Below are 112,571 nucleotides of genomic sequence, written 5' to 3' on the forward strand. Positions count from 1 at the left end.
TCTTGCGCTCGTGACAGAGAATAAAGTGCAACTCGTCGAATTGGCGGAGCATCTCTTGCGTGTCAGAGCGATGTCGACGCGCGACATTAGAGCGTTTGCAAAGCACATCGCAGGCGAAAGGACCGTGGACAAAGTCTCGTGAGAAAGTCCTTGCGGCGGGAGTATTTGGCCCATGAAGAAACGCGGATCATTGCTTCTTTATGGACCAAATACTCAATTCCGCCCGTTCAGTGCCCACTGTCGTCCGAGGTTATGAGCTTGCGGCGCAGCCAGCCGGACAGCGTGTCCATCAGCATCACCATGATCAGAATGAGGATGATGTAATAGCTGACCTCTTCCCAGTCCTTTTGCGTGATCATGGCTTGGGTGAGCAAGAGGCCGATGCCGCCGCCGGTGATGGCGCCGATGATGGTGGCGCTGCGGGTGTTGGATTCGAGGTAATAGAGCAACTGGCTGAGCAGGACGGGGGTGATCTGGGGAATCACGCCGAAGCGATAGCGTTGCAGCGGCGAGGCCCCCGTCGACTGCACGCCTTCGATCTGTTTCTTGTCGACGTTTTCCAGCGCCTCGGAGAAGAGTTTGCCGAATGTGCCGGTATCGGTCAGCAGGATGGCCAGCGCGCCGGTCATCGGGCCGGGGCCAAAGGCGCGGGCCAGCACCAGCGTCCAGATCAGCGCGTCGACCCCGCGCAAGAGGTCAAAGACCCGCCGCATGGCCGCGCGCACCGCCATGATGGGCGAGAAATTGCGCGCCGCCGCAAAGGCCAGCGGCAGCGCCGCGATCCCCGCCCCCATGGTGCCGAGAAAGGCCATGAGGATGGTCTCAAAAATGGCCCAGATCACATCCTTGTGCTGCCACATGCGGTTGTTCCAGACGTCATGTGCCATGGCCGCGAGGTTGCTCTTGCCCTCGACGACGTGCTCGGAGGACAGGGCAAGCGTTGCCAGTTCCCCGAGGCTCTTGCCATAGAACGGGCTGTCGAGGGTGAACCAGAAGAGTTCCCAGCCGAAGTGATAGCGCATGACCTCGGTGCGGGCCCGTGTCAGCGTCACGCGGCCGGCGTCGGTGGTGATGTCGACGCGGGCGTTGCTGGCGCTGATCCAGTCGGGGATGGTGTCGGTGGGGAGCGAGAGTGCGATCCCCCCGCTGCGCGAGACCTCGGCCTCGATCAGCCCATAGTCCGGCACGTCGTAGAGAAGCCTGTTGCCGTCGATCAGCACGTCCTGCCCATGTTTCAGGGAGACCAGCGTGCGGTCCGGGCTCTGGATCTCGACCCAATCGGGGTGGGTGCCGTCGGGCCATGTGCCCTTGTTCTCGCCCTCGACCGCGATGCTGAGCGCGCCGCTGCGGTTGTCGCGGGTGACATGCGTCTTGTAGCTGTAGCTGTCGGCGACAAGGATGCGGGCATTGTCGAGCCGGGCGCGCTCGGCCAGCCCCATGATGTCGAAGGCAAAGAAGATATAGGCGAAATAGGCGAGGATCACCGCCGGGGCGGCAAAGGCGAGCCGCCGTTTGCGGCGAAAGAACGCCGTGGCGTCGAAATGAGGAGGGGTGATGTCGGTCATCATGCTCATGGCTTCAGTCCTCGCCGATCAGCGTGTTGCGAAAATGGCTGGACATCTGGTCAAACAGCACGATCGTGCCAAAGAGCAGCAGAAAGATCGCCGCAACCTCGTCATAGCGCCCTTGTCCCCAGCTGAAGGCGTTTTTCAGGTCATAGCCGATGCCGCCAGAGCCGACAAAGCCGAGGATGGCGGAGGCGCGGATGTTGATCTCGAAGCGCAGGAGCGCATAGCTGAGATAGTTGGGCGCCACCTGCGGGATGACACCCAGCCACATGCGCTGGCCCCATGTCGCCCCCACCGATTGCAGCCCCTCGACGGGTTTGAGGCTGGCGTTTTCATTCACTTCGGAAAAGAGTTTGCCCAGTGCGCCCATGGTGTGAATGGCGATGGCGATCATTGCGGGCACCGGGCCGCCGCCGAGGATGAAGATCAGCACGAGGGCAATCACGATCTCCGGCACCGCGCGCAGGATGTCCATGATCCGGCGAAAGAGGCCGATGAGCCCGGGCCATTTGGCAAGGCCGCGCGTCGCCAGAAGCGAGATCATGCCTGCGCCGAGCGCGCCCAGCAGGGTAGAGGCAGCGGCGATGTTGACGGTCTCGATCAGGGAGGGCAGGAATTTCCACATCAGCCCCGGCAGGTTGGCGATTTTCTGACCAGCCTCGGACAGCACCTCGCCGGGGAACTGAAAGATGTTGCCGATCCCGTCCCAGAAGCCGCCCGCGTTGCGCCCGTCCGCCACGCGAAAGCCCGAGACCATCAGCGCCACGAAGACGATCAGCATCACCGCGCCATAGGCGCGTTTGCGCCGGGTCATCTCCAAATAGGCGTCCTGCACGGATTTCACCCGCGCGGCGGCCTGTCCCGCGGTCATGTCGGTCATTCCGGTCCTCCGTCAAAAGAGACCGGGCCCGCGTCGATGCAGGCCCGGTTCAATGGTCGTGTTACGGCCTTAGTTCGAGGCCTTGCGTGCCTCGATGATCGAGAGATAGGCGTCGTGGGTGATCGGCATGAAGCCGAGCGCCTCACCCTGAAGCACGCCGTAGGCGCAATCGGGGTCGATGGATTTCAGCGAGGCCCAGAGGCCCGTGACCTTGAGCTTCACGTCTTCGGGCAGCGCCTGACGCAGCACGACGGGGCCCTCGGGGATGGGCTTGGATTTCCAGATCTCGACGATCTGGTTCATATCGACAAGGCCTGCATCCACGGCCTTGCGCAGCGCGCCCGAGTTGTAGCCGTCTTCCCACGCGCCCTGACCATCGGCCCAGGTCACGCCCGCGTCGATATCGCCATTGGCGACGGCGACGATGGTCTGCTCGTGGCCGCCGGTGAATTTCACTTCGCCGAAATAGTCGCCCGATTCCATGCTGGCGCCGGTCTCGACCGGGATTTCAATGGAGGGGATCAGGTAGCCCGAGGTCGAGTTCGGATCGCCGAAGCCGAAGGTCTTGCCCTTCATGTCCGCGAGCGAGGTGATGCCGGTGTCCTTGCGGGTAAAGCCGATGGAGTGATAGCCGTAGGAGCCGTCCATGTTGACCTTGACCAGAACCGGCTCGACCGCGCTCGGATCGGTCAGGTAGGTCTTGGCATAGGACGAAGCGCCGAGCCAAGCCACGTCGATGGTGCCGCCCAAGAGACCCTGGATCACGCCGTCGTAATCGGCGGGGGTAAAGACCTTGGTGGGCACGCCCAGCAATTCCTCGGTCTTGGCGCGCAGGCATTCGTTCGAGGTCATGCGGTCCTGGGCGTTCTCGCCGCCCAGCACGCCAATGCGGAATTCCGTGATCTTGGCTTCGCCATGGGTATCGGCGAAGGCCGCGCCGGTGAGCGCGGTGGTCGCGAGGATGGCAGCAACGAGTTTCTTCATGGATGTCTCTCCAGTTGGGTTGATGGACCGCCACCCCCGGCGGCCCATGGGTGGTTGGGGTCGTCAGATCGCGGCCTCGGCCTCGCGCAGGGCGCGGGCGGTGTTGCGGTCGAGCGTTTCGATCGAGGTCGAGGTGCTGTCTTCGGAGAACGAGGCATCGGCGCCGTAGATGTCGCGGGCGACGCCGGTGGTCAGTTGGGCCGGGGTGCCGTCGAACACGACGCGGCCATGCAGCATGCCGATCACCCGGTCGCAATAGCGCCGCGCGGTGTCGAGCGTGTGCAGGTTGGCAATGACCGTGCGCCCGTCCTCTTCATGGATGCGGCGCAGGTCGTCCATCACGAGTTGCGCATTCATCGGATCGAGGCTGGCGATGGGTTCATCCGCGAGCACGATCCTGGGGTCCTGCATCAGGGCGCGGGCGATGGCCACGCGCTGTTGCTGCCCGCCCGAGAGCGCCTCGGCCCGTTTGGGGGCATGGTCGGCAATGCCCAGCCGGTCGAGGATTTCGATGGCGCGGTGAATGTCGGCGTCGGGATAGAGATTGAACATGGTGGCCAGCGTCGAGCGGCGATTGAGCGTGCCGTGCAGCACGTTCGAGACCACATCCATGCGCGGCACGAGGTTGAACTGTTGAAAGATCATCGCGCAGTCGGATTGCCAGGCGCGCTTGTCGCCGCCCTTGAGCGCGGTCACGTCGCGCCCTTCAAAGAGGATGCGGCCGGAGGTGGCATCGGTCAGGCGGTTGATCATGCGCAGCAGGGTGGATTTGCCAGCCCCCGAGCGGCCGATGATACCGATCATCGCCGGTTTCTCGACGGTAAAGGACACTTTGTCGACGGCGGTGTTCTGGCCGAAGGTTCTGGTCAGTTTTTCGATGCTGAGCACGTCGGATGCCTCCTTGGGTCGGGCCACCGCATAACGCCGGTTCTCAAAGAGTTTGCGACAACCGCGTAAAACTTTTGCGACAGGGGTCTGAAAGGGCCAATGCCGCGCCCCGCGACAGCAGCACCTCTTGCGGCCCCGGGTCGGGCTGCGTATGGCTGAGGCATGACCGCGTTGCGCCGCCCCCGTTTGACCCAAGATGACTGGCTATTGGCCGGGTTCGAGGCGCTATGCGAAACAGGCCCGGCGGCGCTGGGGGCAGAGCCCTTGGCGCGGCGGCTGGGGGCGACGAAAGGCTCTTTCTACTGGCATTTTGCGGATGTTCCGGCCTATTCCCAAGCGCTTTTGACGCTGTGGGAGGAAGACGCCGCGCGCGGTCTGGAGGTGGCATCAGAGGCGGCAACCGATGTGGCGCGGCTGCGGGGATGCGCGCAGGCGATGGCCGGCACCGCTGAGGCCGAGAGCATGATCCTTCGCGCCGAATCAGCGATCCGGGCCTGGGCCGGGACCGATACCATGGCCGCAGAGGCGGTGGCGCGCGTGGATGAGATGCGATTGGCGCATCTGCATCGGCTGCTTTCTGCCTGCGACATCGGCAATCTGGAAATGGCCCGGATTCTCTATGGGGCCGCGATTGGCATGCAGGCGATGCGCGACCCCGCGCAGGATCAGGCTGCGCCTGCCATAGGGTCGCTGGTCGATCTCATTCTGGCGCTGAGGTAAGGCCGATGCGGCTGGTTCTGGCGGTCGTGGCGCTGTCGGTGCTGGGATACTGCAAGGACGAGACCGTGACGGGCCATGGCGGGGCCGAAAAGGTCTGGCATCTGGAGAGTTTGGATGGCGTAGGCTTTGCAGCGCGCGCCACGCTGGAGTTTCCGGCAGAGGGGGAATTGCGCGGCGAGGGGCCGTGCAACAGCTATTCGGGCGAGCAGACCGTGCCCTATCCGTGGTTCTCCGCCGAAGGCGTGGCTGCAACCGAGCGGGCCTGTCCGGAGTTGGCGCAGGAGGCGGCCTATCTCGCGGCGCTGGGCGAGATGACACTCGTCGAGGTGCTGGGGGACGTCATGATCCTGTCCAATGACGCGGGCCGCGAGATGGTGTTTCGGGCGAAGTAGGGGGCCGTGCCCGGGGCGCCGTGAGGCCGGTCTCGGGAGACCAGCCTTGCCGCCCTCTCAGATCAACGCGCGTTCGCGGCTGATCATCGCGGCATGGGCGCGGTTGCGGGCGTTCAGCTTTTTGCAGATCGAGCGCATGTGCATCTTGATCGTCACCTCGTTGGTGCCCATGTCGCGCGCGATTTCCTTGTTGGTCAGGCCATCGGCGGCAAGGCGCAGAACGAAGAGTTCCTTTTCCGTCAGATCATGGTCCGGCCCAGCCTTGTCGAGGCCGGGGGTGCCCGCATCCATCGGCACAAAGACCTGACCCGAGTTGATCAGTTGCAGCACGCTGTTGAGCGATTGCAGCGGCATCGTCTTGGGGATCAGCCCCTTGCAGCCCAGTTCCAGCGCGCTGTGCAGGAAGTGCCGGTCCACCATACCGGTAAAGAGCACGACCTTGGCAGGCGAGGCTTTCTCGATCACGCTCTTGACGCTGGCAAGGCCCACCATGCCGGGCATCTTGAGGTCGAGAAGGACAATGTCGACATCGCTATGCTCGGTCAGCAGGCTGAGGATGCCTTCGTAGGAATCGGTGGTGATCGCCACGTTTCCGGGTTGTGCGTTGAGCATGTTGCCCACCGCTTCGGCCAGAAGGTTGTGGTCGTCTGCAAGAAGAATTTTCATAGACATTGCCTGGGTTGTCCTGCGCTGTAATTCGTTCGCGGCGTGGCGACGCGGCCCCAGCCCTGCGCATCGTAAACCAACCCCAGTTGATAGCCATTCCGGGGAAAAGTTCAATAGTTTCGGTGCGATTTGGCAGTGATCCGTCGTCAAGTGTTGCGTTTTTTGCAAGAGAGCGGGGTGGAGTCGCTCTACCAGCGTTCAAGTCTTCGGGCGATGGGGTGCCGCGCCGCCCCGAGGAAACAGGCGACGGCGCAGACCATCAGCAGCGCAGCCTTGGGTTGCGGAGCCTCGAGCGCGGTGCCGAGCGACCACAGGCCGACGCCGATAAAACAGAGGGTCGAGATCATTTCTCCGGTGGAGCGGGGGCGCTCGGTCATTGTTGTCTCCATCTGAGGGGGCGGCCAAATTCGTCAAGGGTGAGATCGGGCGGCAGGTCCACATCGGGCATGGGGGCGGGTTGCCCCTGTTCCAGACGCCAGACATGCGCGAGGATCACCGCCACGGCGGCAAAGAGCACATCGGGAATTTCCCGGCCAATCGCGCCGGTAAAATAGAGCGCGCGGGCCAAGGGCGGCACTTGCAGCGTGGTCACACCGGCGCGACGGCCCCGGCGGATCACGGCATGGGCCATCGGTCCCTTGCCCATCGCAAGGATGCGCGGGGCGCTATCGCTGCCCGGTTCATAGCGCAGGGCCACGGCGAAATGCGTGGGGTTTGTGATGATGGCGGTGGCCATTGGCACGTCGGCCAGCGCCTTGCGTTCCGAGGCGCGGCGCGAGGCCTGCATCTGGCGGCGGCGCATGGCACCTTTCTGTTCGGGCGAGCCTTCGGATTCCTTGGATTCGTCCTTGATGTCCTGCCGCGACATGCGCATGGACTTGGTGTTGGAATGAATCTGCCAGGCAAGATCGAGGGCTGCGATCACCACAAGGCCGATGAGCAGCCCGCCCATGACCCGCAACATGGCAGTGCCAAAGAGCACCATCGCATCGCCGGAGGCCAGCGCGGACGAGCTTGCGAGTGCCGGCAGCAGCGGGGCGAGCATCAGCACCCCGGCGGCCAGGAGCAGGGTCACCTTGAGGATGGCCTTGCCCAGATCGACCAGCGCCTTCATCGACACCATCCGCCCCAGCCCGGTGAGCGGGTTCAATTTCTCGGGTTTGAAGCCCAGTGCCTTGGGCGCGAAATTGAGGCCGCCCATCGCCGATTGCGCCATCAGCACTGCGGCCAGCAGTGGCAGGCCAAGCCCTGGACCGGCGGCGAGCATCCACATCATCATGGTATGCGTCCGCTCGATCATCATCGCGTCGAGCGATTGCACGCCGTCGATGACCAGCCCCGTCGCCCAGAGCCCCGCGAGGCCCGGCAAGGCCCATTGCCCGGCGCTGAGGATGAGCGCGCCCATGCCCAGCGTGACCAGCACGAAAACCTCGGTCGAAGTGGTGATCCGACCCTCTTCGCGCGCCTCCTGGCGGCGTTTCTGGGTTGGCTCTTCGGTCTTTTCCTGTCCGTCGTCTGCGTCAGCCATTGGGTAATCCGTTCAACATCTGCATCAGATGCTGCAAGGCCTGTGCCACCCGTTCCGACAGGGCGGGCCCAAGGCTGGTGACGGTGAGAAAAAGCAAGAGCAGCGTCGCGGTCATCGTCAGCGGAAAGCCGAAGGCAAAGAGATTGAGCGAGGGGGCAGAGCGGGTGATGACGCCGATCACAAGGTTCAGAAGCAAGAGCACCGACACCACCGGCATCATCAATTGCGCCGCGTTGGCGAACATCATGGGGGCGGCGCTGAGGCCCGCGTCGAGCAGCACCGCGCTCGCGATGGGCGTGCCGATGGGAATGAGGCGGTAACTGTCGAGGATCAGGCGGATGGCGGCCAGATGCCCGTCTTCGGTCACGAAAATGGCCAAGAGGAAGAGCATGAAGAACTGGCCGATCACCGGCGATTGCGACCCGCTGGTGGGATCGACCTGCGCCGCAAGGCCGAGACCGGCGGTATTGGCGATACGGTCGCCCGCCATGACGGCGGCGGCAAAGAGGATTTGCAGCACCATGCCCGCCGAGAGGCCGATCGCCATCTCGCGAAAGGCGATGACCACGCTGGAGAGGCTGGAGAGCGCGTCGGGCTCGGGGATCGGCACCTGTCCCATCAGCGGGACCGTGAGACACACCGAAATGATGATCCGCACCGGCAGGGAGATGAAGCGCGCCGCAAAGAGCGGTGCCGACAGGACAAACGCCCCGATCCGCAGCATCGCAAAAAGAAATTGCAGCGCCAGCCCCGTCAGCTGCGTGAGCTCAACACCGGGCAGGCCGGTCGCGGAGGGGGCCAGATCGGGCAGCATCCTAGTGCATCGTCGCAATCGTGTCGAACACATGGGTGAAATAGTCGGTCATCGTGCTGAGCATGAAGCCCGACATCAGCGCCATGGTCACGATCACGATGGCCATTTTCGGCACGAAGCTGAGGGTCTGTTCGTTGATCGAGGTGGCGGCCTGAAGGATGCCGATCACCAGACCCACGGCGAGCGCCACCAAGAGAACCGGCCCCGCCGTCAGCAGGATGTTCCAATAGGCCATGCGCAGATGTTCGATATTGGCGTCGAAATCCATGGTCAGAGCGCCCCCTGAAAGCTGGAGGCGAGCGAGCCCATGGTCAGCGCCCAGCCATCCACCAGCACGAACAAAAGCAGCTTGAAGGGCAGAGACACGATCATCGGTGAGAGCATCATCATCCCCAGAGCCATCAGGATCGAGGCGATCACCATGTCAATCACCAGAAAGGGCAGAAAGAGCAGAAAGCCGATCTGGAACGCGGTTTTCAGTTCCGAGGTGATATAGGCGGGCAAGAGCACCCCCACCGGCACATCGGCATCGCTGGCATAGGGGGCATCGCCCGCCAGTTCGGCGAACATCAGGAGGTCGTTCTGCCGGGTATTGGCCAGCATGAAGCCCGAGAGGTGATCCCAGGCCAGCCGGATGGCCACATCCGGGGCCATCTGCCCGTCGAGATAGGGGCTGAGCGCGGTGTCGTAGATCTCGGTCAGCACCGGCTGCATGACGAAGAAGGACAGGAAGAGTGCGATTGCGATGAGCACCTGATTGGGCGGTGTCTGCATCGTGCCCATGGCTTGCCTCAGAATTGAGAGCACGATGATGATGCGGGTAAAGGCGGTCATGCCCAGCACCAGTGAGGGCAGCACCGTGAGCGCCGTCATCAGCGCCAGAATTTGCAGCGAGAGCGAATAGGTGGTGCCGTTCTCATCCGAGAGGGTGATCGCGGGCAGCCCCTGTTGCGCCAGAACCGGCGCGGGCAGGACGAGGGCGAGGATCAGGAGCGGAAGAAGGCGGTTCATGCTGTGGTCCCCTCGGCCCGGGGCAACAGGGTGAGGGCTGTGCCGGACCGGCGCCCCGTCACCACGAGCACGGTTTGGCCTTCGGCCTTGAGCAAGAGCGCGCGGCTGTCGCCGCCCAGATTGAGGGTCTCGGTCAACTCAAGGCTGCGCCCTGCGGCCAGACGGGCACTGAGCGGCGCGCGCTTGTGGCGGATCACGGCCCATGCCAGCACGAGCACGCCGAGAAAGCCCGCAATGGTCAGGATGCGGTCGGGGGTTAGAACGTCCACGGGGCAATCTCCTGCGACGGTTGATCAAGGTTCAGTTGATCAACCGTTGCAGGTTTCGTGCCACGCGAAGGGGTAGGGTGTCAGACGGTTTCGATCCGTTGCCGGGGATCGACGATGTCGCCAAAGCGGATGCCGAATTTCTCGCCCACGACGACCACCTCGCCCTTGGCGATGGGGGTGCCGTTCACCAGAATGTCGAGCGGGTCGCCCGCCATGCGGTCCAGTTCCACGACCGAGCCTTCGTTGAGGCGCAAGAGGTCTTGCAGGGTGATCTGGGTATTGCCCACCTCGACGGTCATGTTGACGCGGACATTGGCCAGAAGGCCCAGGTCCACGTTGCTGGTGTCGGGCTGGTCGTTCAGTGCTGTGGTGTCAGTGGTCATGGCGGGGTCCTCTGGATCAGGGTTCGATACGGCGGGTGAGCGAGAGCGCGGCGCGGCCGTTCTGCGCGCCCGGCTCGGCGTCAAAGAGCGGCGTGCCCTCGACCAGCAATTGCGGGCGCAGGGTCAGATCGACCGGCACCACGCGGCCGGGGCGCAGGCCCGTGAGGGCGCTGATCGCCACATTGGGTTCGGCCAGACGCGCCGTGACATTCAGCGGCACCGCCATCACCGCCTCGCGCAGGCGGTTGCGCCAGCGCAGGTCGTCGGCCACCTGATCGGACTGCATCCGCGAGCGCAGGCGCGCCGCAATGGGTTTGAGCGCCTGAAGCGGATAGATGAGGTCCAGCGTGGCCGGGTCCGCCTCGGGCAGTTGAATGATGAAGGAGCAGCAGACGACCTTTTCCTCGCTTTCGACGAAGGTGGCGAATTGCAGGTTGTCCTCGTGCACGGGGCTGTCAAAGCTGAGCGGGATGAGATCCCGCCATGCCGCTTCCAGGGCGCGATAGATCCCGGTGGTCACGATCTCGATCACGCGGGTTTCGCTGGCGGTGAATTCGGCGCGGCCCCCTGGCAGATAGGCGATATTGCCGCCGTAATAGGCATTGGTCAGCAGGGAAACGAAACTGGGGGGCAGCATGATGAGCTGATTGCTGCGCAGCGCATCGACGCGGGCGGTGGTGAGGCTGACAAAGTTCTCCAACTCGTCGCAATAATGCGAGAAGCTTTTGACCTCGGGCGGAAAGGCGGAGATGCGTGGGTGCATCCGCAGGAACGGCAGAAACACGGGGCGCGCCAGACGGCAAAAGCGTTCGTTGACCATGCGCAACCCGTGATAGTCGCCCATGATCGACAGGTTGTCAGAGCCAAATCTGTAGCGCTTGACGTTCTCGGTGCCGTGGCTCTGCTCTTTCTCCATGTCGAGCAGGCCGTCGACAAGGGCTGCGACCTCGTTCGAGCTGAGTTTGTGGGTGGCGCTGGCGGGGGGGCGGGCCATGGCGGGACCTATTGCAGAACAAAGGAGGGAAAGAACACGCCCTCGATGCCGCCGAAACCTTCGAGCGCTTCGAGCCGGGCGTTGATCGCGGACTTGAGCGCCTCGGCCAGGGCCTCGCGCCCGGCGGTGCCTTCGACATCCTCTTCGGCAAAGCCCGAGATCACGGCCAGCATATCCGAGCGCAGCGCCATGGCGTGGGTTTCGACATTGGCGATGACGCTCTCGTCATATTGGGTCGAGACACCGACGCCGATCTGAAGAAACCGGCGCGAACCTTTGAGGTTGGTGGTCAGCGGGTCGGGAAACTCGTGGTAGCGGGTTTCGAACACGGGCGCCTCGGGCATTTCCTTGGGGATACGCTTGGGGCCGCCCTCGCCGTCGCCCGCAGCCTCGGAGGCGGCGGTTTCCAGTTCGATGAGGCGCAGCACCTCTTGCGACGGCGACAGCGCCCCGCCGGAGAGGTAGAATCCCGCGCCGAAGCCGCCGCCGCCAAGGATGAGCGCCATCAAGAGCCAGACGAGCATCTTCTTGAGAAAGCCCCCCTTGGGGCGGGCATCGAGATTGGGGAGTGCGGCATCGGCCATGGGAAACCTCAGGCGATCAGGTCAATGGAAGAGCGCGCGGATGCGCGCGGGGGCAGTGGTTGTGCAGGCATGTCGTCAAAGGCGGTCGCATCGCCCTGCGCACCCGGTTCGGTGCCGGGATGGCCATTGCCGCGCGGGTTGGCATCGCCGCCCGTCGGGCCAAAGCCAGATGCGGTGCCCGAGCCACCGGCCGTGGTGGTGGACTGGTTGCCCATCTCAAGTCCGGCGCGGGCCATGGCCTCGGCCAGACGCGGCTGCGCCTCGGCTATGGCACGGGCGGCCTCGGGGGTTTCGGTCACGATATGCACATGGGTCACACCGTCCTGCGTTTCGAGCCGGATGTTCAGCGGCCCAAGACGCTCGGGCGTGAGCGTGATGGTCAGCGTGTCGAGATTGGCGCTGGCCCCGTGCCGGATGTCCTGCACCATCTGTTCGGGCCATTGAGGGGCCGCGAGATCGAGGGTCTGGGGCAGGGGCGCTGTTGCCAGCGGTGCGGAGGCGCTGCTGGGAAGGGCGGGCTGCGGCGCGGCAAGGGCATTGCCCTCGGCTGTGGTTTGGGTCGGGGCCACGGCGGTTTCGGCAGGGGCAGGCGCGGCGGTTTCGGCAGGAGCAAGCGCCGCGGAGCCAGTGCCGAGTGCAGGGAGGGCGGAGGCGCTTTCGGCTGTGGGCGCGAGGGCGGTCGGCTGTGTTGGCACGAGAGGGGCGGTGATGGGCAGGGCCGGAGCGGCGAGCCCCTGTGCCTCGGATGCCTCCGGGGCTTCGGTAAGGTCCGGTTTGTCGGCGGTCTCCGGCTCGGCCATCGGCTGTGCCACCTGCGCGGCAACGGGTGCCGCAACGGATGCGATGGCGGGCTGGATCTGTGGCGTGGTCGGGTCGGGCATGGCTGTGGTCTCGGCGCCCGGATCCGTGGCCTCGGCGGCCTCGGTGCCCGCATCGGCGACGTTGGGCGACTTGGTGCCAGCCTCTGCGGTGTGGGTGGGCGCCGTGCCGGTTTCTGCGGCTTCGGTGGCCTCGGTCCCGGTGATTTCGGGCAGGCTCTGGGCCTCGGTGAGGGTATCCAAACCGGATGGGGAGACAGGCGCGGCAGAAGGTTGCACCGCAACGGCAGGCGGTGTGGGGGCCGGTGTTGCCGGTGCTGCGGGGACTGCGGCCGTGGTGGAGAGAAGGTCAACAGAGGCAGGAAGGGAGACAGAGACAGGGGCAGGGGTCTCGACGGGCGTTTGAGCAAGTGTTTGAGCGGGTATCTGGACCGGGGTCTGCGCCGCATTCAACAGGGCGGAAAAGCCCTGGATCGGCACGCCAGAACCCTGGCCAAGCGTCGTCGCACCACGGGCAGGGGCCATGGCAGCGGGGGTGGGAAGGCTGGTCAATACCTGGGCGGTCATACTTGGCTCCGTCTGGGGGTCAGTCCAGAGGGTGCAAGCATCATGCCAAGCGGGCGGCGGGCAGGCGGCCCGCCGAACAGGCCCGGCACAACGAAAAAGGCACCCCGGAGCGGGGTGCCTTGGTCGCCCAGATGCGCGGGCGTTTACTTGTTGTCTTCGAGCGAGAGCGCCACGAAACGCGGATCGCCACCGCTGCGCACCAGCATCAGCAGGGATTTGCGCCCCGCCTCCTTGGCCTCGGCGATACGGTCTTCGAGATCGGCAATCGAGCTTACCTTCTGCTGTCCGGCCTCGGTGATCACGTCGCCCGCGCGCAGGCCCTTTTCATAGGCCTCGGACAATTCGTCGATGTTCACGACGACAAGGCCCGTGGCGGAATTGTCCAGCTCAAGCTGCGCGCGCAGCTCGTCGCTGAGCGGGGTCAAGGTCAGGCCCAGCAGGGTCTTTTCCACCGGTGCCCCGGGGGTGGCATCCTCGCCGGGTTGGGCCACGGGAATGGCGCCTTCGGCCTCTTCGCGGCGGCCCAGCGTGATCTTGAGCGTGGTGGTCTTGCCCTCGCGGTACACGACCACGCGCACGGTCTTGCCCACTTCGGTATTGCCCACGGTGCGCACGAGGCCGCGCGTGTCCGACACATCCTGCCCGTCAAAGGACAGGATCACGTCGCCGGCCAGCATGCCCGCCTCGGCGGCAGGACCTTCGGGCACGTCCGTGACGAGAGCGCCTGCGGCTTTCTCGAGCCCCATCGCTTCGGCCACATCGGCGGTCACGTCCTGAATCCGCACGCCCAGCCAGCCACGGCGCGTTTCGCCATATTGCTGCAACTGATCGACCACGCGCTTGACCACGTTCGAGGCCATGGAAAAGCCGATGCCGATCGAGCCGCCGGTGGGGCTGAGGATGGCGGTGTTCACGCCCACGACCTGACCGTCCAGATTGAAGAGCGGACCGCCCGAGTTGCCCCGGTTGATGGCGGCGTCGGTCTGGATGTAGTCGTCATAGGTGCCGCTGAGCGCGCGGTTGCGTGCCGAGACGATCCCGGCAGAGAGCGAGAACCCCTGACCCAGCGGGTTGCCCATGGCCAGCACCCAATCGCCCACGCGCGCGGTGTCGCTGTCGCCAAAGCTGACGAAGGGCAGCGGCTTGTCCGCCGTGACCTTCAGCAGGGCGATGTCGGTCTTGGGGTCGGTGCCGATCACCTCGGCGGGCAGGGTTTCGCCGGAAAAGAATTCGATCAGGATTTCATCCGCGCTTTCGATCACGTGGTTGTTCGTCACCACGAACCCATCCTCGGAAATCACAAAGCCCGAGCCAAGGGCCGACGAGCGCTGTGGCCGGTCGCCTTCGCCCAGACGGTCGCGGAACTGCTCGAAGAAATCCTCGAAGGGCGAGCCCTCGGGCACGATGGGGGCGGGGCCGGTGCCGCGTTCCACCACGGTCGAGGTGGTGATGTTCACGACCGCCGGGCTGATCTTGTCGGCCAGATCGGCAAAGCTGTCGGGGCGCGCCGCTGCGGCCAAGGCCTGCGCGATCAGGAACCCGACCATCAGGGCCATGACCCAGAGCGCCCGCAGGCTGGTGGACAGGGAACGTGTTTCGGAAATCGTTTGGGTCTTCACACCAATGTCTCCTTTGGTTCGTGCATTGGGCGGCCTGCGCGCGCCCCTCTTGCACCGGAATGTAGGCGGTCTTTGCCGGATCGCAAAGGTCGCAGGGTCAAATCACACCCATGTGACCTCTTTGGTTCGGCAAGATCAAGCGCCAAGCGTCTTGGCCGCCCAGACAAGGATCAGCCCGAGCACCAGTGCCAGCGCCCCCACCAGCCGCCGCGCCTCGGGGGGCATCGCCGAGAGGGCCACCAGCATCTGCTCTATGAGCGAAGGGGCCAGCGCATAGACCAGCCCCTCCACGATCAGCACCAGCCCCAGCGCAAGAAGCGCGGTTTCGATCATTCCGATGATGTTCCGGACTTGAGATAGTCGAAGAACTCGCTATCCGGCGTCATCACCATCGAGGAATTGCCGCCTTGCAGCGCCTTTTCATAGGCTTCGAGCGAGCGGTAGAAGGCAAAGAACTCGGGGTCCGCACCAAAGGCCTGCGCAAAGATCGCGTTGCGTTCGGCGTCAGCCTCGCCTCGGATCACCTGCGCTTCGCGCTCGGCATCCGAGAGGGTCTCGGTCACGGTCCGGTCGGCAAGGGCGCGCACGCGCTGCGCGGCCTCGTTACCACGGGCGATCTCGTCGGCGGCTTCCCGCTCGCGCTCGGCGCGCATCCGGGCAAACGTGGCTTCGAGGTTCTGCTCGGGCAGGTTGGTCTGCTTGAGCCGCACATCCACCACGTCAAGGCCGAGGCCGGCGGCGCTGCTTTGGGCCTGCCGCTGGATACGGCGCATCAGCTCGCGACGGTCCTCGGACAGGATCGTGTCGGACGTGACCTGATCGGCACCCAGAACTTCGCGGATCTGCGCATTCAGGATCGACGACAGGCGGTCCTCGGCCAGACGCACGCCGCCCACGCCCACGGCCTGGCGGAACTGCACCGCGTCGCGGATGCGGTAGCGGGCAAAGGCGTCGACCACGAGGCGGCGGTCATCCGACGGCGTTACCTCGATGGTGTCGGTATCGAGCGACAGGATGCGGTCGTCATAGCGCACCACCTCCTGAATGAAGGGGATCTTGAACGAGAGGCCCGGCTCATCCTTGACGGCCTTGATCTGGCCGAATTGCAGCACCAATGCCTTTTCACGCTCATCGACTACAAAGATCGACGACAGGCCCAAAAAGCCCAGCACGACCACAAGAGGGATTAGAAATTTCGTCATGCTCTCAGTTCCCCTGTTCTGTCGAATTGCGGCGCAGTTCGTTCAGCGGCAGGTAGGGCACAACCCCGTTGCCGCCTTCGCTGCCGACGATGGCACTGTCGAGAATGGTCTTGTCGATTCCGCCCAGAACCCGCTCCATCGTCTCGATATAAAGACGTTTGCGCGTCACATCGGGGGCCTTGGCGTATTCTTCGAGAACCGAGGTGAAGCGGCTGGCGTCACCCTGTGCCTCGTTGACCACGCGGGCGCGATAGCCCTCTGACTGTTCGAGGATCTGCGCCGCCTCACCGCGCGCTTCGGCCAGCACCCGGTTGGCATAGGCATCGGCCTGTCGTTGCAGACGGTCGCGTTCCTGTTCGGCGGCCTGCACTTCGCGGAAGCTGTCGATCACCTCACGCGGCGGATCGGCCTTGTCGAGGTTGACCCGCACGACCTGAATCCCGCTGTCATATTCGTCGAGCGCTTCCTGGATGTTGCGCATCGCCGTATCGGCGATGATGCCGCGATCCCGGTTGAGAATGGGGGCCAGATTGGAGGCGGCGATGATCTCGCGCATCACCGATTCCGATACCGCCTGCACCGTCAGTTGCGGATCGCGGATGTTGAAGAGCAGTTTTGCCGGGTCCGAGATGTTCCACACCACCTGGAAACCGATATCGACGATATTGGCATCGGTGGTCAGCATCAGCCCCTCTTCGCGCCCCCCGGTGTTGCGGCCGATGTCTTCGGTCCGCTCCGAGGTCACATTGACGATTTCCGCACTGACGATGGGCCAGGGGGCAAAGTTCAGACCGGGATTGCCGGTCTTGTAATATTCACCCAGAAACAACTCGACCGATTGCTCTTCGGGCTTGACCGTATAGAGGCTGGCGAAAACCCAGAGCGCCACGGCACCCAGGGCCGCAAGGCCGATGGTGCCCTTGCCAAAGCTCGGCCCGCCTTCGCCGCCGGTGCCGCCGCCCCGGTTGCCGCCGCCACGCCCGCCCATGAGAACGCGAAGCTGATCCTGACCCTTGCGCACCAATTCGTCGATTTCGGGCAGTTGCGGTCCTCCTTCGGGAGGGCGCCGACCGCCCCCGTTGTTGCGGCCGCGGTCATCGCCGCCGCCGCCCGAATTTCCGCCGCCGCCCCATGGGCCGCCAGAGTTTCCAGCCATACGTTTGTCTTCCCTTGTTGTCCTGCCGTTGCCGGCCCGATTCACAACCTGTGCAGCACAGGCGAAAAATCAAGCGGTGCGCACAGGCGTTTTCATCGTTACCAGCTCTTCCGACATGGTCGGATGCACCGCTACGGTGCGGTCGAAATCCTCTTTCGTGGCCCCCATCTTGACGGCGATGCCCGCCAACTGGATCATTTCGCCCGCGCCGGGGGCGACGATATGACACCCCAGAACCTTGCGGGTGGCCTGACTGACGATCAGCTTCATCAGCACCCGGTCGGGACGCCCGGCAAAGGCCGAGTGCATCGGCCGGAACGAGGTTGCATAGACCTCGATCGCCTCTTGATCGCGCGCGGCCTCTTCGCTCAGCCCCACGGTGCCCATTTCCGGTTGGGTGAAAATCGCGGTGGGGATGAGATCGTGATCGACGGGCGTCGGGTTGCCGTTGAACACCGTCTCGACAAAGGCCATGCCTTCGCGGATGGCCACGGGCGTGAGGTTGACGCGGTCGGTCACATCGCCAATCGCATAGACCGACGGCACGCCGGTCTGGCTATAGCGGTCAACGACAATCTCGCCCTTGCGGCCCACGGCAACGCCTGCGGCCTCCAGCCCCAGATTCTCCGTATTGGGGGCGCGCCCGGTGGCGAACATCACCTCTTCGAACACCGCTTCGCTGCCGTTGGTGCCGGTCACGCGATAGCCGCCCTCGACCTTTTCCATCGTCTCGATATTGGTGCCCAGATGCAGGGAGATCCCAGAGGCGATCATCTCGTCCGAGACCAGCCCGCGCGCCTCTTCATCAAAGCCGCGCAGGATCTGCGCGCCCCGATAGAACTGCGTGACCTTGACCCCCAGACCGTTGAGGATACAGGCGAATTCGCAGGCGATATAGCCGCCGCCGACAATCAGGATCGACTTGGGCAGGCGCTCAAGATGAAAGATGTCATTGCTGGTGATCGCGTGTTCCGCGCCGGGCAGATCGGGTTTCACAGGCCGTCCGCCGGTGGCGATGAGAATATGTTTGGCGCTCAGACGGGTGCCATCGGCCAGCTCGACAGTATGCGGATCAACCAGCCGCGCCCGGCTGTCATAGGTCTTGACCCCGTTATTCTTGAGGATGCCGCGATAGACCCCTTCGAGCCGGTCCAGTTCCGCATGCAGCTTTTCCCGAAAGGTGGCCCAGTCGAAGCCACCGGCATGGACCGTCCAGCCATAGGCCTGCGCATCGGCCATCGCCCCGCGATATTCCGAGGCAAAGACCATCAGTTTCTTGGGCACACAGCCGCGAATGACGCAGGTGCCGCCGTAGCGGTCCTCTTCTGCCAAGGCCACGCGCGCGCCACCCTGTGCCGCGACCCGCGCCGCGCGCACCCCGCCAGAGCCGCCGCCGATCACGAAAAGATCGTAGTCGAATGCCATCAGTATCCCCTCAATCCGTCAGGTCGCGAAAGAGATTGTCGGTCTCGACAAAGTCGAGCCGGTCCTCTTCGACCGTGCCTTCGTTGATGTCGCGGGTTTCCACCCGCCCGTCGCCATAGCCCAGAATGACCACATCGCAGATATCAAGGAAAAGCCCGTTTTCAACCACCCCCGGCATCTGATTGAGCGCGATCGAGAGTTGATGCGCGGCCCCGATGCGCCCGAGATGCAGATCGAGAATGTAATTGCCCTCATCGGTGATGAAGGGCCGCGCGCCGTTCATCCGCAGCGTGGCATCGCGGCCCAGCACATCCATGTTGATCAAGAGTTCCTCGACCAGCGATTTCGTGGTCTGCCAGCCAAAGGGGATCACCTCGACCGGAAGGGGGAAGGCGCCCAGCGTCTCGACCTCCTTGCCGACATCGGCGATCACGATCATCTGGTCAGAGGCCGTCGCCACGATCTTTTCCTGCAAGAGCGCGCCGCCGCCGCCCTTGATCAGGTTGAGATTGCTGTCGAATTCATCCGCCCCGTCGATGGTGAGGTCGAGCCATTTCGCCTCGTCCAGGCTGATGACCTCGATGCCCACCTCTCGCGCCAGCTCCGCCGTGCGCGTGGATGTCGGCACGCCGCGAATGCGCAGGCCGCCGTCGCGCACCATCTCGCCCAGACAGCGCACCATCCAGGCGGCCGTCGATCCGGTGCCAAGGCCCACGCGCATCCCGTCCTCGACAAAATCCACCGACCGCTTGGCGGCAACGAACTTGGCCTTGTCGATCGGTGACAATTCTCCGGTCATGGCAGCGACTCCCCGACTGTTTCGCAGGGGTTATAAGAGACTTGCCGCGCAGGTGCGAGACCGAATTCGCCCGAGCGACCGGGGGGCAAGCGTTAACCATTCCTAAACCCCTGCCGCGCTACGCATTAACCTTGTTCCAACAACAGGGGACTGCATGGTCGCGCGCGCCTATACCGTGGCCTTTGAAGGGGTCGAGGCCAAGCCCGTCGAAGTGCAATGCGCCGTAACACCCGGCGTGCCTGCCTTTTCCCTCGTGGGCCTGCCCGACAAGGCGGTGTCCGAGGCGCGCGACCGGGTGCGCGCGGCGCTCTCGGCCATGGCCATCGCCCTGCCGTCGCGGCGCATCACCATCAACCTCTCGCCTGCCGACATGCCGAAAGAGGGCAGCCATTTTGACCTCCCCATCGCGTTGGCCCTTCTGGCGGCGCTCGAAATCATCCCGCATGACGCCGCCGAGGGCACAACGGCATTGGGGGAGTTGTCGCTCGACGGCACGCTGGTGCCGGTGATCGGTGCGCTCCCCGCCGCCATGGCTGCGGCCGAGGAACATCGCATCCTGCTCTGCCCCAAGGCCTGCGGCCCCGAGGCGGCCTGGGTGGGGGCGGTGCAGGTGATCGCCGCTGCGTCGCTGGCGGATGTGGTGCGCCACTACACCGGGCAGGCGCCCATCCCCGCCTCGGACCCCGGCGAGGTGATCGCGCCACCGCAGGGCCGCGACCTGCGCGACGTCAAGGGACAGGAACGCGCCAAGCGCGCGCTGGAAATCGCCGCCGCAGGCCGTCACCACCTGATCATGATCGGCACGCCGGGATCCGGCAAATCCATGCTGGCCGCGCGTATGCCGGGTATCCTGCCACCGCTCTCGGCCCTCGAGGCGCTGGAAACCTCGATGATCCATTCGCTTGCGGGGCTCTTGTCCGAGGGGGGCATCAACCGCGCCCGCCCCTTTCGCGAGCCGCATCACACCGCCTCGATGGCCGCGATCGTCGGCGGCGGGCGCAGCGCCAAGCCGGGGGAAATCAGCCTTGCGCATAATGGCGTGCTCTTCATGGATGAGTTTCCCGAATTTCCCCGCACCGTGCTGGAAACCCTGCGCCAACCCATCGAGACCGGCGAGGTGATGGTCGCCCGCGCCAATGCCCATGTGAAATACCCCTGCCGATTCATGCTGATCGCTGCCGCCAACCCTTGCAAATGCGGCTATCTGAGCGACCCCAACCGCGCCTGTTCGCGTGCGCCCAACTGTGGCGAGGATTACATCGGGCGCATTTCGGGCCCGCTGATGGACCGCTTCGATCTGCGGATCGAGGTGCCGCCCGTGGCCTTTGCCGATCTCGATCTGCCCGCCTCTGGCGATGCCTCGGCCACGGTCGCGGAGCGCGTGGCGGGGGCGCGGGCGGTGCAGGCGGCGCGCTTTACGGACCACGCCCATATGCGCCTCAACGCTGACGCCGAAGGGGCGGTGCTCGACGAGATCGCCACCCCCGATGCCGAGGGCCGCGCGCTCGTGACGCGCGTCGCCAGCCGCTTTGGGCTGACGGCGCGGGGCTATCACCGGGTGTTGCGCGTGGCGCGCACCATCGCCGATCTCGACGGCTCGGACCATGTTCGCCTGCCGCATGTGGCCGAGGCGGTCAGCTTTCGCATCGCCGGGGTCAAAGAGACCTGATCCACCCCGCCAGATCGCGCAGGGTTTCGCCCGCTTCGGGCAGGACATTATGGAAAATGGGCCAGACATGCGGATGGTCGGGCTTGACGGTCGCCACGCTCTGCACCCCCTGCGCCACCAGCGCGGCCTGCATCCGCAGCGTGTCGTCGCGCAGGATTTCGGTATCGCCCACGGTCATCCACACGGGCGGCGCGCCGGTGAACCGGCCAAAGAGTGGCGAAGCGCGCGGATCGCGCGGGTCCTGGCCGCGCAAGAACATCTCCAGCATCTCGCCAATCCGGGTGGCCGACAGGACGCAATCGCGCGCGGCATTCTCGGTGACGGACGCGCCGGAATAGGTCACATCGGTGAGCGGCGAAAAGGCAAAGACGCCCATGGGCGGGACGAGGCCCCGCGCCAAAATCTCGTGCAAGAGCGCCAGCGCCAGCCCGCCGCCCGCACTATCCCCGCCAATGATCACCTCATGCGTCGACCGGAGCGCGCGGTAACACGCCAGCGCATCGTCGATCTGCGCCGGAAAGGGGTGCTCGGGCGCGAGCCGGTAATCGGGCAGACAGGCGGGCAGGCCGGTCAGCGCCGACAGCTTGGCCAGCATCGCGCGATGCGTGGTCGAGGTGCCAAAGACATAGGCCCCGCCATGGAAATAGAGGATCACCGGTGCAGGCCGCACACCACGGGCCCGCGCCCATTGCACTGGTACCCCGCCGAGGCTGGCGCGTTCAAACGACGTGCCAAGAGGGGCATGGAAATAGAGCCGGGATTTCAACGCAAAGGACCGCCTGAGGCGGTCCTTGTCATGGCGCGCCAGCGCCGGCTTTTCGAACCAGCGCAGGTGGCGGTTCAAGAGGCGCAGCTGCCAGCTCATCCCCGCCGCGCCGCGATGGCATCCCATATGAGACCCGCGCCATTGGTGCCGTCAAACCGTTCCAGCTCTTGCAGGCCGGTGGGCGAGGTCACGTTGATCTCCGTGAGGTATTCGCCGATCACGTCGATCCCCACGAAGATCTGTCCCTTCTCGCGCAGCAGTGGCCCGATGGTGGCGCAAATCTCGCGGTCGCGGGCGGTCAGCTCCACCTTTTCGGCGCGCCCGCCCACATGCATGTTCGAGCGCGTCTCGCCTTGGGCGGGCACGCGGTTGATGGCCCCGATCGGTTCGCCATCGACCAGAATGACCCGCTTGTCGCCCTTGCTCACGGCGGGCAGGTATTTCTGGACAATCAGCGGCTCGCGGCTGAACCCGGTGAACATCTCGTGCAGGCTGGCAAGATTGCGGTCGCTCTCGGGCAGGTGGAACACGCCCGCGCCACCATTGCCATAGAGTGGCTTGAGGATCACATCGCCGTGCCGTGCGCGAAAGGCCCGGATCGTGTCCAGGTCGCGGGCAATCGCGGTGGGCGGCATGAGTTGGGGAAAATCGAGGATGAGCAGCTTTTCGGGATAATTGCGCACCCAGAAAGGATCGTTCGCCACGAGCGTGCCAGGGCTCAGCCGCTGCAGGATATGGGTCGTGGTGATGTAGAACATGTCAAACGGCGGGTCCTGCCGCAGCCAGACGACATCGAAGGTGCTCAGATCGACCGTCTGCTCCGCGCCCAGCCGAAAATGGTCGCCCTGCACCCGCTGCACCGTCAGCGGCCAGCCCCGCGCCGTCACCCGCCCCTCGTCATAGGCCAGCCGGTCGGGCGTGTAGTAAAACAGCTCATACCCCCGCGCCTGCGCCTCTTCCGCGATGCGAAAGGTGCTGTCCCCGTTGATATTGATCGGCCCGATCGGGTCCATCTGAAAAGCGATTTTCATATCCTGCCCCTTTTCACGGTCTCCTGCCTACATGCGGCAAGAGCGCGGGGGGCGCAATTCAGAAATGACCAAAGGCATTCTCGAGGATGCGCACATCCCCCCGGCCATCCACAATCCCCAGGTCGAACCGGACCGGGGCCAGCTGCCCCTCGGGCAAGAGGCCCAGATATTCCGAGGCTGCCGCATGGATACGCCGCATCTGGCCCTGATGCAGCCGTTCGATGGCCAGGTCGAAACTGGCGGCCTGCTTGACCTCGCAAAAGATATAGGTGTCGGGCGCGCGCAGGATCATGTCGATCTCACCGCTTTGCCCGCGCCAGCGCTGATGCAAGAGCGCCACCGCGCGCCGTTCATAGGCGCGCAACACGGCCGCCTCCGCCGCCTGACCCGAGAGATAGGCCCGCCGCCCCCGCTCCTGACGCAGCAAAAGCCCGGGCGGCACCGCTGCCGCCACGCCACCCGCCTCGAAATCAAACGCCAGTTGCCGCATTCCTTACTCCGATTCCGTTTGGTCACCCTTCGCCAGAAAGAGCGCCCTTTGATAGACCTCGCGCCGCGGCGTGCCGGTGTCCGCCGCCACCAGATCCGCCGCATCACGCACAGAATGCGCCTTGAGCGCGTCAAGCACCATCCGGTCTAGATCAACTTCCTTAATTTTCTCTGAACCGCCGCGATCAATGACCACGACAATTTCGCCTTTTGGTGTCGCATCGGCCAAGGACAGGGCCAGTTCCGCGAGCGTGCCGCGCCGGATTTCTTCGAATTTCTTGGTCAATTCGCGGCAGACCGCCGCCGCACGTGTGCCTCCCAGCACTTCGGCCGCATCGCGCAGCATCGCCGCCACCCGCTTGGGCGATTCGTAAAACACCAGCGTTGCGGGCACGCCCGACAGCTCCTTGAGCACCGTCTTGCGCTTGGAGGCGGTGTTGGGCAGGAATCCGGCAAAGAGAAACCGGTCCGTGGGCAGCCCCGCCAGCGTCAGCGCCGTGATCACCGCCGAGGGGCCGGGGGCAGAGACTAGGTCATACCCCGCCGCCACCGCCGCGCGGCCCAGATCGAACCCGGGATCCGCCACCATCGGCGTGCCCGCCTCCGAGGCATAGACCACCGATTGCCCGGCCTCGAGCGCCGCCAGAATCCGGGGCCGCATCTGTGCGCCATTGTGATCGTGATAGGGCCAGAGCGGGCGCTCGCCCAAGGACACGCCGTGAATTTCCATCAGCCGCCGCAGGCTGCGGGTATCCTCGGCCGCCAGCACATCCGCCGAGGCCAGAATGTCGAGCGCGCGCAGCGTGATGTCGCGTGCGGTGCCGATGGGGGTGGCAATCAGATAGAGACCACCGGCCAGTTTCTGCTGTTTGGGATTCACCACTGGACCCGCTCCGTATGACCGTTATGATTGTCCGCAATCGCGTCTGGCCAAGGGCAAAGCGCAACAAGGGAGTGAGAGATACGCATGTTCGCCGTTTTACACATCATCCGCAAGTCGTTCGCCGGGTCTTTCCTTGTGCTTGCCGCGCTCTTTCTCGCCGCCTGTCAGCCGGTGTCGGTGGCCACCCCGGGCGGGGGCGGCACGGCGCCGTCCGGGCCGGTGCCGGTGGCGCTTCTGGTGCCGCATGGCAGCGCGGATGCGCAAGAGGCGCAGTTGGCGCGTGACCTTGAAAACGCGGCGCGGCTTGCCGTGTCGGACCTTGCGGGTGTGCAGATCGACCTGCGCGTCTATGGCACCGCAGGCCAAGCGCAGCAGGCGCAGCAGGCGGCCCTCAACGCGGCCGCGGATGGCGCGCGTATCATCATCGGGCCGCTCCATGCCGAATCGGCCAATGCCGTGGCGGTCGCCATGGCTCCGCGCAACATCAACGTGCTGGCCTTTTCCAACAATCCGACCATCGCGGGCGGCAATCTCTTCATTCTCGGACAGACCTTCCAGACCACGGCCAACCGGCTTGCGGATTTTGCCACCCGGCAGGGCAAATCCCGGATCATGGCGGTCTATTCCGACAATCTCGCGGGACAATTGGGGCGTGCGGCCATCGAGCAGGCGGTGCGCGACAATGGCGCGACCCTGGCGGGCAGCGTGGGCTATGACTTCTCGCAAGAGGGCGTGATCGACGCCATTCCCAAGATCAAGAGTGCCGCCGAGACCAATTCCGCCGATGCGATTTTCCTGACCGCCAATTCCGCCGGTGCCCTGCCGCTCTTTTCCCAGATGCTGCCGGAGAACGGGCTTGGGCCCGACCGGGTGCAATATATCGGCCTCTCGCGCTGGGATACCCCGCCGCAGACGCTTGATCTGCCGGGGGTTCAGGGGGGCTGGTTCGCCCTGCCGGACCCGGCGCGCGCCAGCCAGTTCACGCAGCGTTTCAGCGCCGCCTATGGCAATGCGCCGCATCCGATCGCGAGCCTGTCCTATGACGGCATCGCCGCCGTGGGCGCGCTGGTGAAATCCGGCAACCGCGAGGCGCTGGGGCGCAATGCGCTCACCCAATCCGCCGGGTTCCAGGGCGTGAGCGGCGTGTTTCGCTTTCGCCCCGATGGCAGCAACGAGCGCGGTCTGGCCGTGGCCACGATCCGCGACAAGCGCGTGACGATCCTGTCGCCGGCGCCCCAGAGCTTTGGCGGGGCCGGATTTTGAGCCGCGCCGGCCAAACGTGCTCTGACACGGGTGTGAAACGCCTGACATGATCCAGCCCATCACGGTGCGGGACGATCTGATCTGTCCCGCCGAGACGATTTTCGACGTTCCCGCCGTCGCGGCAGAGGTCGCGCAGGCCGTGGCCGAGGCCGGGCCGGACATGGGCGCGCTGCGCCGGGCGGTCGTCTCCTGCCTGAGCGCCCGCATTGCCCAAGGCCGCGCCGCGATTGCCGAGGGGCTGGCGGCCCAGCCCTTTGCCGCGCGCGCCACCACCCGCGCCTATTGCTGGCTGACCGATTGCGTGATCCTGACCACGCTCGACGTGGCCACCCGCGTCATGCACCCGTTGCCCAACCCGACCGAGGCCGAGCGCATCGCGGTCTTTGCCGTGGGTGGCTATGGCCGTGGCGAAATGGCCCCGCATTCCGATGTCGACCTGCTGTTTCTCACGCCCTACAAGATCACCCCCTGGGCCGAGAGCGTGATTGAGTCGATGCTCTACATGCTGTGGGATCTGCGGCTCAAGGTTGGCCATGCCAGCCGCACCATCCGCGACTGCCTGCGTTTGGGCTCAGACGATTACACCATCCGCACCGCGCTTTTGGAAAACCGCTTTCTCGCGGGCGAAGAGGAACTGGCCGAGAAACTCAATCACCGCCTCTGGAATGACCTCTTCAAGGGCACCGAGCGCGACTTTGCCGAGGCCAAGCTTGCGGAACGCGACGCGCGGCACGAAAAGCAGGGCGAGCGCTACATGGTCGAGCCCAATGTCAAAGAGGGCAAGGGCGGGCTGCGCGATCTGCAATCCCTGTTCTGGATCGCCAAATACCTGCACCGCGTGCGGGATGTGAGCGAACTCGTCGCCTTGGGCATGTTCACCCCCGAGGAATTCGCCACCTTCGCCAAGGCCGAGAATTTTCTCTGGGCGGTGCGCTGTCATCTGCACCTGATCATCGGGCGGCCCAATGACCAGTTGACCTTTGACCTGCAGGTCGAGGTGGCGCAGCGCATGGGCTACAAGGACACCGCCGCCCGGCGCGGGGTCGAAATCTTCATGCAGGACTATTTTCGCCATGCCACATCGGTGGGCGATCTCACGCGGATCTTCCTGACCAAGCTCGAAGCGACGCAGATCAAGTCCGAGCCGCTGTTGCAACGCCTCCTGCGCCGCCGCAAGACGCTGAAAGAGGGCTATGTCGAGGTGCATGGCCGCCTGGGCATCGTCGACCCCAAGGGGTTTCTCGACGATCCGCTCAATCTCTTGCGACTGTTTGAAGAGGCGCTGCGCACGGGCCTCTTGATCCATCCCGATGCGATGCTGCTCGTGTCCGCCAATATCCGGCTGATCGACGAGCGCATGCGCAATGACCCGGCGGCGCAAAAGCTCTTTCTCGACCTCCTGCTGAAACACGGCAATCCCGAACGCGCCCTGCGGCGGATGAACGAACTGGGCGTGCTGTCGGCCTTTCTGCCCGAATTCGAACCCATCGTGGCGATGATGCAGTTCAACATGTATCACCACTACACGGTGGACGAGCATATCATCCAATGCATCAGCCATCTGGCCCAGATCGAGCGGCGCGAACTGATCGAGGAACTGCCGGTCTCCTCCTCCATTCTCAAGGAGGGGATCAACCGCCGGGTGCTCTATGTCGCGCTGCTCTTGCATGACATCGGCAAGGGGCGCGAAGAGGATCACTCCATCCTGGGCGCGCGCATCGCCCGCCGTGTCGGCCCGCGTCTGGGGCTGAAGCCGCGCGAGGTGGATACCGTGGAATGGCTGGTGCGCTATCACCTTCTCATGTCCGACATGGCGCAGAAACGCGACATTGCCGATCCTCGCACCGTGCGTGATTTCGCCAAGGCGGTGCAAACGCGCGAGCGGCTCGATCTGCTGCTGCTGCTCACCGTCTGCGATATTCGCGGTGTCGGTCCCGGCACATGGAACAACTGGAAGGCCTCGCTTTTGCGCGCGCTCTACCGCCAGACCCGCCGCGCCATGGAAGGCGGGCTTGAGGATCTCAACCGCGAACAGCGCGGCTCGGATGCCAAGCGCAACCTGCGCGAGGCGCTGCCGGATTGGGATGCCAAGGATCTCAAGCACGAGACCTCGCGCCATTACCCGCCCTATTGGCAGGGGCTGCATGTCACCGCGCATGTGGTCTTTGCCCGACTGCTGCGCGATCTGGACGAGAACGAGATTGCCATTGATCTGGCAATTGACGAGGATCGCGACGCAACCCGCGCCTGCTTTGCTCTGGCCGACCATCCGGGCATTTTCTCGCGTCTGGCGGGGGCCCTGGCGCTGGTGGGGGCCAATGTGGTGGACGCGCGCACCTATACCTCCAAGGATGGATTTGCCACCGCCGTTTTCTGGATACAGGACGCCGATGGGCACCCGTTCGAGGCCGACCGCCTGCCGCGTCTGCGCAGCATGATCCAAAAGACGCTCAAGGGCGAGGTGGTCCCGCGCGAGGCGATCAAATCCCGCGACAAGCTCAAGAAGCGCGAACGCGCCTTCCGTGTGCCCACGCATATCACCTTTGATAATGACGGCTCGGAAATCTACACGATCATCGAGGTGGATACCCGCGACCGCCCCGGTCTGCTCTATGATCTCACCCGGACCCTGGCGGCCAATAACGTCTATATCGCCTCTGCCGTGATCGCGACCTTTGGCGAACAGGTGGTCGATACGTTCTATGTCAAGGATATGTTCGGGCTGAAATTCCACTCCGAGAGCAAGCGCGCCGCCCTCGAACGCAAACTTCGCGCGGCCATCGCCGAAGGTGTCGAACGCGCTTCGGCGTGAGGGGTCTGCGCGCGTCCTGATCGCGGCGGGTGACGTCACAACCCTGCGTCGTGGGAGGGCGGAACGCCTGCCCTCGTAGGTGCGCATGCGCCCGGAGTCTGCGCAAAAATTCAGGAAAGCCCGAAATAGTGCAGGGTATTTCTCAGAAATTCCTTGATCTGAATCAAGGTTACACGCAAACGTTACCCACCGTTATTCGGCGTGAAAGCTGGCGGAACTTATATAATCAACAGGATGAATTAATGGAACCTATTCAGCAATCTGTCGTCGCCCAGTGGAATGAACTGCAGCTTCAAGTGATCCGCGAGGGCGGGCCTGCTCCCACACCCACAACCTATCAACTGCACCTTGCAAACTCGGCGATCTACGATGCCTATGCCGCATTGTCCCCGACCGCCTCGGGCCACTATTCCGAGATCGAGACGTCGCTCGAAAACAACGATGCAAACTTGGCCGAGGCGATCAGCTATGCGGCCTTCACGGCCATGAGCCAGCTTCATCCTGAACGCGCCGCTGATTTCGAAGCCTTTCTGATCGACCTCGGATACGACCCGGCCAATGTCTCGACCGATCCCGACACGGCGGCGGGTCTGGGCAATCTGGCGGCACAGAATGTCTTTGCCGCCCGTGCCGATGATGGCTCGAACTTCGAGAATGATTTTGCTGATACCACCGGTTTCGTGCCCGTGAACGAGGCCGATCCGACCTCGGATCGCGCGCCGGGTGGCGAGAATTTCGATCCCAACCAGTGGCAGCCGCTGCGCGAGCCGAACGGCACGCTGACCGATGAGAACGGTATTCCGATCTTTGACAATGACGATCCGAGCACCTTCAACGACCAGCAGGCGTTGACCCCGCATTGGGGCGGTGTGGATGGCTTTGCCCTGACGTCGGGCGATCAGTTCCGCCCGCCCGCACCGCCGCAACTGGGCGACTTTTCCGAGTATGTCGATGGGCTTGGCAACGTAACCACGGGCGATGCCGCCTATCGCGCACAGATCGGCGAAGTGCTCGAAATCTCGGCCAACCTGACCGATGAACAAAAGCTGATTGCCGAATACTGGGCCAACGGCCCGCGCGGCGAGACACCTCCGGGGCACTGGTTCCAGATCGCTCAGGATCTGGCGCTGCGCGACGGTCATGGCAATGCGCAGGACGCCGAGATGTTCTTTGCGCTCAGCACCGCCATTTTCGACGCCGGTATCGCGACCTGGGAGGCGAAATACACCTATACCTACATTCGCCCCTACTCGGCCATTCGTGACCTCTTCTTCGATCAGGAAATTCAGGCATGGGGCGGTCCGAACCAGGGCACCCAGACAATCCTTGGCCAGAACTGGCTGCCGTATCAGGATGTGACGGCCCCCACGCCGCCCTTCCCCGAATTCGTTTCGGGTCACTCGACCTTTTCGGCAGCCGCCGCGCGGACCCTGGCCGCCTATCTGGGCAGCGATGCCTATTATGATGGCACCAGCCTCAGCAACTATGACCTCGACGGTGTCGAGGGTCTCGACCTGCTTGGCGAATTCGTCACCTCTGACCTGACCTTCGAGAACCGCGCCGATGGCGGTGATCCGATCGTGCTGCGGTGGGAAACCCTGACCGAGGCGGCGCAGGAAGCGGGACAATCCCGCATCTTCGGCGGCATCCACATTCAGGACGGCAACTTGTTCGGTCTGCAAGTGGGCGAGCAGGTTGCGGCCAATGCCCAAGCACGGTGGAGTGCGCTCTTCACCAACGGCGGGTCGGATTTCACCACCCTCTCCGATGCCGGTGATGTTGCCCTTGCGGGGGCCGGCAATGACAGCGTCGTCGGCGGGGCCGGGGACGACACGATCGAGGGCGGCGCAGGCGATGACGTGCTGGCGGCCGGGGATGGCAACGATTTCGTTCTCGGTGACGATGGCGCTGACCGTATCGGCGGCGGCCTGGGCAATGACACGATTGACGGCGGCGCCGGCGATGACGTGATCGGCGCGGGCCGAGGCGATGACATCGCCGCAGGCGGTGACGGCAATGACGTGGTCAGCGGCGGTGCCGGCAATGACACGCTGGGCGGTGGCGCAGGCAACGATTCGATGTCGGGCAGCTTTGGCAACGACAGCATCGATGCAGGCGACGGCGATGACATCGTCGGTGGCGGCACCGGGCAGGACACGATCCTGGGTGGCGCGGGCAATGACCAGATCGGCGGCGGCGAAGGCGATGACGATATCTTCGGCGGCGACGGCGACGATTTCCTCGCCGGTGGCGGGCGTGACGACATCATCGACGGTGGCGCAGGCAATGACACGATCAATGGCGGCGCTGGCAATGACATTATGTCGGGCGGCGAAGGCGCGGACCTCTTCGTGTTCAACGAATTCGTCGCGGGCGATTTCGACATCATCACCGATTTCGAGGTGGGCGTCGACAGCTTCTTCATCCGTGTCGATGACCTCGACAACGGCGGAAACGGGCTTCAGGGCTTTGTTGACGCGCTTGGCATCGTCGATACCGTGGCCGGTGCCCAGTTCAACGTGAACGGCAACGATGTGCTGGTCGAGGCCGTGCTGGCCGCAGATCTGACGCTCGACAGCTTTACCTTCCTGTGATCGCGGGCGGGGGGCGGATGCCGCCCCCTGTCACCGCCTGACAGGCGCAGGCCACAAAAAACAAAGGCCCCGAGAGGGGCCTTTTTCATGCGGCATTCGTCTGAAGGCTGTCACTGGTCGGGCTGAGAGGATTCGAACCTCCGACCCCCTGCTCCCGAAGCAGGTGCGCTACCAGGCTGCGCTACAGCCCGACCGTGAGACAGGCGATTATACCGCGTGGCGGGGCATTGCAAGGGGTTTCGCGGTGTTTTGCCCGCGCTGCGCAACCGGTCCGAAGGTCGGATTGACAGGGCAGGGGCCACAGGCGTCTAAAGGGCGGGTCACGCATGCCCATGCCCATCGGAGAACCGCAGATTACGCAACGCCGCACCCATATCGACAAGGTTCTCGAGGAATCGCACTCTGCCTCCGCGCCCGCGCGCTCGCGGATTGTCGCCTCTTGGCGGCGCTCGATGCTCAAGCATGGGCTAGACCCCGCCGAACGTCGCGCGCCGGGGCGGGTAGAGGCCAGCGATCTTGTTGCCCGCCAGGGCGCGCAGGCGCAATTCCTGCAAGTGGCCGCGCCCAAACTCGATCAGCTCTTCGGCCTTGTCGGCCATTCCGGCTGTGCCGTGCTCCTGACCGATGCCGAGGGGGTCGTGCTCGATCAGCGCTGCGCGCAGGGCGATGCCGCGATCTTTCAGGATTGGGGGCTCTGGCAGGGGGCCGATTGGTCCGAGGCGTCCGAGGGCACCAACGGGATTGGCACCTGTCTTGCCGAGGATCGCCGTGTCATCATCCACCGGGATGAGCATTTTCTGGCGCGCAACACCGCCATGAGCTGTATGGACGCGCCGATCTATGGCGCGGATGGGCGCATCATCGGCGCGCTCGATGTGTCCTCGGCCCGTTCCGACCAGACCGAGGCATTCAACCGCCTGATCGCCGCGATGGTGGCCCAGACCGCCCGCCAGATCGAGGCCGACAATTTCCGCGCCGCCCATCCGCGCGCGCGCATTCTCTATGCCGACCACGACGAAACCGAGGCGGCGATGCTGCTCGCGGTCGATGCCGATGACATCGTCGTCGGCGCCACCCGCGCCGCGCGCAAGGCGTTCAATCTGGGGGCCATCGGGCCGATCCGCCCCGTTCCCGCCTCTGACATCTTTGGTCGCGAGGATGGCCCCAGCGGCTTTGAGCGGGCCGAGCGGGCGGCGGTGATTCGCGCCCTTGCCCGCGCGTCGGGCAATGTGTCCGAGGCGGCGCGCGCCCTGGGTATCGGCCGCGCCACGCTCTATCGCCGGATGAAACGGCTGGGGATCGGTGAAAACCTGCATTGATGTGTCTCACTCCTGAGACAGGTGGGCCGCCCGGTGCCCCGCCCCCCCGGTGACGCAAGCCTGGGCAGGTCGCATTCTCTGGTCATTCCCGGCGGAGGACCGGGCGCAACCGGAGGAACCCCAATGAACGAGATGACCCAAGTCGCGGGCAGCTATGCCTCGCCCTTCAAGACACGCTATGACAATTTCATCGGCGGCACATTCGTGCCCCCCGTCAATGGCCGCTATTTCAACAATATCACGCCGATCACCGGCGAGGTGATCTGCGAGGTCGCCCGCTCCGACGCGATGGATGTGGAACTCGCTCTTGATGCCGCCCATGCCGCCCGCGAGGCCTGGGGGCGTACCTCTGCCGCCGAGCGCTCGAACACCCTGCTCAAGATCGCCGATGTGCTCGAGGCCAATCTCGACCTTTTGGCGCAGGCCGAGACATGGGACAACGGCAAGCCCATTCGCGAGACGACCAATGCCGACATCCCGCTGGCCGTCGATCATTTCCGCTATTTCGCAGGCGTCCTGCGCAGCCAGGAAGGCACCATGTCCGAGATCGACCATGACACGGTCGCCTATCATTTCCACGAACCCCTGGGCGTCGTGGGTCAGATCATCCCGTGGAATTTCTCGATCCTGATGGCGGCGTGGAAACTCGCCCCGGCCTTGGCCGCTGGCAATTGCATCGTGCTGAAACCGGCCGAACAGACCCCTGCCGCGATCATGGTTCTGGCCGAACTCGTCGCCCCTCTTTTGCCCGCCGGTGTGCTCAACATCGTCAACGGCATGGGGGCCGAGGTTGGCGCGCCGCTCGCCAAATCCACCCGCATCGCCAAGATTGCCTTTACCGGCTCGACCGCGACAGGGCGCAAGATCATGGAGGCCGCGACCGAGAACCTCATTCCCGTGACGCTGGAACTGGGCGGCAAATCCCCCAACATCTTCTTCTCGGATGTGATGGCCGCCGATGACGCCTTTCTCGACAAGGCGGTCGAGGGCTTTGTTCTCTTTGCCTTCAATCAAGGCGAGGTTTGCACCTGCCCCAGCCGCGCGCTGATCCAGGAAGACATCTATGAAGAGTTCATCGCGCGCTGCATCGCCCGCGTGAAGGCCATTCAGCAGGGCGACCCGCGCGAGATGACCACAATGGTCGGCGCACAGGCCAGCCTGCAGCAGTTCGAAAAGATCATGTCCTATTTCACCATCGGTGTGGAAGAGGGGGCCGAGGTGCTGGTCGGTGGCGACGCTGCCCGCTTCAACGGCGAGATCGCGGGCGGCTATTACATCCAGCCCACCATCCTCAAGGGCCACAACAAGATGCGCGTGTTCCAGGAGGAAATCTTTGGCCCGGTCGTGTCCGTGACCACCTTCAAGGACGAGGCCGAGGCGCTCGCCATCGCCAATGACACGATGTACGGGCTTGGGGCCGGGGTCTGGACCCGCGATGGCACGCGCGCCTATCGTTTTGGCCGCGCCATCGAGGCGGGCCGCGTCTGGGTCAACAACTATCACGCCTACCCCGCGCACGCGGCCTTTGGCGGCTACAAGCAATCGGGCATCGGGCGCGAAACCCACAAGATGATGCTGGATCACTACCAGCAGACCAAGAACATGCTGGTCAGCTACAATCCCAACAAGCTCGGGTTTTTCTGAATCGTCCATCGGTGCGGACATGGGCCGTCGGGGGATCCCCGGCGGCCTTTTTCATGCCGGGCGGGCAGGGCTCTTGGCTATGGCCCGTGCGACGTGCAATCTGGCACAAAAGGGGCCGGGCATGATCGTGCAAATCCTGAACGCATTGGGTGGCGTGGGGCTCTTCCTTCTGGGGATGGAGCTTATGACGGCGGCGCTGCGCGAATTGGCCGGGGCCGACCTGCGTCGTCGCCTGGCGCGCGTCACCGCCTCTCCCCTGCGCGGGGTGCTGACCGGGGCCCTGGCGACGGCGCTGATCCAGTCCTCGACCGCCGTGACCCTGATCACCATCGGCACGGTGGGTGCCGGCCTGCTCAGCTTTGCGCAGGCCATCGGGGTGCTCTACGGGGCCAATATCGGCACGACCATAACCGGCTGGCTGGTGATGGTGCTGGGGCTCAAGCTCAAACTCGGGGTGATCGCGCTGCCGCTCCTGTTTGCGGCGGCCTTGCTCTCGCTCCTTGGGCAGGGGCGTGCCGCTCGGGCGGGGCGGGCGCTCTCCGGGTTCGCGCTTTTGTTCATCGGCCTCGACATGATGCAATCCGCCATGACCGGGGCAGAGACCCTTTTGCACCCCGGTTTTTTGCCCGGGGACGGGTGGGGCGGGCGGCTCGTGCTCGTGGCGCTTGGCATGGGGCTTGTGGCGCTCATTCAGTCGTCCTCGGCAGGCATGGCGCTGGTGCTGGTGCTTTTGGGGACCGGTTCGGTCAGTTTCACCCAAGCGGCGGCGCTGGTCATTGGCTTCAACATGGGCACGACCGTGACCGGCCTTCTTGCGAGCCTGGGCGGGGCGCGGCCGATGCGGTTGACGGCGCTGGCGAACCTTCTCTTCAATATCGGCACGGCGGGGATGGCCTTTCCCCTTCTTGATCTGATGGTGCCGGTTCTGCATGGCACGGGGCTGGGCACGGATGATCAGACCGCCCTCGTGCTGTTTCACACCGGCTTCAACCTTTTGGGCACGGTGCTGTTCCTGCCCTTTACCGCCCGCTTTGCCGTGCTGGTGGAACGGCTGGTGCCCGAACGCCCTGTGCCACTGGCCCAAGGGCTTGATCCACGCCTGCTGGCGGATGAAGGCGCGGCGCTCGATGCCGCGCAGGGCGTCGCGGATGGTCTGCGCGGCGCGCTCTTTGCCGCGCTGGCCAAGGCGCTTGGGCCCGAGGGCGATCTGCGCGCGCTGGCCTCTGTCTCGGTGCAGGGGGTCGAAGCGGTGAAGGCGCTCGAGGCCTATCTTTCCCGCTTGCGCATGGCCCCCGACCGGCGGGCCGAGCAGGCGCGCTATGTGCTGCTGCTGCATCAGATCGACCATTTCCAGCGCCTGCTGGAACGCTGCGGCCAACGCGACCGTATCGACATCCTGCGCGGTGAGCCGCTCTTGCGCCGCGATGTGGCGGCGCTGGCCACGGCGCTTGCCCGCGGGGTCGAGGCGCGTCGCTTCTCGCGTTTGCGGGCGCTGATCAAGACCCGCGCGGCCCGCTTTCGCCGTGGCACGCTCTTGCGTGAACACGTGGGGCTGATTTCGGTGCCCGAGGTCTTTGGCCGCACCGATGCCCTGCGCTGGCTGGGGCGCGTGGCGGAACATGCCGAACGTCTGACCCTGCATGCCGAAGAGGCCAAGGTCATTCCATGACAAAGGCCCGCGCTTGCGCACGGGCCTTTGCCTGAAATCTTGCCTGGATCAGAGGCTTGCGTCGAGCGCCGCCACGATGGCATCCCCCATTTCCGAGGTCGAGACCGGCGTTACACCCTCTTCGCCCAAGAGATCGGCAGTGCGCAGCCCGTCCGCCAGCACCTTTTCCACGGCCTTCTCAAGGCGCGTGGCCTCTGCCCCTTGGTCGAACGAATAGCGCAGCGCCATGGCAAAGCTGAGGATACAGGCGATCGGGTTGGCCTTGCCCTGACCGGCAATGTCGGGGGCAGAGCCATGCACCGGCTCATAGAGCGCCTTGGGCCGGCCATTGGCCATCGGCAGGCCGAGAGAGGCGGACGGCAGCATACCCAGAGAGCCCGTGAGCATCGCCGCCGCATCCGACAGCAAATCGCCAAAGAGGTTGTCGGTGACGATCACGTCGAACTGTTTGGGCCAGCGGCAAAGCTGCATCGCGCCTGCGTCCGCATACATATGGCTCAGCTCGACATCGGGGTAATCCGCGTCATGCACCTTCTGAACGACCTCGCGCCAGAGAATGCCCGACTCCATGACATTGGCCTTTTCCATGGAACAGACCTTGTTGCCCCGCTTGCGCGCCAGCTCGAACGCGGCACGTGCCACGCGGTCGATCTCGCTCTCGGTGTAGCGCTGCGTGTTGATGCCGACGCGCTCGTTGCCTTCGGTGAAAATGCCGCGCGGCTCGCCGAAATAGATGCCGCTGGTCAATTCCCGCACGATCATGATGTCGAGACCGGCCACCACATCCCGCTTGAGGCTTGAGAAATCCGCCAGCGCGTCAAAGCATTGCGCCGGGCGCAGGTTGGCGAACAGGTCCATTTCCTTGCGCAGCCGCAAGAGGCCGCGCTCGGGTTTCACGCTGAAATCGAGAGCGTCGTATTTCGGGCCACCCACGGCCCCCAAGAGCACGGCATCGACCTCTTGCGCCTTTGCCATCGTGTCGTCATGCAGCGGCGTGCCGTGCTTGTCATAGGCGGCCCCGCCCACCAGATCCTCGGAGACGTCGAACACCAGCCCGCGCTTGGCCCCGTACCAGTCGATGATCTTGACCACCTCGGTCATGACCTCGGGGCCGATACCGTCACCGGGCAGAATAAGAAGCGATGGGTTGCTCATGGGGCGTTTCCTTGGCTTGCGTTGGATGTTGCCCGTTGGCCTATACGCAAGCCCCGGAATGGTCAAGAAACCCCGATGTTACGGCAGGCTCAGATCGACCCAGACCAGCCGATGACGGCTGGCCGTGGCGGCCATATCCTCCTCTGGTGTGCCGTCGGGCGGCCAATGCACGCCTGCATCCGCGACCCTCAGGTCGGCAGCGGGCAGGATATAGGACACCCGCCGCGCGCCGGGGCCGGGCGGGGGCCAATCGACGGTTTCCAGCCTTGCCGCCTTGTCGCCGAGGCCTGTCGGGCGCGGGTCTTGCAGGCGCGGATCGGCCAAGAGGGCGCGCAGTGCTTCAGGCCGCCCCTCGCCGATCTCGGGGTCCAGATTGGCAACGCCCATCAGCACGAACCGTCCCCTTGGCGGCGGCCCAAACGCGCCATCAAGGTAGAGTTGCCAGAACCGGAGCTCATCATGGTTGCGCCGCCCGTTCAGATCCTCCGGGCCGTCAAAGACCGGCGGTGTGGCATGAAAGATCATCACCTGCAACGGCCCCGAAGGCAGCTGCACCGGCACCACCCAATGCGCGCGTGACGACAGGCGTTGCGCCGCTTGTGCGGCCTCCGAGGGAAAAGGGGCGCCGTCCCGCCGGGGCAAGAGCGCGCCGGGCAGGTCCCGCCACAGAAACGCGGTGAAGTCCCGCGCGTCCGCAGCCTCCACGGGATAGCGTGACAAGAGCGCCATGCCACCCTGACCGGCAAAGGCGCCATATCCCTGCGCATCCCGCGGCCCGCCGCGCCGCCCGTCGCCGTCCATGTCGAGCCCGGTGGCAAGACCTGCATTCGGGGCGCGGGCAAAGAGGTGATCGTAGCGTGGCCCACCCCCGTCGGAAATACGGTCGCGCAGCGCGCTCAGTGCAAGCAGGTCAAGGTCGTAATCCACCCCCTGCAACACCAGAATATCCGGCTGGGTTTGCGCCAGCACATGCAGGATTGCCGCAATCTGCGCATCGTCGCCCCGCCGCAAATCCCGCAACAGCAGGCCCGGCCCCGCGCGTGCCAATTCCACATTCCAACTCGCCAGACGCAGTTTGTCGGCATGGGCGGGCAGCGCGCAAAAAAGCAGCGCCAGAAGCCCCGCGATCAGGTGCGTTGCAGCCTCTTTGCGATCAGCGCGTCGCCTTCGGCATAGGCACGGCGGCGCTTGTCCTCGATCATGTCGGCGATCCGGCTCATCGCGATACCGCGCATCAACATGCTGGCAGGAAGAAACGCCCATGCGGTCATCGTCCAGATCAAGGTTTGCGGTTGCGAGATCGAAATCGGGTCAACCATGTCCGAGGCCGCGCGCACCGCGGCTGGAATCAAGAATGGCAGCAAAGATCCTAATACAACGTTAAGACCGGCATCCCGCCGCAACCGGTGCAGCACGTCGCCGCCGCCCGTGGGATCAAAGAGCGGAAGGTTGATCCAGACGTTGAACGCCCCCGACCGCACAGGCCAGCCCAGAAACCGCACCAGCGTCACGAAATAGAGGATCATGACCAGCGACAAGGTATAGGAAATCCCCGAGGCGATCCGCACCATGTCGATCAGCGCGGCATCGGCATCCGCAGGCATCATCAGCACCACCAGACGCACGGGGGAATAGGGGAAATCGATGGCGTTGCCCAAACCCCGGCCGAATTGCGTCACCCACTCGGTCGCTCCGGTCGGGTTGGTCGTGCCGCGCACGATCAACGACAATGACACGAGGATGGCGGCCAATGCAAAGAACTTGGATCGGTTGAACGGCGGGGCAAAGCGGAATTCGATGATGCTGGGATATTTGCCGTAATACTCGATAAAGGTCATGAAACCCGCGAGGATCGAGAGCACGATCACGATCTGAGCAGTATCCGCACCTGTGGAGGGCACGACCAAAGAGGGCGTGGCGACCAGGATCGCAATCATAATGGCGCGCGCTAGCGCCCCTGGAATCAGTGAAAACACTGCCCTTTCCCCTTCAACTTGGTCGGTCGCGATACTCTGCCGCGCCCTTGTTCCAACTTGATCCCACACTTTATGGCGGACTGCCTCAATCTCGCCCAATTTTTGCCTACTTTTACCAATCACCACAAGCTCTTGGTGAATGAGACAAAAGATTTAGGGCCTATTGAGGGTCCAAGTGGTGCAGGAATGCATCAAACTTGGTTCAACTTTGTGGCGTAAGGGGCTGTAAACACTGTATCTTGTGGCGCCTGCTAGGGTGGGCACAAGGCGCTTGGGCAAAAGAAAACGCCGCGAATTTCTCCGCGGCGTCCTTTCCTGCGTTGCGGCCCGGTTCAGACCCAGGGGCGCGCCTGCGCCGCCTGCGCCTCAAAGCTTTGGATGGCCGCGGCCTTTTCCAGCGTCAAGCCAATGTCGTCCAGCCCCTCAAGCAGGCAGTGCTTCTTGAAGGCATCGACCTCGAAGCTGAAAACCTGACCTTCCGAGGTCGACACGGTCTGCGCCTCAAGGTCAATCTCGATACGCGCATTGGCGCCCTTCTCGGCCTCTTTCATCAGCACATCGACCTGCTCTTGCGGCAGGGCAATCGGAAGGATGCCGTTCTTGAAGCAGTTGTTGTAAAAGATATCGGCAAAGCTCGGCGCGATGATGCAGCGAATGCCGAAATCCTTGATCGCCCAGGGCGCGTGCTCGCGGCTCGACCCGCAGCCGAAATTGTCGCCCGCAACCAGTATCTGCGCTTCGCGATACTGCGGCTTGTTCAGCACGAACTCGGGGATTTCCTTGCCCTCGCTGTCATAGCGCATCTCGTCAAAGAGATTCACCCCCAACCCCGACCGCTTGATCGTTTTCAGGAACTGCTTGGGGATGATCATATCGGTGTCGATATTGATCAGGGGCAGGGGGGCGGCAATGCCGCTGAGTTTCTCGAACTTTTCCATCACATCATCTCCCTTACATCCGTCAGATGCCCCGTTACCGCTGCCGCCGCCGCCATGGCGGGGCTCATCAGGTGGGTGCGTCCGCCCCGGCCCTGACGCCCTTCGAAGTTGCGGTTCGAGGTGGCCGCACAGCGCTCGCCCGGCGACAACTGGTCGGGGTTCATCGCAAGGCACATCGAACAGCCCGCAAGCCGCCACTCAAAACCGGCCTCGATGAAAATATCCGCCAGCCCCTCTTCCTCGGCCTGCGCCCGCACGAGACCCGAACCCGGCACGATCATGGCGCGTTTCACCTTGATCTTCTTGCCCTTCAGGATTTCGGCAGCGGCCCGCAGATCCTCGATCCGGCCATTGGTGCAAGAGCCGATAAAGACGGTGTCGATCTCGACTTCGCTCAGCTTCTGTCCGGGCTTGAGGCCCATGTACTCCAGCGACCGGCGGGCCGCGTCGACCTTACCGCCGGTGAAATCCTCGGGCGCGGGCACGGTGGCGGTAATCGGCAGCACGTCCTCGGGGCTCGTGCCCCATGTGACGACGGGGGCAATATCCTCGCCCTTGAGTGTCACCACCTTGTCCCAATGCGCGTCGTCATCGGAATAGAGCGTTTTCCACCAGTTGAGCGCGGCTTCCCATTGCGCGCCCTTGGGCGCGTGCGGCCGGCCTTTCACATATTCGAATGTCTTTTCATCCGGCGCGATCAAGCCTGCGCGCGCGCCGCCCTCGATCGCCATGTTGCAGACCGTCATGCGGCCTTCCATGCTCAGATCGCGAATGGCCTCGCCGCAATATTCGATCACATAGCCGGTGCCGCCCGCCGTGCCGGTGGCGCCGATCACCGAGAGCGTGATGTCCTTGGCGGTCACGCCAGGGCGCAGCTTGCCGGTGATCTCGACCTTCATGTTCTTGGCCCGCCGCTGAATCAGCGTCTGCGTTGCCAGCACATGCTCGACCTCGGATGTGCCGATGCCATGCGCGAGCGCGCCAAAGGCACCATGCGTCGCGGTGTGGCTGTCACCGCACACCACGGTCATGCCGGGCAGGGTCCAGCCCTGCTCGGGGCCGACAATATGCACGATCCCCTGGCGCACATCCGACACCGGATAATAATGAATGCCGAAATCGCGCGCGTTCTTGTCCAGCGCTTCGACCTGAATACGGCTGTCCTCGGTCATGGTGGCGGCATTGGCGCGGTCGAGCGTGGTCGGCACGTTGTGATCGGGCACGGCGATGGTCTTGTCGGGGGCGTGCACCTTGCGCCCGGCCATCCGCAGCCCTTCAAAGGCTTGCGGGCTCGTCACCTCATGCACGAGGTGGCGGTCGATATAAAGAAGGCAGGTGCCATCTTCGGCCTCATGGGCCACATGGGCATCCCATATCTTGTCATAGAGTGTCTTGGGGGACATGCGTCCTCTCCCGTTTTGCTGGTTGGATTGGCTAAGAGACGTCACGAAAAGGCGGCGCGCCTCATAGGCGCGCAGTAATGCTGCGCATCGCCCCAAAGAACCTCCAGGGCAGGCGCGCGCGATCATCCATGTCGAAAACCCGTGTCATGCACCGCAGATACAGTGCCGCCGCCCCTCTATCAAGAGGGTCGCGTGCCGCGATGCGGTCAATGCCGAGCCGCCCGCGCTTCATCTGGCCCGAAATACCTCGGGGGAGTCCCGGATGAAATCCGGGACGGGGGCAGCGCCCCCATCCCGCTTTTCAGATCAAGGCTTGTCCCCAATCTCGCCTGTCAGGGTAAAGAGCCGCTTGGGATCGCCCGCCGGTTCGATCCTGAGCGCGCCAACCCCGCGCTTGTCCGCGAATTGCCCGGTGCCGCTGACCAGTTCCCAAAACCCGTCATCATGCAGGGCAGGCTTGTCGGCCCCTTTCATGAACACGGCGCGCACGGTGAACTTGATGACCGCCACATCGCCGTTTTCCGCCTCGAACCGCAGATAGCCGCGCGGATCGCCCCCCAGAGGCGGCTGAATGTCATGCCAGCCGAATTCCGTGACCTTTGCCCCGGCCAGCACGCCCTCTCCCTCGGATACGCCTTCGCGGCGCACCGCCAGCACGAAATGCGGGGTGCCGTCGCCCATCTCAAAGCGCATCTGCTCTTGCGGGTCCATGACCGCGCTGACGGATACGGGCGCGGCCATCGCCCCGCCCTCCAGCAGCAAGGTAATTGCGCAAAGCGCCGCAAGGCGCGCTGTCCCAAATCTAAAATGCATTTGTGGTTCTCCTAAGAAACGATCTGTCCAAGCCTGATCGGCCGACAGGCAAAGCTTTTCACGCAGGCACCACGCGCTCAACGGTTGTTTGATTTCAGTCAGTCACTTATGCGTGCAAACATCGTGATTTCGGAATGTATAGGGGCCACGCTCAGTCCGACGACAGCATATAGCCCTCGCCGCGCACGGTCTGCAGGTAGCGCGGCTGCTTGGGATCGCTCTCGATCTTGCGGCGCAGACGGGTGATCTGCACATCCACGGCGCGTTCCTGCGCCTGCCCGCCATCGCGGCCCAGGTCCTCGACCAGCTTGGCGCGACTCACCGGCTTGCGCAGGTTCTCGGCAAAGATCCGCATCAGCTGCACCTCGGTCGCGGTCAGGCGCACGGGCTTGCCCGCGCGGCTGAGTTCCGCGCGCTCGATGTCATAGCGCACCGGCCCCAGATGCACGATCTTGGGTTGCACCGGCTCCTGCTCGGGCTCGGGCATCCGGCGCAGGATCGCGTTGATCCGCAGCAACAGTTCCTTGGGCTCGAACGGCTTGGGCAGATAGTCGTCCGCGCCCGCCTCCAGCCCCTCGATCCGGTCGGGGGTTTCTCCCTTGGCAGTCAAGAGCAGGATCGGCGTCTTGTGGGTCGCGCGCAGCGCGCGGGTCAGTTCCACCCCGCTCTCGCCGGGCATCATCACATCCATCACGATCAGGTCGAAATCCAGCCCCGCCAGCACGCGGCGCGCATGGCCTGCGTCGCGCGCCACGGACACCAGGAATCCATGCCGTATCAGGAACTTGCGCAAAAGGCCGCGAATACGCTCGTCGTCATCCACAATAAGCAGATGGGGGGCGGGCTCGGTCATGTGTCACTCTCCCGGATGGCGTGATAACGGCGGCGCAAGTCTGGTTCCATCATCGCCTCAAGCACCTGACGGAACCCGGCGACAGCCTGCGGCCCCGCCGCCCGATAGGCGGCGCGCATCCGCGCGCGCTGTGCGTCCGACAGCTTGCGCTCAAGCGCCGCCCCCGCTTCGGTCAAGGTCAGGTGCCGCTCGCGCTTGTCCGTGGTGCCGACCCGGCTCTCGACCAGCCCGTCCTCGATCAGGGTGCGCAGCACGCGGTTCAGGGATTGCTTGGTCACACCAAGGATCGCCAGGAGGTTGTTGACCGTGGTGCCGGGGCTGCGCGCAATGAAATGGATCGCCCGGTGATGCGCGCGCCCATAGGCCAGGGTTGCAAGGATACGGTCGGGATCGGCGGTGAAACCGCGATAGGCAAAAAACATCGCTTCTATGCCCTGACGCAACTGCTCGTCGGTGAGAAACAACAGGTTTTCGCCGCTATGCAGTTCGGCCATGCCCAGGCTCCGTTCACAATCATCACGTCACATATTTCATATTAAGTCAGCTTTGTTGACATTCCAAGATCAAACTGCTACCGAATCTCAGTTTTTGCGCAATAATATGTCCGAGGTGGACATAACTAGCGCAATAAATGCAAACATCGCAAAGGGAAAGCGGAAATGTCTGGCTATGACGATCGGGACGGCAAAATCTGGATGGATGGCAAAATGGTGGACTGGCGGGATGCCAATGTGCATATCCTGACCCATGCGCTGCATTATGCCAGCTCGGTCTTCGAGGGCGAGCGCTGCTATGGCGGCAAGGTCTTCAAGAGCCGCGCCCATTCCGAACGCCTGCTGAAATCGGGCGAGCTGATGGATATGAAGATCCCCTACACCGTGGACGAAATCGAGGCGGCCAAGCGCGCCGTGCTCGAGGCCAACAACCTCACCGATGCCTATGTCCGCGTCGTCGCCTTCCGGGGGGCTGGCCTCGACATGGGTGTTGCCGCTGCGCGCAACCCGATCCGCATGGCCGTCACCGCCTGGGAATGGGGCAACTACTATGGCGACGCCAAGATGAAGGGCGCCAAGCTCGACATCGCCAAATGGAAACGCCCCAGCCCCGAGACGATCCCCGTCGCCGCCAAGGCCGCCGGTCTCTACATGATCTGCACCATGTCCAAACATGCCGCCGAGGCCAAGGGCTGCTCGGATGCGATGTTCCTCGATTATCGCGGCTATGTGGCCGAGGCGACCGGGGCCAATATCTTTTTCGTCAAGGATGGCGAGGTGCACACGCCGCTGGCCGATGCGATCCTCAACGGCCTCACGCGCCAGACCGTGATCGGCATGCTCAAGGATCGCCAGATCAAGGTGCACGAGCGTCATATCATGCCCGAAGAGTTGGAAGGGTTCGAGCAGTGCTGGCTAACCGGCTCTGCCGCCGAGGTGACACCGGTCGGCCAGATCGGCGATTACACCTTCGAGGTGGGCGCGATGACGCGCGAGGTCTCGCAGGCCTATGAGGCTCTCGTGCGCGCCTGATCCGTACAAGGCCTTGGCCGAACCCCGGCCCTAATTTCGCCGCAATCGCCGCCCGGCCCTGCCGGGCGGCGTTTTTTTGCCGTTTTGACCGGTTGATTCGCCGCAATTTCACGCCGCGCCGCCATTCGATCCCGAAAAAGGCCGTTTCGCAACTCTCCTTAAACGTGTCAGGAATGTGGCGCGTCCGCGTCCCGCGCCCCGTCTAAAGCCGCAAGGGTTCTGGCGCGCGGCCCAGATCGCCCCACGTTTCCAGGACTGCAACATTACGCTACGTCGCAACCCGTTTCTGGCAACCAAAGCGGTATTTTTCCCCCTATCGCAGCGGTAATGCGCGACGTATCCATTGGTTGTTTCGAGAGGTGGGACAATCCGGCGCGCAACCCCCTATGCGATCCGCGATGCCGTCAACAGTTCGAGGGACAGTTTGTGGTTAAAATGTGGCGTGATCTGGCCGCATCCAGCCAAAATGGGCATGGCGCATTGTGGCGAAACATGGGCGTCCACAGGGGGTGGTGTCATAACCAGACGAGAGGTGGCGGAAGGTGAAAACATCCCTGAGTTGTATTTTTTCGAGGTCCTTGACTTGATCAGGGGCAAAGTGCATCAACATGTAAGTTACGTTAATAATTAGTAAATCTGGAAATGACAGGCAGTGGGGGCATTGGCCGGTCGTATCCTCGGGGTAAATTACATTGCCGAAGTCATATGCGAAAAGTGATAGATTACTAGGTCAAAGCCTGCCGATCTCTGGCGACAGTTTCGCCAAGTTTCGGACATAATTGCAACGCTGTGCCGGACGACAGGCGCGGCACGTGGCAACAGGCTGGCCAGAGTATGTGTAAACGGTTTTGGGGTTTCGAGATTCTGGGGAGTGCTGCCATGCCATTGCGATCCGTTCCGGTGCCGTTGCGCCAGGTAGACGCGAAATTGATTCACAATCCGACGGCCGGATTGAAAACCTTTCAAGTCTACGGACATTTCTTCAAGCGGGTACTGGACATCCTCGTTGTCCTGCTTTCGGCACCTGCCGTGCTCTTGGTCGTGGCTGTACTCTGCGTGTTGATTTCACGGGATGGCGCGTCGCCCTTTTACGCGCAGGATCGTGTTGGCAAGAATGGACGCATCTTCCGGATGTGGAAACTGCGCAGCATGGTGCTGAACGCCGATGCCCAACTCGAGAGCTATCTTGCGGCCAATCCCGCCCGTCGTCTGGAATGGGACGAGCATCAGAAACTGCGCCATGATCCGCGTATCACCCGCATCGGTCGCCTGATCCGCAAGACCTCGCTCGACGAATTGCCGCAGCTCTGGAACGTGCTGATCGGTGACATGTCGATCGTCGGCCCGCGCCCGATGATGCCCAACCAAAAGGCGCTCTATCCCGGTCGTGGCTATTACGCGCTGCGCCCCGGCATCACCGGCTATTGGCAGATTTCCGTGCGCAACGAGAGCAGCTTTGCCGAACGCGCCAACTTCGATACCAAGTATCTGCGTGAGCTGTCCCTCTGGACCGACCTGCGCGTGATGCTCTGCACCTTCCGCGTGGTCTTCTGCGGGACCGGCTGCTAGGCGGCCCCGCCGCCCCTGCCTGCGCGGGACAATCTGGCCGGCACTGGCGCATTGATGCACCTTGCCGCCAAAATCGCGGCGCATCGGTCTGAATCTATTGAAATTCATCGGTTCTGGCACCTAGGCTGTCCGTGCCGTCTGGCGCGGCGGGGCGCGCTGCGGCCCGCTGCCAGACCGGCGAAACAGTCAAAGAGGTGCCCGGCGCGTCATGCCCAATGCTTTGGCCTACCTGATGCTGGCCGCCTGGCCGCTGATCACGCTGGTGATGTTCCGGCGTTGGCCCATCGAGCGTGCGCTGATCTGGTCGCTCTTGGGCGCCTATATGTTCCTGCCGCCGCCGCCCGCCGCCTTCGATTTCCCGCTGGTGCCGCCCCTGACCAAGGAATCGCTGCCCAGCCTTGCCACCTTTGCCATCTGCCTCATTCATGCCAAGGCCCGCGCGCCGCTCTTGCCCAAGAGCCTGCCGGCCCGCGTCCTTGTCGCCCTCTTCATCCTGAGCCCCATTGCCACGGTCCTCACCAATGGCGAGCCGGTCTTCTATGGCCGCATCGGCCTGCCTGGGCTCGGGCTCAAGGACATGGTGGCGCTCTGCCTCCTGCAAGCCATCCTGCTCTTGCCCTTCCTTCTGGCGCGGCAACATCTGGCCACGCCTGAGGGGCTGCGCGAACTGGTGATGGCGCTGATGCTGGGCGGGCTGATCTATTCCCTGCCGATGCTCCTCGAGGTGCGGCTTTCTCCCCAGCTCAACTTCTGGATTTACGGCTATTACCAGCACAGTTTCGAGCAGACGATGCGCGCGGGCGGCTTCCGCCCCATCGTCTTCATGTATCACGGCCTCTGGGTGGCCTTTTTCACCGTCATGGCCATGACCTGCGCCATCGCACTGGCGCGCGAGGCGGATGTGCGACGCCGCATTCTTTACCTCTTGGCGGCGCTTTATCTTGGCGGTGTTCTGGTGCTCTGCAAATCGCTGGGCTCGCTGATCTATGGCGTCTATCTGGCCCCGCTGGCCCTCTTCCTGCCCACGCGAATGCAAATCCGCATCGCGGGGCTGATGGCGGTGGTGGCTGTTGCCTATCCGGTGCTCAAGGGCGCAGGCCTGATCCCGGTCGACTGGATTCTCGAACAGGCCGCCAAGGTGGACCCCGAGCGCGCCTATTCCCTGCGCTTCCGCCTCGATAACGAGGATATCCTGATGGAGCGCGCCCTCGAAAAGCCGCTGTTTGGCTGGGGCAGCTGGGGGCGCAACCATATCCTCAATCCCGTAACCGGCGTGATCGAGACCGTGACCGACGGCCGCTGGATCATCCTGATCGGCATCTTCGGCTGGGTCGGGTATCTGGCGGAATTCGGCCTTGTCGCGCTGCCGATCCTGATGCTCTGGGTCCACGGGCGCCGCCTGGGTGATGCCGCCCATGTGCGCCTGATCGGCCCGGTGGCGCTCTTGCTCGCCATCAACCTGATCGACATGCTGCCCAATGCCACGCTCACGCCGCTCACATGGCTTTTTGCCGGCGCGGTGCTGGGCCTGACCGAGGTGACGCATATTCAGCGCCCTGCCACAACGCCCCGCCGCTCCCCGGGCTGGCGGCCGATCATGTGAGGCGCGCGCCATGACCCGCCCCCGCGTGCTTGTCATTGCCGAGGCCGCCAATCCCGAATGGGTCAGCGTGCCGCTGGTCGGATGGTCGCTGGCCACCGCCCTGCGCGAGGTGGCCGAGGTGCATATCGTCACCCAGATCCGCAACCGCGAGGCGTTTCTGCGCGCAGGGCTGGTCGAGGGCGTCGATTTCACCGCGATCGATTCCGAGGCGCTGGCCCGCCCCCTCTGGGCCCTGGGCGAGCGGCTGCGCATGGGGCAGGGCAGGGGCTGGACCACGCTGCAAGTGATCAACGCGCTCAGCTATCCGTGGTTCGAGCATCTGGTGTGGCAACAGTTCGGCGCGGCCATCCGCGCCGGACGCTACGACATCGTGCATCGCATCACCCCGCTCAGCCCGACGATTTCCTCGTCCCTTGCGGGCAAATGCGCCCGTGCGGGCGTGCCCTTTGTCCTCGGGCCGCTCAACGGCGGCGTGCCATGGCCCGCTGGCTTTGATGCCGAGCGGCGGCGCGAGCGCGAGTATCTGAGCTACCTGCGCAGCGCCTACAAGGCGCTGCCGGGCCGTACCGCAACCCTGCGCCATGCCGCAGCCGTCTTTGCGGGCTCTCGGCATACGATGGGCGAATTGCCCGGCTTTGCCCGCGCCAAGACCGTCTATCTGCCCGAAAACGCCATCGACCCCGCCCGCTTTTCCCGCATCGCCACGCCCGCGCCAAATGGCCCCCTGCGCGCGGCCTTCGTCGGGCGGCTTGTGCCCTACAAAGGCCCCGACATGCTGATCGAGGCGGCAGCGCCGATGCTGCGCGCGGGGCACCTCCATCTTGATCTGGTGGGCGACGGGCCGATGATGCCCGCCTTGCGCGCGCAGGCCGATACCCTGGGCGTGACCGCTCAGATCACCTTTCACGGCTGGCTGGAACATCGCGCCGTGCAGGATGTGCTCGCCACCTGCCATCTCTTCGCCTTCCCCTCGATCCGTGAATTCGGCGGCGGTGTGGTGCTCGAGGCGATGGCCCTCGCCGTGCCGCCGCTCATCGTCGATTACGCTGGCCCCGGCGAGCTGGTCACAGCCGCGCGCGGGCTCAAGGTGCCCTTGGGCACGCGGTCTGAAATCATCGTCGGCTTTGCCACGGCGCTTGAGGCGCTCAGCCACGACCGCAGTGCCCTTGCCGCCATGGGGCAGGCGGGCCGCGCATGGGTGCTGGACCAGGCCACATGGGCCGCCAAGGCAGGCCAGGTGCGCGCCGTCTACGACGCCCTGCTGGCCAAGGCCCCGCTGCCAGAGGTCTTTGCCGCATGAGCGCCGCCTATCGCCCTGAAATCGACGGGTTGCGCGCCATCGCGGTGCTGTCCGTGGTTCTCTATCACTTCGGGATGCCGGGCATTCCCGGCGGCTTTGTCGGCGTGGACATCTTCTTTGTCATCTCCGGCTTTCTGATCGGCGGCATCCTCTGGGCGGACCTGCGCGAAACGGGCCGCATTCGCCTTGCCCGCTTCTACCTGCGCCGCCTGCGCCGTCTGGCCCCTGCCTATTTCGCCATGGCAGCGGCGACGCTGCTGATGGGCTGGCTCATCCTCTTGCCATTCGAGTTTCGCGAATTCGGCAAATCCCTCATTGCCGCCACGGTCTATCTCTCCAACATCCATTTCTACCGTGAAGCGGGCTATTTCGACGGCGTGTCCGAGGAAAAGCCGCTCTTGCACACATGGTCGCTGGCGGTCGAGGAACAATTCTACATCGTCCTGCCTTTCCTCCTCTTGGCTCTGGTCCGCTGGCGGCCCAGGCTGCCCATGATCCTCGCGGCCCTCGCAGCACTCTCGCTTGCCGCCTGTCTCTGGCTCACGCCCCGCTCGCCCACGGCGGCCTTCTACCTTTTCCCCTTCCGCGCGTGGGAGCTTTTGGCGGGCGTCCTGCTGGCCATCGCGGGGCAGGAGAACAAGGCGCGCTACGCCCTTCACCCCGCGCTTTCCTGGGCCGGTCTGGCGCTCCTGCTCGCCTCCATCACCCTGATCCGGGCCGAGGGCTTTCCCGGCTGGCAGGCGATCCTGCCCGTGGCGGGCACGCTGCTCATCCTGATGAATGGCCGCGATGCCAACCCGGTCAACCGCGCCCTGATGCACCCGGCCCCGGTATTCATCGGCCTCATCTCCTATTCGCTCTACCTCTGGCACTGGCCGGTGTTCGTCCTCTCCTCCTATTGGCGCGATGGCTACTCCGGCCCAATCGAGGCGACCGCCTGGCTTGCCCTTGCCGTTGCCCTTTCCGTCCTCTCGTGGCGCACTATCGAACGCCCCGTGCGCCGGATGCAGGGCGGCACGCGCACACTCGTCTCAGGCACGGCGCTGGCCTCGCTGGCGCTGCTGGCCGTGGGTCTGCTCCTCTGGCGCGGCGATGGCCTGCCCACCCGCTTTGCGCCAGAGTTGCGCACGCATATCGCCGCCTCCGGTGATTTCAATCAGGACTGGTCGCGCTGCTCCACTCCCACCACCGGCCCACTGGCGGGGGTCGAGACCTGCCCCATCGGCCCGGATGGCCCGCCTGAGGTGCTGATCTGGGGCGACAGCCACCTGCGCGCCATGAAAGAGGGGCTGGAGGTCGCCGCCTTTGCCGCCAACCGCCCCGCGCTCATCCTCTGGCACGCAGGCTGTCCGCCGCTCTTTGGCGTGGCCAAGGCCGAAACCGCCGCCACCCCGGCACAGGACGCCGCCTGCACCCGTGCCAATCAGACGATCCGGTCCGGCATCGCCCAAATGGACAGCCTGCACACCCTGCTCCTCGTTGGTCGCTGGTCCTATTACGCCGAAGGGCAGGGGGTAGGGCTCGACGCGCATAACCGCATTACCCTTGCGCCGCTGCCCGACAGCCTCTTGCCCAAGGGGCCGCAACATACGCTCTTCAACGCAGGCTTGACCCGCACCATTGCCGAACTCTCCCCGCACGTCCCGCGCATCCATGTCCTGCGCCAACCACCCGAGGTGCCGGAGTACGATTCCCGCGCCGTGGCCCGCGCGCTGGTGCATGGCCGCATGGAGGTGGACGACACGACCCGCCTCACCGTGCCCCGCAGCATGGCCCTTGCCCGCGCCGCCCATGCCGAGGCACCGCTGATGGCCTTGGACCGCTCCGGGGCGATCACCCTCATCGACCCGTGGCCACGGCTCTGCGATGCCAGCACATGCCATGTGATGCAGGATGGACAAGCGTTCTATTTCGACAACAACCACCTCACCAATCGCGCCGCCATCGCCCTCAGCGATCTGTTCGCCCCCGTGTTCGAGGCCCCGCAATGACCGCCGCGATACGGAATGCCCAATGGGACGTGATCGTCATCGGCACCGGCATGGGCGGTGGCCTCATCGGGCGCAGGCTGGCCGAGCGCGGGCTCAAGGTGCTTTTCGTCGAGAAAGGCCCCCAAGGCCACCGCTCCGAGCGTCAGGGCCTCAACCCCGAAATCTTCGATCCCACCGCCCGCTTGCTGCGCGGCTATTGGCCGGGGCCGATCCGGGCGCAGATCAATGGGCGTGCCTCGGAATTCCTTGGTCCCATCGGGGCCGGGGTGGGCGGCTCGTCCGTATTCTACGCCGCCACGCTGGAACGCCCCGAACGCCACGATCTCGAGGCGACAGAGACCCGCCCGCACCCGACCGGCGGCTGGCCCGTGGGCTTTGACGCGATGCGCGACTGGTATGCAGAGGCCGAGGACCTGCTGCACATCTGTGGCGATCCCGATCCGCTCTCGCCCGAGGCGGTCACGCCGCTGCGCCCGGCACCGCCGCTCTCGGCTCCCGATGCCGCCCTCATGCAGAGCCTGCGCGCGGTGGGGCTGCATCCCTATCGCCTCCATGCCGCGATCCGCCATGTGCCGGGGTGCCATGATTGCCTGGGCGTCAAATGCCCCAAACCCTGCAAGATGGATGGCCGCTCTGCGGGCGTGGAACCGGCCCTTGCCACCGGCAATGCGGCCCTTCTGGATCGTGCCGAGGTGCGCCGCCTCTGCGGCACGGCCCAGACCATCACCCATATCGAGGTCACACGCGATGGCGAGAGCTTCACGCTCACAGCCCCCCAGATCGTGCTCGCCGCAGGCGCGCTTGGCTCGCCCCGCCTGCTTTTGGCCTCCGCATCCGAGCACTGGCCCGAGGGCTGCGCCAATGGCTCCGGCCTTGTGGGGCGCAACCTCATGTTTCACCTCAACGAGATTTTCGCCCTCTGGCCGCCGCGCGGCACGCCCGACAGCGGCCCGAGCAAGGCGATCTCGCTCCGCGATTTCTACCACAGCGATGGCCAACGCTTTGGCACGGTGCAGTCGATGGGCATCGCGGCGGGCTATGGCGAAATCGTGCATACCTTGAACGGCATGTTCGACCGTTCCGCCCTGCGCCATATCCGCCCCTTGCGCCATTTCACCCGGCTGCCTGCGGCCCTTGCGGCGCGGATATTGGGGCGGGCGCAGGTCTTTGTCGGGCTGATGGAGGATCTGGGATACCCCGAAAACCGCGTCACCTATGATCGCACCGCGCCCGATGCCATCGACATCAGCTACACGCTGCACCCCGAATTGCTCGCGCGCCGCCGCGCCTTTCGCCAGGCTATCCGGGCGGGGCTGCGCGGGCACCGGCGGCTCTTTCTCACCCATACGCCAGAGTTGAACTTTGGCCATCCCTGCGGCACGCTGCGGTTCGGCACCGATCCCGGCTCCAGCGTGCTTGACCCCGACTGCCGGGCGCATGGGCTTGATAATCTCCATGTGGCGGATGCCTCTTTCATGCCCTCGTCCATGGGGGTCAACCCAAGCCTCACCATCGCGGCCAACGCGCTGCGCGTGGCCGAGGCCATCGCCCGCCGCAGAAAGGCCATGACATGAGGCTCTCGGACGGATTGGCGGTCGTCACCGGCGCAGGCGGCGGTTTGGGGCGCGCGCTCGCTCTGGACCTTGCGGCGCGCGGTCAGCGCGTCGTGGCCATGGGGCGCGCGCCCGAGGGGATTGCCGAGACCGCCGCCATGGACCCAAGCGGCCGGATCACGCCCGTCACCGCCGATGTTGCGGACCCCCAGGCGCTGCGCGCGGCCTTTGCCCAGATCACCCGAAACGCGCCGGTGACGCTGCTCGTCAACAACGCCGCCATCTACCCGCGCCGCGATTTTCTGGATGAAACCCCCGAAAGCTTTGCCGAAACCGTGGCGATCAATCTCGGTGGCACCGTGGCCTGCACCCGGCTGGCCCTCGACAGCATGGTCGAGACCGGCTTTGGCCGCATCCTCAATGTCTCGACCTTTGCCGATCTGGCCCCCTTGCCCGCCTCCTCGGCCTATGCGGTGTCCAAGGGGGCAGGGCGCATCCTGACGCGCGCGCTTCTGGCCGACCTTGCCGATCGCTTTCCGGGGATCGTCCTGACCGACTGGATGCCCGGAATGCTGGCCACCCGCATGGGTGTGTCCCATGGGCTTGATCCGGCGCAGGCTGCACGCTGGGGTGCCGCGCTTGCGCTCTGGCACGATCCCTCGCTCAATGGCGCGGTGTTCGAGCAGGATCGCGAAATCCTGCCCGTGCGCGGCCTCAAGGGCCGGATCAAGGATACGCTTCTCCTGCGGCGCCGCCGCCCGCGCGTGATCCAGACCTGAGCCTTAGCGGCAATAGGGCCCGTTGCCGTGCTTGGCGGTGTCGAAATGCAGATGGTCCTGATGATGCCGGTCTGAATTCGGCCCCAGAACCGTGCCGAATGTCCCGCAGGCCTCGCCATGCACCCGCTTGAGGATGCGCCCCTCATGGCCCCGGCCCCAATCCCGCAGCACCGAGATTTCCGAGCCATCCTTGAGCAGCAGGGCCGATATGTCGATCGCCTTGCCGCGCCCATGTTCGGAAATCCGCGCGCCCGGCTGGCTGTTGCGCGTGCGGCAGACGTAATGCGCCGGCACCTGCAACCCCGTCAGACCGCCGCCCATACGCCCAACGGCAGGTTTGGCGCTGCGCTTGACCCAACTCCCAAGCGCCCGCGCGGTGGGGCAATCGAGCGTCGCCGCCTGGCTCAGCCGCACGCCATGCACCGTTTCTAGCCGCACGGCACGCTCGATCCCGCAGCCATTCACCTCATGATGCTGAAAGCCCGAAATCGACCCCGACAGGCCCGGATCACCACAGAGGCCACCGCCCCGGCTCACCTCGTCATTGTCGCTGCGCCCACAGCCTGACGCGATCAGGCTCAGCCCCGCGGCGATTCCCAGAACCGCGCGTCTCATGCCTTCTTGACCCGGCCGAAATCCGGCGCGGCGGTGTCCTGCCCAGCTTCTATGATGCCCCGTCGAATGGCGCGGGTGCGGGTGAAATAAGCGTGCAGATGGTCGCCGTCCCCAATGCGAATGGCGCGTTGCAGCGCAAACAACTCCTCGGTAAAGCGGCCCAGAATTTCCAATGTCGCCTCCTTGTTGTTGAGAAACACATCGCGCCACATGGTCGGGTCGGACGCGGCAATCCGGGTGAAATCCCGGAACCCGGCGGCGGAATACTTGATCACCTCGCTATCGGTCACGCGGCGCAGATCGTCGGCCACGCCGACCATCGTGTAGGCGATCAGATGCGGCGCATGGCTTGTCACCGCCAGCACCAGATCGTGATGCTCGGCGTCCATCTCATCGGTGTTCGACCCAAGCGCCTGCCAGAACGCCTCCAGCCGCTCCACCGCCGCCCGGTCGCTGCCCGCCTGCGGCACGATCAGGCACCAGCGGTTGTCAAAAAGCTCGGCAAAGCCCGACCGCGGCCCCGAATGCTCGGTCCCCGCCAGCGGATGCGCCGGCACGAAATGCACGCCCGCCGGGATATGGGGGGCGACCGCCTCGATCACCGCCTTCTTGACCGATCCCACGTCGCTGACCGTGGCACCGGGCTTGAGCACGCCCGCGATCTCGGCGGCAACCGCCCCCATCGCGCCCACCGGCACGCAGAGCACCACCAGATCCGCGCCCGCCGCCGCCTCTGCCGCGCTGTCGCAAACCCGATCACAGAGACCGATCTCGCGCGCCACATCCCGTGTCTGGGGCGAGCGCGCATAGCCCGTGATCTCTCCGGCCACGCCCGCGCGCTTCATCGCATGCGACATCGACGACGCGATCAGCCCCAGCCCGATCAGCGCCACCCGGTCATAGATCTGCGCCATCACCGAACCCCCTTGAACTGACCGATCACATGCGCCACCCGGCGACAGGCGTATTCCTCGCCCACCGTGATCCGCAACCCATTGGGAAAGCCATAGCCGCCCACCCGGCGCACGATGATCCCATCGGCGCGCAGCGCCGCATCGCAGGCCGCCGCCTCGTCCTCCGACTCAAACCGCGCCAGCACGAAATTGGCGTGGCTCTCGTCCACCGCAACACCGCTCTCGCGCAGCGCCTCGGTCAGCCAGGCCCGGTTGCGCAGCGTGTCGCTCACCACCTTGCCCAGCCATTCCTGATCCCGCACCGCCGCCTCGGCAGTGACAAGCTGCGTGGGCGACAGGTTGAAAGGCTGGCGAATCCGGTTGAGCACGTCGATCATGGCGCGCTGCGCATAGCCCCAGCCGATCCGCAACCCGCCAAGTCCGTAAGCCTTGGAAAAGGTGCGCGTCATGATGACATTGTCGCGCGCCTCGACCAGCGCCACACCCCCGTCATAACCTTCGGCGAATTCCGTATAGGCCCCATCCAGCACCAGAATGGCCCGCTCGGGCAGGCCATCGGCCAGCCGCGCCAATTCCGCCTCGGGCAGGATGGTGCCGGTGGGATTGCCGGGATTGGCGATAAAGACGATCCGCGTCCGCGCCGTGCAGGCCGCCAGAATGGCGTCCACATCCACCACGCGCTCCCGCTCGGCCACACAGACCGGCGTCGCGCCCACCGCATGCGCGAGGATGGGATACATGGCAAAGCCGTGCTCGGTGTGGATCACCTCGTCACCCGCTCCGGCATAGGCTTGTGCCACGAATTGCAACACCTCGTCCGACCCCACGCCACAGATCACCCGCTCCGGGTCCAGCCCATGCGCTTCGGCAATCGCGCCGCGCAACTCGGCATGGTCGGTGCCGGGATAGCGATGCAGCGTCGCGGCAGAGCGGGCAAAGGCCGTCTTGGCCTTGTCCGACGGGCCATAAGGGCTCTCATTGGCCGAGAGTTTCAGCGGCTCGGCTTTGCCTGCAATCACGGCCTCGCCACTCTTGTAGAGCGCGATATCCATGATGCCCGGCTGCGGCGTGATCTTGGTCATGTCATTCCCCGTCTGTCGCAGGAGGTTCTAGCTTTGGTGTCCCGGCTTGACCAGCACCAAAAGGAAAAGGCCGCGGCGGTTTCCCGTCGCGGCCTCTTTCGTGCAGTTCAGAACGCTTAGTTCTGCGCGTAGAATTCGATCACGAGGTTCGGTTCCATCATCACCGGATAGGGCACATCCGACAGGCCGGGCTGACGGACAAAGGTTGCCTTCATCTTGGAATGATCCGCCTCGATGTAATCGGGCACGTCACGCTCGGCCAGTTGCACGGCCTCGAGCAGAACGGTCATCTGCTTGGAGCGGTCGCGGACCTCGATCACATCGCCCTCTTTCACACGGTAGGAGGGGATGTTGACCCGCTGACCATTCACGGTGACATGGCCATGGTTCACGAACTGGCGTGCGGCGAACATGGTCGGCACGAATTTGGCGCGGTAAACCACGGCATCCAGACGACGCTCCAAGAGGCCGATCAGGTTCTCGCCGGTGTCGCCCTTCAGACGCTCGGCCTCGGCATAGATGCGGCGGAACTGCTTTTCGGTCAGGTCGCCGTAATAGCCCTTCAGCTTCTGCTTGGCGCGCAGCTGCAAGCCGAAGTCAGAGATCTTGGCCTTGCGGCGCTGACCGTGCTGGCCGGGGCCATATTCACGCTTGTTGACGGGGGATTTCGGACGGCCCCAGATGTTTTCACCCATCCGGCGGTCAATTTTGTACTTGGCAGACGTGCGTTTGGTCACGGCTGATCTCCTTCACTTGAATCGAAGGGCGTTGTCCTCTGCGTCCCGGCACGTTCCGGTCGGCCGACAGGAATCCCCTTGCGGGGCCCACCAACACCAATGAAGCCGCGCTTATACAGGCGCGCCAGCGGGTGTCAACAGGGGTGTTGCGGGTTCAACGCCCGCTTACCCCGCCTGCCGGATATGCGCCAGCAGCGTCTCGGCATCCGACACCTTGACCGGCACGCCCGCCGGGTTGTCCTGTAGCCCCGGCTCCGCGAACATCGCCGTGATCACCCCATCCTCGACGAGCATGGAATAGCGCCAGCTGCGCTTGCCCATGCCCTGACGCGAGCGGTCCACCAGCATGCCCAGACCCGCAGCAAAATCGCCATTGCCATCGGGCAGCATCATGGTCTTTTCGATCCCCTGCGCCTTGCCCCATTGAAACATCACGAAGGCGTCGTTCACGGCGGTGCAGATCACCCGGTCGATCCCGGCAGCGATGAATGCGTCGTAGAGCCGCTCATACCCCGGCAGGTGGCTCTCGGAACAGGCAGGCGTGAACGCGCCCGGCAGGCCAAAAACCACCACGCGCTTGCCGGCGAAAATATCGGCGGTGCTCAGATCCTTCCATTCAAAGGGATTGTCGCCCTCAAGGGCAGGATTGCGCACGCGGGTATGAAAGATGACATCAGGGACGGTTTTGGCGGTCACGTCGGGATCTCCGGTTGAGGCTGGGACTGTTCCCCCGACATAACCCACCCGCGCGCGCGGTAAAGGGCTAAACCCACTGAAATCCGCCCTTCATCTGGCCCGAAATACCTCGGGGGTCCGGGGGCAGCGCCCCCGCACCTTATGCCGCCTCATGCGCGAGGATTGCCGCCTCTGACGCGTTCAGACAGCGCCGGGCATAGCCACCATAGAGATTGGGCTCGTATTCCAGATTGGGATTGATCGCCAAGAGCCGCGCGCGGTCGTCGTCGTCCAGCGTCGACAGCGCCGTGCTCGCGGGGTGAAAGCTCTCGGTTTCGAGGCCATTGGCCCAGATGATCTGATGGCGCGGCAACAGCAGGTGAATATACGTCACCTCGCGAGAGGCCAGATCCACCGCCACCGTGTCATTGTTGATCAGGTCGCGCGCCATCACCAGCACCTCGGGCGTGTTGAAGAGCGCGCGCGCCACATCGCCCCGCACCAGCATCCGGTGTTCCGGGCTGACCAGCAATTCCGCATCCGGCCGCCCGATGCCAAGCGCCCCGGCCCGCAACCGGATCGGCCGCAGCTTGGGCATGGCAAAGAGCCGTGCGCCGGTCATCCTGCGACTGCCGATCCACTGGATTTCCTCGGCGCCGTTGTCGCGGGTCTGCACATGGTCGCCTTCGCGCAGCTCCTCAACCAGACGCGGGCCTTCGGGTGTCTCGATCCGCGTGCCTGGGGTGAAACAGATGACACCCCCGCTCGCCGGTCCGGTCGACGCCCCGCGCATTCCCTCCAGCGAGTGATGCACGATCCACATGTCCCGACCGCGCGGCGGAATTTCATCGTGAAACATCAAGAGCGGGGTGCCCTCGTTGCCCACCTCTATGATCGTGACCGTATAGCTGCGCGTGCCGTCCGTGACGACGAAACCCAGATCCATCAGCGGCTCTTCCACCTCCACCGGACCCAGATCGCGCGTGTTGTTCATCGCCGCGCCCACCAGGCGCCGCACCATCCGTGCCGCACGTTTGCGGTTTACGGTTTCCCCATTCGCCCCTTCCAGACGCAACAGTTGGTTCGGTCCGTCGACGCGCACCGCATCGCCCCGCCAGGACCATGTTTGCCCCACCGAAAGCGACTGCACCGGCGCAGTCGTGATCCCGTCCAGTTCAGTTTGCGACCAGGAAATGACGAACGTGCCTCGAAAGCCCGTCCCCATAACCCTGACTGCCTGCCTCTTCGTTTTTATTATCGCGTTATTTTTTTTATTATCGTCAAAGTAGCAAAGGCGAATCAGTCTGAAAAGCCCTTGATTGCATTTTTGTCAGAACCGCAGCCTGAACTGCACAGCGCCCAGAAACTGCCCCTCGCGCTGCTCGTCGAATTCCTCGCTCAGCCAGGTCAGCCCGTAAAAGAGCGCGGCCCCGTTGCGGTTCTCCCAATGCAGACCGGCGCGCACCCGTGTGCGGTCCTCGGTCAGGGTGACACCGCTGCGCGCGGGCAGGTAATCGCTGTCATCGACATAGGCAATGTCGGCCCCCAGGAGAAATGCCGTGCCCGCCTGCTCGGCGCGCACCACGCGGTAGCGATGGCCCGTGACCGCATCGCGCACCTGCAACTCGCCGCGCCCGATGTCCCCAAAGGTGATGTCCGCGCCCGCCCGGATCAGGTCCTCGACCCCCAGCCGCGCCTCGGCAAAGGGGCGCAACCGCGCAAAGCCCAGCTCGAACTCGCGGCTCGCTTCGAACACGCCCGAGGGGCGGATACCATCGTCGATCTGGTTGCGCCGGACCCGCCGACCCACGTCGCGCCCGCCTAGAAAGCCGTGCAAAAAATCTTGAAAATCATCAAGCTGCGTCTGCGGCCCGGTCACGATCAGGTCCGCGCCCAAGGCGTAATCCACCTGAGCCTTCTGGAAATGCGTATGCAGCCCAAAGCCGAGCGCGCCAACATAGGGCCGGTCCAGCGCGGCAGGGCGGCTCAGGTTCTCGGGCGCAATCACCTCGCCGTGAAACCGGAATTCCAGAATCTGCCCGATGCGCTCTGGCGCGTGACCCTGCCATGCGGGTCCCCAAACCCGGCTCGACGTGATCGACCCGGTGCGCCACCGATCGTCCGTGTCACCCAGAACGTCATTGGTAAACAACAGGCCATAGCCCAGCTTTTGCCGCCCTTCGGATTGTGCCGAGGCGACCGTGCTCAGGCCCAGTGTCAATGCCAGAAACGCCCCGAGGGCAATGGCGAAACCACGTGTCATGCGTCACGTCCCCATATTTTGCCCCCCGGCGGGGTCTGATTAGCAAACCCTCGGGCGAATTGACCAGCTAAACTTTACCATTCCGTGAAACCGTGGCGCAAATCCCATGGTGGGCAGGGGCGCCATCGTCAGAGCGCGCGCATCCAGACTTGCAGATCATGGGCGCTTTCCTGCGCCGCTCCGATCTCCCGCCAGTTGAATTGCGCCACCGCACCCGGCAATGGCGCATAGCCCCGCTTGCGCCAGAAGGCATCCAGCGGCTGATAGCCTTCGGGCCGCGCCGGGTGATCCTTGGGCCGTATCACCGAGCAGAACGCGGCATAGTCGCGCCCCAGCTCCCGCGCCTGCGCCTCGCGCAGATCAAAGAACCGATGACCGATCCCCTGACCGCGATACTCCGGCAAAAGCACGCTTTCGGCGCAATAGAATATCCGGTCGAGCGCAAGGCCGCTCTCGGCGAATGCCGCGCCGAAATCGTCGGCGTGATCCTCCATCGGGGCGCCCGTGGCCGCGCCGATCAGGCGCGCGCCGTCATAGGCCCCCACCAGAATGGCATCCGCACTGTCGCGGTAGACCTGCAAATACCGCTCTTCATAGGCGACATCGCCGTCGTAGAGATAGGGATAGGCCCGAAACACCGCGATGCGCAGCCGCGCCACATCCGGCAGCGCCGCCGCCAGAGCCGCCCCCGTCAGCCGCTCGACCCGGATCATGCCGAAACCTGTTTCACCCAATCCGCAAGGTTGTAATAGGTCACGACGCGGGTGATCAGCCCATCCTTGAGGGTAAAGAACGATCCGGCAGGCAGAACATAGGTCTGCCCCTTCGCCTCAGGCAGGCCCTCGTCGGTCTCCAGATAGGTGCCGTTCACGACGAATTCCGCCGCCGCCCGCGTGCCGCCCTCGGCGTCAAAGATCACCATATCGGTCAGTTCCTCGCGGTAGCACCGGCTCATGTGATCGCAAAACGCACGAAAGAGGTCCTTTCCCTCCCGCACTTGCCCTTCGTTCACATGGTGGCGCACATCCTCGCTGAGGCACGCCAACATGCCGGGCACATCGCCCCGGTTGAAGGCATCGAAATAGGCTTTGACGGTCTCGTTCATAAATCCTCCCGGGGTGGTCCCCAACGGTCCTGCAAATGCCCGATGATCTGGTCTCGGGTCTGACGATAGCTATCCAACCGCGCCTCGCGCGTCTGCGCAAGGCCGGTCGGGTCCATGATTGGCCAATAGACCACGTCCAGATGAAAAAACCGCGTCAATTCCAACGCCCGCCGCTGGCTTGCCGGGCTGAGCGCGACAACGATGTCAAACGAGGACAGATCGTCGCCCCATTGCTCCATCTGGTCAAAACTGCGCGAGCGGTGCCGCTCCAGTTCCACGCCGATCTCGCGGCACACGGCGATGCTGAATCCGTCGATCTCCATATCGTTCTTGACGCCCGCCGATTGCACATAGGTGTCGGTGCCATAGAATTTCTTCATGATCCCCTCGGCCATGGGCGAGCGGACCGCGTTGTGATCGCAACAGAACAGCACCGATTGCGGCAGCGGTTCGGGCATGCCTCAGCCCCCGAAATGCAACACGCAGATCAGCGTGAACAGGCGCCGCGCGGTGTCATTGTCGATCTCGGCCTTGCCCTCCAGCCGCTCGGCCAGCACGCGCGCACCCTCGTTGTGAATCCCGCGCCGGGCCATGTCGATCGTTTCGATCTGGCTGGGCGGCATGTTCTTCACCGCGTCGAAATAGCTCTCGCAGATGGCCCAGTAATCCTTGACCACCTGCCGGAACGGACTAAGCGACAGATGAAATTCGGCTGCCGGTTCGTCCGCGTCGGTGCGGATGTCGAACACCAACCGTTTTTCGCGGATCGCCAGCCCCAGACGATACGGTCCCTCCGGCACCGGACGGTCATCGCGCGCGGGCAGCGCGAAACTGTTTTCCTCGATGAGATCATACATGGCCACCTTGCGCTCCTGCTCGATCTCGGGCGTGGGGGGCGGAAGGTTGGCATCGTCCAACTCGATATGGCAAATCCGGCTCATGGGTCTTACTCGTGCTGCGTCCTGTTCTCGTCCCTAACGCAGCGCGGCGGCTTGGGCAATCGCCGTGACCTCTTGGCTGTCGCTTGGGGCGCGCGGCGTCACCCACCCGCCACGCCTGTCAGGAAATTGCCGCGAAATCCTGACGATTGATCACAATCTTGCCTTGTTGCCGTGACAAATTGTTCTCAGATCGGCAATAATGCTGAAAAACAGGCTAAGCCGACCTTAAGAGTGACCCGTTATAGTCGGGGAGAGCAGGTTTACCGGGGCGATTGAATGCTCGAGTTTGAGAACGTCAGCAAGTCCTTTTGGACAGGCACACAGCGCAAAGTCATCCTTGACCGGGTGTCGTTCCGTGTGGAGCTTGGCCATAGCCTTGGCATCCTTGCGCCCAACGGCACCGGCAAGACGACTCTGATCAACATGATGGCCGGACTCGAAAAGCCGGACGAAGGCGTGATCCGGCGCGGCTGTCGCATCTCCTTTCCTCTGGGCTTCATGGGCGGGGTCGTCAACCGGCTCTCGGCGCTGGACAACTCGCGCTATATCGCGCGCCTCTATGGCCTTGATCCCGATTATATCGAGGCCTATTGCCGTTGGCTCTGTGGCTTGGGCGAATATTTCGAGCAACCCCTCGGCACCTATTCCTCGGGCATGCGCGCACGCTTCAGCTTTGCACTCATGCTGGCCCTCGATTTCGACATGTATCTGATCGACGAGGGCATGCCCGGCTCGACCGATGTCGAGTTCAACCGCAAGGCAGGCGATATCCTTCAGGAACGTCTGCGCAGCACCACCGTGATCATCGTCTCGCATGATCCCAAGGTGCTTGAGAAATTCGCCCGCTCGGCCGCTGTGCTGATGGGCGGCAAACTTTACATGTTCGACACCTTGGAAGAGGCAAAAGAGCTCTATGACTACGAAACCCAAGGCTAGAAAGTTCCGCATCCGCCGGAGCGCCGATTCCCTTGCCCCGCGTGTCGCCACCTCGGCGGATGCAGGTGCCGCCCCGCCTGTCGAGGACACGTCACCTCCCACACAAGAGGGACAGGTCGCCTCGGCACGCGAAACCGCGGCCAGCCAGAGTATCGACGACATCCGCCGCGAGGGGCTCACGGGGCGCGAACTGCGCATGGCCCGGCGCATGGCGCAAAAGCACGGGCTCGCGCCCACGTCGGATTTCGACGCCGTGCGCCTTTTGCGCGCGCGCGGCATCGACCCGTTCCAGCGGGCCAATATTCTCGAACTTGTGGCCAGTGACGGTGGCAACACCCCGCCGCCGCCCAATGGGGCCACGCCCGCCGCGGCCGCCGGCGCGCCGCAGGGCCGCGTGCAATTGCCGCAAACCGTGCCCGTCGCGCGCCAGACGCTGCCCTCCACGGACATCAGCCCGGCCGACCGCCGCGCCAAGGAAATCCACGAAATTCAGCGCGACATCGGCCGCCGCCGCCGCCGCCGCTTGCTGTTGCTCTTGTCGCGCCTTGCCGCCTTCGTGCTGCTGCCGACCATCGTGGTCAGCTATTATTTCTACGCCATCGCCACGCCGATGTATGCGACCAAATCCGCCTTTCTGATCCTCTCGGCGGATGGTGGCGGCGGTCCCGGCGGCGGATTGGGCGGCCTTCTGCCCACACAGTTCGCCACCGGTCAGGATGCCATCGCCACCCAGGAATACCTCGAATCCAAGGATGCGATGCTGCGCCTTGACGAGGAACTCGGCTTTCGCGCGCATTTCAGCGACCCCTCGATCGACGCGCTGCAACGGCTCGATCCCGACGCCAGCCACGAAACCGCCTACAAGCTTTACCGCAAATACGTGAAACTCGGCTACGATCCGACCGAGGGCGTCATCCGCATGGAGGTGTCGACCGCCGATCCCGCCCTCAGCGCCACGTTTTCCGAACGCCTGATCAAATATGCCGAAGAGCGGGTGGACGAACTCAGCCGCCAGAAACGTCAGGACGCGGTCAGCACCGCCGCCGAAAGCCTGGAACAGGCCAAGGCCGACCGCCGCGCCGCCCAGCAGACACTGGTCTCGCTCCAGGAAGGCAGCATCCTTGATCCCGAAGGCGAGATTGCCAGCATCCGCGCCCTCGTGAACACCGTCGAATTGCAGCTTCAGGAAAAGGAACTGGCGCTCAATATCCAGCTCAACAACGCCCGCCCCAACGCCGCCCGCGTCGAGGCGCTCCAGAGCGAGATCGAGATCTTGGGTGCCGAACTCGACCGTCAGAAAAGACGGCTGACCGAGGCCACCGCCGGCGAAAGCTCGCTCGCCTCCAAGACCGCCGCGATCCAGATGGCGCAGGCCGATCTTGCCACCGCCGATCTGGTGCTGCAATCCGCACTCGAGGCGAAACGCCAGTCCGAGATCGAGGCCAACAAGCAGGTCCGCTATCTCACGGTCAGCGTGCGCCCCCTTGCCTCGCAGGATTCCTCCTATCCGCGGGCCTTCGAGAATACGATACTGGCCTTCCTGATCTTTTCTGGTATCTACCTGCTCATATCGCTTACAGCGTCCATTCTGCGTGAACAGGTGTCTTCCTGATATGAAACATATCGACCTCAACGGGCGGGAGATCGGCAATGATCGCCCTCTGACCCTCATCGCCGGCCCTTGCCAGCTCGAATCCGCCGACCACGCCCAGATGATCGCGGGCACGCTGCAAGAGGCCTGCGCCGCCCATGGCGCGGGGCTGATCTTCAAGGGCAGCTTTGACAAGGCCAACCGCACCTCGCTCTCGGGCAAGCGCGGTCTGGGCATCGACGAGGGGCTCAAGGTGCTGCAATCGGTCAAGGATACCCTTGGCTTGCCCGTGCTCACCGACATCCACACCGCCGAGCAATGTGCGCCCGTGGCCGAGGTGGTCGATGTGCTGCAAATCCCCGCCTTTCTCTGCCGCCAGACCGATCTGCTGATCGCGGCCGGTGAAACCGGTGCGGTGATCAATGTGAAAAAGGGTCAGTTTCTTGCCCCGTGGGACATGCCCAATGTCATCTCCAAGATCGAAAGCACCGGCAACACCCGCATCCTGCTGACCGAACGCGGCACCTCCTTTGGCTACAACACCCTCGTCGCCGATATGCGCAGCCTGCCGCAGATGGCTGCGACCGGCTATCCGGTGGTGATGGACGCCACCCATTCGGTGCAACAACCCGGCGGGCGTGGTGGCAGCAGCGGTGGACAGCGCGAATTCGCCCCTGTGATGGCCCGCGCGGCGGTTGCCTTGGGCGTCGCCTCCGTCTTCATCGAAACCCATGAAGACCCTGACAACGCCCCCTCCGACGGGCCCAACATGATCCCGCTCGCGCAGATGTCGGCGCTCATCGACACGCTGATGCAATTCGACCGTCTGGCCAAGGCGCATCCTCTGTCCATTTGACCGAAGAAAGAGTTTCATGACCAAACCCTTGCCGACCGTCACTCCCAACACCTGGGAATTCCTGCGCGATGCCATGATCGCCCCCACCGGCTTTCGTGAATATGACGCCCGCTGGAAATACCCCGATCAGATCAACCTGCCCGGCATCACCGCTCTCGGTCTCGGTCTCGGCACCCAGATGCACGCGCGCGGCATCGCACCTGTGATTGCGGTCGGGAATGACTATCGCGACTATTCGCTCTCGATCAAGAACGCCCTGATCCTCGGTCTCATGCAGGCGGGGATCACGGTCAAGGATATTGGCCCCGCCCTCAGCCCGATGGCCTATTTCGCGCAATTCCATCTCGATGTGCCCGCCGTCGCCATGGTCACGGCCTCGCACAACCCGAATGGCTGGACCGGGGTCAAGATGGGCTTTGATCGCCCGCTCACCCACGGCCCCGACGAGATGGCCGAACTCCGCGACATCGTGCTCGAGGGGCGCGGTCTGCCCCGCCCCGGCGGTGCCTATGAATTCGTCCCCGGCGTGCGCGAGGCCTATCTCGACGATCTCGTCGGCGATTTCCGCATGACCCGCAAACTCCGCGTCGTCTGCGCCACCGGCAACGGCACCGCCTCGGCCTTTGCGCCCGAGCTTTTCGAACGCTTGGGTGTCGAGGTGATCCCCTCGCATAACACGCTCGACTACACCTTTCCGCATTACAATCCCAATCCCGAAGCCATGGAAATGCTGCATGACATGGCCGAAACCGTGCGCGCGACGGGGGCCGATTTCGCGCTCGGCTTTGACGGCGACGGCGACCGCTGCGGCGTCGTGGATGACGAGGGCGAGGAAATCTTTGCCGACAAGGTCGGTGTCATCATGGCGCGCGACCTGTCCAAGATCTATCCCAACGCCACCTTCGTTGCGGATGTGAAATCCACCGGCCTCTTCGCCTCGGACCCCGACCTGATCAAGAACGGTGTGACCGCCGATTACTGGAAAACCGGCCATAGCCACATGAAGCGCCGGGTCAAGGAACTGGGCGCGCTCGCGGGCTTCGAGAAATCGGGGCATTACTTCCTCGCCGAACCCATCGGGCGCGGCTACGACTGCGGCATGCGCGTCGCGGTCGAGATCTGCAAACTGATGGACCGCAACCCCGATATGTCGATGTCCGACCTGCGCCGCGCGCTGCCCGTGACCTATTCGACCCCCACCATGTCGCCCTATTGCGCCGATACCGAGAAATACGCCGTGCTGGATCGCATCGTTGCGCGCCTTGTCGCGCGTCATGCCGCAGGCGAACCCCTCGCCGGGCGCGCGATCAAAGAGGTCGTGACCGTCAATGGGGCGCGCGTCATTCTCGACAACGGGTCTTGGGGCCTCGTGCGCGCCTCCTCCAACACCCCGAACCTCGTGGTGGTCTGCGAGAGCAGCGACAGCGACGCGGAAATGCGCGCCATCTTCGCGGATCTCGATGCCGTCATCCGCACCGAACCAAGCGTTGGCGACTACGATCAGACGATCTGACACCGGGCTTCATCTGGCCTGAAAATACCTCGGGGGAGGCCCGGATGAAATCCGGGACGGGGGCAGTGCCCCCTACCACCCCTGTCGTGTACGCAATGCGTGGACGCGAGGTCCACTTTGTCCCGTCACGCGGCCAATCCGCGCCCCTTGAGCAACGCCGCAACCCCCGGCATCTGCCCCCGGAACTTCAGATAGAGCGTCTCCGCATCCTCTGATCCTCCGCGCGAAAGAATGTGCGTTTCCAGGGCCTTGGCCCGCTCCACGTCAAATGCCCCGCCAGCCTCCTCGAAACTGGCAAAGGCATCGGCATCCATCACCTCGGACCACATATAGCTGTAATACCCGCTGGAATACCCATCCCCGGAAAAGACATGCGCGAAATGCGGGCTCGCATGACGCATGGTAATGGCCTTCGACATGCCAAGATTATCCAATATTTCCAACTGCTTGGCCATGATGTCGCGAGGGGCTTCACCCTCGTGGAACGCCAGATCTACAAGGGCAGAGGCGACATATTCGACCGTCTGAAATCCCTGATCGAAATTCGCGGCTCTTAGCAATTTATCCAGCAATTCCCGTGGCATGGCTTCGCCCGTCTCGACATGGGTCGCATAGCGTTCCAGCACTTCGGGCACTTCCAGCCAGTGTTCATAGAGCTGTGAGGGCAGCTCGACAAAGTCACGCGCCACGGAAGTCCCTGAAATACTTTCATAATTCACGTCTGACAGCATCTGGTGCAGGGCATGGCCGAACTCGTGGAAGAGCGTGCGCGCATCGTCATAACTCAGCAGCGCCGGATCGCCCTTGGCAAAGTTGCAGACGTTGATCACCACCGGCCCCTGCAGCTTTGGCCGCTTGGCCTGACCGCGCATCGCCGAGCACCAGGCACCCGACCGCTTGGACCCGCGCGCAAAATAATCCCCAATGAAAACAGCGACATGCTCACCGTTCCGCGTCACTTCCCAGGCCCGGCAATCGGGGTGGTAGAGGGGCAGATCAAGCGGGTGAAACTCCAACCCGAACAGCCGATTGGCACAGCCAAACGCCGCCGCGATCATGCTCTCGAGCGACAGGTAAGGCTTGAGGGCGGTCTCATCCAGATCATGCTCTGCCTGCCGCCGTTTCTCGGCATAGTAGCGCCAGTCCCATGGTTCCAATTCTCCATTGATTCCATCGGCTTGCATCATTTCTGTCAGGCGTGCGGCATCCCGCTCCGCCTGCGCCTTGGCCGGTTCCCATACTGCCATCAACAGGTCGCGCACCGCTTCGGGTGTCTTGGCCATCTCGGTTTCCAGCTTGTAAGCCGCAAAGCTCTCGTATCCGAGCAACGCCGCTCGCTCTGCCCGCAGGCGCAATATTTCGGCGGCCACCTCGCGATTGTCGGTCTCACCCCCCATGGCCCCACGCGAAACCCATGATTCATATGCCTTTTTTCTCAGATCACGACGGGGTGAAAATTGCAGGAACGGCACGATCAACGACCGTGACAGCGTGATAACCGGCCGCTCCAATCCTTTCTCGCGCCCCGCCGCGCGGGCGGCATCGACCAGAAAATCAGGCAATCCCGCCAAATCAGCCTCGGCCAATTCCATATGCCACCCGGCCTCATCCGCCAGCAGGTTCTGGGTGAATGCCGTCCCCAATTCCGCCAGGCGTGCCATGATTGCGCGCATCCGCGCCTCTTCTGCGCCTGTCAGGGCCGCGCCAGAGCGGCGGAATCCTCGATGCGTCAGCATCAGGAGCCGCGCCTCTTCCGGCGTCAGGCCAAGCGTGTCGCGCGCTGCCCACAGGGCTTCGATCCTCGAAAAAAGCGCTTTGTTTCCATAGAGTTCCGAAGAATAAGCCGCGAGTTTAGGCGCGAAGTCGCGCTGCAGTTCCTGCCGCTTTGGATTGCTGTCCGCACCCGCAAGCGTGTAGAAAACCGACAGCACCTGATCCAACCCTTTGCCCGAGGCCTCCAGGGCCTCGATCGTGTTGGCAAAGCTGGGCGGCTCCGAATTATCCGCAATTGCCGCCACTTCGGCGCGCGCTTGGGCAAGGGCTGCCTCGAACGCAGGTGTGAAATCCGCGTCCGAAATGGCGTCAAAGGGGGCAAGGGCGAATGGCGTTGTCCACTCAGCCAGCAACATGTTGGTCATCACTCTCTCCTTTTCCCCCACATATGGGGCAATCTGCGCGGCGGCTTAGCCCTATCTTGCGGCTTTCGCCATAGAGCGCGTCATAGATCAACATCTCTCCGCGCAGGGGCTGCCCCGCTCCCGTAATCAGTTTCACCGCCTCGGCGGCCATCATGGCACCGACCACGCCGGGCAAGGGCCCCAAGACCCCCGCTTCGGAGCAGGATGGCGCCAGACCGGGGGCGGGTGCCTCTGGAAAGATGCATTGATAGCAGGGGGTGCCACGGGCCGGGTCGAACACGCTCAATTGTCCTTCCCATTGCGATAAAGCTCCTGAAATCAGCGGCTTGCCCTGTGCTGCTGCGGTCGCATTGGCCAGATAGCGCGTCTCGAAATTGTCGGTGCCGTCAAGGATCAGATCATAATCGGCAAAGAGGTCACTCGCGATTTCGGGCGTCAGGCGGCGTTGATAGGGGCGCACCACGACATGCGGATTCTGCGCCTGCATCGCTGCCATCGCCGATTGCACCTTGGGCAGGCCGATATCCGCATCGCGGTGGATCACCTGCCGCTGCAGGTTGGAGTTATCCACCATGTCATCGTCGATGATCCCTATGGTGCCCACACCCGCCGCCGCCAGATAGAGCAACGCTGGCGAGCCAAGACCACCCGCGCCGATAACCAGAACGCGGGCCTGCTTGAGCGCCTTTTGCCCCGGCCCGCCAATTTCCCGGAGCACGATATGACGCGCGTACCGCCCGAGTTCTGTCTCTGAAAACAAGGGTTTGTGCGTATCAATCGCCGGTTCTGCCCGAACGGAGCGCGCCCGCAGGTGGCGCAATCCGGCGCGGTAGATCAGCACGATCACCGCCGCGCCGCCGATCATCAGCCAGAGCGCGGGGCTCTCGCCCGTTGCCATGCGGAGCGGATGGCCCTCCGGAAGCACCAGATGCGTCAGCACCACCGCAGCCCATAGCCCGACGATCATTCCCCACCGCAGTCGCCGGGGCGTGCCCAATGCCGCGCCAATGCCCCAGAGCACTGCCGCCATGACCCCCACCAGCAACATCAGCCGATCCCCGTCGAGCCGAACCCACCCGCACCGCGTGCGGTCTCGTCCAGCGTTTCGGCCAGTGTGAACCGCGCCTGCGCCACAGGGGCCACCACCATCTGCGCAATCCGCATTCCATGCGTGATTTCAAAGGTTTCCGTCCCGGCGTTCATCACGATTACGCCCACGGGTCCGCGATAATCGCTGTCGATGGTGCCGGGGCTATTGAGAAGTGTGATCCCATGCTTGAGCGCAAGGCCAGAGCGCGGGCGCACCTGCACCTCGTATCCCGCCGGCACCGCCAACCGCAGCCCTGTGGGTACCAGCGCCCGTGCCCCTGGTGCCAGCATGACCGAAGCGCGATCCGGGAAATTCGCGCGCAGGTCTGCCCCGGCCGCGCCGGTGGTTTCATAGGCGGGCAGGCCGAGGTCGCGGTCTGCCCCGTCCTCCCATTGAAATGCGACGGTCAGCATACGCCCCTCTCCATCCTGTTGAAAGCAAGCATAATTTCAGCTCAGAGCCGTCGCGATCCTGGCCGCCAGTTGCACGGCTACCTGATCCTTGCCCATACGCGGCCAGGCTTCTGCCCCATCTGCGGTGATCAGCGTGACAGCATTCTCCGTCCCGCCCATGATGCCGGTGGCTGGGCTTACATCATTGGCGACAATCCAGTCACAGCCTTTCCGCGCGCGCTTGGCGGTGGCATTCGTAATCACGTCATCGGTTTCTGCAGCAAAGCCCACGACCAGCCTTGGCCTGCCCGTGGTTTTCTGGCTGAGCGTTGCAAGTATGTCGGGGTTCTCGGCGAACGCCAGCACCGGGAGGCCACCCTTGGTCTTCTTGATCTTGTGGTCACTCGCACTGGAAACGCGCCAATCCGCGACAGCGGCAGCGCAGATTGCTGCATCCACCGGCAGGGTGGCTTCGACGGCGTCCAGCATTTCTCGGGCGGTCTCGACACGGATCACTGTCACCCCATCGGGTGGCGGCACGGTGGCGGGGCCGGTGACAAAGACCACATGCGCCCCGAGGGCAGCAAGCGCACGGGCAATCTCCGTGCCCTGCGCCCCAGACGACCGGTTGGCGATATAGCGCACCGGGTCAATGGGTTCATGCGTGGGGCCAGAGGTTACGAGCACGCGCTGCCCCTTCAGCGGGCCATCGCCAAGCGCATGTTCAATTGCGTCCAGAATCTCCGGCACCTCGGCCATGCGCCCGGGACCATGCTCACCACAGGCCATGTCGCCGGCATTCGGGCCGGCAAAGGTGATGCCATCCCCCTTGAGCGTGGCGATATTGCGCTGCGTGGCGGCGTGCTGCCACATCCGCACATTCATCGCAGGCGCGATCAGCACGGGTGTGTCCGTGGCCAAGAGAACCGTTGATGCAAGATCGTCTGCCCGGCCCGTCGCCATCTTGGCCATGAGGTCGGCGGTGGCCGGGGCCACCACGATCAGATCGGCAGAGCGGCTGAGTTGGATATGGCCCATCTCTGCCTCGTCGGTGAGGTCGAAGAGGTCCGAGAACACCCTGTGCCCTGCCAGGGCCGAGACCGCGAGCGGGGTCACGAATTCCGCCCCGGCGCGGGTCAGCACCGGCGTTACCGACGCGCCGCGTTCGCGCAAACGCCGGATGAGATCGAGCGTCTTGTAGGCCGCGATGCCGCCGCCGATGATCAGAAGAATGCGTTTCGCGCTGAGCATGGCCGCTCCTTGTGACTTGCGCCCTGACACTAGGGCCGGGGCCGGGGCCGCGCAAGGGTGCGACGGATCACTTGAACGCCGCGCAGGGATCGGGGCGCTCGACCGCAGGGGCGCTTGTGACCAAGTCAAACCCGCCGTCGAGCGGGCGGCCGTCCTCGGTCTGGCCCAGAACCCAGATGTCGAGATCCGGCGCGACCATAGTCAGGTAGGCGGGCACGCCCCAGTCGCGGCGGGCGTGGCCGTTGCCGGTGATCACCGCCACTGGCCCGCCGGTTGCCTCGAGCGCCTCTATGGTCGCACGGGCCAATACGGCGTCGCGCAGACGCTGGATGGCGACCATGCCGGGCAGCATCTCGGCGGGCAGGGCGTTGCAATGCGCTTCTTTCTGGAGCGTTTCACGGGCTGTCTGCTCATGCGGCGGAAGATCGCGGTCGAGCCCGTAGCGCACAGCCTCTTCCCCGAACGAGGCGGCTGGCCCGTCGGCAATCACCGCGCGCGCTGTGTCACGAGGCACCTGCGCGCCATAGATTTCGGCCTCAGGGGCTGCGGCGAAGATCGGATAATACATTGAAAAATCTGGCCAGCCACTCTCGGCCCACCCTAACGCTGCCTCAAGTTCGGCTTCATCCCCCCGCACCTGCGGGGTGACGCGCGCGGCCTGCTCAGCGGTCAGCATTTCGAATACGATTGCCTTTGGCCTTGTTTGAGCGACGCGCGCCGCCTGTTCGGCATGATGCACGGGATTGTCATGCACCTCGCCCAGTATCACCACGTCCTGCGCGTATGCAGGCGCGGCCAAGACAGAGCTGATCGAAAGGGCAAGGGCGCGCAGCGTCATGCGAGCAGGTTTTGCACCTCGCCACCGTGCTTTTCAAGATGCTTGCGCATTTTCTGGAAGGCCGCCGCCTCAAGCTGGCGAACGCGTTCCTTGCTGAGGTTCAGCTCCTCGCCAAGGCTCTCCAGCGTGCGCGGATCATCCCGCAGCTTGCGTTCGCGCACGATGAACCGCTCGCGATCATTGAGGCGCAACAAGGCATCTGCCAGCCATGTGCGCAGCGCGTGCATATCATGATCGCGTTCCACGATCTCGTCACCGCGCGCGCCATCGTCCTCGAGCGTATCGATCCACTGGCGTCCCTCATCCTCGGAGGATTGCGTCGCATTGAGCGAGAAATCAGAGCCCGACAGACGCCCCTCCATCATCTCGACGTCGCGCAGGGGCACCCCCACCTCATGCGCGATCATCTCACGCAGCTGATAGCCGTCTAGCTGCTCGCCATTCGCAAGCGCCTCGCGCTCCAGCCGGGCCTGCACGCGGCGCATGTTGAAAAACAAGGACTTTTGCGAGGAGGTAGACCCTGTGCGCACCATCGACCAATTGCGCATCACATAGTCCTGAATGCTGGCCTTGATCCACCACACGGCATAGGTCGAAAAGCGCACGCCACGGTCGGGGTCGAACTTGTCCGCTGCTTTCATCAAGCCAAGCCCGGCCTCTTGAATGAGGTCGTTCATCGGCGCGCCATAGCGGCGGAATTTTGATGCCATCGAGATCGCAAGCCGCATATATGCGTTGATCAAGCGATGCAGCGCCTCTTCATCGCGTTGATCTCGCCAGGCGTAGGCAAGCGCGAGTTCGGTTTCGGCATCCAGCATCTCGGCCTTCATGGCGGTGCGGGACATGGACCTTTGCTGCGGTGCGTCGAGTGGCATCTCATTTCCCCCTATCGGCGGCGTGACTTCGTTGCGCCCTTTTTCCTCTTGTCGCAAAGTGCTACGCAGCGCGGGCGTGACCGGATCAAAAAAGGAGGGCGCGTGTCCAATCTTCCACGACTGAGCCTTGTTCTGGGGGGCGCTGCTTCGGGCAAATCAGGGTTTGCCGAGGCGCTTGTTACCGGCACCGAACGCACGCGGGTCTATCTGGCGACGGCGCAGGCCTTTGACGACGAGATGCGCGCCAAGCTGGAGCGCCATCGCGTCATGCGCGGACCAGACTGGCGCACTATTGAGGCACCACTCGATCTGGCCCCGGCGTTGGAACAGGCGGGGGCGGATGAAGTCGTGTTGCTCGATTGTATCACGATGTGGCTCAGCAATCACCTGTTGGCCGAGAATGACCTCGACCGGGCGCAAGCGGCGCTGATCGCCGCGCTTGATGAATGCGCTGCACCCGTGGTGATGGTCTCGAACGAGGTGGGGCTTTCGGTGGTGCCCGACAACGCGCTCGCCCGCCGGTTTCGGGACGCGCAGGGCCGGATCAATCAGGCGTTGGCGGCCCGCGCGGATCTGGTGGTGAATGTCATCGCAGGGTTACCCCAAGTTCTGAAGGGCACGCTGCCGTGAGCCGATTTTTCTGGGTTCGCCACGGGCCGACGCATGCCAAATCCATGGTGGGCTGGTCGGATATTCCGGCGGACCTGAGCGATGTGGCACGGTTGGCGCGGGTGGCATCGTATCTGCCCGCGGATGCCTTGGTGATTTCCTCCGACCTCAGCCGCGCGCGTGCCACGGCTGATGCCATTGCGGGGGGGCGGGACCGTCTCGCCGATGATCCAGACCTGCGCGAAATCCATTTCGGCGCATGGGAATTGCAGGCCTTTGACAGCGTACCCGATCAGCCCCTGCTGCGCGCCTTTTGGGAGCAGCCGGGCGATATCTGCGCACCCGGCGGTGAAAGCTGGCATGAGGTGTCCGCCCGCGTCTCGCGCGCGGCAGAGCGACTGCGCGCCGCTCATCCCGGGCGCGATATTGTCGCGGTGGCGCATATGGGTGCGATCCTGACACAGGTGCAGGCGGCGCTCGGGGTCACGGCCTATGAGGCGTTCGCGCATCGGATCGACAATCTCTCGGTGACCGAGTTGCATTGGGTCGGGGCGGGTTGGCAGGCACGTGCGATAAATCACCATCCGTGATGCAGGGGTGCACAAAAACGCGCTAGCCGCGCGGCTGAGCCAGCGATAGCATCGTCCCATGACCTATGATCTCATCCTTGGCGATTACGCCTATTCCTCCTGGTCCCTGCGCGGATGGCTCTTGCTCGCGCGATTTGGACTTCCTTATCGCGTGCGCCTGCTCGATTTCGACGCCGAGGCGAGCGTGGCGCAGCAATTGGCAGATTTGGCTCCGGCGCGCACCGTGCCGGTGCTGGTTACGCCCGAAGGGGTTGCGGTGTCAGACAGCCTTGCCATGGCCGAGGAATTGGCCAGCCGGCATCCCGAGGCGGGGATATGGCCCACCGATCCACGAGCCCGCGCAACGGCGCGCACACTTGCAGCGGAAATGCATTCGGGCTTTGGGGCTCTGCGCGGCGATTGTCCGATGAACCTGCGCACGGCCTATGCCGGTGTTACGCCTGCGCAGGCGGTGCTGAATGATCTCGCCCGGATCGAGACCCTGTGGCAGCACGCCCGCGCCACCTGCACGCCGAATGGCCCATGGCTCTGCGGGGATTACAGTGCTGCGGATGCGTTCTTTGCTCCGGTGGCTGCACGGATTGCGGGGTATGGCCTGCCGGTGTCCGAGGCCGCACGTGCCTATGTCGCGGCCCATCTGAACGATTCTGCGTTCCGTCGTTGGCGCGCCATGGGGCTGGTGCGTGGGGCGACGCTTGCCCGCTATGCCAAGCCCTACGCCACCGCACCTTGGCCCGGCCCGGTGCCGCGCCCCGCACGCGCGGTGAGTGCGGGCACGCCGGAGAACGCGGCCTGTCCCTATTCCGACGATCCCGTGACCGACCTGATGGAGAGCGAGGGGCGGATTTTTGGCTTTTGCAACCCGTTCTGCCGCGACAAGACAGTGGCCGATCCCGATGCATGGCCGGCCTTTGTTGCCCTGCGCGACGGGGCCTGAACCTATCTCAGCCGCAGTATCGGTGCCGGGCCGATCGGGATTAGCCCCAGCAGGATACGCCCGTTGCGAAATGTCAGCGGCACATCCAGCGTTTCGGGATTGCCTGACATCTGCGCCATGAGGGAGAGACCGTTCTCCAGCGTTCCCAGCATGCTCTCAGGCACCGCCCCGGTCTGAGCTGCGATTTGCAGGATGTCGCGCCAGTTGCGCGCTTTGAGCGTGATGTCGCCCTCGGGCCAGCCTTCGGGCGTGACCTTGACCGCGCCCGCAGCCTGAAGATGCAGTTGCCCCCATTTCGCATCGGCAAGCTTTACCTTGATCTCGGTCGGTTGTGGCCGGGCGTCTTCGACGGCGCTGCGGTCCCAGATGCGGTCGAAACGCACGGTCAAATCGGCGTGCAGCCCGGAAATCTGCCGGGGCAGGCGACCTTGCGGATCGAGCCGCGCCTGCCAGGGTGCGGCAAGTGTCAGCCCTTCGGCGGAGAGGCCCAGACGATACTCGGCTTCGACCTGCCTCTCAGCGGCCAGCGTCAGGCTGGTCAGGGCAGTTGGCTCGTCCGGTCGGGCCTCGGGCGTGACTTGCAGGAATTCCGCGGTCAGAGTGGCGCGTTCCGGGGCCAGCCGCGTATCGGGGGCGATGCGCAGGCTGGCACGCATGTCGCGGCTCTCGATGCGGAATTTCTCTTGTGGCGTGGCAATCAACTGCTGATCCGGCCAGACGGCGATGACGTGGTTCGGCTGATAGCTGAGGGCGAGGATCTGAAAAAACTCTGCCTCCCAAGCAAGACCTGTCGCAGGATCGGCCAACGCGATGTCGGAAAATCCGGTGTCAAAGCGGTTGGGAAAGCCCTGCACCGTGATATCAGAAGTCTCGGCCACCCAGCCTTCGGCGCGCCGCGCCTCGAACCAAGTCTCAAACGCGCGGCTCAACCCGTTTTGCCCGACGAACCAGTAGCCAGACCAGCCTGATGCGGCGATCAAGATTGCGACAAGCAGAAATCTCATGGTGCGCGCCCCTTTCATGCCTCTTGAGAGCTGTTTATAGGGGGCGGTGCGCGAGGAACAGGGGCAAAGGCAATGTGGGTATTCGGCTACGGGTCGCTGGTTTGGAATCCGGGCTTTGACGCGGTCGAACGGGTGATTGCCCGACTACCCGACTATCACCGCAGCTTTTGCATGCGCAGTATCCACCATCGCGGGACGGATGAGGTTCCCGGTCTGGTCCTGGCGCTGGATGCCAGTCCCGGTGCGCTCTGCCAGGGGGTGGCGCTACGGGCCGACCCCGCACAGGCCGAAGACGTGCTGGCCTATCTGCGCGAACGCGAGCTTATTTCCTCGGCCTATCTGGAGCGGATGCTGGAGATTGATCTGGCTGACGGGCGCCGTGTCGAGGCCGTGACCTATGTGATTGACCCCGATCACGTGCAATATTGCGGTGGTCTGGATCTGGAGGAACAGGCGGTCATCATTGCCCGTGCCGTGGGCGGGCGTGGGCCAAACACTGAATATCTCTACAACACGGCCGACCACCTGCGACAGTTGGGCATCCACGACAAGGAGCTGGATTGGCTGGTGCGGCGGGTGCGCCATATCTGTGGATAAATCCTTGGCTTGGGCGTCCAAGCCGCGTAGGGTTGGCGCAAGAAATCCAAGTGTCGGGAGCGTCCAGATGGACCAGCCGGACCGTGAGGTCGAGCCGCAGTTTTCATATCCCTACCGCCAGATCTTTTTGATGCTGGTGGTCATCGGGCTAACCGCGCTCGGTGCCTTTGTGGCGCTCCCTCGCGTGCTGCCTGTGTTCGAGGCCAATCTCTGGCTCAACGGGTTCATTTTCTTTGTTTTCGTCCTCGGGGTGATTGCGACATTCTGGCAGGTGCTGCAACTGATCGGATCGGCCCGCTGGATCGACGGGTTTGCTGCACAACTGCCCGGCCACGAGATGACGCAACCGCCCTCGATGCTGGCGCCTCTGGCCACATTGCTGCGCTCGCGTGGCAAGCGGATGCAGATTGCGTCAACCTCGGCGCGCTCGATCCTCGACTCGGTTGCGCAGCGGATCGACGAGGCGCGTGAGATAACCCGCTACATCGTGAGCCTTTTGATCTTTCTCGGGCTGTTGGGTACGTTTTACGGCCTTGCCACGACGGTGCCCGCGGTCGTGGACACGATCCGCAGCCTTGCGCCGCAAGAGGGCGAAGAGGGCATTGCCGTTTTCAATCGTCTGATGAGCGGGCTTGAAGCGCAATTGGGTGGCATGGGTGTGGCCTTTTCCTCGTCGCTTCTGGGGCTGGCCGGATCGTTGGTGGTGGGGCTGCTCGAGCTTTTTGCGGGGCATGGGCAAAATCGTTTCTATCGCGAGCTAGAGGAATGGATGTCCACGATCACGCGGGTCGGATTTGCAAGCGGTGACGCGGATGGTGGCGAAGGGGGCGCGGTAACGCATCTGCTCGATCACATGGCCGAACAGATGGACGCGCTCCAATCCATGCTCAGCCAGTCGGACATGAGCCGCGCGATGGTCGACCAGAAACTTGGGGTTCTGGCGGATTCCATCGAGCGGCTGACACATAGGATGAGCGATCAGAACCCCGTGCAACTTGCGCTCTTGCGCTTGGCGGAAGGACAAGAGCGGTTGATCGCCTCGCTGGAGGCGCGCGACGCCACGCCCCACGAGGGGATTGATGCCGAAAGCCGGATGCGCCTGCGCTCGATCGACGTGCAGATGCTGCGGATTCTCGAGGAAATCAGTGCAGGTCGGCAAGAAACCATGACCGAATTGCGCACCGATCTGGCGGCCCTGACCCGGGTTCTGGGGCAGGCGCGCCCTTCGCCAACGCCGCGCCCCGTGCGCCCGATCGTGCCGCGCCCAGATTCGGATCAGGCTGAGGAGGGCTGAACATGGCCCTCTCGCGGCGCAACGGCGCGCGGTTTCAGGCCTCGATCTGGCCGGGCTTTGTCGATGCGATGACCGGCCTTCTGCTGGTGCTGATGTTCGTTCTCACGATCTTCATGATGGTGCAGTTCGTGCTGCGCGAGGAAATCAGCGGGCAGGCCACCAAACTTGACGCTCTCTCGGCCGAAGTGGCGGCGTTGTCGCTGGCACTCGGACTCGAACAGGATCGCAGCGCGGGGCTCGAGGATCGGGTCGGCACCTTGACTGCGACGCTGGACGACGCCCGAACCCGTGAGGCCGCGCAGGCAGAAGAGCTACGCATCGCGCAGGGGCGCATTGCCAGTTTCGAAGAACAGGTCGCGGGCCTCTTGGCAGAGCGCGAGAGTGCGCAGGGACGCATCGCCGATCTTGAAACAGCGCGCGCCGAATTGCTAAGCGAGCAAGAGCAGTTGCAACTCGCGCTTGCAGGGCTGCGGGATGAGGTCGACGCACAGGCCGAGGCCGCGCGTCTTGCTGCTGCACGGCGCGAGGCTCTTGAGGCGCTTGCGGCGGACCTGCGGCAGCGCAACGCGGACGCGGCTGAGGCACAGGCGGCCCTTGAACAGCAGCTTAGCGCCGAGGAACAGGCGCGACTGGCCGAGGCCGCCGCAGCCGAAGCGTTGCGCGCGCGTTTGGCAAAGGCGGATGCCGAACTGACCGCCATGACATTGGCTCTGGAAGAGCAACGCAAGCGCGCCGAAGAAACGCTGACGCTTCTCGCGGCGGCGGAAACGGCGCGTTCGGACCTGAACAACCAGTTGGCGCAGGCGCTTTTGGACGCCGAACAGGATGCCACAGCGCAAGAGGCCGATATCGCGCGACTGCAGGGCGAGTTGGCCGAGATGCGCGATACCGCGGCGCAAACTGCGCAAGAGGCACAAGCGGTGCGGGATCAACTGGTGGCTGCGCTTGCTGCGCAACGTGCGGCCGAAGCGGCGGCCGAGACACAGATGACGGAGGCGGAACAGCGCGCGGCGTTGTTGGCAGAGGCGCGATCGCGCCTCGCGGCAGAGGCGGCGCAGGCGACGGAGGCACAAAAGCAGCAGGCACTCCTCAATCAACAGGTTGCGGCGCTCCGGCAGCAACTTTCCGGGCTTCAGGCGTTGTTGGACGACGCCAAGGCGCGCGAGGCAGAGGCACAGGTGCAGATGCAATCGCTTGGCAATGAGTTGAATACGGCCCTTGCGCGTGTCGCTGCCGAAGAACGGCGGCGTCGCATCGCAGAGGAAGAGCGCGCGCGTCTGCTTGAAGCGGAAAAAGAGAACCTGGAGAAATACCGCTCGGAGTTCTTTGGCCGCTTGCGCGATGTCTTGGGTCAGCAACAGGGGGTGCAGATCGTGGGGGATCGTTTCGTATTCTCGTCCGAGGTGCTCTTTGCTCCCGGCGAGGCGGAACTGTCACCTGCGGGGCGGGGAGAGATTGCCAAGGTGGCGGGCATCCTGCGCAATGTGATCGGGGACATCCCCGAAGGTATCAACTGGGTGCTTCAAGTCGATGGGCATACCGATAACGTGCCGGTTATCGAGGGCGCTCGCTTTGCCGACAACTGGGCGCTCAGCCAGGCGCGCGCGCTGTCGGTTGTGCGGTATCTCACCGAGTTTCTTGGCTTTCCGGCGGACCGGCTTTCGGCCAATGGCTATGGCGAGTTTCAGCCGGTCAACCCGGCGGATACGCCCGAAGCGCGGGCACAGAACCGGCGGATCGAGTTGAAACTGACAACGCGGTAATACCGCTCAGGGCGTGACAATTATATCGGCGTGCCGCACCGCAAGAACGGTCTCGCCGCGCATGAGGCGCACATAACCGCGATAATCGCCCGATGGCCACCCTCCCTCTGGTGCCTTGCGGCCAAAGGCGCGGAAAAGCTGCGCTTGCGGAGCGTCGAGCGTGATTTCGTGGACAAAAATCTCGCCCTCAGGCCCTTGGGCGGCCAGGGTCAGGCGATCGCCCGGCTGAGCGTAAAAGACATGCCCATAGAGGACGAGCGGCTGATCTGGCCGCGCGTCGCTGGCACGGGCCGCACCGGACCGGACTGCGTCAAACTCGGGCACGGAAGTAGAAAACCCGGCGGTAAAGAGCCCGGCGGGATCATAGGGCAGGGCGGTTTGCCACATGCTCTGATCGAGGGGGCTGCCACATGTGTCGCCCGCGTCAGGTGTGAAGGGATCGACGATCTTGCCATCCCGCAAAACACCCAGGTGGACGTGCGGAGCATTGGTGAGACCGCTCAGACCCACCTGACCCAGAACATCGCCCGCCTCGACGCTATCGCCTTGGCCTACGCTGATGGACCCGCGCCTCATGTGGCAATAAAGCGTTTGCCAGCCATCGCCGTGATCGACGCGGACCGCGTTGCCGCATTCCTGCCCTCGGATGTCATCGCGGGTTTCAGCGGTGACGGGGGTATCGGTCATGCCATCCCGCGTGGCGGCGACAATGCCGGGTGCGGCAGCCAGCACATTCACGCCCGCCTCCATATCTTCGAAGGACAGAAGCATGAAGTCTATGCCGCGATGGTCGTCCCGGCTCTTGATGCCGCAGGTATAGTCGCGTTGGCCGGGGCCGGGATCGGTATCGACGTAATCCTCGATATAGCAGGTCCGCCCGAGTTCACAGTCCAACGGGAGGCTCAGCTTGGGGGGATCGGCGGCGGCATGCGTTGCCACCGCCAGAGTCACTATTCCAAGTGCCGTCCCAAGCCGTGCCGTCATTCGGCAGTGAGCAGGGGCGGCTTTTTCTTGCCGGTCAGGCGGCGTGTGACGGGGCCCTCGACGACAAGGTCGATCTTGTTGTCCTTGACCCCCACCGTAACAACACCACCCTTCAGCAGCTTGCCAAAGAGCAATTCTTCGGCCAGCGGCTTCTTGATGTTTTCCTGGATGACACGGGCCAGCGGGCGCGCGCCCATCTTGTCGTCATAGCCCTTGTCAGCCAGCCACTCCGCCGCCGCTTGGGTCAGTTCGATGGTCACATCGCGATCCATCAACTGCGCCTCGAGTTGCAAAACAAACTTCTCGACGACCTTGAGAATGACCGATTTCGGAAGCGCGCCGAACGAGATCACGGCATCCAGACGGTTACGGAACTCGGGCGTGAAGGTCCGCTCGATGGCGGCTGTATCCTCGCCCTCGCGCCGGTCGCGGCCAAAGCCGATGGCCGACTTGGCCTGCTCCGCCGCCCCTGCGTTGGAGGTCATGATCAGCACGACATTGCGGAAATCCACCCTGCGGCCATTGTGATCGGTCAGCGTGCCGTGGTCCATCACCTGCAAGAGGATATTGAACACGTCGGGATGTGCCTTTTCGATCTCGTCAAGCAAGAGCACGCAATGCGGATGCTGATCCACCCCGTCGGTCAACAGACCGCCCTGATCGAAGCCGACATAGCCCGGAGGTGCCCCGATAAGGCGCGACACCGCGTGTTTCTCCATGTATTCGGACATATCGAACCGCAGGAGTTCCACGCCAAGGGTATCGGCCAACTGTTTGGCCACCTCGGTCTTGCCCACGCCGGTGGGACCGGCAAAGAGGTAGTTGCCGATGGGCTTCTCCGGTTCCCGCAGGCCCGCGCGGGCCAGTTTGATGGCAGAGCTCAGTGCCTCGATCGCGGCATCCTGACCAAAGACCACGCGCTTGAGCGTGCCCTCGAGATCCTTGAGCACCTCGGCGTCGTTCTTGGACACGTTCTTTGGCGGAATGCGGGCGATTTTCGCCACGACCTCTTCGATCTCCTTGACGCCGATGCTCTTGCGCCGCTTGGAGGCCGCCAAGAGATGCTGTGCGGCCCCTGCTTCGTCGATCACGTCGATGGCCTTGTCCGGGAGCTTGCGATCATTGATGTAGCGCGCCGAGAGATCCACGGCAGAGCGGATCGCCTCGTTGGTGTATTTGACGCTGTGGTGATCCTCGAAATAGGGTTTGAGCCCCTTGAGGATCTTGACCGCATCTTCGACCGTCGGCTCAGCCACGTCGATTTTCTGGAACCGGCGGGCAAGGGCGCGATCCTTCTCGAAATGCTGGCGGAATTCCTTGTAGGTGGTCGAGCCCATGCAGCGCAGCTTGCCGCCCTGCAACGCGGGCTTGAGCAAGTTGGAGGCATCCATTGCCCCCCCAGAGGTGGCACCGGCCCCGATCACGGTATGGATTTCGTCGATGAAAAGCACCGCGTCCGGATGTTTCTCCAGCTCGGTCACGACCGCCTTGAGACGCTCCTCGAAATCGCCGCGATAGCGGGTGCCTGCAAGCAGCGCGCCCATGTCGAGCGAGTAGATCGTTGTGCGCGACAGAACGCGCGGGGTTTCCCCCTGCACGATCTTGTGCGCCAGACCTTCGGCAATGGCCGTCTTGCCGACGCCGGGGTCGCCCACCAGCAGCGGATTGTTCTTGCGGCGGCGGCAGAGCACCTGAATGCAGCGCTCGACCTCGGCATCGCGACCGATCAGCGGGTCGATATCACCCTTGCGCGCCTTTTCGTTCAGATCGACGCAGTATTTGGCAAGTGCGGAATCTCCGGCTTCTACGGCATCGCTCTCCGTGGATTTGGATGCGTTTTCGCCTTCCTCGCTGGAGGCACCCGTGATGGGACGGGATTCGCCATAGGCAGGGTCCTTGGCCACGCCATGAGCGATGAAGTTCACCGCATCATACCGGGTCATATCCTGCTCTTGCAGGAAATAGGCGGCGTTCGACTCGCGTTCGGCAAAGATCGCAACGAGCACATTGGCACCCGTCACCTCTGTCCGTCCCGACGATTGAACATGGATCGCCGCGCGCTGGATCACGCGCTGGAAGGCGGCGGTTGGCACCGCCTCTGATCCTTCGATGTCCGTCACCAGATTGGCGAGATCATCGTCGATGAATTCGACCAGTGTGGTGCGCAATTCTTCGGTGTTTACGCTACATGCCTTCATCACGCGCGCTGCGTCGGGTTCGTCGACGAGCGCGAGCAGAAGATGTTCAAGGGTCGCGAATTCGTGCTGGCGTGCATTGGCGAGCGCCAATGCCGCATGGATTGCCTGTTCGAGCGTGTTCGAGAATGAAGGCACGGTTGTGCTCCTTCTGATCTTGGCCGGGGCGGGCTGCCCACTAACCTTGGCCTCATAACCTTAAAGTTTGGTCGATAGCGGCCAGTCTTCAAGGATTATTTCATCAAACTGGGTCACATTTCGTGTAACCAGCGTTGTTTTCATCACGCCCTGCTCAGAAACGGTCCTTGCGGGTGCGGATTTCAGCGAAGACATCAACCGGAGCGCGACCGGACATGCCCAAATGCGCCTGCACACCTTCGTCACTGGCGCGCAGGAACGGGTTGGTGGCCAATTCCTCGGCCAGAGTTGAGGGGACAGTGGGCCGACCTGCGGCGCGGGCGGCGCTGATCTCTTTCATCCTTGATATAAGGGCCGGGTTGTCGGGGTCAACGGTCAGTGCGAAATTCGCGTTACTTTGCGTATATTCGTGGCCGGAACAAACCAGTGTCTCGGGTGGGAGCGCGGCAAGTTTTGCAAGGCTTTCAAACATTTGTGGCATGGTGCCTTCGAAAACCCGGCCGCAGCCCATGGCCATCAGGCTGTCTGCGGTAAAGACCACGGCGCTCTTGGGGAAATGAAAGGCGATATGGCCGAGCGTATGGCCCGACACATCGAGGACGTGCCCCTCTTCCGACCCGATCGCGATCCGGTCGCCTTCGGTCACCGACTGGTCGAGCGGGGGCAGGCGGTGGGCGTCGGCCGCAGCGCCGATCACCGATGCAGGGTGCCGCGCCAGCAGCGCGCCGAGGCCCTGAACATGGTCGGCGTGGTGGTGGGTGAGCAGCACCAAGGAGGCGGCCCATCCTTGATTATCAAGGGCTTGCAGGATCGGCTCGGCCTCTGGCACGTCGATCACCGCAGTCACCCCCGTGGCCGGATCATGCGCGATGTAGGCATAGTTGTCAGCCAGGCAGGGGACAGTAAGGATTTGCAAAACCATGGTATTTTCCCGATTGCCGGTTAGTGTTACGGTCAAGAGTGACTGATCTTTGACCGGGCTGCAATGCATCTGGACGTTCAAGACCTGCGAAATTTTTACTACCGCAGCACATTGGGGCGCGCGGTGCAGAAAACCTTGCGCGCGCAGGTGGCGGAGTTCTGGCCGGAGGCGCAGGGACAGACCGTGGTGGGCTATGGATTCGCGGTGCCGTTTCTGCGGCCCTATCTGGCCGATGCGCGCCGGGTGATCGGATTAATGCCGGCACCTCAAGGGGTTATTGGGTGGCCGCAGGGGATGCCGAACATCTCTGTGCTCTGTGAAGAGACGTTCTGGCCGCTGGAAACCGGCCATGTCGACAAGCTCTTGGTGGTGCACGGGCTGGAGACCTCGGAACAACCCGGCGCGGTGCTGGAGGAGTGCTGGCGGGTGTTGGGGCCGGGAGGATCGGTGCTGTTCATCGTGCCGAACCGGGCTGGCCTGTGGTCGCGGTCGGATCGCACGCCGTTTGGATTTGGGCGGCCCTACAGTCAAACTCAATTGGAAAACCAATTGAAATCAAACAACTTTTTGCCGGAGCGCCACGCCACGACTCTCTATCAGCCGCCTTCGGAGCGGCCCTTTTGGCGCAAGACGGCGGGTATGTGGGAGCGGATGGGGGCCAAGCTGTCGGTCGTGGTCTCGGGCGGGGTTCTCATGGTCGAGGCCACCAAACGGGTGCAAGCCCCGAGCGGGCCGGGACTGCGGGACAAGGTGCGCAAACCGCTGTCGGTGCTGCGTCCGCAGCCAGAGGCCAAGCCGGTCTGAAACCTTACAAAGCTTACAAACCGGGGGTCGATTTTGTAAGGTCCCTTACCCTGCAGCCAAAGGCAATCGGTCGAGCGCGATGTCGGCCAGGGTGCTTCGATCTAGGTCGTCGAGAAAAGCGCGCTCTGCGGCCCTCAGCCGCGCCTTGAGTCGGCATCGCCCGTCGAGGGAGCACTCTCCCGCCTCTGACCCGAAACAGGCGACGAGCGCCTGACCGGATTCGAGGTGACGCACGATGTCGCCAAGACGGATTTCGGTAGGAGAGCGCGCGAGGATCGCACCGCCGCCGCCGCCGCGCCGAGTTTCGATCAGACCGGCTTGGGACAGGCGCTGCATGATCTTGGCGAGATGGTGGCGCGAGAGGTCAAATTCGGCTGCCAACTCGGCGGTGGAAAAGGCGCGGTCGGGGGCGCTGGCCATGCGCATGAGCATCCGCAGCCCGAAATCGGTAAAGGAGGTGAGGCGCATGGTCGCTAGGCTCTCTGCTAAATCGGTATTTACAATACCTATTAGCGGGATTAGACCGGGATGGAAAGCGGGATCGGCGCCGCGTGCCCGTCCCGGACCACGGAAAGGACGGCCGCATGTCCGATACCCCGAAGCCGGGCAGATATGCCTCTTCGCCCTGCATGGCGGCAGAGGTGGACCCGACCTATTTCGATCCTGACGCAACCGATCCGGAGCAGGCGCGCGATGTCGCGCGGTGGCGTAAATCCGAGCGCGCGCGCTTGCGCGGCTTGCGCGATGCGTTGAGCGTGGCGGCGCGGCAGGAGGTTGGGCGAGCCATCTCGGATCACCTGCGCGCGGTGGTGAAAGAGAAATTCAACGGGGCGCGGGGCAAGGTGCTGTCCTGCTACTGGCCGATCAAGGGCGAGCCGGATTTGCGCGGGCTGATGGCAGAGTGGCATGCAGATGGGGTGCTGATCGCGTTGCCGATTGTCGAGGTCAAGGCCGCGCCGCTGGTGTTTCGTCGATGGACGCCCGAGACGCAGATGGTTCGGGGCGATTGGAATATCCCGGTGCCGCCGCCCGAGGCGGAGCAGGTGACGCCCGACATCACGCTTGCACCGATGATCGGTTGGACGACCGAGTGTTACAGGCTGGGCTATGGCGGTGGGTATTTCGACCGGACCTTGGCGGTGCTTGATCCGCGCCCGGTGAGTATCGGTATCGCGCTGAGCGATGCGCGGATCGAGACGATCTATCCGCAGCCGCATGACATTCCGCTCGACATGGTCGTGACGGACGCGGGCCTGAGGGCCGAAAGGACGGGCAGATGACGAGCACGGCAGAGCAGATGCGGGTTTGGCGCGGGCCCGCGATCCTGAGTTTCGGCTTTCGGCCTTTCTTTCTTGGGGCTGGTCTCTGGGCAGCGGGGATCATGGCGCTCTGGGTGCCGATGCTGGCGGGGGTGCTGCACCTGCCAACGGCATTCGATCCGGTCACATGGCACGCGCATGAGTTTCTCTTTGGTTATCTTGGCGCGGTGATCGCCGGCTTTCTGCTGACGGCGGTGCCGAACTGGACCGGGCGTCTGCCCATCGTGGGCTGGCCGCTGGCGGGACTGGCGGCGTTGTGGCTGATCGGGCGGGGGGCGGTCATGCTCTCGGCCGGGATGCCGCCCCTGGCGGTGGCGCTGATGGATCTGGCGATGCCGGTGGGTCTGGGCGCGGTGATCCTGCGCGAGATCGTGGCGGGCAGAAACTGGCGCAATCTGATCGTGTTGGCGATGCTGGCGGTCTTTGCGCTGGGCAATGCGCTGTTTCATTGGGAGGCAGCGCGGGGGGATTATGCGGCGCAGGGGCATGGCCTGCGGCTGGGGTTGGCGGCGGTGGTGATGATGATCGCGGTCATCGGCGGGCGGATCGTGCCGTCGTTCACGCGCAACTGGTTGGCGCGGCGGGGGGCGGGGCGGTTGCCGGTGCCGCCGATGCAGCGGTTCGACAAGGGGGCGCTTGTACTCCTGCTCGGGGCCTTGGCGGCGTGGGTCATCTGGCCTGAGGCCGCGGCCACGGGTGGGGCTCTTGTGATGGCGGGTGTCTGTCATGCCGCGCGTCTGGCGCGCTGGGCGGGCGAGCGCACCGGGGCGGAGCCGCTCGTCTGGGTGTTGCACCTGGGCTATGCGTTCGTGCCGGTTGGAGCGTTGGCCGTCGGGCTGGAGGCGCTGGGTTCGGGTATCCTTGGCGCGGCGGCGGCGCAGCATTTGTGGATGGCGGGCGCGGCGGGGCTGATGACGCTGGCCGTGATGACGCGGGCAACGCTGGGTCATACGGGCCGCAGGTTGACCGCAGGCCGGGCCACGGTGCTGATTTACCTTGCGCTGGTGGTCTCTGTGCTGGCGCGGTTGGCGGCTGGTCTGTGGCCTGCGGAGGCGGTCCTGTTGCACGCGTTGGCGGGGACTGCATGGATCGCGGCGTTTGGGGGGTTCGCGGTTTTATACGGGCCGCTGATGCTGCGGCGGAAACCGGCGAAGACGATACCGGGGGCCTGATGGGCTGGGCCGAGTTCATCGCGGCCTTTGCCGCGTTCTTTCTGAGCCATACGGTGCCGGTGCGCCCCAAGGTCAAGGCCTGGCTGGTGGCGCGGGCGGGGGCGGGAGGATTCACCCTTGGCTATTCGATCCTGTCGCTGGCGGTTCTGGCATGGGTGATCGGCGCGGCGGGGCGGGCGCCCTTTGTGCCGCTCTGGGGCTGGGCGGCGTGGCAGGGGCATGTCACGCTGGCCGTGATGCTGGGGGTCTGCGTGATCCTGGGCGTGAGCGTCGGGCGGCCCAATCCGTTTTCCTTTGGTGGCGCGCGGAATGAACGGTTCGCTCCGGAGCGTCCGGGGATCGTGCGGCTGACGCGGCATCCTTTGTTGCTGGCGCTGGCGCTCTGGGCCTTGGCGCATGTGCTGCCCAATGGCGATCTGGCGCATGTGATCCTGTTTGGCAGCTTCGCGGGCTTTGCCATCGGGGGGATGTGGATCGTCGACAGGCGCAAGCGGCGAGGCATGGGGGCAGAGTGGCTGCGGCTGGACCAGGCGCGGCGGCAGGCGGGGATGAGGCCGCGCAGTTGGGGTATGGCATGCGTGCGGGGGCTGCTTGGCGGTTTGCTCTATGTGGGGTTGGTTGCGGCGCATCCCGTTCTGTTTGGCGTCTCGCCGCTGGGCTAGGGCGGTTTCGGGACCTGGCAGTCTTTGGCCGATGCCGCAAAATCCGCGCGACGTGCCTGTAAAACGCTGATAGCGTTAACGTGCGCCGAGGCTTTGGGCAGGGATGTCGTGAGGGGAATCGCCAATTCGTAGTAAAAAGTGAAACTTTTTGAAGATTAAAAAGCGCGCATTAGGTCGCACCTGCGTTAAGTAACTGAAATATAACTGTATTCAATAGTATACAATAGTTTTCAAGCGGCTTGCCCGCTTGGGAAGGCTCTGCTACACCGCAGCCGAATTTGGGTGGTTCGCAAGTCTCACCCTATGCCAACGCCCCCGGATGTGACCCCGCGTCACGACTGACCAACCGGGGCCAGATTATCGGAAGGGTGGACGTGTCCGAACCAGCTTCGATCTCTACTGGCATTGCCGCGCGCTATGCCACTGCGATATTCGAGCTTGCGCGCGAGGCCAAAGGATTGGCCAAACTCGAAAGCAATCTCACTGATCTGGCACAGGCGCTGAGCGACAGCGAAGACCTGCGCGCGATGATCGCCTCTCCGGTTCTGAGCCGCGATGCGCAGGGGGCGGCCATGTCTGCGGTTGCGGCCAAGATGAACCTGATGCCGGAGTTGCAGAACGGTCTCGCGCTGATGGGCCAGAAGCGGCGTCTGTTTGTGCTGCCGCAGTTGATTGCACAGCTCAATGCCATGATCGCCGAAGACAAGGGCGAAGTGAGTGCCGATGTGACCAGCGCCAAGGCGCTGACCAAGGCACAATCCGACAAGCTGGCCAAGGCGCTCAAGGCGCGCGTCGGCAAGGACGTCAAGATCAATGCGACCGTTGATGAAAGCCTCATCGGCGGTCTAGTCGTCAAGATGGGCTCGAAGATGATCGACACGTCGATCCGCTCCAAGCTCGATTCCCTGCAGAATTCAATGAAAGAGGTCGGATAAATGGGTATCCAAGCAGCAGAGATTTCTGCGATCCTGAAGGACCAGATCAAGAACTTTGGCAAGGACGCCGAAGTTGCCGAGATCGGCCGGGTTCTCTCGGTGGGTGACGGGATCGCACGGGTTCACGGGCTGGACAATGTTCAGGCTGGCGAGCTTGTCGAGTTTCCGGGCTCGATCATGGGCATGGCGCTGAACCTTGAGAGCGACAACGTCGGTGTCGTGATCTTCGGGTCGGACCGTGACATCAAGGAAGGCGACACCGTCAAGCGCACCAAGTCCATCGTGGACGTGCCGATCGGCGACGAGCTGCTTGGCCGCGTTGTGGACGGTCTGGGCAACCCGCTGGATGGCAAGGGTCCGATCAAGACCAAGACCCGCGGTCTGGCCGACGTGAAGGCCCCCGGCATCATCCCGCGTAAATCGGTGCACGAGCCGATGGCGACCGGCCTCAAGTCGGTGGACGCCATGATCCCGATCGGCCGTGGCCAGCGGGAGCTGATCATTGGCGACCGTCAGACCGGCAAGACCGCCGTGGCGCTGGACGCGATCCTGAACCAGAAGATCTATAACGAAGCCGCTGGCGACGACGAGAGCAAGAAGCTCTATTGCGTTTACGTCGCTGTGGGTCAGAAGCGCTCGACCGTGGCGCAGCTGGTGAAGAAGCTGGAAGAAAGCGGCGCGATCAAGTATTCGATCGTTGTGGCCGCCACCGCGTCGGATCCCGCGCCGATGCAGTTCCTGGCCCCCTATTCCGCGACCGCGATGGCCGAGCATTTCCGCGACAATGGCCGGCACGCGCTGATCGTTTACGATGACCTTTCCAAGCAGGCCGTGGCCTATCGTCAGATGTCGCTGCTGCTGCGCCGTCCGCCCGGCCGTGAAGCCTATCCTGGTGACGTTTTCTACCTCCACTCCCGTCTGCTGGAGCGTTCGGCCAAGCTCAACGCTGATAACGGCGCAGGTTCGCTGACCGCGCTGCCGATCATCGAAACGCAGGGCGGCGACGTGTCGGCCTTTATTCCGACCAACGTGATCTCGATCACCGACGGCCAGATCTTCCTTGAGACGGAACTGTTCTATCAGGGCATCCGTCCCGCCGTGAACACCGGTCTGTCGGTGTCTCGTGTGGGGTCGTCGGCGCAGACCAATGCGATGAAGTCGGTCGCGGGTCCGGTCAAGCTGGAACTGGCGCAGTATCGCGAGATGGCGGCCTTTGCCCAGTTCGGTTCTGACCTTGACGCGGCAACCCAGCAGTTGCTGAACCGCGGTGCGCGTCTGACCGAGTTGATGAAGCAGCCGCAGTACTCGCCGCTGACCAATGCGGAAATCGTCTGCGTGATCTATGCGGGCACCAAGGGCTATCTGGACAAGATCCCGGTGAACCAGGTGGGTGGTTACGAGCAGGGTCTGCTCAAGCACCTGCGCGGCAAGCACGCTGATCTGTTGGCCTACATCACCAAGGAAGACCCCAAAATCAAGGGTGAGGCCGAGGACCGTATCAAGGCTGCGTTGGACGAATTCGCCGCTGACTTCGCATAAGGGGGAGATAAGGCAATGCCGAGTCTCAAGGACCTGAAGAACAGGATCGGGTCGGTCAAATCGACCCGCAAGATCACCAAGGCCATGCAGATGGTTGCTGCGGCGAAACTTCGCCGCGCGCAGGATGCTGCCGAGCAGGCCCGCCCCTACACCGAGCGGTTCAACGCGGTGATGAGCAAGCTTGCGGCCTCTGTCGGGGATGCGGCCAATGCGCCGCGTCTGCTGGCGGGCACGGGTGAGGACAAGGTGCATCTCTTGGTGGTGATGACCGCCGAGCGGGGCCTCTGCGGTGGCTTCAACGCCAATATCGCCAAGTTGGCCAAGACCCATGCCGCCGAGTTGTTGGCCAAGGGCAAGACGGTCAAGATCCTGACCGTCGGCAAGAAGGGCCGCGACGCGATCAAGCGCGACCTGGGTCAGTATTTCGTGGGTCACGTCGATCTGAGCGAAGTCAAGCGTCTGGGCTATGCCGATGCGCAGGGGATCGCCACCGAAGTGCTGAAGCGGTTCGACGGGGGTGAGTTCGACGTCGCGAAGATCTTTTTCTCGCGCTTCGAGAACGTGGTCAGCCAGGTGCCGACCATCCAGCAGGTGATCCCCTTTGACGTGAGCGAAGCGGGAGAGGTCGATACCGACAGCTTCTATGATTACGAGCCCGACGAGCAGGCGATCCTGGCCGATCTCTTGCCGCGTGGGGTGGCGACCGCGATCTTTGCCGCGCTGTTGGAAAACGGTGCGTCCGAGCAGGGGGCGCGCATGTCCGCAATGGACAACGCGACGCGCAACGCAGGCGAGATGATCGACAAGCTGACGATCGAATACAACCGCTCGCGTCAGGCCGTGATCACCAACGAGCTAATTGAAATCATTTCCGGCGCGGAAGCGCTGTAAGAGAACCGGAGACGAAACATGGCAAATGCAAAAGGCAAGGTGACGCAGGTCATTGGCGCCGTTGTGGACGTTCAATTTGACGGCGATCTGCCAGCCATTCTGAACGCGCTGGAAACCGACAACAACGGCAAGAAGCTGATCCTCGAAGTGGCGCAGCATCTGGGTGAGAACACCGTGCGCACCATCGCGATGGACGCCACCGAAGGTCTCGTGCGCGGTCAGGCCGTGACCGATACCGGCGCGCCGATTTCGGTGCCGGTGGGCAATGCGACGCTGGGCCGTATTCTGAACGTGGTGGGTGAGCCCGTGGACGAAGGCGCGCCGATCAAGGCGACCGAATACCGCGCCATCCACCAGCCCGCGCCCGAGTTCGCGGAACAGTCGACCGCGTCGGAAATCCTCGTGACGGGGATCAAGGTGGTGGACCTTCTGGCCCCCTATGCCAAGGGCGGCAAGATCGGCCTGTTCGGTGGTGCCGGTGTGGGCAAGACGGTTCTCATCATGGAACTGATCAACAACATCGCCAAGGTGCACTCGGGCTATTCGGTGTTCGCCGGTGTGGGCGAGCGGACCCGTGAGGGCAACGACCTCTATCACGAGATGATTGAATCGAACGTGATCAAGCCCGACAATCTGGAAGAAAGCCAGGTGGCCCTTGTTTACGGTCAGATGAACGAGCCTCCGGGGGCGCGTGCCCGTGTGGCGCTGACCGGCCTGACGCTGGCCGAGCAGTTCCGCGACCAGTCGGGGACCGACGTTCTGTTCTTCGTGGACAACATCTTCCGCTTCACGCAGGCAGGGTCCGAGGTGTCGGCGCTTCTGGGTCGTATTCCTTCGGCCGTGGGTTATCAGCCGACGCTGGCCACCGACATGGGTGCCATGCAGGAGCGCATCACCTCGACCAAGGCGGGTTCGATCACGTCCATTCAGGCTGTTTACGTGCCTGCGGACGACTTGACCGACCCGGCACCGGCCACGACCTTTGCCCACCTCGACGCCACGACCGTTCTCAGCCGTGCGATTTCCGAGCTTGGCATCTATCCGGCTGTGGACCCGCTCGACTCGACCTCGCGTCTGATGGACCCGTCCATCGTGGGCGAAGAGCATTACGCCGTGGCGCGTGACGTTCAGGGTATCCTGCAGCGCTACAAGTCGCTTCAGGACATCATCGCCATTCTCGGCATGGACGAACTGAGCGAAGAGGACAAGCTGACCGTGGCCCGCGCCCGGAAGATCCAGCGTTTCCTCAGCCAGCCCTTCGACGTGGCCAAGGTGTTCACCGGCTCGGACGGGGTGCAGGTGCCGCTGGAAGAGACCATCAAATCGTTCAAGGCCGTGGTTGCGGGCGAGTACGACCACCTGCCCGAAGCGGCCTTCTACATGGTGGGCGGCATCGACGAGGTGATCGCCAAAGCCGAACGTATGGCTGCCGACGCGGCTTGATCAACGCCTGTCCCGGTTTTGCGCGGGTAAGCCCCGCGCAAGCCGGACAGAATGAGGGAGGCCGAGATGGCTGAAACAGTGCAATTCGATCTGGTGAGCCCTGAGCGGCTCTTGGCCTCGGTTGCTGCCCATGAGGTGAGCATTCCGGGAGCCGAGGGCGATCTGACCGCCATGGCCGATCACGCCCCGCTCATCACCACCCTGCGTCCCGGTATCCTGCGGGTTTCGGGGCCGTCGGGCGAGAAGGAATATGTCGTGACCGGTGGATTTGCCGAGATCAGCGGCAAGAGCGTGTCGGTGCTGGCCGAGCAGGCCGTTGCGCGCGAGGACATGACGCGCGAGACCTACAAGGCGATGGTGGACGCCGCGACCGACAAACTGGCGCATGCGCAGGAGAAATTCGTCAATGAGCCCGGCCCGGTCGACGAATTGGCCAAGCTCTTGGCGGATATGGTGGCTGTTGGCGATCATATCGGTTTGTCGGCCAACTGAGGCCGCGCCGGATTCGATGATCAAAGGGGCCGTTCCGCGGCCCTTTTTCATTTTTCGCTCTAAATTTTGCCAGAAAAGCGGTGTAGTCTCGTCCGCGTGTCGGAAGGCGTCGTATGAAATTCTTGATCAATCAGGCCATCGGGATCGAACAGGGGGATGATGTCCTCTTTTCGGATTTTGCCGATGGGGGAGAGATGTGGACCGGCTCGGGCGCGCGTCAGCGACGCAAGAAGATCACCTTTGGCACGCCGTTCAAATCCGAGCCCGCGGTGCATGTGGCGCTGTCGCTCTGGGATATGGACAGTGCCACCAATGCCCGCGCCGATGTCACGGCAGAGAACATCACGACAAAGGGGTTCGACATCGTGTTTCGCACCTGGGCGGATACGCGGGTTGCCCGGGTGCGGGTGCGCTGGATGGCGCTTGGCGAGGTGTTCCACGAGGATGACTGGCAAGACGTCTACTGACGGAAGGGGGGCCGGGATGGACACGCGATTGCGCGCTGGTGAGGTGGTGACCGAGCAGCCCGAAAGGCAGGACGCCGCGCTACAGTTCATCGGCCGGTTACATACGCCATGGACCCGGCGGGAAGATTGCCCGCGTCAGGGGCGGCTCGATGGGCCGGAGTGCCGGATAGAGGTTTTCGCGCCTTGGGTCGCGGCGCTGGAGGGGATCGAAGCCTATCAGCATCTCGAAATCCTCTATTGGCTGGATCGGTCGCGGCGTGACCTGGTGCGGCAGAACCCCAAGGGCGATGGGGGGCGGTATTTCGGCACCTTTGCCCTGCGCTCCCCGCAGCGGCCCAATCCCATCGGAACCTCGCAGGTGCGGCTGATCGGGGTGGACGGGGCGGCCTTGGTCGTGCGGGGGCTGGATTGTCTCGATGGCACGCCTTTGGTGGACATCAAGCCGGACCGTTGCGAGTTTACGCCAAAGGCCCCGCCCAAGGCGGCAGATCAGGGGTAGGGCGATTTTCCGATCACGCCCAGGTGGGATGAAATTTGCCCGCGGGCGACAGGGTGAAAATCTCTGCGCCCGTGTCAGTGACGCCGATGGAATGTTCGAACTGTGCCGACAGGGATTTGTCACGGGTGACGGCGGTCCAGTCATCGGCGAGGACCTTGGTTTCGGGACGGCCCAGATTGACCATCGGTTCGATGGTGAAGAACATACCTTCCTCCAGTCGCGGCCCGCTGCCCGCCCGCCCGTAATGGAGCACATTGGGCGGGGCGTGGAACACGCGGCCCAGCCCGTGACCGCAGAAATCGCGCACCACCGACATGCGATGCGCCTCGACATAGGATTGGATCGCGTGGCCGATGTCGCCAAAGGTGGCACCGGGGCGCACGGCCTCGATTCCTTTCATCAGCGCATCATGGGTGACCTGAACGAGGCGCTCGGCCTTGCGGCTGAGTTTGCCTGCCACATACATGCGGCTGGTATCGCCGAACCAGCCATCCACGATCACCGTCACATCGACGTTCAGAATGTCACCGTCTTTCAGAACCTTGTCGCCGGGAATGCCGTGGCAGACCACGTGATTGACGCTGATACAGCTTGCGTGCTGATAGCCCTTGTAACCGATGGTGGCGGATTTCGCGCCAGAGGCGTTGACCCTGTCCTCGATCACCTTGTCGATGGCGGCGGTGGTCTGGCCGACAAAAACATGCTCTGCGATCTCGTCAAGGATCTGTGCGGCGAGCGCCCCGGCCCGGTGCATGCCGGCAAAATCCGCAGTCTCATGGATGCGGATACCTTCGCGCGTCAATCGTCCTCGGTGTGTCTCGTTCACGTCCGGCCTCGTATGGTGTACATTTTCCGTTTATCTAGGGCTATTTGCGCGAAAGGACCAGAGGGCGCTGACCCGCGAGGGGCAGACTGTGTCCGATTGTGACCTCTTGCGGCGTGATATTGGCCCGATATGACAGCACCGTGACCCCTGCGGCGTGCGCCCGGTGCAATGCCGACGCATAGGTGGGGTCTATGTCCTCTGCCACGGTCACGGCCTGCGCATCGGTGCGTTGCACCAGATAGAGAAGCACGGCGCGGTGCCCGGCGCGCGCCATTTCGGACAATTCCCCCAGGTGGCGCGCCCCGCGCGCCGTGACGCTGTCGGGAAATTCCGCGAGACCGGGGCTGCGCGAGAGCGTCACGGATTTCACCTCGACATAGGCATCGGGCAGGCCCGCGCCCGAGAGCAGGAAATCCACCCGGCTGCCCGCGCCGTAGGATTGCTCGGGGCGCACCACATCATAGGCCGCCAGTTCCGAGATCTGCCCCGCCTCGAGCGCCTCTTTGATCACGCGATTGGCAATGGCGGTATCCACACAGGTGAAATCGCCAGCCGCACCCTCGACCAGCCGCCAGCCAAATTTGAGTTTCTTGCGCGGATCGTCATTGGGTTCGACCCAGATGGACGCGCCCGGCTCTGCCAGGCCCATCATGCTGCCGGGATTGGCGCAATGCGCCGTCACCTCGCGCCCGTCCATAAGGCGGATATCGGCGAGAAAGCGTTTGTAGCGGCGCAGCAGCACAGCCTGCACAAGAGGGGTTTGAAAGCGCATGGCCTGCGCCTATACCGGGTTTGTCCCCGGATCAAGGAGTCTGCCATGCCCAACCCGACCGCCGCCATGCTTGTCATCGGAGATGAGATCCTCTCGGGGCGCACGCGCGATGCCAACATGCATTATCTGGCGGGCGAGGTGACGAAGGTGGGCATCGACCTGAGGGAGGTGCGCGTGGTCAGCGACGATCCCGCCGCCATCGTGGCCGCCGTGCGCGCGCTGAGTGCGGCCTATGACCATGTGTTCACCTCGGGGGGCATTGGCCCGACCCATGATGACATCACCGCCGAGAATGTGGCGGCGGCCTTTGATCGGCCCATTTCGGTGCGCGAGGATGCCCGCGCCATTCTGGCCGCGCATTACGACGCGCGTGGGCAGGAGTTGAACGATGCGCGCTTGCGCATGGCGCGTATTCCCGACGGGGCCACGCTGATTGACAATCCGATCAGTGCCGCGCCGGGCTTTACCATCGAGAATGTGCATGTCATGGCCGGGGTGCCGTCGATCTTTCAGGCGATGCTGGCCTCTGTGCTGCCCAAGCTCACGGGGGGCGCGCCGATCCTGTCACAGACGCTGGAAATCCGGCGCGGCGAGGGCGACATTGCCGGACCCTTGTCGGATCTGGCGGGACGGTACCCGGATTTGAGCATCGGATCCTATCCGTTCATCCGCGACGGGTGTTATGGCGCGCAGATCGTGATGCGCGGGCAGGATGGCGCGCGGCTTGATGCGGCAATGTCCGAATTGGCGGGGATGTTTCCAGCATGATGCCCGATGTACAGACCCTTTATGCGGTGACAGAGGCGACATGGCCGCCCGCGCGGACAGAGGTGCTTGGCCCGGTGACGATCCGTGAGGGGCGGGGCGGCGGCAAGCGCGTGTCGGCGGCCACGGCGGCGCGGCCGATCACGCCCGAGGAACTCGCCAGTGCCGAGGCCGCGATGCGCGCGCTGGATCAAACCCCGCTGTTTCAATTGCGGGAGGGGGATGGCGCGCTGGATGCGCTCTTGGCCGCAGAGGGGTATGACGTGGTCGATCCCGTCAATCTCTATGTGGTGCCCGTTGCGGCCCTGACGGTGGACAGGCCGCCGCGTGTCAGCACCTTTGCGGTTTGGGAACCCTTGGAAATCATGTGCGAAATCTGGGCCGAGGGCGGGATCGGCCCGGCGCGCATCGCGGTGATGGAGCGTGTGACCGGCCCCAAGACCGGGCTGTTCGGCAGGCACAAGGACCAGCCCGCCGCCACCGGCTTTGCCGCCATTCACGATGGAGTTGCCATGGTGCATGCGCTGGAGGTGCAGGCCCGCCATCGCCGCGCAGGCATGGGGCGCCTGATGATGCTTCAGGCCGCTCTTTGGGCGCAATCCGAAGGCGCGGAATTTCTGGCGGTGATTTGCACCAAGAGCAATCAGGGGGCCAACGGGCTCTATTCCGCGATGGGATTTTCGCATGTGGGCGACTACCATTACCGGCAAAAGGAGTGAGACATGACCAATTCGGACCAGCCCACAGCGCTTGATCTGCCGATGCTCGACCCGCTGCCCGAGGCCACGCAGAGGTATTTCGACATCTGCGCCGAGAAACTGGGCATGATCCCCAATGTTCTCCGGGCCTATGCGTTCGATATCGACAAGCTCAACGCCTTTACCACGCTCTACAACAACCTGATGCTGGCCGAGAGTGGCCTGAGCAAGCTGGAGCGCGAGATGATCGCGGTGGTGGTCAGTGCGATCAATCGCTGCTGGTATTGCCAGGTGGCGCATGGTGCGGCGGTGCGGCAACTCTCGGGTGATCCGGCGCTTGGCGAGGCCATGGTGATGAACTGGCGGGTGGCGCGGCTGGATGCACGGCAGAGCGCGATGCTGGGCTTTGCGGAAAAGGTCACGCGCGCCTCGTCCGAGATCACCGAAACGGATCGTGCCGGACTGCGCGACGTGGGGTTCACCGAGCGCGACATTTGGGACATTGCCAATGTTGCGGGCTTTTTCAACATGAGCAATCGCGTGGCCTCGGCCACGGGCATGCAGCCCAACCCCGAGTATCACGCGCAGGCGCGATAAGGCAGAATGCGGCGCGCTCTGACATTTTTGCTCTGGATGCTGCTGGCGGGCGGCCCGGCCTCTGCGGTCGATCTTAACCTGCCCGCAACGGCCGTCCAGACGCGCGAGAAGATCCGTGCGGCGGACACGGTGAGCCTGCCGACGGGGCCACATACCGGCCAGACGCTGCCCAGCCTGCGCCTTGAAGGGCGGATCGAGATCCGCGCCTGGCGGATGCCGGTGCAGCGGATCACCACGCTGCAAATGCTGGCCCCGCTGGCGGATCAACTTGAGAAATCGGGTTGGGATGTGGTGTTCGAGTGCGAGGCGGCCGCCTGTGGCGGGTTCGATTTCCGCTTTGGCCTGCCGACACTGCCTGCGCCGGATATGTTTCTGGACATCTTCGACTATCGCTACCTGCTGGTGCGGCGGGGGGTGGGGGCCGCGCGGGAACATGCCGCCGTGATCGTGAGCCAGAGCGGGCAGACCGGCTATGTCCAGGTTTTGCATGTGACGCCTCTGCCCGAGGGGCAGAGCGTGGCGCCCGCGCCCGATGCTGCCGCGCCGCAGTTTGACCTTGCGGACCAGTTGCTGGAAGCAGGGCATGTGGTGCTTGAGGGGCTCGACTTCGGCTCGGGAGACAACGCGCTTGGGCCGGGTCCCTATGCCAGTCTTGTGGAACTGGCGGCGTTTCTGGCGGCATCGCCACAGACGCGCGTGGCGCTGGTCGGACATACGGACAGCACGGGGGGTCTGGAGGCGAATACGCCCCTGTCGCGCGCCCGCGCCGAAGCGGTGATGGCGCGTCTGGTCGAGACGCATGGCGTAGACCCGGCGCAGATCGAGGCGCATGGCATCGGCTATCTGGCCCCGATTGCCCCCAATTCCAGCCCAGAGGGGCGCGAGCGCAATCGCCGGGTCGAGGTTGTCCTATTGGATGCCGGCCCGCAATAGCGGTTGCTTGACCCGCCTCAGCGCCACCATGCGGCGTGCGAGGCCAGCGCGCCTTGCAGCTTGGCCAAGAAGCGGTTGGCGGGGCCAGGCCGGGGCAGGGGACCATGCGCCAGCCGCTCGACCACCAGCTCGACCGGGCAGGGCCGCCCGGTCACGGGATCGCGGTAGCGCGGATAATCAATCAGCGTGGCATGGACGAGACCGCGCAGCGTGGGTCGCGCATTGCGCCGCGCCGGGATGTCGCCCAGATCACGGGTAAGGCCCCAACCGGCGTAGAACGGCGTGCCGGTCGTGGTGACACGCACCCCGCGTAATAGCGCCTCGAACCCCAGAAGCGAGGTCATGGTCCAGACCTCGTCGACCATGCCCAGGAGCCGGGCCGGATCGGTGCGGTCAAGGATCACATCTGCGAGGTCGCGGGCGGCCGCGGGAGGCACGGCGCCGGGGCGCAGACCGGCCTCGACATCGGGATGTGGTTTGTAAAGGATCACGGCATCCGGGTTGGCCGTGCGGGCCGCTTGCAGGAGTGCGAGATTGGTGCAGATGGTTCCGGCCCCCAGGCGAATTGAGGCGTCATCCTCGACCTGACCGGGTACGAGGATTCGCCGTCCTTCGGGCAGGTCGGGCACCGGCTGACCGAGGTTATACTTGCTGAGGCCATGCCGGATCAGCGATGCGATCAGCGCCTCGGCACGCTGGTCCTGATCGGGGCGCAGGCGGGCGCGGGCGGCGATCAGGCGCTCTAGCCCGCTGTCATGCGTGGGGTCATAATAGATGCCGAGATCGTCACAGACCAGCGACAGGGGCGGGATGAGATCGGCCCCCAGGCCGCGCGAGCGCAAGAAGCCGTCCTCGACACGCACTGCCCCAACCGGCGCTGTGTCGGCCTGCGAGGCCCAGACCATCACGCGCCGGTCTGTCCGGGGCGCGCCCCCAAAGACCATGCGCCGATGCTGGCCGAAGAAGCGTTGCAGCGGGGCGCGTTTCCACAGGCGCATGCCATGGGCCTGCCAGCCGATGTGATCCTCGCGCCAGGCCCGCGTTTCGGCCTCCAGCGTCGAAATCGCCTGATCCAGGTCGCAGAGCCGGTCGCGGCAGGGGTCATACCATGTCGGATAAAGCAGCATGGCCCCGGCAAAGAGCTGTGCGCGCGTCAGCTTGCGGCCTCGGCGGCTGAGGGGCAGCGGGTGGCGGTCGTCGCTCAGGCCCCAGCCCGCATAGAAGGGCTGGCCAAAGACCTGCGGACGGTGTCCGGCCAGAATGGCCTCGAACCCCATCTGCGAGGTCACGCAATAGACCGCGATGGCCCCTTCCAGCAGCGCCCAAGGGCTGACCGGATCGGAGAGGAGGCGGATGCGCGCGCTTTCGTCCCTGGGGCTGAAATAGCCGGGGCGGTGGCCCGATGTGGTTTCGGGGTGGGTCTTGATCACGATGGGCGCGCCGGGGTGATCCTCTTGCGCCCAATAGAGCATCTCGCGGAAGGTGTTGGCATCTGCCCCGCCATGCGTGACCGAGGCATCGCCGCGCGTCTGGTCGATCACCAGAACATAGCCCGGATCAGGGCAGGGGGTGGCGGGATCAAAGGCGCTGTATTTGCTCAGATGCGCCTCTTGCAACCGTGCGATGCCGCTGCGCGCCCGGTCCAGAAGGGCGGTATCGTCGAGCGGATGCGTGGCCAGCAGATATTCGAGATCGGAGGCGTGGCGGCTATCGAAATAGATGCCGCGCCGGTCGATCACGAGGCCAAGAGGCGGCTCGCCGCTGCGCCCCGGATGGAGCGAGCGCAGAAACGCATCCTCGACGCGCAAGAGCCCGGCCCCGATGCGGGCTGCCACGGCCTCGCCGCGCGCGGCATAGGGGCTGTGGCCCCAGACGGCGATCCGGTCGCGCGTGCCGGGGCGCCCGAGGGTCAGGTCATGGCCCGCCAGTTTCAGGATACGGCGCACGCGGGTTTGCCAGAGAAACCCGCCGTTGAAATAGAAAACCCGCCGGGAGGCCTCGGCCTCGCCAGCGGGTTGCCCGTCAGAGGGCTGGCTCAAAAGTCGCCCGAGAGCGTGGAGGAGGCCGTCGAGACCGACCCGACCGCGCCGAGCGTGCCTGTAAAGGCGCTGATGACCTTGGACCATTGCGTGAACGGTGCTTCGGTCACATAGATCGTGTCGTCGTCGCGGATCGAGAAATCCCGCGCCATGAACATGCCGTTGGGTTTCGTCAGGTCGAGCACATAGACCAGACGTTGCGCGCCCTGAAGATCGTTGCGGCCCAGCACCTGATTGGCGATTTCCGCCGGTTCGTTGCGCAGCACGAAGACGCCGGTCGGATCGGCGGCAGCGGTCGAGAGACCGCCCACCTGTGCGATGGCCTCGAGCGCGCTGAGGGTCTGCGTTTCGAAGGTCACGCGCGACTGGGCACCGGTGGCCCCGAGGGCGGTGTAGGCGCGGGTATCGGCCTCGACCAGAATGCGGTCGCCACCGCGCAGGGCGATGTCGAACTGCGGATATTTGAACAGGTCCTGAAACCAGACCTTGGAGCGCTGGTCGCCGCGCAGGACGGTGATCTGTGCCACTTCTGGCGGGATCGCGATGCCACCGGCAGAGGCAATCATCGCCGAGAGGGTGCGGGTGGGGGCCTCGATCGGATAGACGCCCTGACCGCTGACCGCGCCGCTGATCGACACGGTCGAGCCGTTGCCCGCAAGGCGGCGCACTTCGACCTGGGGATCGGGGGTCTGCTGTTCGAGTTTTTCGGTGATGATGCGGCGGACGCCCTCGGGGGTGTTGCCCGCGGCCTTGATCCGGCCTGCATAGGGCACGAAGATGAAGCCGGAGCCGTCCACCTGCACCTCGCCCAGGGTGGTCTGGTTGGTCGCCTCGCCGGCCAAGAGCCCGTCATCGACGTTTTCCCAGATGGTCAGGCCCAAGGTATCGCCGGGGCTGATAAGGTCAGAGCCAAGCAGGCCTGCGTTCTGAAACTGGTCGGTAAAGCCAAGCGCCGGTTGCACGGCGGTCGCGCGGGTCACGCGATCATTCACCGTCACGACAAAGGCATCGCCCTGACGTTGGACCGATCCGGCGTAGAGTTGACGTTTGTTGGGGCCCACGCGCGGCAGGCCGCATCCGGCCACGAGGGACGCGATAAGCAATAGCGCGACAGGGCGCGCCCATCGGGTGTGTCGGGATGTCACTGCTCGGTCTCCTCGACCTGTTCTTGTTCTGCCTCGGGTCTTTTTTCGCAAGGCTACCGGACAAAATTGATAAAATCCAGCATTTCCATCGCCTGAGCCTATGTGATGAGGCGCAACTGTTGCCGAGGGGCCGCGCTGCCGGAGCGCAGCGCGTCATAGGGGTCTTCGGGGGCGAGCATCATATCGACCGCTTGTCGCAGCAATTGACGCCGCCCGGACGAGGAATAAAAGCCGCCCGCGATCTGGCTGGTTTCCAGCAGAAATCGCCGATAATCGGTGTAGGCGCGGCGGTCGGGGCGCTCTGCCCCGGCAAAGAAATCGGGCAAGGGTTTGGTCGAGACGAATTGCGGTTTGGCATAGACCGCCTGACCGAAGGTGCGCAGCGGAATGCCACGCCAGAGCACCTGCTGTGCCGCCGTGGAATTGACCGTGACGGCAGAACGCGCCTCGTCCAGCAATTTTGCAAGCTTGCCGCCGCGCAGGTAATGCACCCGCCCGCGCAGGCCATGGGCGCGCACAAGGCGGCGCAATTCGCTGCGGATCGGGGCGCGGCCATCCTCCAGCGGATGCGCCTTGATCACCAGATGATGATGGGGTGGCGCACCGCGTGCAAAGCCGTCGATCACGGTTTCCAGAAACTCGGTCATCGTGGAAAAGGGCGAATGGGCCTGGAACGAGGCGTCGTGTTCCAATTGCAAGAGCGCAATGTGATAGGGGAAGCCGCCGGTGCGCACCCGCCATGTGGTCAGACGCCGCTCGATGGCTTGGACCGGCATCAGCACGAGGCGTTTGAGGTAAAGCGTGAATTCCTGCCCGACGGTCAGCGCGCGATGGGGGCGGAAATGGCGGTAGCGGCGGTTCAGGAAGAGGACAAAGCCATGATAGAGCGCGCCGTAAAACACATGCTGGCGCATGTCACCCCAACTGGCCGGGGGCAGGGCGGTGTCCATGTCCGAGTTTTCCAGCGCCTGCCGCATCTCGGGTACGCTCATCTCCATCAGGCGGGAGTTGCCGTTGGTGCCGCCGCGCTCATACGTCACCCAATAGGGGCGCATGTAGCCTTCCTCGAACACATGGATCGTGAGGCCGCGCGCCCGCGCCAGTTCAACCGCTTGCGCATGGATGGGCCGGGTATCGCCATAGAGCACCAGATCGGTGATGCGCTTGTCATCGAGGACCTGGGTGAGAGTTGCCGGCCAATCCTCGGCCTGACCGAGGAAGGGCAGATAGCTGCTCCGCTCGCGCCAGAAGGCCTGATCCCCGGCATTGAATCCCACGCGCCAGACATCCGCCCCCGCCCGGCGCAGCATCTGCCCGAGTTGATAGAAGAACGGCCCATGCGGCCCCTGAAGAAACAGGAACGCACGGTTCTTGCCGGTCAGACCAGTCATGGCAGAGTCTCTTGCCTTTGCGCTTGATAACGCTTTCTACTGCAATAATCGGGCGAAAATAAGCCCTGTCGGCTGCGGTCTCTTGTCTGGCGGCGGTGGGGGCGGTAGGGGTCGCAGGACACCAAGAGGAGAGCGATACATGTTCACGGGCATCATCACCGATGTGGGGCGCATTCAGGCGGTCGAGCATCGTGGCGATCTGCGCGCGCGGATCGGAACCGGCTATGATACCGCCCGGATCGAGATTGGTGCCTCTATCGCCTGTGATGGCGTGTGCCTGACGGTTGTGGCGCTCGGGTCCGGCTGGTTCGACGTGGATATTTCGGCCGAAACCCTGTCCAAGACCAATCTGTCGGGATGGGCCGAGGGGCGGCGCGTCAATCTGGAACGTGCGCTTCGGGTGGGCGACGAATTGGGCGGGCATATCGTGTCGGGCCATGTCGACGGGCTGGCCGAGGTCGTGGGGTTGCGCGACGAGGGCGACAGCACCCGCGTCACGCTGCGCGCGCCCGCGTCCCTCGCACGGTTCATCGCCCCCAAGGGATCGGTGGCGCTCAACGGCACCTCGCTTACCGTCAACGAGGTCGAGGGCTGCGATTTCGGGATCAACTTCATCCCGCATACCAAATCGGTGACCACTTGGGGCGATGTGGCCCTCGGTGATATGGTCAATCTCGAGATCGACACGCTCGCGCGCTATGTGGCGCGGCTGGCCGAGGCGGATTAGCCCTCAGCCGGCACGGCGGCGCGGTAGAGATGCCATGTCGCGTGCCCAAGCACCGGCAGCACGATCACCAATCCGAGGAACGCGGGCAGCATCCCGAGGGTCATGCCAAGCGCCACGATCAGGCCCCAGGTGGCGACAATGCGCGGATTGCGCCGCGCCACGGCAACCGAGGTCATCACCGCCACAGGCAGGCCCACGCGCCGGTCGATCAGCATCGGGAACGAGATCAGGCTGAGCACGAGAACGGCGGCGGCAAAGACAAAGCCCGTGGCCATGCCCAAGATGATCATCTGCCAGCCCGCCCCGGTGGTCAGCACATCCTGCGCAAACCCCATCAGGCTGGTGGGCGGAAGCGGCCCAAGCGTGAGGTCGTAGATATACTTTGCGGCGAACATCCAGACCACGAAAAGCCCCATGAGATAGACCCCCAGTACCAGCACCGGCCCCAGAACATGCGCGCGCAGGGCGTGCAGGGCAGTGCCCCAGCCCGTTGCCTGCCCGGTTTCGCGCTGACGGCTCATTTCATAGAGCCCGGTTCCGATCACCGGACCCAGCAGGGTGAAGCCCGCCGCCAGCGGAAAGAGCAGGTGGAGATTGGCGGAGTGAAACGCCGTGAGGGCCAGCGTGATGCCGATCAGCGGATAGATGGCGATGAGAAAGAACACGTCGCTGCGCAGGGCCACGAAATCCGCCAGCCCCTTGTGCAGGGCGGCGCGCAGGTCGTCATGGCTGAGGGTGCGCACCTCGGGTGGGGTGGTGATTTCGCTGCCGAGCGCCTCGGCGGCGTCGGACGCGCTGCGCCCCGCGCTTGCGGTGGTGCCCGCCAGCCATGTCAATGGATTGCCGATGGTCTTGGTCATTCTGGCCTCCCTTTTCGGGGCGCGGAAGCCGAAGGTCCGGCATTGCGCCGTCACGTTGTGGTGGGAACAGGATACCACGGATTGCCCCTGCCGTCACATCACGATGGAGCGACGGGGATTCAGCCCTCTCGTCTGCGCGAGGGGACGCGGTTTTCGACCCAGCGGAACATCAGCGCGATAAGGCCCGCGATGATCATGTAGACCAGTGCCAGCAGCAACAGCGGTTCATAGACGATGAAGGTGTCGGCGCGCACGCGGCTCGAGACCGCGTAAATCTCGATCACGGTGATGGTTGCGACCAGCGGCGTTGCCTTGAGTTGCAGGATGGTTTCGCCCCCGAGGGTGGGCAGGACATTGCGAATGGCCTGCGGTAGCCATATCCGGCGAAAGATCGTGAAACGCGGCATGCCAAAGGCGCGCGCGGCCTCTAGCTGGCCTTTTTGCACGCTGGCAAAGCCGCCGCGCATCACCTCGCCCTCGTAGCCCGCATAGGACAGGGTAAGTGCCAGAACGGCATAGGGCCAGGCCTGACGCAGATAGGGCCACAGATCGGACCCGCGTATCCACGGGTATTGCGGAAAAAGAGAACCAAGCCCGTAATAGAGCAGCCAGATTTGCAGCAGGAGCGGCGTGCCGCGAATGATGGTGCAGAAGATGCGCGCGGGGGTGGCCAGATACCAGGGCCCTGCCGCCTGTGCCAGTCCAAGCGGCACGGCGAGCATGAACCCAAGCACCACCGTCACCACCAGAATCCAGATTGTGCGCCACAGCCCCTCAATCGCCAGAGGCAGGTATTGCGGCAACCAGTCCCATCGCAGCGAGAGGGCGCACCAGATCACGAAACCGGCAAAAAGCGCCATCAGGAACAGGCGGCGCGGGATCAGGAGGGCGCGCAGATCGCTCATCGCCCACCCTCGCGCAACGAGGGTTGACCGCGCCGCGCCCATTTCTCGATCCGCGCGAAGATCGTGCCGGAGAACAGCGTGACGAGGAGGTAGAGCGCGCCCGCGGCGAGGAAAAAGGTGAAATAGGCCCGCGTGCTGCCTGCCGCCTGTCGTGTTTCCAGCGTCAATTCGCTGAACCCCACGATAGCCAGGAGGGCTGTGTCCTTGGTGGCAATCAGCCAGAGGTTTGCCAGTCCCGGCGTGGCAAAGCCCATCATTGCAGGGATCGTCACGCGGCGCAGCGTCATCAGCGGTGGCATGCCAAAGGCGCGCGCGGCCTCTAGTTGCCCCGGCGGGATTGCCTGAATCGCCCCGCGCAAGACCTCGGTTGCATAGGCCCCTTGCACCACGCCCAAGACCCAGATGCCCGCAACGACGCCGCTGATCTCGACCCGGTCATAGCCCATGGCGGTTGCGGCCTGATTGATCAGGTCAGAGCCGACGTAATAGAGGATCAGGATCAGCACCAGTTCCGGCACGGCGCGGATGACGGTGGTGTAGATTGCCAGAAGATCGCGCAGGAGCGGCCCGCCATAAAGCTTGCCATAAGCTCCGCCCAATCCGATCAGGAGGCCAAAGCCAAAGGCCCCGAGCGCGATCTGGAGCGAATTCACCAGTCCGCGCAAGAGGTTGCCGCCCCAGCCCGGAGGCTCTAGCGACAAGAGGCTGGCGGCTTCCGCCAGCCCCAATGTGTCCAGCAGCCCCTCCAACGGGTTTAGTAGATGCTGGCTTTGAAGTAGTGCGAGGTGATCTCCGCATGGGTGCCGTCGGCCAGAATGGCCGCGATGCCCTTGTTGAGCGCCTCGCGCAGGGCGTCGTCATCCTTGCGCACGCCGGCCCCCACGCCAAGCCCGAGAATGGCCGGGTCATCCGCGACATTGCCCTTGATCTCGCAGCAGGCGCCCGCGTCGGTGGATACGAAATCCGCCATGGCGATGCTGTCGGCCTGCGTGGCGTCGATCCGGCCTGCGACCAGATCCTGATTGGCCTCGTCCTGCGTTTGATAGATCCGGATCTCGGCGGCGTCCTTGAAGTATTCCTGCGCATAGGCCTGATGGATGGTCGAGGCCTGAACGCCGATGATCTTGCCTTTCAGGCCCTCGGGGGTGGCGTCGATGTTGGCTGCCTTGTCAGCCACGACCAAGGTTGGCGTGTTGTAGTAAGGGTCGGAAAAGTCGATGGTTTTCATCCGCTCTTCGGTGATCGACATGGAGGCCATGATGGCGTCGATCTGGCCGCCGGTGAGCGAGGGGATGATCCCGTCCCATGCCACCGGGGTGATCACGCAGTTGAGTTCTGCGGCCTTGCACACCGCGTCGATCACATCGACCTCCCAGCCGACCCAGGTGCCCGAGCTGTCGAGCGAGGCAAAGGGCGGATAGGGTTCGGCGGCGATGCCGATCTTGACCTCTTGCGCGGCAAGCCCGGTGCCGAGGGCCGCCAAAGTGGCGGCGGCGAGGATGGTTTTCAGTGTCATGTCAGTCTCCCTTGTTGGTTGGTTTGATCTGCCCCGCCTTATCCGACGGTTTGCAGGAATTGCTTGAGGCGGGCCGATTGCGGCGCGCCAAAGACGCGCTCGGGGGGGCCTTCTTCCTCGATCCGGCCCTGGTAGAGATAGACCACATGGCTGGCCACCTCGCGGGCGAATTTCATCTCATGGGTGACGATCAGCATGGTGCGCCCTTCGGCGGCAAGATCGCGGATCACGCTGAGCACCTCGCCGACAAGCTCGGGGTCAAGCGCGCTGGTGGGTTCGTCGAATAGCATCACGGAAGGATCGACCGCGAGCGCCCGTGCAATGGCGGCGCGCTGTTGTTGGCCACCGGACAGAAAGGCGGGAAAGGTATCGGCCTTGTCGCCAAGGCCAACGCGATCAAGCAGCGCGCGCGCCCTCTCAATCGCCTGATTTTTCGGGGTTTTCAGAACATGCACCGGCACCTCGATCACGTTCTCAAGGAGGGTGCGATGGGTCCAGAGGTTGAAGGCCTGAAACACCATGCCAAGCCTCGTGCGGATACGTTCGATCTGGCGGCGGTCGGCGGGGCTTCCGTCGGGGCGCATGGCGATTTCCTCACCATTGACCACGATCCGGCCCGATGTCGGCGTCTCAAGGAAATTGATACAGCGCAGCATCGTCGACTTGCCCGAGCCTGACCCGCCGATGATCGCCACCACATCGCCCTTTTGTGCGGTGAGCGACACGCCCTTGAGCACTTCGAGCGGCCCGAATGACTTGTGCAGGTCTTCGACAAGGATCGCGGGAGGCACCGGGGCGGGTGCGTCGGGCGGTCGGGGCGCTGCGGTCAAGGGCATGTCTCCGGCGTGGGCACTTTCGGCTTGTAGTAAGGCGGAAGAGTCGTAATTATGCAAGCGTATAATTGTTCGCGCCGGAGGATGCAGGCGACCATGACCGGAGAACGCCGCAAATTCAGGCGCGAAGGGGCCGACACCCGCCGTCAGGCGCTGGTGATGGCGACACTTGATCTGATCGTGGAACAAGGCGTGCGCGGGGCCACGGTGCGCGCCATCGCAGAGCGGGCGGATGTGACCCAAGGCCTTATCCGGCATTACTTTTCCACCAAGGATGAGCTGGTTCAGGAGGCGTATCTCGCGCATATGGCGGGGCTGACAGAACAGACCTTTGCCGGGGTTGCAGAGCGGGAGACGGCGCGCGAACGGCTGGCGGCGCTGGTGGTGGCCTCGGTCACGCCGCCGGTGGTGGATTCGGCCTCGGTCGGGCTATGGGCCGGGTTTCTCAATCATGTGCGGCAGGATGCGCGGATGCGCGCGGTGCATGCGCAGACCTATCACGATTTTCGCGACCGCCTCGAGCGGTTGATCGTGGGAGCGCTGGAAGAAGCGGGGCGCGGCCCGGATGCGGGGCAGGCGCGGCGGTTGGCGATTGCCTGCAACGGGGTGATTGACGGGCTCTGGCTGGAAGGTGGCGCGCTGCCCGAGGCGTTCGGGCCGGATGAACTGACGGGAATTGCCCTTGCGGCGGTGGGGGCGATTCTGCAACTGGATTTGGAAGAGGCGGCGAAAACATGAGATTTTCCTCGATAAATGAAAGGCTTGCCGGGCTTGGCGGGGCCAAGTGGGAAGTGCATGCGCGGGCCAAGGAGATGGCGCGCGCGGGTCGCGAGGTGATCCGCCTTACGATTGGCGAGCCGGATGTGCCCACGCCCGAGCGCCTCAAGGACGCCGCCTATGCCGCGATGAAGGCGGGGCGCACGGGCTATTCGGACGGGCGGGGCGAGCCGGGATTGCGCGCGGCACTTGCGGAAAAATACAGCAAGAACAGGGGCCGCGTGTTTCATCCCGATCAGGTGATGTGCTTTCCGGGGACGCAAACCGCGCTCTATGCGGTGATGATGGCGGTGGCGGAAGCGGGTGCCGAAGTGCTGGTGGGGGATCCGATGTATGCCACCTACGAAGGGGTGATCCGGGCCACAGGGGCTGCGATGGTGCCGGTGCCGCTGAGGCCCGAGAACGGATTTCGCATGGCGGCGGTGGATGTGGCCCCCCTGATAACCCCTAGAACACGCGCGATTTTATTGACCACACCGCACAATCCCACGGGGGCGATTCTGACCCGTGCCGATATTGCGGCACTTGGGCGGCTGGCGGTTGAGCATGATCTGTGGATCATTTCAGACGAGGTTTATGAGGATCTGGTGTTTGAGGGGTCCGAGTTTGTCTCGCCCCTGTCCGATCCGGATCTGGCGGAGCGCGTTGTCGCGGTGTCGTCGATCTCCAAGAGCCACGCGGCGCCCGGTTTCCGCAGCGGCTGGTGTGTCGGATCCCTGGAGTTTACCGCCAATCTGTTGGCGCTGTCCGAGACAATGCTCTTTGGAAATCAACCGTTTATCGCGGATATGACGGAGCAGGCGGTGCGTGAGGGATCGGATGTTGCAGGGGGCATGCGGCAGAGGTTTGCGGCGCGTGCAGACCTCTTGGCGGCGCGGTTGGAGCGGGAAACGGCATTGAGGGTGCATCGCCCCGAGGCGGGGATGTTCGCGATGGTGGATATTGCCGCGACAGGACTGGACGGGGAAAGCTATGCCTTTGATCTCTTGGAAAAAACCGGTGTGGCGGTGATGCCGGGGGCGTCCTTTGGCAAGACGCTCGACACATGGGTGCGGTTGGCGCTGACGGTCGAGGATGCACCCTTTGCCCAAGCGATTGACCGGATCGTGGCCCATGCCAATGCGCGGCGCGCCAAGATCGCCTGAAATATAATATAATCAGAGGGTTATGTGATGAATTCCAGCTATGAATTCCGCCGGGCGATCACCCGAAAGCCGGGTCGGAGCATTGTGGATGGCTTGAGGGCCGAGGATATCGGCACGCCGGATCTGGCGCGGATGCTGGAGGCGCATGCCGCCTATGTGGCGACCCTGCGCAGCACCGGGGCCGAGGTGGTGGAATTGCCCGCGCTTGAAGCCTATCCTGACGCGGTTTTCGTAGAAGATACAATGCTTTGCCTGCCGGAGCTGGCCATCGCCATGCGTCCCGGTGCGCCGACCCGGATGGGTGAAGTGGCCGAAATGCGCCCGGCAATTGCGGGGTTTTATGGCGACAGGATCGCAGAAATCACCGCGCCGGGGACCATCGAGGGGGGCGATATTCTGGTGACGGGGCGCGAGATTCTGGTGGGGTTGTCGGCCCGGACCAATCGCGAAGGCGTGGCGCAACTAACTGATATTGTTAATGAATATGGCTACACTTTGAGGCTGGTCGAGACCCCGGAGGGGGTTTTGCACTTCAAGACCGATTGCGGTCTGCTGGCCCCTGAAACCATCCTGAGCACACGTAGGCTGGCGGTGTCGGGCTGTTTCGAAGGCTATGAGGTGCTGTTGGTGCCCGACGGCGAGGAAGCCGCAAGTAATTGTATTCGCTTCAATAATCTGGTGATCATGGCGGCCGGGTTCCCGCGCACGGCCGAGATGCTGTCGGCGCATGGGTATGAGGTTGTCCAGATCGACAACATCGAATGTGCCAAGCTTGATGGCGGGATGTCTTGTCTTTCGCTGCGATTCTGATCTTACACTTCTTACGAAATGAAGCGGATTTTGTAAGGTCCACAGCCGCGCCATGACGGTGCGAGATCGGGAGAGTGTCATGCGGATCGAATGGGCACGGGAGGCCGATCTTGGCACCCCTTACTGGTGGTCGGCACTGAGCGCGCCCGAGGCGGGCGAGGACCTGCCCGACACCTGTGATGTGCTGGTGATCGGGGCGGGCTATGCGGGGTTGTCTGCGGCGCTTGCGGCGCATGAGGGCGGCGCGCGGGTGGTCGTCGTCGATGCGGCAGAGCCCGGGCATGGGGCCTCGACCCGGAATGGCGGCATGTTCGGGGCGCATCCGCGTCTGGGCTGGGCCGAGTTGGAGGCGAAATTCGGGGCCAAGGCGGCGGATGCGCTTTTCGCCGAGGCGAAGCCCGCGCTCGACTGGGCCAGGGATCTGATCGCGCGTGAGGGCATCGAGTGCGATTTCCAGAACACGGGGCGGGTGCAACTGGCCTATACGCCCAAGCATTTCGCCAATCAGCGGCGGATGGCCGAGGTCGTGAGCGCGAAATCGGAAGTCAAGGTGCGCCTGATCGAGCGTGCCGATCTGGGGCAGGAAATCACGACCGAGAAATATCATGGCGGGCTGCTGTTCCCCGAGCATGGCGCGATTCATCCGGCCAAATTTCATCAGGGCCTCTTGCGCGCGGTGCGGCGGCGGGGCGTGCCGGTGGTGACCCATGCGGCGGTGACAGCGCGCGAGGCCGAAGGTGCGGGATACCGGGTGCAGACCGCCAAGGGGGTGATCCGCGCGGCCAAGCTGGTGCTGACAACGAACGGCTATACCAGCCGCCCGTTTCGCTGGCATATGGCGCGCGTCTTTCCGTTGCCCTCATATATCATCGCCACCGAGGAATTGCCGTCGAACCTGATCGGCCATATCGCGCCGGGGCGGCGAATGATGGTCGAGACTCGGGCGCGGCACAGTTATTTCCGCATTTCGCCGGATGGCCGCCGGGTGCTCTTTGGTGGGCGGGCGTCGATGGCGGAGATGGGGCCAGAGGCGGCGGCGGCGCAGCTTTACAAGGTCATGGTGGGGATTTGGCCCGATCTGGCCGGCGTCAAGCTCAGCCATTCGTGGCGAGGATTCACCGGCTACAGTTTCTCGCATATGCCGCATGTGGGGCATGACGAGGGGGTGCATTACGCGATGGGATTCTCTGGCTCGGGCACGGTGATGGCCCCTTGGCTGGGATCGAAGGCGGGTTATCAGGCGATTGGCGATGCGCGGGGGGCGACGGCCTATAGTGCCACGCCGCTCAGTCGAAGCTGGCTGCATCCGGGCGAGCGGCCGCATTTTTTGCGGGCTGCGAATCTGTGGTATCGGCAGGTCGTGGACCGGGTGGAAGATTGGCAGGCGGGCAAAGGAGCATGACATGAGCACATTCGACGAGGATCTCTTTCTCAAGGGGTTGGAGCAGCGCAAGGCGACGCTGGGGGCGGAGTATGTCGAGCGCAGTCTGGAAGCAGCGGATGAGTTTACCCGCCCGTTTCAAGAGGCGATGACGGCCTGGTGCTGGGGGTTTGGCTGGGGCGATGAGGTGATTCCCCCCAAGACGCGCAGCATGATGAATCTGGCCATGCTGGGGGCGCTGGGCAAGATGCATGAATGGGAATTGCATTGCCGCGGTGCCATCAACAACGGGGTCACGCCCGAGGAAATTCGCGCGATTATCCATGTTGTTGGAATTTATTGTGGCGTGCCGCAGGCTCTTGAATGTTTCCGGGCGGCAAAAAAAGTGCTGGACGCGCAACAAGGTTGATCGATGCGCCTTGTTTAAAAGGGCTCTGGGAAAGGGGTGTGGTTTCTGCGTCACATTCCGGGCGCGATGCGGTCGGAGCGGGGAGGTCGCGTTGACAGTTTGGGGGGTA

112 protein-coding genes and 1 tRNA gene are annotated in these 112,571 nt (G+C 64.0%); 47 read left to right on the top strand and 66 right to left on the bottom strand.

Translation table 11 applies throughout. The features are described from left to right. Positions 1–227 precede the first annotated feature (227 nt). The 4 genes from phnE (MVC20_RS10145) to phnC all read right to left on the bottom strand — a co-directional run bounded on the left by phnE (MVC20_RS10145) (position 228) and on the right by phnC (position 4,320). Positions 228–1,574: a phosphonate ABC transporter, permease protein PhnE gene (gene phnE, locus MVC20_RS10145; RefSeq protein ID WP_297540938.1), complete on the bottom strand. Its 1,347-nt coding sequence runs from the start codon at positions 1,572–1,574 to the stop codon at positions 228–230. 4 nt (positions 1,575–1,578) lie between these two features. Continuing rightward, on the bottom strand, positions 1,579–2,448 hold the full coding sequence (phnE, locus tag MVC20_RS10150; protein ID WP_297540940.1) for a phosphonate ABC transporter, permease protein PhnE: 870 nt from the start codon (positions 2,446–2,448) through the stop codon (positions 1,579–1,581). A 69-nt stretch (positions 2,449–2,517) separates the two neighbouring features. Next, positions 2,518–3,432 (bottom strand): phosphonate ABC transporter substrate-binding protein, encoded by a 915-nt coding sequence (gene phnD, locus MVC20_RS10155; RefSeq protein ID WP_297540943.1) that lies wholly within the window; start codon positions 3,430–3,432, stop codon positions 2,518–2,520. 63 nt (positions 3,433–3,495) lie between these two features. Beyond that, entirely contained in the window at positions 3,496–4,320 is an 825-nt protein-coding gene (gene phnC, locus MVC20_RS10160) for a phosphonate ABC transporter ATP-binding protein (protein WP_297540945.1), read from the bottom strand. Between the two features lie 162 nt (positions 4,321–4,482). Here phnC and MVC20_RS10165 point away from each other — a divergent pair, with 162 nt between their 5' ends. Together MVC20_RS10165 and MVC20_RS10170 are read left to right on the top strand one after the other, a co-directional pair. Further along, a complete protein-coding gene (locus MVC20_RS10165; RefSeq protein WP_297540947.1) occupies positions 4,483–5,040 on the top strand; it encodes a TetR family transcriptional regulator in 558 nt (185 codons plus the stop codon). Between the two features lie 5 nt (positions 5,041–5,045). Further along, positions 5,046–5,432, top strand: coding sequence for an META domain-containing protein (locus MVC20_RS10170; RefSeq protein WP_297540949.1), 387 nt, complete (start codon positions 5,046–5,048; stop codon positions 5,430–5,432). 57 nt (positions 5,433–5,489) lie between these two features. On the opposite strand, the gene MVC20_RS10175 is transcribed toward MVC20_RS10170, so the two are convergent. The 17 genes from MVC20_RS10175 to rpiA form a co-directional block, all read right to left on the bottom strand. Further along, positions 5,490–6,098, bottom strand: coding sequence for a response regulator transcription factor (locus tag MVC20_RS10175; protein WP_297540950.1), 609 nt, complete (start codon positions 6,096–6,098; stop codon positions 5,490–5,492). A 188-nt stretch (positions 6,099–6,286) separates the two neighbouring features. After that, positions 6,287–6,475, bottom strand: coding sequence for a hypothetical protein (locus tag MVC20_RS10180; RefSeq protein ID WP_297540952.1), 189 nt, complete (start codon positions 6,473–6,475; stop codon positions 6,287–6,289). Further along, on the bottom strand, positions 6,472–7,626 hold the full coding sequence (locus tag MVC20_RS10185) for an EscU/YscU/HrcU family type III secretion system export apparatus switch protein (protein WP_297540954.1): 1,155 nt from the start codon (positions 7,624–7,626) through the stop codon (positions 6,472–6,474). The genes MVC20_RS10180 and MVC20_RS10185 overlap by 4 nt, the downstream gene beginning before the upstream one ends. Then, on the bottom strand, positions 7,619–8,440 hold the full coding sequence (fliR, locus tag MVC20_RS10190; RefSeq protein WP_297540956.1) for a flagellar biosynthetic protein FliR: 822 nt from the start codon (positions 8,438–8,440) through the stop codon (positions 7,619–7,621). Before fliR ends, MVC20_RS10185 begins: the two co-directional genes overlap by 8 nt. A 1-nt stretch (position 8,441) precedes the next feature. Next, the gene (gene fliQ / locus MVC20_RS10195) at positions 8,442–8,708 is read right to left on the bottom strand and encodes a flagellar biosynthesis protein FliQ (protein WP_297540958.1); all 267 of its coding nucleotides are present in this window, start codon (positions 8,706–8,708) and stop codon (positions 8,442–8,444) included. A 2-nt stretch (positions 8,709–8,710) separates the two neighbouring features. After that, the gene (gene fliP, locus MVC20_RS10200; protein ID WP_297540960.1) at positions 8,711–9,451 is read right to left on the bottom strand and encodes a flagellar type III secretion system pore protein FliP; all 741 of its coding nucleotides are present in this window, start codon (positions 9,449–9,451) and stop codon (positions 8,711–8,713) included. After that, a complete protein-coding gene (locus MVC20_RS10205) occupies positions 9,448–9,720 on the bottom strand; it encodes a hypothetical protein (RefSeq protein WP_297540962.1) in 273 nt (90 codons plus the stop codon). Before MVC20_RS10205 ends, fliP begins: the two co-directional genes overlap by 4 nt. Before the next feature lie 80 nt (positions 9,721–9,800). Next, the gene (fliN, locus tag MVC20_RS10210) at positions 9,801–10,103 is read right to left on the bottom strand and encodes a flagellar motor switch protein FliN (RefSeq protein ID WP_297540964.1); all 303 of its coding nucleotides are present in this window, start codon (positions 10,101–10,103) and stop codon (positions 9,801–9,803) included. Between the two features lie 16 nt (positions 10,104–10,119). Next, complete coding sequence (gene fliM / locus MVC20_RS10215; RefSeq protein WP_297540966.1) at positions 10,120–11,097, bottom strand: flagellar motor switch protein FliM; 978 nt, start codon at positions 11,095–11,097, stop codon at positions 10,120–10,122. 8 nt (positions 11,098–11,105) lie between these two features. Continuing rightward, the gene (locus MVC20_RS10220) at positions 11,106–11,681 is read right to left on the bottom strand and encodes a flagellar basal body-associated FliL family protein (RefSeq protein WP_297540968.1); all 576 of its coding nucleotides are present in this window, start codon (positions 11,679–11,681) and stop codon (positions 11,106–11,108) included. Positions 11,682–11,689: 8 nt separating this feature from the next. Continuing rightward, entirely contained in the window at positions 11,690–13,066 is a 1,377-nt protein-coding gene (locus MVC20_RS10225; protein ID WP_297540970.1) for a flagellar hook-length control protein FliK, read from the bottom strand. A gap of 143 nt (positions 13,067–13,209) precedes the next feature. Continuing rightward, positions 13,210–14,622 (bottom strand): Do family serine endopeptidase, encoded by a 1,413-nt coding sequence (locus tag MVC20_RS10230; protein ID WP_297541445.1) that lies wholly within the window; start codon positions 14,620–14,622, stop codon positions 13,210–13,212. Positions 14,623–14,820: 198 nt separating this feature from the next. Beyond that, positions 14,821–15,018 (bottom strand): DUF2065 domain-containing protein, encoded by a 198-nt coding sequence (locus tag MVC20_RS10235; protein WP_297540972.1) that lies wholly within the window; start codon positions 15,016–15,018, stop codon positions 14,821–14,823. Further along, positions 15,015–15,887 (bottom strand): protease modulator HflC, encoded by an 873-nt coding sequence (hflC, locus tag MVC20_RS10240; RefSeq protein WP_297540975.1) that lies wholly within the window; start codon positions 15,885–15,887, stop codon positions 15,015–15,017. The genes MVC20_RS10235 and hflC overlap by 4 nt, the downstream gene beginning before the upstream one ends. Positions 15,888–15,891: 4 nt before the next feature. After that, positions 15,892–17,043, bottom strand: a complete 1,152-nt coding sequence (gene hflK, locus MVC20_RS10245) for an FtsH protease activity modulator HflK (RefSeq protein WP_297540977.1) — start codon at positions 17,041–17,043, stop codon at positions 15,892–15,894. 69 nt (positions 17,044–17,112) lie between these two features. Next, positions 17,113–18,468, bottom strand: coding sequence for a glutathione-disulfide reductase (gene gor / locus MVC20_RS10250; protein ID WP_297540979.1), 1,356 nt, complete (start codon positions 18,466–18,468; stop codon positions 17,113–17,115). A gap of 10 nt (positions 18,469–18,478) precedes the next feature. Next, positions 18,479–19,267, bottom strand: a complete 789-nt coding sequence (gene rpiA, locus MVC20_RS10255; protein ID WP_297540981.1) for a ribose-5-phosphate isomerase RpiA — start codon at positions 19,265–19,267, stop codon at positions 18,479–18,481. A 154-nt stretch (positions 19,268–19,421) separates the two neighbouring features. On the opposite strand from rpiA, the gene MVC20_RS10260 reads away from it, so the two are divergent. Further along, complete coding sequence (locus MVC20_RS10260; RefSeq protein ID WP_297540983.1) at positions 19,422–20,936, top strand: YifB family Mg chelatase-like AAA ATPase; 1,515 nt, start codon at positions 19,422–19,424, stop codon at positions 20,934–20,936. Here MVC20_RS10260 and MVC20_RS10265 read toward each other — a convergent pair. The 4 genes from MVC20_RS10265 to rsmI are packed head-to-tail and all read right to left on the bottom strand — an operon-like array spanning position 20,923 to position 24,102. Next, on the bottom strand, positions 20,923–21,801 hold the full coding sequence (locus MVC20_RS10265; RefSeq protein WP_297540985.1) for an alpha/beta hydrolase: 879 nt from the start codon (positions 21,799–21,801) through the stop codon (positions 20,923–20,925). The genes MVC20_RS10260 and MVC20_RS10265 overlap by 14 nt on opposite strands. Beyond that, on the bottom strand, positions 21,798–22,733 hold the full coding sequence (gshB, locus tag MVC20_RS10270) for a glutathione synthase (RefSeq protein WP_297540987.1): 936 nt from the start codon (positions 22,731–22,733) through the stop codon (positions 21,798–21,800). The genes MVC20_RS10265 and gshB overlap by 4 nt, the downstream gene beginning before the upstream one ends. Before the next feature lie 58 nt (positions 22,734–22,791). Beyond that, positions 22,792–23,223, bottom strand: coding sequence for a YraN family protein (locus MVC20_RS10275; RefSeq protein WP_297540989.1), 432 nt, complete (start codon positions 23,221–23,223; stop codon positions 22,792–22,794). A 3-nt stretch (positions 23,224–23,226) separates the two neighbouring features. After that, positions 23,227–24,102: a 16S rRNA (cytidine(1402)-2'-O)-methyltransferase gene (gene rsmI, locus MVC20_RS10280; RefSeq protein ID WP_297540991.1), complete on the bottom strand. Its 876-nt coding sequence runs from the start codon at positions 24,100–24,102 to the stop codon at positions 23,227–23,229. 87 nt (positions 24,103–24,189) lie between these two features. Between rsmI and MVC20_RS10285 the strand changes: the two genes are divergently transcribed. The 3 genes from MVC20_RS10285 to MVC20_RS10295 all read left to right on the top strand — a co-directional run bounded on the left by MVC20_RS10285 (position 24,190) and on the right by MVC20_RS10295 (position 30,774). Continuing rightward, positions 24,190–25,368 carry a penicillin-binding protein activator gene (locus tag MVC20_RS10285; RefSeq protein WP_297540993.1) on the top strand — a complete coding sequence of 393 codons (1,179 nt, stop codon included), beginning with the start codon at positions 24,190–24,192 and terminating at the stop codon, positions 25,366–25,368. 46 nt (positions 25,369–25,414) lie between these two features. After that, positions 25,415–28,180, top strand: a complete 2,766-nt coding sequence (locus MVC20_RS10290) for a [protein-PII] uridylyltransferase (protein ID WP_297540995.1) — start codon at positions 25,415–25,417, stop codon at positions 28,178–28,180. Between the two features lie 242 nt (positions 28,181–28,422). Further along, on the top strand, positions 28,423–30,774 hold the full coding sequence (locus MVC20_RS10295) for a DUF6851 domain-containing protein (RefSeq protein WP_297540997.1): 2,352 nt from the start codon (positions 28,423–28,425) through the stop codon (positions 30,772–30,774). A 114-nt stretch (positions 30,775–30,888) separates the two neighbouring features. On the opposite strand, the gene MVC20_RS10300 is transcribed toward MVC20_RS10295, so the two are convergent. Beyond that, positions 30,889–30,965 (bottom strand) — tRNA-Pro (locus MVC20_RS10300). 261 nt (positions 30,966–31,226) lie between these two features. Here MVC20_RS10300 and MVC20_RS10305 point away from each other — a divergent pair. The 3 genes from MVC20_RS10305 to MVC20_RS10315 all read left to right on the top strand — a co-directional run bounded on the left by MVC20_RS10305 (position 31,227) and on the right by MVC20_RS10315 (position 35,406). Beyond that, a complete protein-coding gene (locus MVC20_RS10305) occupies positions 31,227–32,093 on the top strand; it encodes a GAF domain-containing protein (protein WP_297541447.1) in 867 nt (288 codons plus the stop codon). Positions 32,094–32,216: 123 nt separating this feature from the next. After that, entirely contained in the window at positions 32,217–33,737 is a 1,521-nt protein-coding gene (gene adh, locus MVC20_RS10310) for an aldehyde dehydrogenase (protein WP_297540999.1), read from the top strand. A 121-nt stretch (positions 33,738–33,858) separates the two neighbouring features. After that, a complete protein-coding gene (locus tag MVC20_RS10315; protein ID WP_297541001.1) occupies positions 33,859–35,406 on the top strand; it encodes a Na/Pi symporter in 1,548 nt (515 codons plus the stop codon). 48 nt (positions 35,407–35,454) lie between these two features. Here the strand turns inward: MVC20_RS10315 and leuB are convergent, their stop codons facing one another. From leuB to MVC20_RS10355, 8 genes are all read right to left on the bottom strand, one after another. After that, complete coding sequence (gene leuB / locus MVC20_RS10320) at positions 35,455–36,561, bottom strand: 3-isopropylmalate dehydrogenase (protein ID WP_297541003.1); 1,107 nt, start codon at positions 36,559–36,561, stop codon at positions 35,455–35,457. A 78-nt stretch (positions 36,562–36,639) separates the two neighbouring features. Beyond that, complete coding sequence (locus MVC20_RS10325) at positions 36,640–37,614, bottom strand: endonuclease/exonuclease/phosphatase family protein (protein WP_297541005.1); 975 nt, start codon at positions 37,612–37,614, stop codon at positions 36,640–36,642. A gap of 74 nt (positions 37,615–37,688) precedes the next feature. Then, entirely contained in the window at positions 37,689–38,498 is an 810-nt protein-coding gene (locus MVC20_RS10330; protein ID WP_297541007.1) for a hypothetical protein, read from the bottom strand. Between the two features lie 371 nt (positions 38,499–38,869). Further along, positions 38,870–39,475 (bottom strand): 3-isopropylmalate dehydratase small subunit, encoded by a 606-nt coding sequence (gene leuD / locus MVC20_RS10335; protein WP_297541009.1) that lies wholly within the window; start codon positions 39,473–39,475, stop codon positions 38,870–38,872. Beyond that, complete coding sequence (gene leuC / locus MVC20_RS10340; protein ID WP_297541011.1) at positions 39,475–40,878, bottom strand: 3-isopropylmalate dehydratase large subunit; 1,404 nt, start codon at positions 40,876–40,878, stop codon at positions 39,475–39,477. Before leuC ends, leuD begins: the two co-directional genes overlap by 1 nt. 306 nt (positions 40,879–41,184) lie before the next feature. Next, positions 41,185–41,691 carry a hypothetical protein gene (locus tag MVC20_RS10345; protein ID WP_297541013.1) on the bottom strand — a complete coding sequence of 169 codons (507 nt, stop codon included), beginning with the start codon at positions 41,689–41,691 and terminating at the stop codon, positions 41,185–41,187. Between the two features lie 151 nt (positions 41,692–41,842). After that, positions 41,843–42,544 carry a response regulator gene (locus MVC20_RS10350; RefSeq protein ID WP_297541015.1) on the bottom strand — a complete coding sequence of 234 codons (702 nt, stop codon included), beginning with the start codon at positions 42,542–42,544 and terminating at the stop codon, positions 41,843–41,845. Next, positions 42,541–43,038, bottom strand: coding sequence for a MarR family transcriptional regulator (locus MVC20_RS10355; RefSeq protein ID WP_297541017.1), 498 nt, complete (start codon positions 43,036–43,038; stop codon positions 42,541–42,543). Before MVC20_RS10355 ends, MVC20_RS10350 begins: the two co-directional genes overlap by 4 nt. Positions 43,039–43,203: 165 nt before the next feature. Here MVC20_RS10355 and MVC20_RS10360 point away from each other — a divergent pair, with 165 nt between their 5' ends. From MVC20_RS10360 to MVC20_RS10390, 7 genes are all read left to right on the top strand, one after another. Beyond that, on the top strand, positions 43,204–44,070 hold the full coding sequence (locus MVC20_RS10360) for a branched-chain amino acid aminotransferase (protein ID WP_297541019.1): 867 nt from the start codon (positions 43,204–43,206) through the stop codon (positions 44,068–44,070). Between the two features lie 879 nt (positions 44,071–44,949). Continuing rightward, positions 44,950–45,639, top strand: coding sequence for a sugar transferase (locus MVC20_RS10365; RefSeq protein ID WP_297541021.1), 690 nt, complete (start codon positions 44,950–44,952; stop codon positions 45,637–45,639). A 208-nt stretch (positions 45,640–45,847) separates the two neighbouring features. Continuing rightward, entirely contained in the window at positions 45,848–47,242 is a 1,395-nt protein-coding gene (locus MVC20_RS10370; RefSeq protein WP_297541023.1) for a hypothetical protein, read from the top strand. Between the two features lie 10 nt (positions 47,243–47,252). Further along, positions 47,253–48,542, top strand: a complete 1,290-nt coding sequence (locus MVC20_RS10375) for a glycosyltransferase family 4 protein (protein ID WP_297541025.1) — start codon at positions 47,253–47,255, stop codon at positions 48,540–48,542. After that, positions 48,539–50,533: an acyltransferase family protein gene (locus MVC20_RS10380; RefSeq protein ID WP_297541027.1), complete on the top strand. Its 1,995-nt coding sequence runs from the start codon at positions 48,539–48,541 to the stop codon at positions 50,531–50,533. Before MVC20_RS10375 ends, MVC20_RS10380 begins: the two co-directional genes overlap by 4 nt. Beyond that, positions 50,530–52,107 carry a GMC family oxidoreductase gene (locus MVC20_RS10385; RefSeq protein WP_297541029.1) on the top strand — a complete coding sequence of 526 codons (1,578 nt, stop codon included), beginning with the start codon at positions 50,530–50,532 and terminating at the stop codon, positions 52,105–52,107. The genes MVC20_RS10380 and MVC20_RS10385 overlap by 4 nt, the downstream gene beginning before the upstream one ends. Further along, on the top strand, positions 52,104–52,865 hold the full coding sequence (locus tag MVC20_RS10390) for an SDR family oxidoreductase (RefSeq protein ID WP_297541031.1): 762 nt from the start codon (positions 52,104–52,106) through the stop codon (positions 52,863–52,865). Before MVC20_RS10385 ends, MVC20_RS10390 begins: the two co-directional genes overlap by 4 nt. Positions 52,866–52,868: 3 nt before the next feature. Here MVC20_RS10390 and MVC20_RS10395 read toward each other — a convergent pair whose 3' ends face one another. From MVC20_RS10395 to MVC20_RS10445, 11 genes are all read right to left on the bottom strand, one after another. Further along, a complete protein-coding gene (locus MVC20_RS10395; RefSeq protein ID WP_297541033.1) occupies positions 52,869–53,480 on the bottom strand; it encodes an extensin family protein in 612 nt (203 codons plus the stop codon). Next, on the bottom strand, positions 53,477–54,394 hold the full coding sequence (locus tag MVC20_RS10400) for a prephenate/arogenate dehydrogenase family protein (RefSeq protein WP_297541035.1): 918 nt from the start codon (positions 54,392–54,394) through the stop codon (positions 53,477–53,479). Before MVC20_RS10400 ends, MVC20_RS10395 begins: the two co-directional genes overlap by 4 nt. Beyond that, positions 54,394–55,476 carry a histidinol-phosphate transaminase gene (gene hisC, locus MVC20_RS10405; RefSeq protein ID WP_297541037.1) on the bottom strand — a complete coding sequence of 361 codons (1,083 nt, stop codon included), beginning with the start codon at positions 55,474–55,476 and terminating at the stop codon, positions 54,394–54,396. Before hisC ends, MVC20_RS10400 begins: the two co-directional genes overlap by 1 nt. A gap of 116 nt (positions 55,477–55,592) precedes the next feature. Continuing rightward, a complete protein-coding gene (gene rpsD / locus MVC20_RS10410; protein WP_297541039.1) occupies positions 55,593–56,213 on the bottom strand; it encodes a 30S ribosomal protein S4 in 621 nt (206 codons plus the stop codon). 165 nt (positions 56,214–56,378) lie between these two features. After that, on the bottom strand, positions 56,379–56,909 hold the full coding sequence (locus tag MVC20_RS10415; RefSeq protein ID WP_297541041.1) for a peroxiredoxin: 531 nt from the start codon (positions 56,907–56,909) through the stop codon (positions 56,379–56,381). Positions 56,910–57,048: 139 nt separating this feature from the next. Then, positions 57,049–58,113 carry a Hint domain-containing protein gene (locus MVC20_RS10420; RefSeq protein ID WP_297541043.1) on the bottom strand — a complete coding sequence of 355 codons (1,065 nt, stop codon included), beginning with the start codon at positions 58,111–58,113 and terminating at the stop codon, positions 57,049–57,051. 105 nt (positions 58,114–58,218) lie between these two features. Next, positions 58,219–59,151, bottom strand: a complete 933-nt coding sequence (locus MVC20_RS10425) for a lipid A-modifier LpxR family protein (RefSeq protein ID WP_297541045.1) — start codon at positions 59,149–59,151, stop codon at positions 58,219–58,221. A 128-nt stretch (positions 59,152–59,279) separates the two neighbouring features. Beyond that, entirely contained in the window at positions 59,280–59,864 is a 585-nt protein-coding gene (locus MVC20_RS10430; protein ID WP_297541047.1) for a GNAT family N-acetyltransferase, read from the bottom strand. Continuing rightward, entirely contained in the window at positions 59,861–60,256 is a 396-nt protein-coding gene (locus tag MVC20_RS10435; protein WP_297541049.1) for a ketosteroid isomerase-related protein, read from the bottom strand. Before MVC20_RS10435 ends, MVC20_RS10430 begins: the two co-directional genes overlap by 4 nt. Then, positions 60,253–60,714, bottom strand: a complete 462-nt coding sequence (locus MVC20_RS10440) for a low molecular weight phosphatase family protein (protein WP_297541051.1) — start codon at positions 60,712–60,714, stop codon at positions 60,253–60,255. Before MVC20_RS10440 ends, MVC20_RS10435 begins: the two co-directional genes overlap by 4 nt. A 3-nt stretch (positions 60,715–60,717) precedes the next feature. Next, positions 60,718–61,197, bottom strand: coding sequence for a UPF0262 family protein (locus MVC20_RS10445; protein WP_037272541.1), 480 nt, complete (start codon positions 61,195–61,197; stop codon positions 60,718–60,720). Positions 61,198–61,473: 276 nt separating this feature from the next. On the opposite strand from MVC20_RS10445, the gene MVC20_RS10450 reads away from it, so the two are divergent. From MVC20_RS10450 to MVC20_RS10465, 4 genes are read left to right on the top strand one after another with little or no spacing between them, the layout of a single operon-like run. Continuing rightward, positions 61,474–62,133: an ATP-binding cassette domain-containing protein gene (locus tag MVC20_RS10450; protein ID WP_297541054.1), complete on the top strand. Its 660-nt coding sequence runs from the start codon at positions 61,474–61,476 to the stop codon at positions 62,131–62,133. Beyond that, a complete protein-coding gene (locus MVC20_RS10455; RefSeq protein WP_297541056.1) occupies positions 62,111–63,745 on the top strand; it encodes a capsule biosynthesis protein in 1,635 nt (544 codons plus the stop codon). Before MVC20_RS10450 ends, MVC20_RS10455 begins: the two co-directional genes overlap by 23 nt. Before the next feature lies 1 nt (position 63,746). Beyond that, positions 63,747–64,580, top strand: coding sequence for a 3-deoxy-8-phosphooctulonate synthase (gene kdsA, locus MVC20_RS10460; protein ID WP_297541058.1), 834 nt, complete (start codon positions 63,747–63,749; stop codon positions 64,578–64,580). A 16-nt stretch (positions 64,581–64,596) separates the two neighbouring features. Then, entirely contained in the window at positions 64,597–66,093 is a 1,497-nt protein-coding gene (locus tag MVC20_RS10465; RefSeq protein WP_297541059.1) for a phosphomannomutase/phosphoglucomutase, read from the top strand. Between the two features lie 125 nt (positions 66,094–66,218). Here the strand turns inward: MVC20_RS10465 and MVC20_RS10470 are convergent, their stop codons facing one another. The 6 genes from MVC20_RS10470 to MVC20_RS10495 form a co-directional block, all read right to left on the bottom strand. Further along, positions 66,219–68,231 carry a M3 family metallopeptidase gene (locus tag MVC20_RS10470; RefSeq protein WP_297541061.1) on the bottom strand — a complete coding sequence of 671 codons (2,013 nt, stop codon included), beginning with the start codon at positions 68,229–68,231 and terminating at the stop codon, positions 66,219–66,221. Then, positions 68,209–69,279 carry a molybdopterin-synthase adenylyltransferase MoeB gene (moeB, locus tag MVC20_RS10475; protein WP_297541063.1) on the bottom strand — a complete coding sequence of 357 codons (1,071 nt, stop codon included), beginning with the start codon at positions 69,277–69,279 and terminating at the stop codon, positions 68,209–68,211. The genes MVC20_RS10470 and moeB overlap by 23 nt, the downstream gene beginning before the upstream one ends. After that, positions 69,279–69,734, bottom strand: a complete 456-nt coding sequence (gene dut / locus MVC20_RS10480) for a dUTP diphosphatase (protein WP_297541065.1) — start codon at positions 69,732–69,734, stop codon at positions 69,279–69,281. Before dut ends, moeB begins: the two co-directional genes overlap by 1 nt. Before the next feature lie 36 nt (positions 69,735–69,770). Further along, positions 69,771–70,964, bottom strand: coding sequence for a bifunctional phosphopantothenoylcysteine decarboxylase/phosphopantothenate--cysteine ligase CoaBC (gene coaBC / locus MVC20_RS10485; RefSeq protein ID WP_297541067.1), 1,194 nt, complete (start codon positions 70,962–70,964; stop codon positions 69,771–69,773). Positions 70,965–71,031: 67 nt separating this feature from the next. Next, positions 71,032–71,802: a ChaN family lipoprotein gene (locus MVC20_RS10490; protein ID WP_297541069.1), complete on the bottom strand. Its 771-nt coding sequence runs from the start codon at positions 71,800–71,802 to the stop codon at positions 71,032–71,034. After that, positions 71,799–72,632 (bottom strand): RNA polymerase factor sigma-32, encoded by an 834-nt coding sequence (locus tag MVC20_RS10495; protein WP_037272983.1) that lies wholly within the window; start codon positions 72,630–72,632, stop codon positions 71,799–71,801. The genes MVC20_RS10490 and MVC20_RS10495 overlap by 4 nt, the downstream gene beginning before the upstream one ends. A gap of 147 nt (positions 72,633–72,779) precedes the next feature. On the opposite strand from MVC20_RS10495, the gene cobU reads away from it, so the two are divergent. From cobU to MVC20_RS10510, 3 genes are read left to right on the top strand one after another with little or no spacing between them, the layout of a single operon-like run. Beyond that, positions 72,780–73,307: a bifunctional adenosylcobinamide kinase/adenosylcobinamide-phosphate guanylyltransferase gene (gene cobU, locus MVC20_RS10500; RefSeq protein WP_297541071.1), complete on the top strand. Its 528-nt coding sequence runs from the start codon at positions 72,780–72,782 to the stop codon at positions 73,305–73,307. Further along, positions 73,304–73,876 carry a histidine phosphatase family protein gene (locus MVC20_RS10505; protein WP_297541073.1) on the top strand — a complete coding sequence of 191 codons (573 nt, stop codon included), beginning with the start codon at positions 73,304–73,306 and terminating at the stop codon, positions 73,874–73,876. The genes cobU and MVC20_RS10505 overlap by 4 nt, the downstream gene beginning before the upstream one ends. Before the next feature lie 58 nt (positions 73,877–73,934). Continuing rightward, positions 73,935–74,813: a glutathione S-transferase gene (locus tag MVC20_RS10510; RefSeq protein ID WP_297541075.1), complete on the top strand. Its 879-nt coding sequence runs from the start codon at positions 73,935–73,937 to the stop codon at positions 74,811–74,813. A gap of 2 nt (positions 74,814–74,815) precedes the next feature. Here MVC20_RS10510 and MVC20_RS10515 read toward each other — a convergent pair whose 3' ends face one another. After that, complete coding sequence (locus MVC20_RS10515; protein ID WP_297541077.1) at positions 74,816–75,817, bottom strand: DUF2125 domain-containing protein; 1,002 nt, start codon at positions 75,815–75,817, stop codon at positions 74,816–74,818. Positions 75,818–75,889: 72 nt separating this feature from the next. Between MVC20_RS10515 and MVC20_RS10520 the strand changes: the two genes are divergently transcribed. The 3 genes from MVC20_RS10520 (at position 75,890) to MVC20_RS10530 (ending at position 79,471) form a co-directional block, all read left to right on the top strand. After that, positions 75,890–76,414, top strand: a complete 525-nt coding sequence (locus MVC20_RS10520; RefSeq protein ID WP_297541079.1) for a gamma-glutamylcyclotransferase — start codon at positions 75,890–75,892, stop codon at positions 76,412–76,414. Between the two features lie 67 nt (positions 76,415–76,481). Next, on the top strand, positions 76,482–77,708 hold the full coding sequence (locus MVC20_RS10525) for a biopolymer transporter ExbB (protein ID WP_297541081.1): 1,227 nt from the start codon (positions 76,482–76,484) through the stop codon (positions 77,706–77,708). Positions 77,709–77,710: 2 nt separating this feature from the next. Next, positions 77,711–79,471: a peptidoglycan -binding protein gene (locus MVC20_RS10530; RefSeq protein ID WP_297541083.1), complete on the top strand. Its 1,761-nt coding sequence runs from the start codon at positions 77,711–77,713 to the stop codon at positions 79,469–79,471. 6 nt (positions 79,472–79,477) lie between these two features. On the opposite strand, the gene MVC20_RS10535 is transcribed toward MVC20_RS10530, so the two are convergent. The 3 genes from MVC20_RS10535 to gloB all read right to left on the bottom strand — a co-directional run bounded on the left by MVC20_RS10535 (position 79,478) and on the right by gloB (position 83,710). Beyond that, the gene (locus MVC20_RS10535) at positions 79,478–80,455 is read right to left on the bottom strand and encodes a M23 family metallopeptidase (RefSeq protein WP_297541084.1); all 978 of its coding nucleotides are present in this window, start codon (positions 80,453–80,455) and stop codon (positions 79,478–79,480) included. Beyond that, the gene (gene clpA / locus MVC20_RS10540; protein ID WP_297541086.1) at positions 80,452–82,788 is read right to left on the bottom strand and encodes an ATP-dependent Clp protease ATP-binding subunit ClpA; all 2,337 of its coding nucleotides are present in this window, start codon (positions 82,786–82,788) and stop codon (positions 80,452–80,454) included. Before clpA ends, MVC20_RS10535 begins: the two co-directional genes overlap by 4 nt. Positions 82,789–82,942: 154 nt before the next feature. Beyond that, a complete protein-coding gene (gene gloB / locus MVC20_RS10545; RefSeq protein WP_297541088.1) occupies positions 82,943–83,710 on the bottom strand; it encodes a hydroxyacylglutathione hydrolase in 768 nt (255 codons plus the stop codon). 63 nt (positions 83,711–83,773) lie between these two features. Here gloB and MVC20_RS10550 point away from each other — a divergent pair, with 63 nt between their 5' ends. Continuing rightward, positions 83,774–84,514, top strand: a complete 741-nt coding sequence (locus MVC20_RS10550) for a class I SAM-dependent methyltransferase (protein WP_297541090.1) — start codon at positions 83,774–83,776, stop codon at positions 84,512–84,514. A 45-nt stretch (positions 84,515–84,559) separates the two neighbouring features. Here MVC20_RS10550 and MVC20_RS10555 read toward each other — a convergent pair whose 3' ends face one another. Further along, a complete protein-coding gene (locus MVC20_RS10555; protein ID WP_297541092.1) occupies positions 84,560–84,982 on the bottom strand; it encodes an Rrf2 family transcriptional regulator in 423 nt (140 codons plus the stop codon). 116 nt (positions 84,983–85,098) lie between these two features. On the opposite strand from MVC20_RS10555, the gene MVC20_RS10560 reads away from it, so the two are divergent. The 10 genes from MVC20_RS10560 (at position 85,099) to tsaA (ending at position 93,933) form a co-directional block, all read left to right on the top strand. Continuing rightward, a complete protein-coding gene (locus MVC20_RS10560; RefSeq protein ID WP_297541094.1) occupies positions 85,099–85,794 on the top strand; it encodes a 5-formyltetrahydrofolate cyclo-ligase in 696 nt (231 codons plus the stop codon). Continuing rightward, the gene (locus MVC20_RS10565; protein WP_297541096.1) at positions 85,791–87,005 is read left to right on the top strand and encodes an NnrS family protein; all 1,215 of its coding nucleotides are present in this window, start codon (positions 85,791–85,793) and stop codon (positions 87,003–87,005) included. Before MVC20_RS10560 ends, MVC20_RS10565 begins: the two co-directional genes overlap by 4 nt. Beyond that, positions 87,005–87,667 (top strand): NnrU family protein, encoded by a 663-nt coding sequence (locus MVC20_RS10570; protein WP_297541098.1) that lies wholly within the window; start codon positions 87,005–87,007, stop codon positions 87,665–87,667. Before MVC20_RS10565 ends, MVC20_RS10570 begins: the two co-directional genes overlap by 1 nt. Positions 87,668–88,035: 368 nt before the next feature. Further along, positions 88,036–88,602, top strand: a complete 567-nt coding sequence (locus MVC20_RS10575) for a F0F1 ATP synthase subunit delta (protein ID WP_297541099.1) — start codon at positions 88,036–88,038, stop codon at positions 88,600–88,602. Next, positions 88,603–90,141 (top strand): F0F1 ATP synthase subunit alpha, encoded by a 1,539-nt coding sequence (atpA, locus tag MVC20_RS10580; protein WP_297541101.1) that lies wholly within the window; start codon positions 88,603–88,605, stop codon positions 90,139–90,141. A 15-nt stretch (positions 90,142–90,156) separates the two neighbouring features. Continuing rightward, the gene (locus tag MVC20_RS10585; protein ID WP_297541103.1) at positions 90,157–91,032 is read left to right on the top strand and encodes a F0F1 ATP synthase subunit gamma; all 876 of its coding nucleotides are present in this window, start codon (positions 90,157–90,159) and stop codon (positions 91,030–91,032) included. Positions 91,033–91,050: 18 nt separating this feature from the next. Then, positions 91,051–92,475, top strand: coding sequence for a F0F1 ATP synthase subunit beta (atpD, locus tag MVC20_RS10590; RefSeq protein WP_297541105.1), 1,425 nt, complete (start codon positions 91,051–91,053; stop codon positions 92,473–92,475). Between the two features lie 66 nt (positions 92,476–92,541). After that, positions 92,542–92,967 carry a F0F1 ATP synthase subunit epsilon gene (locus tag MVC20_RS10595; protein ID WP_297541107.1) on the top strand — a complete coding sequence of 142 codons (426 nt, stop codon included), beginning with the start codon at positions 92,542–92,544 and terminating at the stop codon, positions 92,965–92,967. Positions 92,968–93,080: 113 nt separating this feature from the next. Continuing rightward, positions 93,081–93,434: an H-type lectin domain-containing protein gene (locus MVC20_RS10600; RefSeq protein WP_297541109.1), complete on the top strand. Its 354-nt coding sequence runs from the start codon at positions 93,081–93,083 to the stop codon at positions 93,432–93,434. Positions 93,435–93,450: 16 nt separating this feature from the next. After that, positions 93,451–93,933, top strand: a complete 483-nt coding sequence (tsaA, locus tag MVC20_RS10605; RefSeq protein ID WP_297541111.1) for a tRNA (N6-threonylcarbamoyladenosine(37)-N6)-methyltransferase TrmO — start codon at positions 93,451–93,453, stop codon at positions 93,931–93,933. Between the two features lie 13 nt (positions 93,934–93,946). Here the strand turns inward: tsaA and map are convergent, their stop codons facing one another. After that, positions 93,947–94,759: a type I methionyl aminopeptidase gene (map, locus tag MVC20_RS10610; RefSeq protein WP_297541113.1), complete on the bottom strand. Its 813-nt coding sequence runs from the start codon at positions 94,757–94,759 to the stop codon at positions 93,947–93,949. A gap of 40 nt (positions 94,760–94,799) precedes the next feature. Continuing rightward, on the bottom strand, positions 94,800–95,531 hold the full coding sequence (gene sfsA, locus MVC20_RS10615; RefSeq protein WP_297541115.1) for a DNA/RNA nuclease SfsA: 732 nt from the start codon (positions 95,529–95,531) through the stop codon (positions 94,800–94,802). Between the two features lie 45 nt (positions 95,532–95,576). On the opposite strand from sfsA, the gene MVC20_RS10620 reads away from it, so the two are divergent. The 4 genes from MVC20_RS10620 to MVC20_RS10635 are packed head-to-tail and all read left to right on the top strand — an operon-like array spanning position 95,577 to position 98,524. After that, positions 95,577–96,299, top strand: coding sequence for a molybdopterin-binding protein (locus MVC20_RS10620; protein WP_297541117.1), 723 nt, complete (start codon positions 95,577–95,579; stop codon positions 96,297–96,299). Further along, positions 96,296–97,015, top strand: coding sequence for a GNAT family N-acetyltransferase (locus MVC20_RS10625; protein WP_297541119.1), 720 nt, complete (start codon positions 96,296–96,298; stop codon positions 97,013–97,015). Before MVC20_RS10620 ends, MVC20_RS10625 begins: the two co-directional genes overlap by 4 nt. 3 nt (positions 97,016–97,018) lie before the next feature. Next, positions 97,019–97,591: a peroxidase-related enzyme gene (locus MVC20_RS10630; protein ID WP_297541121.1), complete on the top strand. Its 573-nt coding sequence runs from the start codon at positions 97,019–97,021 to the stop codon at positions 97,589–97,591. A 6-nt stretch (positions 97,592–97,597) separates the two neighbouring features. Further along, positions 97,598–98,524 (top strand): OmpA family protein, encoded by a 927-nt coding sequence (locus MVC20_RS10635; protein ID WP_297541123.1) that lies wholly within the window; start codon positions 97,598–97,600, stop codon positions 98,522–98,524. Positions 98,525–98,541: 17 nt separating this feature from the next. On the opposite strand, the gene MVC20_RS10640 is transcribed toward MVC20_RS10635, so the two are convergent. From MVC20_RS10640 to MVC20_RS10650, 3 genes are all read right to left on the bottom strand, one after another. Further along, entirely contained in the window at positions 98,542–100,563 is a 2,022-nt protein-coding gene (locus tag MVC20_RS10640; protein WP_297541124.1) for a capsular polysaccharide biosynthesis protein, read from the bottom strand. Next, positions 100,560–101,708: a polysaccharide biosynthesis/export family protein gene (locus tag MVC20_RS10645; protein ID WP_297541126.1), complete on the bottom strand. Its 1,149-nt coding sequence runs from the start codon at positions 101,706–101,708 to the stop codon at positions 100,560–100,562. The genes MVC20_RS10640 and MVC20_RS10645 overlap by 4 nt, the downstream gene beginning before the upstream one ends. Positions 101,709–101,806: 98 nt before the next feature. Beyond that, positions 101,807–103,099 carry a capsular biosynthesis protein gene (locus tag MVC20_RS10650; RefSeq protein WP_297541128.1) on the bottom strand — a complete coding sequence of 431 codons (1,293 nt, stop codon included), beginning with the start codon at positions 103,097–103,099 and terminating at the stop codon, positions 101,807–101,809. Positions 103,100–103,238: 139 nt separating this feature from the next. Between MVC20_RS10650 and MVC20_RS10655 the strand changes: the two genes are divergently transcribed. Further along, positions 103,239–103,826: a riboflavin synthase gene (locus MVC20_RS10655; protein ID WP_297541130.1), complete on the top strand. Its 588-nt coding sequence runs from the start codon at positions 103,239–103,241 to the stop codon at positions 103,824–103,826. Here the strand turns inward: MVC20_RS10655 and MVC20_RS10660 are convergent. From MVC20_RS10660 to MVC20_RS10680, 5 genes are all read right to left on the bottom strand, one after another. After that, positions 103,823–104,686 carry a DUF2189 domain-containing protein gene (locus MVC20_RS10660; protein ID WP_297541132.1) on the bottom strand — a complete coding sequence of 288 codons (864 nt, stop codon included), beginning with the start codon at positions 104,684–104,686 and terminating at the stop codon, positions 103,823–103,825. The genes MVC20_RS10655 and MVC20_RS10660 overlap by 4 nt on opposite strands. 119 nt (positions 104,687–104,805) lie before the next feature. Next, positions 104,806–105,591 carry an ABC transporter permease gene (locus MVC20_RS10665; RefSeq protein ID WP_297541134.1) on the bottom strand — a complete coding sequence of 262 codons (786 nt, stop codon included), beginning with the start codon at positions 105,589–105,591 and terminating at the stop codon, positions 104,806–104,808. Then, complete coding sequence (locus MVC20_RS10670) at positions 105,588–106,340, bottom strand: ABC transporter permease subunit (protein ID WP_297541136.1); 753 nt, start codon at positions 106,338–106,340, stop codon at positions 105,588–105,590. Before MVC20_RS10670 ends, MVC20_RS10665 begins: the two co-directional genes overlap by 4 nt. 5 nt (positions 106,341–106,345) lie before the next feature. Beyond that, entirely contained in the window at positions 106,346–107,107 is a 762-nt protein-coding gene (locus tag MVC20_RS10675; protein WP_297541138.1) for a transporter substrate-binding domain-containing protein, read from the bottom strand. Positions 107,108–107,145: 38 nt separating this feature from the next. Beyond that, complete coding sequence (locus MVC20_RS10680; protein WP_297541140.1) at positions 107,146–107,943, bottom strand: ABC transporter ATP-binding protein; 798 nt, start codon at positions 107,941–107,943, stop codon at positions 107,146–107,148. A gap of 93 nt (positions 107,944–108,036) precedes the next feature. Between MVC20_RS10680 and MVC20_RS10685 the strand changes: the two genes are divergently transcribed. The 5 genes from MVC20_RS10685 to MVC20_RS10705 are packed head-to-tail and all read left to right on the top strand — an operon-like array spanning position 108,037 to position 112,462. Continuing rightward, positions 108,037–108,678 (top strand): TetR family transcriptional regulator C-terminal domain-containing protein, encoded by a 642-nt coding sequence (locus MVC20_RS10685; protein ID WP_297541142.1) that lies wholly within the window; start codon positions 108,037–108,039, stop codon positions 108,676–108,678. Then, on the top strand, positions 108,675–109,862 hold the full coding sequence (locus MVC20_RS10690) for a pyridoxal phosphate-dependent aminotransferase (protein ID WP_297541144.1): 1,188 nt from the start codon (positions 108,675–108,677) through the stop codon (positions 109,860–109,862). The genes MVC20_RS10685 and MVC20_RS10690 overlap by 4 nt, the downstream gene beginning before the upstream one ends. A gap of 24 nt (positions 109,863–109,886) precedes the next feature. Then, entirely contained in the window at positions 109,887–110,672 is a 786-nt protein-coding gene (locus MVC20_RS10695) for an arginine deiminase family protein (protein WP_297541145.1), read from the top strand. Positions 110,673–110,724: 52 nt separating this feature from the next. Continuing rightward, the gene (locus MVC20_RS10700; RefSeq protein ID WP_297541147.1) at positions 110,725–112,074 is read left to right on the top strand and encodes an FAD-binding oxidoreductase; all 1,350 of its coding nucleotides are present in this window, start codon (positions 110,725–110,727) and stop codon (positions 112,072–112,074) included. A gap of 1 nt (position 112,075) precedes the next feature. Beyond that, the gene (locus MVC20_RS10705; protein WP_297541149.1) at positions 112,076–112,462 is read left to right on the top strand and encodes a carboxymuconolactone decarboxylase family protein; all 387 of its coding nucleotides are present in this window, start codon (positions 112,076–112,078) and stop codon (positions 112,460–112,462) included. The last annotated feature ends 109 nt before the right edge of the window (positions 112,463–112,571 follow it).

Source organism: Roseovarius sp., from assembly GCF_027019125.1.
Classification (GTDB): domain Bacteria; phylum Pseudomonadota; class Alphaproteobacteria; order Rhodobacterales; family Rhodobacteraceae; genus Roseovarius.

Coding starts and splice junctions, on each gene's coding strand:
- phnE (WP_297540938.1), bottom strand. CDS start 1,574: ATGAGCATGATGACCGACATCACCCCTCCTCATTTCGACGCCACGGCG.
- phnE (WP_297540940.1), bottom strand. CDS start 2,448: ATGACCGACATGACCGCGGGACAGGCCGCCGCGCGGGTGAAATCCGTG.
- phnD (WP_297540943.1), bottom strand. CDS start 3,432: ATGAAGAAACTCGTTGCTGCCATCCTCGCGACCACCGCGCTCACCGGC.
- MVC20_RS10165 (WP_297540947.1), top strand. CDS start 4,483: ATGACCGCGTTGCGCCGCCCCCGTTTGACCCAAGATGACTGGCTATTG.
- MVC20_RS10170 (WP_297540949.1), top strand. CDS start 5,046: ATGCGGCTGGTTCTGGCGGTCGTGGCGCTGTCGGTGCTGGGATACTGC.
- MVC20_RS10175 (WP_297540950.1), bottom strand. CDS start 6,098: ATGAAAATTCTTCTTGCAGACGACCACAACCTTCTGGCCGAAGCGGTG.
- MVC20_RS10180 (WP_297540952.1), bottom strand. CDS start 6,475: ATGACCGAGCGCCCCCGCTCCACCGGAGAAATGATCTCGACCCTCTGT.
- MVC20_RS10185 (WP_297540954.1), bottom strand. CDS start 7,626: ATGGCTGACGCAGACGACGGACAGGAAAAGACCGAAGAGCCAACCCAG.
- fliR (WP_297540956.1), bottom strand. CDS start 8,440: ATGCTGCCCGATCTGGCCCCCTCCGCGACCGGCCTGCCCGGTGTTGAG.
- fliQ (WP_297540958.1), bottom strand. CDS start 8,708: ATGGATTTCGACGCCAATATCGAACATCTGCGCATGGCCTATTGGAAC.
- fliP (WP_297540960.1), bottom strand. CDS start 9,451: ATGAACCGCCTTCTTCCGCTCCTGATCCTCGCCCTCGTCCTGCCCGCG.
- fliN (WP_297540964.1), bottom strand. CDS start 10,103: ATGACCACTGACACCACAGCACTGAACGACCAGCCCGACACCAGCAAC.
- fliM (WP_297540966.1), bottom strand. CDS start 11,097: ATGGCCCGCCCCCCCGCCAGCGCCACCCACAAACTCAGCTCGAACGAG.
- MVC20_RS10220 (WP_297540968.1), bottom strand. CDS start 11,681: ATGGCCGATGCCGCACTCCCCAATCTCGATGCCCGCCCCAAGGGGGGC.
- MVC20_RS10225 (WP_297540970.1), bottom strand. CDS start 13,066: ATGACCGCCCAGGTATTGACCAGCCTTCCCACCCCCGCTGCCATGGCC.
- MVC20_RS10230 (WP_297541445.1), bottom strand. CDS start 14,622: ATGGCCCTGATGGTCGGGTTCCTGATCGCGCAGGCCTTGGCCGCAGCG.
- MVC20_RS10235 (WP_297540972.1), bottom strand. CDS start 15,018: ATGATCGAAACCGCGCTTCTTGCGCTGGGGCTGGTGCTGATCGTGGAG.
- hflC (WP_297540975.1), bottom strand. CDS start 15,887: ATGACGAAATTTCTAATCCCTCTTGTGGTCGTGCTGGGCTTTTTGGGC.
- hflK (WP_297540977.1), bottom strand. CDS start 17,043: ATGGCTGGAAACTCTGGCGGCCCATGGGGCGGCGGCGGAAATTCGGGC.
- gor (WP_297540979.1), bottom strand. CDS start 18,468: ATGGCATTCGACTACGATCTTTTCGTGATCGGCGGCGGCTCTGGCGGG.
- rpiA (WP_297540981.1), bottom strand. CDS start 19,267: ATGACCGGAGAATTGTCACCGATCGACAAGGCCAAGTTCGTTGCCGCC.
- MVC20_RS10260 (WP_297540983.1), top strand. CDS start 19,422: ATGGTCGCGCGCGCCTATACCGTGGCCTTTGAAGGGGTCGAGGCCAAG.
- MVC20_RS10265 (WP_297540985.1), bottom strand. CDS start 21,801: ATGAGCTGGCAGCTGCGCCTCTTGAACCGCCACCTGCGCTGGTTCGAA.
- gshB (WP_297540987.1), bottom strand. CDS start 22,733: ATGAAAATCGCTTTTCAGATGGACCCGATCGGGCCGATCAATATCAAC.
- MVC20_RS10275 (WP_297540989.1), bottom strand. CDS start 23,223: ATGCGGCAACTGGCGTTTGATTTCGAGGCGGGTGGCGTGGCGGCAGCG.
- MVC20_RS10285 (WP_297540993.1), top strand. CDS start 24,190: ATGTTCGCCGTTTTACACATCATCCGCAAGTCGTTCGCCGGGTCTTTC.
- MVC20_RS10290 (WP_297540995.1), top strand. CDS start 25,415: ATGATCCAGCCCATCACGGTGCGGGACGATCTGATCTGTCCCGCCGAG.
- MVC20_RS10295 (WP_297540997.1), top strand. CDS start 28,423: ATGGAACCTATTCAGCAATCTGTCGTCGCCCAGTGGAATGAACTGCAG.
- MVC20_RS10305 (WP_297541447.1), top strand. CDS start 31,227: ATGCTCAAGCATGGGCTAGACCCCGCCGAACGTCGCGCGCCGGGGCGG.
- adh (WP_297540999.1), top strand. CDS start 32,217: ATGAACGAGATGACCCAAGTCGCGGGCAGCTATGCCTCGCCCTTCAAG.
- MVC20_RS10315 (WP_297541001.1), top strand. CDS start 33,859: ATGATCGTGCAAATCCTGAACGCATTGGGTGGCGTGGGGCTCTTCCTT.
- leuB (WP_297541003.1), bottom strand. CDS start 36,561: ATGAGCAACCCATCGCTTCTTATTCTGCCCGGTGACGGTATCGGCCCC.
- MVC20_RS10330 (WP_297541007.1), bottom strand. CDS start 38,498: ATGATTGCGATCCTGGTCGCCACGCCCTCTTTGGTCGTGCCCTCCACA.
- leuD (WP_297541009.1), bottom strand. CDS start 39,475: ATGGAAAAGTTCGAGAAACTCAGCGGCATTGCCGCCCCCCTGCCCCTG.
- leuC (WP_297541011.1), bottom strand. CDS start 40,878: ATGTCCCCCAAGACACTCTATGACAAGATATGGGATGCCCATGTGGCC.
- MVC20_RS10345 (WP_297541013.1), bottom strand. CDS start 41,691: ATGCATTTTAGATTTGGGACAGCGCGCCTTGCGGCGCTTTGCGCAATT.
- MVC20_RS10350 (WP_297541015.1), bottom strand. CDS start 42,544: ATGACCGAGCCCGCCCCCCATCTGCTTATTGTGGATGACGACGAGCGT.
- MVC20_RS10355 (WP_297541017.1), bottom strand. CDS start 43,038: ATGGCCGAACTGCATAGCGGCGAAAACCTGTTGTTTCTCACCGACGAG.
- MVC20_RS10360 (WP_297541019.1), top strand. CDS start 43,204: ATGTCTGGCTATGACGATCGGGACGGCAAAATCTGGATGGATGGCAAA.
- MVC20_RS10365 (WP_297541021.1), top strand. CDS start 44,950: ATGCCATTGCGATCCGTTCCGGTGCCGTTGCGCCAGGTAGACGCGAAA.
- MVC20_RS10370 (WP_297541023.1), top strand. CDS start 45,848: ATGCCCAATGCTTTGGCCTACCTGATGCTGGCCGCCTGGCCGCTGATC.
- MVC20_RS10375 (WP_297541025.1), top strand. CDS start 47,253: ATGACCCGCCCCCGCGTGCTTGTCATTGCCGAGGCCGCCAATCCCGAA.
- MVC20_RS10380 (WP_297541027.1), top strand. CDS start 48,539: ATGAGCGCCGCCTATCGCCCTGAAATCGACGGGTTGCGCGCCATCGCG.
- MVC20_RS10385 (WP_297541029.1), top strand. CDS start 50,530: ATGACCGCCGCGATACGGAATGCCCAATGGGACGTGATCGTCATCGGC.
- MVC20_RS10390 (WP_297541031.1), top strand. CDS start 52,104: ATGAGGCTCTCGGACGGATTGGCGGTCGTCACCGGCGCAGGCGGCGGT.
- MVC20_RS10395 (WP_297541033.1), bottom strand. CDS start 53,480: ATGAGACGCGCGGTTCTGGGAATCGCCGCGGGGCTGAGCCTGATCGCG.
- MVC20_RS10400 (WP_297541035.1), bottom strand. CDS start 54,394: ATGGCGCAGATCTATGACCGGGTGGCGCTGATCGGGCTGGGGCTGATC.
- hisC (WP_297541037.1), bottom strand. CDS start 55,476: ATGACCAAGATCACGCCGCAGCCGGGCATCATGGATATCGCGCTCTAC.
- MVC20_RS10420 (WP_297541043.1), bottom strand. CDS start 58,113: ATGGGGACGGGCTTTCGAGGCACGTTCGTCATTTCCTGGTCGCAAACT.
- MVC20_RS10425 (WP_297541045.1), bottom strand. CDS start 59,151: ATGACACGTGGTTTCGCCATTGCCCTCGGGGCGTTTCTGGCATTGACA.
- MVC20_RS10430 (WP_297541047.1), bottom strand. CDS start 59,864: ATGATCCGGGTCGAGCGGCTGACGGGGGCGGCTCTGGCGGCGGCGCTG.
- MVC20_RS10435 (WP_297541049.1), bottom strand. CDS start 60,256: ATGAACGAGACCGTCAAAGCCTATTTCGATGCCTTCAACCGGGGCGAT.
- MVC20_RS10440 (WP_297541051.1), bottom strand. CDS start 60,714: ATGCCCGAACCGCTGCCGCAATCGGTGCTGTTCTGTTGCGATCACAAC.
- MVC20_RS10445 (WP_037272541.1), bottom strand. CDS start 61,197: ATGAGCCGGATTTGCCATATCGAGTTGGACGATGCCAACCTTCCGCCC.
- MVC20_RS10450 (WP_297541054.1), top strand. CDS start 61,474: ATGCTCGAGTTTGAGAACGTCAGCAAGTCCTTTTGGACAGGCACACAG.
- MVC20_RS10455 (WP_297541056.1), top strand. CDS start 62,111: ATGACTACGAAACCCAAGGCTAGAAAGTTCCGCATCCGCCGGAGCGCC.
- kdsA (WP_297541058.1), top strand. CDS start 63,747: ATGAAACATATCGACCTCAACGGGCGGGAGATCGGCAATGATCGCCCT.
- MVC20_RS10465 (WP_297541059.1), top strand. CDS start 64,597: ATGACCAAACCCTTGCCGACCGTCACTCCCAACACCTGGGAATTCCTG.
- MVC20_RS10470 (WP_297541061.1), bottom strand. CDS start 68,231: ATGACCAACATGTTGCTGGCTGAGTGGACAACGCCATTCGCCCTTGCC.
- moeB (WP_297541063.1), bottom strand. CDS start 69,279: ATGTTGCTGGTGGGGGTCATGGCGGCAGTGCTCTGGGGCATTGGCGCG.
- dut (WP_297541065.1), bottom strand. CDS start 69,734: ATGCTGACCGTCGCATTTCAATGGGAGGACGGGGCAGACCGCGACCTC.
- coaBC (WP_297541067.1), bottom strand. CDS start 70,964: ATGCTCAGCGCGAAACGCATTCTTCTGATCATCGGCGGCGGCATCGCG.
- MVC20_RS10490 (WP_297541069.1), bottom strand. CDS start 71,802: ATGACGCTGCGCGCCCTTGCCCTTTCGATCAGCTCTGTCTTGGCCGCG.
- MVC20_RS10495 (WP_037272983.1), bottom strand. CDS start 72,632: ATGAAGGCCGAGATGCTGGATGCCGAAACCGAACTCGCGCTTGCCTAC.
- MVC20_RS10510 (WP_297541075.1), top strand. CDS start 73,935: ATGACCTATGATCTCATCCTTGGCGATTACGCCTATTCCTCCTGGTCC.
- MVC20_RS10515 (WP_297541077.1), bottom strand. CDS start 75,817: ATGAGATTTCTGCTTGTCGCAATCTTGATCGCCGCATCAGGCTGGTCT.
- MVC20_RS10520 (WP_297541079.1), top strand. CDS start 75,890: ATGTGGGTATTCGGCTACGGGTCGCTGGTTTGGAATCCGGGCTTTGAC.
- MVC20_RS10525 (WP_297541081.1), top strand. CDS start 76,482: ATGGACCAGCCGGACCGTGAGGTCGAGCCGCAGTTTTCATATCCCTAC.
- MVC20_RS10530 (WP_297541083.1), top strand. CDS start 77,711: ATGGCCCTCTCGCGGCGCAACGGCGCGCGGTTTCAGGCCTCGATCTGG.
- MVC20_RS10535 (WP_297541084.1), bottom strand. CDS start 80,455: ATGACGGCACGGCTTGGGACGGCACTTGGAATAGTGACTCTGGCGGTG.
- gloB (WP_297541088.1), bottom strand. CDS start 83,710: ATGGTTTTGCAAATCCTTACTGTCCCCTGCCTGGCTGACAACTATGCC.
- MVC20_RS10550 (WP_297541090.1), top strand. CDS start 83,774: ATGCATCTGGACGTTCAAGACCTGCGAAATTTTTACTACCGCAGCACA.
- MVC20_RS10555 (WP_297541092.1), bottom strand. CDS start 84,982: ATGCGCCTCACCTCCTTTACCGATTTCGGGCTGCGGATGCTCATGCGC.
- MVC20_RS10560 (WP_297541094.1), top strand. CDS start 85,099: ATGTCCGATACCCCGAAGCCGGGCAGATATGCCTCTTCGCCCTGCATG.
- MVC20_RS10565 (WP_297541096.1), top strand. CDS start 85,791: ATGACGAGCACGGCAGAGCAGATGCGGGTTTGGCGCGGGCCCGCGATC.
- MVC20_RS10570 (WP_297541098.1), top strand. CDS start 87,005: ATGGGCTGGGCCGAGTTCATCGCGGCCTTTGCCGCGTTCTTTCTGAGC.
- atpA (WP_297541101.1), top strand. CDS start 88,603: ATGGGTATCCAAGCAGCAGAGATTTCTGCGATCCTGAAGGACCAGATC.
- MVC20_RS10585 (WP_297541103.1), top strand. CDS start 90,157: ATGCCGAGTCTCAAGGACCTGAAGAACAGGATCGGGTCGGTCAAATCG.
- atpD (WP_297541105.1), top strand. CDS start 91,051: ATGGCAAATGCAAAAGGCAAGGTGACGCAGGTCATTGGCGCCGTTGTG.
- MVC20_RS10595 (WP_297541107.1), top strand. CDS start 92,542: ATGGCTGAAACAGTGCAATTCGATCTGGTGAGCCCTGAGCGGCTCTTG.
- MVC20_RS10600 (WP_297541109.1), top strand. CDS start 93,081: ATGAAATTCTTGATCAATCAGGCCATCGGGATCGAACAGGGGGATGAT.
- tsaA (WP_297541111.1), top strand. CDS start 93,451: ATGGACACGCGATTGCGCGCTGGTGAGGTGGTGACCGAGCAGCCCGAA.
- sfsA (WP_297541115.1), bottom strand. CDS start 95,531: ATGCGCTTTCAAACCCCTCTTGTGCAGGCTGTGCTGCTGCGCCGCTAC.
- MVC20_RS10620 (WP_297541117.1), top strand. CDS start 95,577: ATGCCCAACCCGACCGCCGCCATGCTTGTCATCGGAGATGAGATCCTC.
- MVC20_RS10625 (WP_297541119.1), top strand. CDS start 96,296: ATGATGCCCGATGTACAGACCCTTTATGCGGTGACAGAGGCGACATGG.
- MVC20_RS10630 (WP_297541121.1), top strand. CDS start 97,019: ATGACCAATTCGGACCAGCCCACAGCGCTTGATCTGCCGATGCTCGAC.
- MVC20_RS10635 (WP_297541123.1), top strand. CDS start 97,598: ATGCGGCGCGCTCTGACATTTTTGCTCTGGATGCTGCTGGCGGGCGGC.
- MVC20_RS10650 (WP_297541128.1), bottom strand. CDS start 103,099: ATGACTGGTCTGACCGGCAAGAACCGTGCGTTCCTGTTTCTTCAGGGG.
- MVC20_RS10655 (WP_297541130.1), top strand. CDS start 103,239: ATGTTCACGGGCATCATCACCGATGTGGGGCGCATTCAGGCGGTCGAG.
- MVC20_RS10660 (WP_297541132.1), bottom strand. CDS start 104,686: ATGACCAAGACCATCGGCAATCCATTGACATGGCTGGCGGGCACCACC.
- MVC20_RS10665 (WP_297541134.1), bottom strand. CDS start 105,591: ATGAGCGATCTGCGCGCCCTCCTGATCCCGCGCCGCCTGTTCCTGATG.
- MVC20_RS10675 (WP_297541138.1), bottom strand. CDS start 107,107: ATGACACTGAAAACCATCCTCGCCGCCGCCACTTTGGCGGCCCTCGGC.
- MVC20_RS10680 (WP_297541140.1), bottom strand. CDS start 107,943: ATGCCCTTGACCGCAGCGCCCCGACCGCCCGACGCACCCGCCCCGGTG.
- MVC20_RS10685 (WP_297541142.1), top strand. CDS start 108,037: ATGACCGGAGAACGCCGCAAATTCAGGCGCGAAGGGGCCGACACCCGC.
- MVC20_RS10690 (WP_297541144.1), top strand. CDS start 108,675: ATGAGATTTTCCTCGATAAATGAAAGGCTTGCCGGGCTTGGCGGGGCC.
- MVC20_RS10700 (WP_297541147.1), top strand. CDS start 110,725: ATGACGGTGCGAGATCGGGAGAGTGTCATGCGGATCGAATGGGCACGG.
- MVC20_RS10705 (WP_297541149.1), top strand. CDS start 112,076: ATGAGCACATTCGACGAGGATCTCTTTCTCAAGGGGTTGGAGCAGCGC.